Source organism: Pseudomonas sp. SD17-1, from assembly GCF_029201585.1.
Classification (GTDB): domain Bacteria; phylum Pseudomonadota; class Gammaproteobacteria; order Pseudomonadales; family Pseudomonadaceae; genus Aquipseudomonas; species Aquipseudomonas palmensis.
The window spans coordinates 227,577-337,920 of record NZ_CP104044.1; the positions used below are offsets into that span (position 1 = coordinate 227,577).

General features: G+C 64.7%; 109 protein-coding genes, 2 tRNA genes and 1 pseudogene (2 of these 112 only partly in view). 41 read left to right on the forward strand and 71 right to left on the reverse strand.

Going from position 1 to position 110,344, the window contains the following annotated elements:
* On the forward strand, positions 1–166 hold the 3' portion of the coding sequence (locus N0B28_RS01030) for a TOBE domain-containing protein (protein ID WP_043861616.1). The gene continues 50 nt to the left of window position 1, outside the view; only the last 166 of its 216 coding nucleotides appear in the window; the start codon falls outside the window, past its left edge; its stop codon occupies positions 164–166.
* A 78-nt stretch (positions 167–244) separates the two neighbouring features.
* On the opposite strand, the gene N0B28_RS01035 is transcribed toward N0B28_RS01030, so the two are convergent.
* From N0B28_RS01035 to N0B28_RS01050, 4 genes are all read right to left on the reverse strand, one after another.
* Entirely contained in the window at positions 245–871 is a 627-nt protein-coding gene (locus tag N0B28_RS01035; protein ID WP_043861617.1) for a TetR/AcrR family transcriptional regulator, read from the reverse strand.
* A 1-nt stretch (position 872) separates the two neighbouring features.
* Positions 873–2,459: a glutamate--cysteine ligase gene (gene gshA, locus N0B28_RS01040; protein ID WP_043861618.1), complete on the reverse strand. Its 1,587-nt coding sequence runs from the start codon at positions 2,457–2,459 to the stop codon at positions 873–875.
* A 153-nt stretch (positions 2,460–2,612) separates the two neighbouring features.
* Positions 2,613–2,999, reverse strand: a complete 387-nt coding sequence (locus N0B28_RS01045) for a PaaI family thioesterase (protein WP_052504261.1) — start codon at positions 2,997–2,999, stop codon at positions 2,613–2,615.
* Positions 2,996–5,311: a Tex family protein gene (locus tag N0B28_RS01050; protein WP_058541685.1), complete on the reverse strand. Its 2,316-nt coding sequence runs from the start codon at positions 5,309–5,311 to the stop codon at positions 2,996–2,998. The genes N0B28_RS01045 and N0B28_RS01050 overlap by 4 nt, the downstream gene beginning before the upstream one ends.
* Positions 5,312–5,553: 242 nt before the next feature.
* Between N0B28_RS01050 and ompR the strand changes: the two genes are divergently transcribed.
* Together ompR and N0B28_RS01060 are read left to right on the forward strand one after the other, a co-directional pair.
* The gene (gene ompR / locus N0B28_RS01055; RefSeq protein WP_043861620.1) at positions 5,554–6,294 is read left to right on the forward strand and encodes a two-component system response regulator OmpR; all 741 of its coding nucleotides are present in this window, start codon (positions 5,554–5,556) and stop codon (positions 6,292–6,294) included.
* A gap of 124 nt (positions 6,295–6,418) precedes the next feature.
* Positions 6,419–7,732 (forward strand): ATP-binding protein, encoded by a 1,314-nt coding sequence (locus N0B28_RS01060; RefSeq protein ID WP_043861621.1) that lies wholly within the window; start codon positions 6,419–6,421, stop codon positions 7,730–7,732.
* A gap of 12 nt (positions 7,733–7,744) precedes the next feature.
* On the opposite strand, the gene rimK is transcribed toward N0B28_RS01060, so the two are convergent.
* Both rimK and N0B28_RS01070 read right to left on the reverse strand, forming a co-directional pair.
* Positions 7,745–8,650, reverse strand: a complete 906-nt coding sequence (gene rimK, locus N0B28_RS01065) for a 30S ribosomal protein S6--L-glutamate ligase (protein ID WP_043861622.1) — start codon at positions 8,648–8,650, stop codon at positions 7,745–7,747.
* Complete coding sequence (locus N0B28_RS01070) at positions 8,647–9,129, reverse strand: ATP-dependent zinc protease (protein ID WP_054915912.1); 483 nt, start codon at positions 9,127–9,129, stop codon at positions 8,647–8,649. Before N0B28_RS01070 ends, rimK begins: the two co-directional genes overlap by 4 nt.
* Before the next feature lie 109 nt (positions 9,130–9,238).
* Here N0B28_RS01070 and N0B28_RS01075 point away from each other — a divergent pair, with 109 nt between their 5' ends.
* Complete coding sequence (locus tag N0B28_RS01075) at positions 9,239–9,640, forward strand: S4 domain-containing protein (RefSeq protein ID WP_043861624.1); 402 nt, start codon at positions 9,239–9,241, stop codon at positions 9,638–9,640.
* Here N0B28_RS01075 and N0B28_RS01080 read toward each other — a convergent pair.
* Positions 9,637–10,440 carry a phosphatase PAP2 family protein gene (locus N0B28_RS01080; protein WP_078481608.1) on the reverse strand — a complete coding sequence of 268 codons (804 nt, stop codon included), beginning with the start codon at positions 10,438–10,440 and terminating at the stop codon, positions 9,637–9,639. The two genes, N0B28_RS01075 and N0B28_RS01080, sit on opposite strands and share 4 nt — an antisense overlap.
* Positions 10,441–10,545: 105 nt before the next feature.
* Here N0B28_RS01080 and hslO point away from each other — a divergent pair, with 105 nt between their 5' ends.
* Together hslO and N0B28_RS01090 are read left to right on the forward strand one after the other, a co-directional pair.
* Complete coding sequence (gene hslO, locus N0B28_RS01085; protein ID WP_043861626.1) at positions 10,546–11,448, forward strand: Hsp33 family molecular chaperone HslO; 903 nt, start codon at positions 10,546–10,548, stop codon at positions 11,446–11,448.
* A gap of 179 nt (positions 11,449–11,627) precedes the next feature.
* Positions 11,628–13,169: a phosphoenolpyruvate carboxykinase gene (locus tag N0B28_RS01090; protein ID WP_043861627.1), complete on the forward strand. Its 1,542-nt coding sequence runs from the start codon at positions 11,628–11,630 to the stop codon at positions 13,167–13,169.
* A gap of 63 nt (positions 13,170–13,232) precedes the next feature.
* On the opposite strand, the gene N0B28_RS01095 is transcribed toward N0B28_RS01090, so the two are convergent.
* The gene (locus N0B28_RS01095) at positions 13,233–13,520 is read right to left on the reverse strand and encodes a helix-turn-helix domain-containing protein (RefSeq protein WP_054915914.1); all 288 of its coding nucleotides are present in this window, start codon (positions 13,518–13,520) and stop codon (positions 13,233–13,235) included.
* On the reverse strand, positions 13,520–13,834 hold the full coding sequence (locus tag N0B28_RS01100) for a hypothetical protein (protein WP_275729910.1): 315 nt from the start codon (positions 13,832–13,834) through the stop codon (positions 13,520–13,522). The genes N0B28_RS01095 and N0B28_RS01100 overlap by 1 nt, the downstream gene beginning before the upstream one ends.
* 179 nt (positions 13,835–14,013) lie before the next feature.
* Here N0B28_RS01100 and N0B28_RS01105 point away from each other — a divergent pair, with 179 nt between their 5' ends.
* A complete protein-coding gene (locus N0B28_RS01105; RefSeq protein ID WP_043861629.1) occupies positions 14,014–14,442 on the forward strand; it encodes a thioesterase family protein in 429 nt (142 codons plus the stop codon).
* A 12-nt stretch (positions 14,443–14,454) separates the two neighbouring features.
* Here the strand turns inward: N0B28_RS01105 and N0B28_RS01110 are convergent, their stop codons facing one another.
* The 13 genes from N0B28_RS01110 to N0B28_RS01170 form a co-directional block, all read right to left on the reverse strand.
* Positions 14,455–15,111, reverse strand: a complete 657-nt coding sequence (locus N0B28_RS01110; RefSeq protein WP_043861630.1) for a response regulator transcription factor — start codon at positions 15,109–15,111, stop codon at positions 14,455–14,457.
* 39 nt (positions 15,112–15,150) lie between these two features.
* The gene (locus N0B28_RS01115; protein WP_213606707.1) at positions 15,151–16,218 is read right to left on the reverse strand and encodes a chemotaxis response regulator protein-glutamate methylesterase; all 1,068 of its coding nucleotides are present in this window, start codon (positions 16,216–16,218) and stop codon (positions 15,151–15,153) included.
* Positions 16,215–17,027, reverse strand: a complete 813-nt coding sequence (locus N0B28_RS01120) for a protein-glutamate O-methyltransferase CheR (protein WP_043861632.1) — start codon at positions 17,025–17,027, stop codon at positions 16,215–16,217. The genes N0B28_RS01115 and N0B28_RS01120 overlap by 4 nt, the downstream gene beginning before the upstream one ends.
* The gene (locus tag N0B28_RS01125) at positions 17,028–17,540 is read right to left on the reverse strand and encodes a chemotaxis protein CheW (protein ID WP_043861633.1); all 513 of its coding nucleotides are present in this window, start codon (positions 17,538–17,540) and stop codon (positions 17,028–17,030) included. It abuts the gene before it with no gap.
* A gap of 13 nt (positions 17,541–17,553) precedes the next feature.
* Complete coding sequence (locus tag N0B28_RS01130) at positions 17,554–19,176, reverse strand: methyl-accepting chemotaxis protein (RefSeq protein WP_043861634.1); 1,623 nt, start codon at positions 19,174–19,176, stop codon at positions 17,554–17,556.
* A gap of 2 nt (positions 19,177–19,178) precedes the next feature.
* Positions 19,179–21,197, reverse strand: a complete 2,019-nt coding sequence (locus N0B28_RS01135) for a chemotaxis protein CheA (RefSeq protein ID WP_043861635.1) — start codon at positions 21,195–21,197, stop codon at positions 19,179–19,181.
* A gap of 2 nt (positions 21,198–21,199) precedes the next feature.
* Positions 21,200–21,526, reverse strand: coding sequence for an STAS domain-containing protein (locus tag N0B28_RS01140; RefSeq protein ID WP_058541680.1), 327 nt, complete (start codon positions 21,524–21,526; stop codon positions 21,200–21,202).
* 5 nt (positions 21,527–21,531) lie between these two features.
* The gene (locus tag N0B28_RS01145; protein WP_043861637.1) at positions 21,532–21,897 is read right to left on the reverse strand and encodes a response regulator; all 366 of its coding nucleotides are present in this window, start codon (positions 21,895–21,897) and stop codon (positions 21,532–21,534) included.
* Between the two features lie 17 nt (positions 21,898–21,914).
* Positions 21,915–22,985: a methyl-accepting chemotaxis protein gene (locus tag N0B28_RS01150; protein WP_231390811.1), complete on the reverse strand. Its 1,071-nt coding sequence runs from the start codon at positions 22,983–22,985 to the stop codon at positions 21,915–21,917.
* Between the two features lie 331 nt (positions 22,986–23,316).
* On the reverse strand, positions 23,317–23,796 hold the full coding sequence (locus N0B28_RS01155; protein WP_043861639.1) for a glycine zipper domain-containing protein: 480 nt from the start codon (positions 23,794–23,796) through the stop codon (positions 23,317–23,319).
* Positions 23,797–24,091: 295 nt separating this feature from the next.
* Positions 24,092–26,428 (reverse strand): FdhF/YdeP family oxidoreductase, encoded by a 2,337-nt coding sequence (locus tag N0B28_RS01160; protein WP_054915919.1) that lies wholly within the window; start codon positions 26,426–26,428, stop codon positions 24,092–24,094.
* Entirely contained in the window at positions 26,425–27,261 is an 837-nt protein-coding gene (fdhD, locus tag N0B28_RS01165; protein ID WP_054915920.1) for a formate dehydrogenase accessory sulfurtransferase FdhD, read from the reverse strand. Before fdhD ends, N0B28_RS01160 begins: the two co-directional genes overlap by 4 nt.
* 94 nt (positions 27,262–27,355) lie before the next feature.
* Positions 27,356–28,243, reverse strand: a complete 888-nt coding sequence (locus N0B28_RS01170) for a LysR family transcriptional regulator (RefSeq protein WP_054915921.1) — start codon at positions 28,241–28,243, stop codon at positions 27,356–27,358.
* Positions 28,244–28,327: 84 nt separating this feature from the next.
* On the opposite strand from N0B28_RS01170, the gene lysM reads away from it, so the two are divergent.
* Positions 28,328–28,768: a peptidoglycan-binding protein LysM gene (gene lysM, locus N0B28_RS01175; protein WP_058541679.1), complete on the forward strand. Its 441-nt coding sequence runs from the start codon at positions 28,328–28,330 to the stop codon at positions 28,766–28,768.
* 83 nt (positions 28,769–28,851) lie between these two features.
* Here lysM and yrfG read toward each other — a convergent pair whose 3' ends face one another.
* Positions 28,852–29,514 carry a GMP/IMP nucleotidase gene (gene yrfG, locus N0B28_RS01180; protein ID WP_058541678.1) on the reverse strand — a complete coding sequence of 221 codons (663 nt, stop codon included), beginning with the start codon at positions 29,512–29,514 and terminating at the stop codon, positions 28,852–28,854.
* A 73-nt stretch (positions 29,515–29,587) separates the two neighbouring features.
* On the opposite strand from yrfG, the gene nudE reads away from it, so the two are divergent.
* Together nudE and cysQ are read left to right on the forward strand one after the other, a co-directional pair.
* Positions 29,588–30,154: an ADP compounds hydrolase NudE gene (gene nudE / locus N0B28_RS01185; protein ID WP_043861645.1), complete on the forward strand. Its 567-nt coding sequence runs from the start codon at positions 29,588–29,590 to the stop codon at positions 30,152–30,154.
* Positions 30,151–30,978 carry a 3'(2'),5'-bisphosphate nucleotidase CysQ gene (gene cysQ, locus N0B28_RS01190; RefSeq protein ID WP_275729926.1) on the forward strand — a complete coding sequence of 276 codons (828 nt, stop codon included), beginning with the start codon at positions 30,151–30,153 and terminating at the stop codon, positions 30,976–30,978. The genes nudE and cysQ overlap by 4 nt, the downstream gene beginning before the upstream one ends.
* Here cysQ and N0B28_RS01195 read toward each other — a convergent pair.
* From N0B28_RS01195 to N0B28_RS01245, 11 genes are all read right to left on the reverse strand, one after another.
* A complete protein-coding gene (locus N0B28_RS01195; RefSeq protein WP_043861647.1) occupies positions 30,967–31,419 on the reverse strand; it encodes a YiiD C-terminal domain-containing protein in 453 nt (150 codons plus the stop codon). The two genes, cysQ and N0B28_RS01195, sit on opposite strands and share 12 nt — an antisense overlap.
* Positions 31,419–32,831 (reverse strand): sigma-54 dependent transcriptional regulator, encoded by a 1,413-nt coding sequence (locus N0B28_RS01200; protein ID WP_043861648.1) that lies wholly within the window; start codon positions 32,829–32,831, stop codon positions 31,419–31,421. Before N0B28_RS01200 ends, N0B28_RS01195 begins: the two co-directional genes overlap by 1 nt.
* Positions 32,828–34,642, reverse strand: coding sequence for an ATP-binding protein (locus N0B28_RS01205; RefSeq protein WP_081315192.1), 1,815 nt, complete (start codon positions 34,640–34,642; stop codon positions 32,828–32,830). The genes N0B28_RS01200 and N0B28_RS01205 overlap by 4 nt, the downstream gene beginning before the upstream one ends.
* 144 nt (positions 34,643–34,786) lie before the next feature.
* Positions 34,787–35,647: a dTDP-4-dehydrorhamnose reductase gene (rfbD, locus tag N0B28_RS01210; RefSeq protein ID WP_100632952.1), complete on the reverse strand. Its 861-nt coding sequence runs from the start codon at positions 35,645–35,647 to the stop codon at positions 34,787–34,789.
* Positions 35,644–36,189: a dTDP-4-dehydrorhamnose 3,5-epimerase gene (gene rfbC / locus N0B28_RS01215; protein ID WP_043861650.1), complete on the reverse strand. Its 546-nt coding sequence runs from the start codon at positions 36,187–36,189 to the stop codon at positions 35,644–35,646. The genes rfbD and rfbC overlap by 4 nt, the downstream gene beginning before the upstream one ends.
* Positions 36,180–37,061 carry a glucose-1-phosphate thymidylyltransferase RfbA gene (gene rfbA, locus N0B28_RS01220; protein ID WP_054915924.1) on the reverse strand — a complete coding sequence of 294 codons (882 nt, stop codon included), beginning with the start codon at positions 37,059–37,061 and terminating at the stop codon, positions 36,180–36,182. Before rfbA ends, rfbC begins: the two co-directional genes overlap by 10 nt.
* Entirely contained in the window at positions 37,058–38,140 is a 1,083-nt protein-coding gene (gene rfbB, locus N0B28_RS01225) for a dTDP-glucose 4,6-dehydratase (RefSeq protein WP_043861652.1), read from the reverse strand. Before rfbB ends, rfbA begins: the two co-directional genes overlap by 4 nt.
* A 124-nt stretch (positions 38,141–38,264) precedes the next feature.
* On the reverse strand, positions 38,265–38,942 hold the full coding sequence (locus tag N0B28_RS01230; RefSeq protein WP_043861653.1) for a metallophosphoesterase family protein: 678 nt from the start codon (positions 38,940–38,942) through the stop codon (positions 38,265–38,267).
* Positions 38,923–39,900: an ATP-grasp domain-containing protein gene (locus tag N0B28_RS01235; RefSeq protein WP_054915926.1), complete on the reverse strand. Its 978-nt coding sequence runs from the start codon at positions 39,898–39,900 to the stop codon at positions 38,923–38,925. Before N0B28_RS01235 ends, N0B28_RS01230 begins: the two co-directional genes overlap by 20 nt.
* Positions 39,897–40,781 carry an NAD(P)-dependent oxidoreductase gene (locus N0B28_RS01240; RefSeq protein WP_157811418.1) on the reverse strand — a complete coding sequence of 295 codons (885 nt, stop codon included), beginning with the start codon at positions 40,779–40,781 and terminating at the stop codon, positions 39,897–39,899. Before N0B28_RS01240 ends, N0B28_RS01235 begins: the two co-directional genes overlap by 4 nt.
* Positions 40,778–41,467 (reverse strand): WbqC family protein, encoded by a 690-nt coding sequence (locus N0B28_RS01245; protein WP_100632951.1) that lies wholly within the window; start codon positions 41,465–41,467, stop codon positions 40,778–40,780. Before N0B28_RS01245 ends, N0B28_RS01240 begins: the two co-directional genes overlap by 4 nt.
* Positions 41,468–41,601: 134 nt before the next feature.
* Here N0B28_RS01245 and N0B28_RS01250 point away from each other — a divergent pair, with 134 nt between their 5' ends.
* The 4 genes from N0B28_RS01250 (at position 41,602) to N0B28_RS01265 (ending at position 47,058) form a co-directional block, all read left to right on the forward strand.
* Complete coding sequence (locus N0B28_RS01250) at positions 41,602–44,487, forward strand: aminotransferase (protein ID WP_275729941.1); 2,886 nt, start codon at positions 41,602–41,604, stop codon at positions 44,485–44,487.
* 198 nt (positions 44,488–44,685) lie between these two features.
* Complete coding sequence (gene aguB / locus N0B28_RS01255) at positions 44,686–45,564, forward strand: N-carbamoylputrescine amidase (RefSeq protein ID WP_043861659.1); 879 nt, start codon at positions 44,686–44,688, stop codon at positions 45,562–45,564.
* A 2-nt stretch (positions 45,565–45,566) separates the two neighbouring features.
* Positions 45,567–46,673 carry an agmatine deiminase gene (gene aguA, locus N0B28_RS01260; RefSeq protein WP_054915931.1) on the forward strand — a complete coding sequence of 369 codons (1,107 nt, stop codon included), beginning with the start codon at positions 45,567–45,569 and terminating at the stop codon, positions 46,671–46,673.
* Between the two features lie 184 nt (positions 46,674–46,857).
* Positions 46,858–47,058 carry a hypothetical protein gene (locus N0B28_RS01265; RefSeq protein WP_078481589.1) on the forward strand — a complete coding sequence of 67 codons (201 nt, stop codon included), beginning with the start codon at positions 46,858–46,860 and terminating at the stop codon, positions 47,056–47,058.
* Between the two features lie 143 nt (positions 47,059–47,201).
* Here N0B28_RS01265 and N0B28_RS01270 read toward each other — a convergent pair whose 3' ends face one another.
* Positions 47,202–49,292, reverse strand: a complete 2,091-nt coding sequence (locus tag N0B28_RS01270; RefSeq protein WP_078481587.1) for a TonB-dependent siderophore receptor — start codon at positions 49,290–49,292, stop codon at positions 47,202–47,204.
* 395 nt (positions 49,293–49,687) lie between these two features.
* Between N0B28_RS01270 and N0B28_RS01275 the strand changes: the two genes are divergently transcribed.
* Entirely contained in the window at positions 49,688–50,977 is a 1,290-nt protein-coding gene (locus N0B28_RS01275) for an OprD family porin (RefSeq protein WP_043861662.1), read from the forward strand.
* A gap of 27 nt (positions 50,978–51,004) precedes the next feature.
* On the opposite strand, the gene N0B28_RS01280 is transcribed toward N0B28_RS01275, so the two are convergent.
* Together N0B28_RS01280 and N0B28_RS01285 are read right to left on the reverse strand one after the other, a co-directional pair.
* Complete coding sequence (locus tag N0B28_RS01280) at positions 51,005–52,672, reverse strand: FMN-binding glutamate synthase family protein (protein WP_275729945.1); 1,668 nt, start codon at positions 52,670–52,672, stop codon at positions 51,005–51,007.
* Between the two features lie 114 nt (positions 52,673–52,786).
* Entirely contained in the window at positions 52,787–53,677 is an 891-nt protein-coding gene (locus N0B28_RS01285) for a LysR family transcriptional regulator (protein WP_088514127.1), read from the reverse strand.
* A 97-nt stretch (positions 53,678–53,774) separates the two neighbouring features.
* Here N0B28_RS01285 and N0B28_RS01290 point away from each other — a divergent pair, with 97 nt between their 5' ends.
* A complete protein-coding gene (locus tag N0B28_RS01290; RefSeq protein WP_275729946.1) occupies positions 53,775–54,908 on the forward strand; it encodes an MFS transporter in 1,134 nt (377 codons plus the stop codon).
* Positions 54,909–55,086: 178 nt separating this feature from the next.
* Positions 55,087–56,265, forward strand: coding sequence for an MFS transporter (locus tag N0B28_RS01295; RefSeq protein WP_043861666.1), 1,179 nt, complete (start codon positions 55,087–55,089; stop codon positions 56,263–56,265).
* Here the strand turns inward: N0B28_RS01295 and N0B28_RS01300 are convergent.
* Together N0B28_RS01300 and N0B28_RS01305 are read right to left on the reverse strand one after the other, a co-directional pair.
* Positions 56,259–57,413 (reverse strand): hypothetical protein, encoded by a 1,155-nt coding sequence (locus N0B28_RS01300; RefSeq protein ID WP_058541668.1) that lies wholly within the window; start codon positions 57,411–57,413, stop codon positions 56,259–56,261. The two genes, N0B28_RS01295 and N0B28_RS01300, sit on opposite strands and share 7 nt — an antisense overlap.
* A gap of 10 nt (positions 57,414–57,423) precedes the next feature.
* The gene (locus tag N0B28_RS01305; RefSeq protein ID WP_275729948.1) at positions 57,424–58,605 is read right to left on the reverse strand and encodes a hypothetical protein; all 1,182 of its coding nucleotides are present in this window, start codon (positions 58,603–58,605) and stop codon (positions 57,424–57,426) included.
* Between the two features lie 148 nt (positions 58,606–58,753).
* Here N0B28_RS01305 and N0B28_RS01310 point away from each other — a divergent pair, with 148 nt between their 5' ends.
* Entirely contained in the window at positions 58,754–59,161 is a 408-nt protein-coding gene (locus tag N0B28_RS01310) for a hypothetical protein (protein WP_275729950.1), read from the forward strand.
* 57 nt (positions 59,162–59,218) lie between these two features.
* On the opposite strand, the gene N0B28_RS01315 is transcribed toward N0B28_RS01310, so the two are convergent.
* The 3 genes from N0B28_RS01315 to N0B28_RS01325 all read right to left on the reverse strand — a co-directional run bounded on the left by N0B28_RS01315 (position 59,219) and on the right by N0B28_RS01325 (position 62,460).
* Positions 59,219–60,598, reverse strand: a complete 1,380-nt coding sequence (locus N0B28_RS01315; RefSeq protein WP_100632945.1) for an NAD(P)/FAD-dependent oxidoreductase — start codon at positions 60,596–60,598, stop codon at positions 59,219–59,221.
* A 379-nt stretch (positions 60,599–60,977) separates the two neighbouring features.
* Positions 60,978–61,796, reverse strand: a complete 819-nt coding sequence (locus tag N0B28_RS01320) for an AraC family transcriptional regulator (RefSeq protein WP_054915940.1) — start codon at positions 61,794–61,796, stop codon at positions 60,978–60,980.
* A 46-nt stretch (positions 61,797–61,842) separates the two neighbouring features.
* Positions 61,843–62,460: a LysE family transporter gene (locus N0B28_RS01325; protein ID WP_275729953.1), complete on the reverse strand. Its 618-nt coding sequence runs from the start codon at positions 62,458–62,460 to the stop codon at positions 61,843–61,845.
* A 450-nt stretch (positions 62,461–62,910) separates the two neighbouring features.
* On the opposite strand from N0B28_RS01325, the gene N0B28_RS01330 reads away from it, so the two are divergent.
* Positions 62,911–63,207, forward strand: coding sequence for a DUF3077 domain-containing protein (locus N0B28_RS01330; protein WP_153046062.1), 297 nt, complete (start codon positions 62,911–62,913; stop codon positions 63,205–63,207).
* Positions 63,208–63,281: 74 nt separating this feature from the next.
* Positions 63,282–63,629, forward strand: a complete 348-nt coding sequence (locus N0B28_RS01335) for a hypothetical protein (protein WP_253086509.1) — start codon at positions 63,282–63,284, stop codon at positions 63,627–63,629.
* A 143-nt stretch (positions 63,630–63,772) separates the two neighbouring features.
* Here N0B28_RS01335 and N0B28_RS01340 read toward each other — a convergent pair whose 3' ends face one another.
* Positions 63,773–64,270, reverse strand: a complete 498-nt coding sequence (locus N0B28_RS01340) for an SMI1/KNR4 family protein (RefSeq protein ID WP_043859806.1) — start codon at positions 64,268–64,270, stop codon at positions 63,773–63,775.
* Between the two features lie 181 nt (positions 64,271–64,451).
* Here N0B28_RS01340 and N0B28_RS01345 point away from each other — a divergent pair, with 181 nt between their 5' ends.
* Positions 64,452–65,279, forward strand: coding sequence for a DUF2314 domain-containing protein (locus N0B28_RS01345; protein WP_043859807.1), 828 nt, complete (start codon positions 64,452–64,454; stop codon positions 65,277–65,279).
* A 434-nt stretch (positions 65,280–65,713) separates the two neighbouring features.
* Here the strand turns inward: N0B28_RS01345 and N0B28_RS01350 are convergent, their stop codons facing one another.
* Both N0B28_RS01350 and N0B28_RS01355 read right to left on the reverse strand, forming a co-directional pair.
* A complete protein-coding gene (locus N0B28_RS01350) occupies positions 65,714–66,001 on the reverse strand; it encodes a HigA family addiction module antitoxin (protein WP_043859808.1) in 288 nt (95 codons plus the stop codon).
* 12 nt (positions 66,002–66,013) lie between these two features.
* A complete protein-coding gene (locus tag N0B28_RS01355) occupies positions 66,014–66,292 on the reverse strand; it encodes a type II toxin-antitoxin system RelE/ParE family toxin (protein WP_043859809.1) in 279 nt (92 codons plus the stop codon).
* Positions 66,293–67,202: 910 nt separating this feature from the next.
* Between N0B28_RS01355 and N0B28_RS01360 the strand changes: the two genes are divergently transcribed.
* Positions 67,203–68,168 (forward strand): hypothetical protein, encoded by a 966-nt coding sequence (locus N0B28_RS01360; protein ID WP_275729960.1) that lies wholly within the window; start codon positions 67,203–67,205, stop codon positions 68,166–68,168.
* Positions 68,169–68,215: 47 nt separating this feature from the next.
* Here N0B28_RS01360 and N0B28_RS01365 read toward each other — a convergent pair.
* Positions 68,216–68,764, reverse strand: a pseudogene (locus N0B28_RS01365) (hypothetical protein); the annotation flags it as partial.
* 159 nt (positions 68,765–68,923) lie between these two features.
* Between N0B28_RS01365 and N0B28_RS01370 the strand changes: the two are divergent.
* Positions 68,924–69,106, forward strand: coding sequence for a type II toxin-antitoxin system HicA family toxin (locus N0B28_RS01370; protein WP_213606734.1), 183 nt, complete (start codon positions 68,924–68,926; stop codon positions 69,104–69,106).
* 29 nt (positions 69,107–69,135) lie between these two features.
* Positions 69,136–69,561, forward strand: coding sequence for a type II toxin-antitoxin system HicB family antitoxin (locus N0B28_RS01375; protein WP_213606736.1), 426 nt, complete (start codon positions 69,136–69,138; stop codon positions 69,559–69,561).
* A gap of 105 nt (positions 69,562–69,666) precedes the next feature.
* Here N0B28_RS01375 and N0B28_RS01380 read toward each other — a convergent pair.
* The 5 genes from N0B28_RS01380 to N0B28_RS01400 all read right to left on the reverse strand — a co-directional run bounded on the left by N0B28_RS01380 (position 69,667) and on the right by N0B28_RS01400 (position 71,332).
* Positions 69,667–69,742, reverse strand: a tRNA-Thr gene (locus N0B28_RS01380).
* 95 nt (positions 69,743–69,837) lie between these two features.
* Positions 69,838–70,101 carry a hypothetical protein gene (locus tag N0B28_RS01385; protein WP_054915796.1) on the reverse strand — a complete coding sequence of 88 codons (264 nt, stop codon included), beginning with the start codon at positions 70,099–70,101 and terminating at the stop codon, positions 69,838–69,840.
* A 38-nt stretch (positions 70,102–70,139) separates the two neighbouring features.
* Entirely contained in the window at positions 70,140–70,520 is a 381-nt protein-coding gene (locus N0B28_RS01390; protein WP_043862226.1) for a hypothetical protein, read from the reverse strand.
* Between the two features lie 17 nt (positions 70,521–70,537).
* The gene (locus N0B28_RS01395; protein WP_043862225.1) at positions 70,538–70,744 is read right to left on the reverse strand and encodes a helix-turn-helix transcriptional regulator; all 207 of its coding nucleotides are present in this window, start codon (positions 70,742–70,744) and stop codon (positions 70,538–70,540) included.
* A 9-nt stretch (positions 70,745–70,753) separates the two neighbouring features.
* Positions 70,754–71,332 (reverse strand): hypothetical protein, encoded by a 579-nt coding sequence (locus tag N0B28_RS01400; protein WP_043862224.1) that lies wholly within the window; start codon positions 71,330–71,332, stop codon positions 70,754–70,756.
* Positions 71,333–71,853: 521 nt separating this feature from the next.
* Here N0B28_RS01400 and N0B28_RS01405 point away from each other — a divergent pair.
* Both N0B28_RS01405 and mdtI read left to right on the forward strand, forming a co-directional pair.
* Positions 71,854–72,213, forward strand: a complete 360-nt coding sequence (locus N0B28_RS01405; RefSeq protein ID WP_210013913.1) for an SMR family transporter — start codon at positions 71,854–71,856, stop codon at positions 72,211–72,213.
* Positions 72,207–72,536 carry a multidrug/spermidine efflux SMR transporter subunit MdtI gene (mdtI, locus tag N0B28_RS01410; RefSeq protein ID WP_043862222.1) on the forward strand — a complete coding sequence of 110 codons (330 nt, stop codon included), beginning with the start codon at positions 72,207–72,209 and terminating at the stop codon, positions 72,534–72,536. The genes N0B28_RS01405 and mdtI overlap by 7 nt, the downstream gene beginning before the upstream one ends.
* Before the next feature lie 227 nt (positions 72,537–72,763).
* On the opposite strand, the gene N0B28_RS01415 is transcribed toward mdtI, so the two are convergent.
* The 11 genes from N0B28_RS01415 to N0B28_RS01465 all read right to left on the reverse strand — a co-directional run bounded on the left by N0B28_RS01415 (position 72,764) and on the right by N0B28_RS01465 (position 82,047).
* A complete protein-coding gene (locus N0B28_RS01415; protein WP_275729969.1) occupies positions 72,764–73,972 on the reverse strand; it encodes a methyltransferase in 1,209 nt (402 codons plus the stop codon).
* Entirely contained in the window at positions 73,953–74,642 is a 690-nt protein-coding gene (locus N0B28_RS01420) for an ABC transporter permease (RefSeq protein WP_043862220.1), read from the reverse strand. Before N0B28_RS01420 ends, N0B28_RS01415 begins: the two co-directional genes overlap by 20 nt.
* On the reverse strand, positions 74,639–75,334 hold the full coding sequence (locus tag N0B28_RS01425) for an ABC transporter permease (protein ID WP_043862219.1): 696 nt from the start codon (positions 75,332–75,334) through the stop codon (positions 74,639–74,641). Before N0B28_RS01425 ends, N0B28_RS01420 begins: the two co-directional genes overlap by 4 nt.
* A 55-nt stretch (positions 75,335–75,389) precedes the next feature.
* Positions 75,390–76,151: an ABC transporter substrate-binding protein gene (locus N0B28_RS01430; protein ID WP_043862218.1), complete on the reverse strand. Its 762-nt coding sequence runs from the start codon at positions 76,149–76,151 to the stop codon at positions 75,390–75,392.
* A gap of 13 nt (positions 76,152–76,164) precedes the next feature.
* Positions 76,165–76,938 (reverse strand): ABC transporter ATP-binding protein, encoded by a 774-nt coding sequence (locus N0B28_RS01435; protein ID WP_054915791.1) that lies wholly within the window; start codon positions 76,936–76,938, stop codon positions 76,165–76,167.
* A 313-nt stretch (positions 76,939–77,251) separates the two neighbouring features.
* Positions 77,252–77,686, reverse strand: coding sequence for a hypothetical protein (locus N0B28_RS01440; RefSeq protein WP_043862216.1), 435 nt, complete (start codon positions 77,684–77,686; stop codon positions 77,252–77,254).
* 99 nt (positions 77,687–77,785) lie between these two features.
* Positions 77,786–78,196, reverse strand: a complete 411-nt coding sequence (locus tag N0B28_RS01445) for a hypothetical protein (protein ID WP_054915790.1) — start codon at positions 78,194–78,196, stop codon at positions 77,786–77,788.
* 116 nt (positions 78,197–78,312) lie between these two features.
* Positions 78,313–78,388: transfer RNA gene (locus N0B28_RS01450), tRNA-Phe, on the reverse strand.
* 91 nt (positions 78,389–78,479) lie between these two features.
* Positions 78,480–78,752 (reverse strand): oxidative damage protection protein, encoded by a 273-nt coding sequence (locus tag N0B28_RS01455; RefSeq protein WP_043862214.1) that lies wholly within the window; start codon positions 78,750–78,752, stop codon positions 78,480–78,482.
* Positions 78,749–79,816 (reverse strand): A/G-specific adenine glycosylase, encoded by a 1,068-nt coding sequence (mutY, locus tag N0B28_RS01460; RefSeq protein ID WP_274096610.1) that lies wholly within the window; start codon positions 79,814–79,816, stop codon positions 78,749–78,751. Before mutY ends, N0B28_RS01455 begins: the two co-directional genes overlap by 4 nt.
* Complete coding sequence (locus N0B28_RS01465; RefSeq protein ID WP_054915789.1) at positions 79,813–82,047, reverse strand: AsmA family protein; 2,235 nt, start codon at positions 82,045–82,047, stop codon at positions 79,813–79,815. Before N0B28_RS01465 ends, mutY begins: the two co-directional genes overlap by 4 nt.
* Positions 82,048–82,373: 326 nt before the next feature.
* Here N0B28_RS01465 and N0B28_RS01470 point away from each other — a divergent pair, with 326 nt between their 5' ends.
* The 8 genes from N0B28_RS01470 to N0B28_RS01505 all read left to right on the forward strand — a co-directional run bounded on the left by N0B28_RS01470 (position 82,374) and on the right by N0B28_RS01505 (position 92,870).
* Positions 82,374–84,032, forward strand: coding sequence for an OFA family MFS transporter (locus N0B28_RS01470; RefSeq protein WP_054915788.1), 1,659 nt, complete (start codon positions 82,374–82,376; stop codon positions 84,030–84,032).
* Positions 84,033–84,217: 185 nt separating this feature from the next.
* On the forward strand, positions 84,218–84,811 hold the full coding sequence (gene hisB, locus N0B28_RS01475; protein ID WP_043862210.1) for an imidazoleglycerol-phosphate dehydratase HisB: 594 nt from the start codon (positions 84,218–84,220) through the stop codon (positions 84,809–84,811).
* Positions 84,811–85,449, forward strand: coding sequence for an imidazole glycerol phosphate synthase subunit HisH (gene hisH, locus N0B28_RS01480; RefSeq protein ID WP_043862209.1), 639 nt, complete (start codon positions 84,811–84,813; stop codon positions 85,447–85,449). The genes hisB and hisH overlap by 1 nt, the downstream gene beginning before the upstream one ends.
* Complete coding sequence (locus N0B28_RS01485; protein WP_043862208.1) at positions 85,449–85,709, forward strand: DUF2164 domain-containing protein; 261 nt, start codon at positions 85,449–85,451, stop codon at positions 85,707–85,709. Before hisH ends, N0B28_RS01485 begins: the two co-directional genes overlap by 1 nt.
* A 41-nt stretch (positions 85,710–85,750) precedes the next feature.
* The gene (hisA, locus tag N0B28_RS01490) at positions 85,751–86,488 is read left to right on the forward strand and encodes a 1-(5-phosphoribosyl)-5-[(5-phosphoribosylamino)methylideneamino]imidazole-4-carboxamide isomerase (RefSeq protein ID WP_043862207.1); all 738 of its coding nucleotides are present in this window, start codon (positions 85,751–85,753) and stop codon (positions 86,486–86,488) included.
* Between the two features lie 10 nt (positions 86,489–86,498).
* Positions 86,499–87,269, forward strand: coding sequence for an imidazole glycerol phosphate synthase subunit HisF (gene hisF / locus N0B28_RS01495; RefSeq protein WP_043862206.1), 771 nt, complete (start codon positions 86,499–86,501; stop codon positions 87,267–87,269).
* Between the two features lie 124 nt (positions 87,270–87,393).
* Positions 87,394–88,134, forward strand: coding sequence for an ABC transporter substrate-binding protein (locus tag N0B28_RS01500; protein ID WP_058541656.1), 741 nt, complete (start codon positions 87,394–87,396; stop codon positions 88,132–88,134).
* A 95-nt stretch (positions 88,135–88,229) separates the two neighbouring features.
* Positions 88,230–92,870: a hypothetical protein gene (locus tag N0B28_RS01505; RefSeq protein WP_275729990.1), complete on the forward strand. Its 4,641-nt coding sequence runs from the start codon at positions 88,230–88,232 to the stop codon at positions 92,868–92,870.
* A gap of 5 nt (positions 92,871–92,875) precedes the next feature.
* Here the strand turns inward: N0B28_RS01505 and N0B28_RS01510 are convergent, their stop codons facing one another.
* The 4 genes from N0B28_RS01510 to gpmI form a co-directional block, all read right to left on the reverse strand.
* Positions 92,876–93,649, reverse strand: coding sequence for a divergent polysaccharide deacetylase family protein (locus tag N0B28_RS01510; protein ID WP_275729993.1), 774 nt, complete (start codon positions 93,647–93,649; stop codon positions 92,876–92,878).
* Positions 93,649–94,968, reverse strand: a complete 1,320-nt coding sequence (locus N0B28_RS01515; RefSeq protein WP_043862202.1) for a S41 family peptidase — start codon at positions 94,966–94,968, stop codon at positions 93,649–93,651. The genes N0B28_RS01510 and N0B28_RS01515 overlap by 1 nt, the downstream gene beginning before the upstream one ends.
* Before the next feature lie 89 nt (positions 94,969–95,057).
* Positions 95,058–96,344: a murein hydrolase activator EnvC gene (locus N0B28_RS01520; RefSeq protein ID WP_043862201.1), complete on the reverse strand. Its 1,287-nt coding sequence runs from the start codon at positions 96,342–96,344 to the stop codon at positions 95,058–95,060.
* A gap of 177 nt (positions 96,345–96,521) precedes the next feature.
* A complete protein-coding gene (gene gpmI / locus N0B28_RS01525; RefSeq protein ID WP_088514671.1) occupies positions 96,522–98,057 on the reverse strand; it encodes a 2,3-bisphosphoglycerate-independent phosphoglycerate mutase in 1,536 nt (511 codons plus the stop codon).
* A 214-nt stretch (positions 98,058–98,271) separates the two neighbouring features.
* Between gpmI and N0B28_RS01530 the strand changes: the two genes are divergently transcribed.
* Genes N0B28_RS01530 through secB form a run of 3 tightly spaced genes read left to right on the forward strand, consistent with a single transcriptional unit; the run spans position 98,272 to position 99,467 of the window.
* Positions 98,272–98,688 carry a rhodanese-like domain-containing protein gene (locus N0B28_RS01530; RefSeq protein WP_275729998.1) on the forward strand — a complete coding sequence of 139 codons (417 nt, stop codon included), beginning with the start codon at positions 98,272–98,274 and terminating at the stop codon, positions 98,686–98,688.
* Position 98,689: 1 nt separating this feature from the next.
* Positions 98,690–98,944: a glutaredoxin 3 gene (gene grxC, locus N0B28_RS01535; protein WP_043862198.1), complete on the forward strand. Its 255-nt coding sequence runs from the start codon at positions 98,690–98,692 to the stop codon at positions 98,942–98,944.
* Between the two features lie 34 nt (positions 98,945–98,978).
* Complete coding sequence (gene secB / locus N0B28_RS01540; protein WP_043862197.1) at positions 98,979–99,467, forward strand: protein-export chaperone SecB; 489 nt, start codon at positions 98,979–98,981, stop codon at positions 99,465–99,467.
* Between the two features lie 49 nt (positions 99,468–99,516).
* On the opposite strand, the gene N0B28_RS01545 is transcribed toward secB, so the two are convergent.
* Complete coding sequence (locus N0B28_RS01545) at positions 99,517–99,972, reverse strand: tRNA (cytidine(34)-2'-O)-methyltransferase (RefSeq protein WP_043862196.1); 456 nt, start codon at positions 99,970–99,972, stop codon at positions 99,517–99,519.
* Between N0B28_RS01545 and N0B28_RS01550 the strand changes: the two genes are divergently transcribed.
* On the forward strand, positions 99,971–100,408 hold the full coding sequence (locus N0B28_RS01550) for a hypothetical protein (protein ID WP_058541653.1): 438 nt from the start codon (positions 99,971–99,973) through the stop codon (positions 100,406–100,408). The genes N0B28_RS01545 and N0B28_RS01550 overlap by 2 nt on opposite strands.
* 271 nt (positions 100,409–100,679) lie before the next feature.
* Here the strand turns inward: N0B28_RS01550 and ntrC are convergent, their stop codons facing one another.
* The 3 genes from ntrC to glnA form a co-directional block, all read right to left on the reverse strand.
* On the reverse strand, positions 100,680–102,116 hold the full coding sequence (gene ntrC / locus N0B28_RS01555; RefSeq protein WP_043862194.1) for a nitrogen regulation protein NR(I): 1,437 nt from the start codon (positions 102,114–102,116) through the stop codon (positions 100,680–100,682).
* A complete protein-coding gene (gene glnL / locus N0B28_RS01560; protein WP_043862193.1) occupies positions 102,113–103,198 on the reverse strand; it encodes a nitrogen regulation protein NR(II) in 1,086 nt (361 codons plus the stop codon). Before glnL ends, ntrC begins: the two co-directional genes overlap by 4 nt.
* A 384-nt stretch (positions 103,199–103,582) precedes the next feature.
* A complete protein-coding gene (glnA, locus tag N0B28_RS01565) occupies positions 103,583–104,989 on the reverse strand; it encodes a glutamate--ammonia ligase (protein ID WP_043862192.1) in 1,407 nt (468 codons plus the stop codon).
* 331 nt (positions 104,990–105,320) lie between these two features.
* Here glnA and thiI point away from each other — a divergent pair, with 331 nt between their 5' ends.
* On the forward strand, positions 105,321–106,775 hold the full coding sequence (gene thiI / locus N0B28_RS01570) for a tRNA uracil 4-sulfurtransferase ThiI (RefSeq protein ID WP_043862191.1): 1,455 nt from the start codon (positions 105,321–105,323) through the stop codon (positions 106,773–106,775).
* A 128-nt stretch (positions 106,776–106,903) separates the two neighbouring features.
* Positions 106,904–108,724, forward strand: coding sequence for a translational GTPase TypA (gene typA / locus N0B28_RS01575; protein ID WP_043862190.1), 1,821 nt, complete (start codon positions 106,904–106,906; stop codon positions 108,722–108,724).
* A gap of 157 nt (positions 108,725–108,881) precedes the next feature.
* Here the strand turns inward: typA and N0B28_RS01580 are convergent, their stop codons facing one another.
* A complete protein-coding gene (locus N0B28_RS01580) occupies positions 108,882–109,286 on the reverse strand; it encodes a YkgJ family cysteine cluster protein (protein WP_043862189.1) in 405 nt (134 codons plus the stop codon).
* Positions 109,287–109,486: 200 nt separating this feature from the next.
* On the opposite strand from N0B28_RS01580, the gene N0B28_RS01585 reads away from it, so the two are divergent.
* Positions 109,487–110,344 carry the 5' portion of a glycogen/starch/alpha-glucan phosphorylase gene (locus N0B28_RS01585; RefSeq protein ID WP_058541651.1) on the forward strand. 1,593 nt of this gene lie beyond the right edge of the window, so 858 of the gene's 2,451 nt are visible here — the first part of the coding sequence; the start codon lies at positions 109,487–109,489; its stop codon lies off the right edge, out of view.

The following is a 110,344-nucleotide window of genomic DNA, read 5'->3' on the forward strand; positions in this document are numbered from 1 at the left end:
AGAAATTCTGGAAGGCCCTGTACTGTCGGAAATCGACGTGCAGACGGCATCGGGCATCGTCACCTCGGTGATCACCACCCGTTCGGTCAAGGAGCTGGAACTGGTGGTGGGCAGTGAGGTGATTGCGTTCGTGAAGTCGACTGAAGTGTCGATCGCCAAGCTCTGAAAAAGCTTCGCCGGCAAGGCCGGCTCCTACAGGTTTACAGCGGGCCTGTAGGAGCCGGCCTTGCCGGCGAAAGGGCCGTCAGCGTTTGGGCAGAAAGGGCGGCAGGTACAATCCCAGGTACGCATCGAACACCCGCATTCCTTCCTCCGCCATGCGCGGGGTGATCTGCCCGTGCAGCTGCACCGAACGGGCATACACCCGGTCTCCCAGCTCCATCGCTAGGGCAAACACATCCACATCGTCCGGCAACGCCGGCAGCCGGAAGTGCTCGGCAAACAGCTTGTGCATCAGGTCGCCCAGCTCGATATCGTGCTGGCGGTCGGCCTGGGTCACTTCGCTCAGCCCATGCTGCGCCAGAATCAGCTGGCGCGCCGCCGCATCCTGGTTGTAGATGCTCAGCATGCGCTGCTCCACCAGGCGCGACAGGTCGCCCCAGTGCTGCAGGCTGCCAGGCTCGATCGGCGCCTGCAGGCAGGCGCGAAAGGCGCTGTGCACATCCGCCGTCAAGGCTTCGAGCAGCGCCGGCACACTGGCGAAGAAGTGGTACACCGACGAGGGTGGGATCTGTGCGCGTTCGGCCACTGCATAGATCGACAGGCTGGCCACGCCTTCGCTGGCCAGCAGGTCGCGTGCGGCGGCCAGGATCGAGTCGATCCGGGCCTGGCTGGCAGCGCGCGGTTTGCGGGGCGTGGCTGCACGGCTCATGTCAGTTGCTGATCGCCAGGATGCTGGCCTGGTAGGCGCCCACGAACAGGTCGAAATCGACCACGTCCTCTTCGCGCTCCAGGGTGGCCTGGGCCTCCAGCGATTCACGCGCCAGGGCCTCGAAACGCTGCTGCGCCTCGCTGCTCAGCGGCGTGCCGCGCAAGTAGTCGGCATGCGCCTGGCTCTGGCGCAGGGAGAAGCGGCTGAAGCTCTCCTTGTGCTCGGTCATGCTCGCCAGCACCTGGGCCGACGGCGTCAGCGACGGGTCGCTGACCTTGGCCGCCTGCGCGGCCAGGGCCTTGGCGTGCTCGTCGCTGGCGTGGCTGCGGTCGAGCAGTTCGGCCAGCGGGGCGATACGTTGCAGCAGCTCGTCGGCCCACTGCTTGAGCGCGACCGGCTGGCCGTCACGTTGCAGTTCCAGGCCAGGCTTGCGGCCCTGCTTGACCACGCTGAGGAAGTTGCTGGTGCACTGGCCGCACTCGCCGTTGTCCAGCAGCGGGCTCTGCTCCAGTGCGCAGAACAGCAGGAAGGCGTCGAGGAAGCGCGCTTCGGTGAGGTCGATGCCGGTGGGCAGGAACGGATTGATGTCCAGGCAGCGCACTTCGATGTACTGGATGCCGCGGGCCATCAGCGCCTGGATCGGCCGCTCGCCGCTGTAGGTCACGCGCTTGGGGCGGATGTTGGAGTAGTACTCGTTTTCGATCTGCAGGATGTTGGTGTTCAGCTGTACCCACTCGCCATCCTTGTGCGTGCCGATCTCGACATACGGCGCATAGGGCGTGGCGACGGCCTTGCGCAGGCTGTCGGTGTAGCTGGCCAGGTTGTTGTAGCACGGCGTCAGGCCGGCCTGGGCGTTGCTCTGGTAACCCAGGTCGCTCATGCGCAGGCTGGTGGCGTAGGGCAGGTACAGGGTGTCGGCATCGAATTGTTCGAGCTGGTGCGCGCGGCCGCGCAGGAAGCCTGCGTCCAGCGCCGGGGAGGCGCCGAACAGGTACATCAGCAGCCAGCTGTAGCGACGGAAGTTGCGGATCAGTGCGATGTACGCCGACGACTGGTAGTCGCGGTCGTCGCCCGCCTGGCCTTCGGCCTGGCGCAGCAGCGGCCAGATCTGTTCTGGCAGCGAAAAATTGTAGTGGATGCCGGCAATGCATTGCATGGTGCGCCCGTAGCGCAGGGCCAGGCCCTTGCGGTACACGTACTTGAGCTGACCGATGTTCGAGGTGCCGTACCAGGCGATCGGGATGTCTTCCTCGGCCGGCAGCGGGCAGGGCATCGACGGGCTCCACAGGTACTCGTTACCGAGCTTGCTGTAGGCGAAGCGATGGATGTTCTCGAGGCTTTCGAGGGTCTGGGCAGGGTCGGCCAGGGCAGGGGTGATGAACTCCAGCAGCGACTCGGAATAGTCGGTGGTGATCTGCTCGTGGGTCAGGGCCGCGCCCAGGGCTTCGGGGTGCGGGGTCTGGGCCAGACGACCGTCCTCGGTCACGCGCAGGCATTCACGCTCGATGCCGTGCAGGCACTGCTTGAGCAGGGAGAGGTTGTCGCCCTGGCCGAGCAGGCTCAGGCGGCGGTTGAGAAGTTCGCTCAAGATGGATTCCTTCACGCGTCAGTCGCCCCAATATGGGGGTGGAAACGACGGTCTACAAGGGTGGACAGAGGAACTGGCGTGGTCGCCTGGTTTTCGCAGGGTTCCGGCAGTGCCCGCGCACTGCCGAAAGTACCGCACATTGGGCGTTTGCGGCTAGAGCACGGTGAAGGTGCCCTGGGCCCTGGCCATCAGTTTTTCGCCTTGCAGCACGTCGGCATCGACCACCAGGATGCGCCGCCCGGCCTGCAGCACACGGGCCACGCACAGCACCTCGCCCTCGCTGACCGGACGCAGGTAGTTGATCTTGCATTCCACGGTGACGCTCTGCTTGTCGAAGCCATGGGCGCTGGAGCAGGCCAGGCCCATGGCGATGTCGACCAGGCTGAAGATCGCCCCGCCATGCAGCTTGCCGCCGCGGTTGCGCAGGTGCGGCTCAAGGGCCAGGGCCACCTCGGCAACGCCCTGGTCGAGGCGTTGCAGGCGACAGCCGAGCAGTTGGCTGAATGCGCTGCGCACCTGCTCTTCGGGCAGGTCGGTCACTTCTTCTTCAACTGCTTGGCGTTGGCGAACAGCGAGGCCATGGCGTTGTTGGCCGGGGCCGGGGTCTCCTTGGCGCGTGCCGGCTGCTGCTGGCGCGGTGCCGAGCCCGGGCGGCTGCCGCGGGCGCCGTCGATTTTCTCGCCCGGGGTGTCGCCCATGCGCATCGACAGGCCCACGCGTTTGCGCGGAATGTCCACTTCCATGACCTTGACCTTGACCACGTCGCCGGCCTTGACCGCTTCACGCGGGTCCTTGATGAACTTCTCCGACAGCGCCGAGATGTGTACCAGGCCGTCCTGGTGCACGCCGATGTCGACGAAGGCGCCGAAGTTGGTCACGTTGGTGACCACGCCTTCGAGGATCATGCCCAGTTGCAGGTCCTTGAGGTCTTCGACGCCTTCCTGGAACTCGGCGGTCTTGAACTCGGGTCGCGGGTCGCGGCCGGGCTTGTCCAGCTCTTGCAGGATGTCGGTGACGGTCGGCAGGCCGAAGGTTTCGTCGGTGAATTTTTTCGGGTCCAGGCGCTTGAGAAAGCCGCTGTCGCCGATCAGCGAGCGGATGTCGCGGTCGGTGTCTGCGGCGATGCGCTGTACCAGCGGGTAGGCTTCAGGGTGCACCGCCGAGGCGTCCAGCGGGTTGTCGCCGTTCATCACGCGCAAGAAGCCTGCGGCCTGCTCGAAGGTCTTCTCGCCCAGGCGGCTGACCTTTTTCAGCGCGGCGCGGGTCTTGAAGGCACCGTTGGCATCGCGGTGTGCCACGATGTTCTGCGCCAGGGTGCTGTTGAGGCCCGAGATGCGTGCCAGCAGCGCCACCGAGGCGGTGTTGACGTCCACGCCCACGGCGTTCACGCAGTCCTCGACCACCGCATCCAGGCCACGGGCCAGCTTGAGTTGCGACACGTCGTGCTGGTACTGGCCCACACCGATGGATTTGGGGTCGATCTTGACCAGTTCGGCCAGCGGGTCCTGCAGGCGACGGGCAATCGACACCGCGCCGCGGATCGACACGTCCAGGTCGGGGAATTCCTTGGCCGCCAGCTCGGAGGCCGAGTACACCGAGGCGCCGGCTTCGGAGACCATGATCTTGGTCATCTTCAAGGCTGGGTATTTCTTGATCAGCTCGGCGGCCAGCTTGTCGGTTTCACGGCTGGCGGTGCCGTTGCCGATGGCGATCAGCTCGACCTTGTGCCTGGCGCACAGGGCGGCGAGCACGGCGATGGTCTGGTCCCACTGGTTCTTGGGTACGTGCGGGTACACCGTGGCGGTGTCGAGCAGTTTGCCGGTGGCATCCACCACCGCCACCTTGCAGCCGGTGCGCAGGCCCGGGTCCAGGCCCAGGGTGGTGCGCGGGCCGGCCGGGGCGGCCAGCAGCAGGTCATGCAGGTTGTGGGCGAACACGTTGATCGCCTCGCTCTCGGCGTTGTCGCGCAGCTCGCCGAACAGGTCGGTTTCCAGGTGCGTGTAGAGCTTGACCTTCCAGGTCCAGCGCACCACTTCGCCCAGCCACTTGTCGGCTGGGCGGTTCTGGTTTTTCACGCCGAAGTGCTCGCCGATCATCATTTCGCAGGGGTGCAGGGTGCCGGGCAGCTCTTCGCCGACCTTGAGGCTGGCCGACAGCACGCCTTCGTTGCGCCCGCGGAAGATCGCCAGGGCGCGGTGCGAGGGCGCGCTCTTGAGCGGCTCGTCGTGTTCGAAGTAGTCGCGAAACTTTGCCCCTTCCTCTTCCTTTCCGGCCACCAGGCGAGCGCTGAGCACCGATTCCTGCTTGAGGAAGTTGCGCAGCTTGGCCAGCAGGCTGGCGTCTTCGGCGAAGCGCTCCATGAGGATGTACTTGGCGCCTTCGAGGGCCGCCTTGACGTCGGCCACGCCTTTTTCGGCGTCGACGAAGCGCGCCGCTTCGGTTTCCGGGTTCAGCTGCGGGTCGTTGAACAGGCCGTCGGCCAGCTCGCCCAGGCCGGCTTCCAGGGCGATCTGGCCCTTGGTGCGGCGCTTCTGCTTGTACGGCAGGTAAAGGTCTTCGAGGCGGGTCTTGGTGTCGGCCAGCTTGATCTCGCGGGCCAGCTCCGGGGTCAGCTTGCCCTGCTCCTCGATGCTGGCCAGGATGCTGGCGCGGCGGTCGTCGAGTTCGCGCAGGTAGCGCAGGCGCTCTTCCAGGTTGCGCAGTTGGGTGTCGTCCAGGCTGCCGGTCACTTCTTTACGGTAACGGGCGATAAAGGGCACCGTGGAGCCTTCATCAAGTAGAGCCACGGCCGCTTCGACCTGTTGCGGGCGGACACCGAGTTCCTCGGCGATGCGGCTGTTGATGCTGTCCATAAAACCACCTGACAATTCGTGAATGCAAAGGCCGCAGGCCGGCGCCACGGGGCGCGCTCGAGCAGGGCGACGCTGGATCGAAGCGGCGCATTATACCCAGCGATCCGGGCTTGCGGGGATCGCGGCGCGCCAGCCTGTCGGGGCATGCCGCTGGCGACTTGGGAAAAATCTGCTAACAATGCACACGGCACGCTCAAATGGCGCCTAAGCCATAATGCCCGCCGAGATTAAAGGAGCTACCCATGAGCAGCACTGCACAACCCGCCGAAGGCGAGAAAATCCTCATCGTCGATGACGACCCGGGCCTGAGCAGCCTGCTGGAGCGTTTCTTCACCAGCAAGGGCTACCGTGCCCGTGCCGTACCCAACACCGAACAGATGGACCGCCTGCTGGCGCGTGAAGTGTTCAACCTGATCGTGCTCGACCTGATGCTCCCCGGCGAAGACGGCCTGACCGCCTGCAAGCGCCTGCGCGGGGCAAACAACCAGGTGCCGATCATCATGCTCACCGCCAAGGGTGACGAACTCAGCCGCATCAAGGGCCTGGAACTGGGCGCCGACGACTACCTGGCCAAGCCGTTCAACCCCGACGAGCTGATGGCGCGGGTCAAGGCCGTGCTGCGTCGTCAGGCCCCGGTGGTACCGGGCGCACCAGGCAGCGAGGACGAAACCGTCACCTTCGGCGACTACGCGCTGTCGCTGGCCACCCGCGAACTCAAGCGCGGCGACGAAGTGCACATGCTCACCACCGGCGAATTCGCGGTGCTCAAGGCGCTGGTGATGCATGCCCGCGAGCCGCTGACCCGCGACAAGCTGATGAACCTGGCGCGCGGTCGCGAGTGGGACGCCCTGGAGCGCTCCATCGATGTGCAGATCTCGCGTTTGCGCCGCATGATCGAACCCGACCCTTCCAAGCCACGCTATATCCAGACCGTCTGGGGTGTGGGCTATGTCTTCGTGCCGGATGGCAATGCCGGCAAGTGAAGCCTTGTACAGGAGCAGGTCAGCATAGGCAGGGCGCCCCTCGGGTTGCCCTGTTTTTGCCTGTGCCGAAATCCGCAACGCCTGCGAGCCGCGCTCGCTCCTGCCAACCGTGTAGCCGTCGCCCATGAAAACGCCATTGTGGTTCCCCCAAAGCTTCTTCGCCCGCACGCTGTGGCTGGTGCTGGCCGTGGTGCTGTTCTCCAAGGCACTGACGCTGGTGTACCTGCTGATGAACGAGGACGTGCTGGTGGACCGCCAGTACAGCCACGGCGTCGCACTGACGCTGCGCGCCTACTGGGCGGCCGATGAGGAAAACCGCGAGAAGATTGCCGAAGCCGCCGGCTTGAAGCGGGTGGTCGGTACCGGTGTGCCCGAGGGTGAGCAGCACTGGCCCTACAGCGAGATCTACCAGCGCCAGATGCAGGCCGAACTGGGCGAGGACACCGAGGTGCGCCTGCGCATCCATGCGCCGCCGGCGCTGTGGGTACAGGCCCCGAGCCTGGGCGATGGCTGGCTGAAGGTGCCGCTGTACCCGCACCCGTTGCGTGGCCAGAAGATCTGGAACGTGCTGGGCTGGTTCCTGGCCATCGGCCTGTTGTCCACGGCTTCGGCCTGGATCTTCGTGCGCCAGCTCAACCAGCCGCTCAAGCGCCTGGTGTTCGCCGCCCGGCAACTGGGCCAGGGGCGCAGCGTGCGCCTGCCGATCAGCGACACGCCCAGCGAGATGACCGAGGTCTACCGGGCCTTCAACCAGATGGCGGAGGATGTCGAGCAGGCGGGGCGCGAGCGTGAGCTGATGCTGGCCGGGGTGTCCCATGACCTGCGCACACCGCTAACGCGCCTGCGCCTGTCGCTGTCGCTGCTGGCCAACGAAAGCGACCTGACCGATGACATGGTGCGCGACATCGAGGACATGGACGCGATTCTCGACCAGTTCCTGGCGTTCATCCGCGATGGCCGCGACGAGCCGGTCGAGGAGGTGGACCTCAGCGACCTGGTACGCGAGGTGGTCGCGCCGTTCAACCAGCCCGAAGAGCAGGTGCGGCTGTGCCTGGAGCCGATACCGCCGTTTCCGCTGCGCCGGGTATCGATCAAGCGCCTGCTCAACAACCTGATCGGCAATGCGCTGCATCACGCCGGGCAGGGCGTGGAAGTGGCGGCCTATGTCTCGGGTGACACCAGCGCGCCCTACGTGGTGCTGAGCGTGCTCGACCGCGGCGCCGGCATCGATCCGGGTGAGCTGGAGGCGATCTTCAATCCGTTCATTCGCGGTGATCGCGCCCGCAGCGGCAAGGGCACCGGCCTGGGCCTGGCGATCGTCAAGCGCATTGCCGCCCAGCACGGCGGCAATGTGGAGCTGCGCAACCGTTCCGGTGGCGGCATCGAGGCGCGGGTACGCTTGCCCCTGGGCCTGCTGCTGCCACGCGACGCGGTCTAGGGACGCAAGGGCTCAGCCCTTGCCCTTGGTGCGGGTCAGGTTCGGCCCGCCGTTCTTCTCCAGGTGTTCGATGATCATCCCGGCCACGTCCTTGCCGGTGGTGACCTCGATGCCTTCCAGGCCCGGCGAGGAGTTGACCTCCATCACCAGCGGGCCGTGATTGGAGCGCAGGATATCCACGCCGGCCACGCTCAGGCCCATGACCTTGGCAGCGCGGATGGCGGTCATGCGCTCTTCCGGGGTGACCTTGATCAGGCTGGCGGTGCCGCCCCGGTGCAGGTTGGAGCGGAACTCGCCGGGCTTGGCCTGGCGCTTCATCGAGGCGATCACCTTGTCGCCCACCACAAAGCAGCGAATGTCGGCGCCACCGGCCTCCTTGATGTACTCCTGCACCATGATGTTCTGCTTCAGGCCCATGAAGGCCTCGATCACCGACTCGGCCGCCTTGGTGGTTTCGCACAGCACCACGCCGATGCCCTGGGTGCCCTCGAGCACCTTGATCACCAGGGGGGCGCCGTTGACCATCTGGATCAGGTCGGGGATGTCGTCGGGCGAATGGGCAAAGCCGGTGACCGGCAGGCCGATGCCACGGCGCGACAGCAGCTGCAGCGAGCGCAGCTTGTCCCGCGAGCGGGCGATGGCCACCGATTCGTTGAGCGGGAACACGCCCATCATCTCGAACTGGCGCAGCACCGCGCAGCCATAGAACGTCACCGACGCGCCGATGCGCGGGATGACGGCGTCGAACCCTTCCAGCGGCTTGCCGCGATAGTGGATCTGCGGCTTGTGGCTGGCGATGTTCATGTAGGCGCGCAGGGTATCGATCACAACCATTTCATGGCCTCGTTGCGTACCGGCTTCGACCAGACGACGAGTGGAATACAGACGCGGGTTCCGCGACAGCACAGCGATCTTCATGCAACACCTGTGGAGGGGGTAATGGTGGCCGGAGAGGCCGGCTTGTCCTGTACGTATTTGAGGCCCGGGTTGACCACCAGCTGGCCGTGTACCAGGGCCTTGGAGCCGAGCAGCAGGCGATAGCGCATGGCCTTGCGGCAGGCCAGGGTGAACTCCACTTCCCACACCCGGTCGCCGAGCGCCAGGGGCGTGCGGATCACGTAGCGGGTCTGGGCATGGCCATTGGAGCTCTTGATGGTCTTCATCGTCACCAGCGGCGCTTCGCAGCGCCGGTGACGCAGTTGTACCACCGAACCCAGGTGCGCGTTGAAGCGGACCCAGGTTTCACCATCGCGTTCGAAGGTTTCCACTTCGGTGGCGTGCAGGCTGGAGGTGCTGGCGCCGGTGTCGATCTTGGCGCGCAGGCCTGCCACGCCGAGGTCGGGCAAGGCCACCCACTCGCGCAGGCCGATCACGCTCAAATGGTCAAATGTCTTCAAGATGCACAACCTGGGTAAAAGTCGGTGAACTGTAAGCACGCCGCGTATTTTTTGCATCCGCCAGTTACGGTAGTACAGTTCCATGAAACAAATGAATCGGGGAAATGCCATGGCACAAAAGCCGGAAGAGGACGACAAGGTTCGCCTGGACAAATGGTTGTGGGCGGCGCGCTTCTACAAGACCCGCGCCCTGGCCAAGGCGGCGATCGAGAGCGGCAAGGTGCATTGTCGGGGCGAGCGTTGCAAGCCGGGCAAGGAGCCGCGGGTGGGTGACGAGTTCGTGCTGCGTACCGGTTTCGACGAGCGTACCGTGGTGGTCACGGCGCTGTCGGTGGTGCGCCGCGGCGCACCCGAGGCACAGGCGCTGTACGAGGAGACCGCACAGAGCCTGGCACGCCGCGAGCAGGCCGCGGCGCTGCGCAAGGCCGGCGCCCTTGGGGTAAGCACCGACGGGCGGCCCACCAAGAAGCAGCGCCGCCAGCTACATCAGTTGCACGACAGCGCCGGTTAGCCCCGCGCGCCGATCACGCTCAGGCGGCCGAGCAGCGGCAGCCGTGCCAGCCAACCGAACAAGGGCGCGGTGACACGCATCAGGCCGGCGCTGGTCCGGGCAGCAAACGGCGTATAGTAACTCCAGCCCAGCGCCAGGATGGCCATGCCCAGGCCGCCGATATAGTCGTCCTGGCCCCAGTGGGCACCCGCCACCAGGCGTGGCAGCATGAACAGCACCGCCAGTGCCCAGATCAGCACATGCTGCATCAGGCGGCGGCTGAACAGGCTCATGAACAGTGCCCACAGCAGCAGCACCGAGGCGTGGTCGCCGGGGAAGCTCTGGCTGGAACGGTCCTTGAGCTCCCAGCGCGCTTCGAGCGCCGGGTAGTAGTCGCTGAGCATGATGGCGTCACTGAACACCATCGACGGGCTATGGTGCTGCCAGCCCATCAGGCGTACCAGCTTGGAGAAAAGGGCGCGGATCACCACCAGCACCAGCAGGGTCACCAGGAAGCCGAAAAAAGCCCGGCGCACCTCGACGGCCTTGAATACCCAGTCGCCGCGAATCAGCAGCATCAGCATGATGAGCCCGACCACGATGTCGAACGGGCGCAGGCTGCCCAGGGTCCAGATGCTGCGCCACAGGGTGTTGTCGGCCAGTGGGCGATTGAGGGCGTGGAACAGCCATTCGTCGAGCGCCATGCAAAGGGCCTGGCCAACGGGCCATAACCAGAAACACAGTAGTGCAACGGGAATCAACGTAGCCAGACACAGGGGGCCCCAAGCCCACCTGGCTTGGAACAGGGGTGGATTGTCCATAAACTACCTCTTTTACAGCGCTATCGTTCGCACCATTCTGGTGCTCTAAACGGGGCTTTATAGGCCCTTGAAATTATTTTGTCATCTTTCAGAAAGCCAGAAACCATGTCCGATTTGCCAGATACCGACTTCACCCAACGCTTCATCTTCGACGAGCGCGACGTACGCGGCGAACTGGTTTCGCTCGAGCGCAGCTACGCCGAAGTCCTGGCCAAGCACCCCTACCCGCAGCCGGTGGCGCAACTGCTCGGTGAGCTGATGGCCGCGGCGGCGCTGCTGGTGGGCGCGCTCAAGTTCGACGGCCTGCTGATCCTGCAGGCACGCTCCGAAGGGCCGATCCCGCTGCTGATGATCGAGTGCTCCAGCGAGCGCGACATCCGTGGCCTGGCGCGCTACCACGCCGAGCAGATCGCCCCCGATGCCACCCTGGGCGACCTGATGCCCGATGGCCAGCTGGCGCTGACCATCGACCCGGCGCAGGGCCAGCGCTACCAGGGCATTGTCGACCTGGATGGCGAGAACCTCTCGGAGTGCTTCACCAACTACTTCGTGATGTCCCAGCAGGTGGGCACGCGCTTCTGGCTCAACGCCGATGGCCAGCGCGCCCGCGGCCTGCTGCTGCAGCAGTTGCCGGCCGACCGCCAGAAGGACGAGGACGACCGCGAAGACAGCTGGAAGCACGTCACGGCCCTGGCCAATACGCTGAAGGCCGAAGAGCAACTGGGCCTGGACAACGAGACCGTGCTGCACCGTCTGTACCACGAAGATGCCGTGCGCCTGTTCGATATCCAGCCGCTGCAGTTCCGCTGCAGCTGCTCGCGTGAGCGCTCGGGCAACGCGCTGGTCAGCCTCGGCCAGGACGATGCCCTGGCCCTGGCGGCCGAGCATGGCGGGGCAATCGAAATCGACTGCCAGTTCTGCAACCAGCGCTACCTGTTCGATGAAACCGAAATCGCACAATTGTTCGCCGGCGGGGGTGTTGACGCACCGTCAGATACTCGTCACTAAAACGTTTAAGCTCAGGTAAATCTCCTGTCGAACGCCGGAAACACGCCGTTCTGACAGGAGGGCCCTACTTTTTTTGGGCGTTTCTGGCATAATCCCGCCACTTTTTTCGCTGTAGTAGTTTTAAAAGCTCTACTACAAAACGTTCGGAGCACTCGGCCGCAGGCCGGATGGGGAATCTCATGACGCAAGCCAACAACACCGTGTACACCGACCTGAGCGTCGATGAACTGGTAAAAGAAGCGCTGAACCGCGGTGAAGGCGAGCTGGCCGATACGGGCGCGCTGGTCGTGAAAACTGGTCACCGCACCGGTCGTTCGCCGGTCGACCGTTTCATCGTCGACGAGCCGTCCACCTCGTCTGCCATCGCCTGGGGCCCGATCAACCGCAAGTTCCCGGCCGACAAGTTCGATGCCCTGTGGGACCGCGTCGAGGCGTTCAACAACGCCCAGGATCATTTCGTTTCCCACGTGCACGTAGGTGCGGCTGCCGAGCACTACCTGCCGGTACGCATGACCACCCAGACTGCCTGGCAGAACCTGTTCGGCCGTTGCCTGTTCATCAACCCGGCGCAGTACAACCCGGCCGGTCGTGATGAGTGGCAAGTGCTCAATGTCGCCAACTTCGAATGCGTGCCCGAGCGTGACGGCACCAACTCCGACGGTTGCGTGATCCTCAACTTCGCCCAGAAGAAGGTACTGATCGCTGGCATGCGTTACGCCGGCGAGATGAAGAAAGCCATGTTCTCGGTGCAGAACTTCCTGCTGCCGGCTGCCGACGTGCTGCCGATGCACTGCGCCGCCAACATCGGCGAAGCAGGCGACGTGACCCTGTTCTTCGGCCTGTCGGGCACCGGCAAGACCACCCTGTCGGCTGACGAAAGCCGTTACCTGATCGGTGACGACGAGCACGGCTGGGGCGAGGGCGTGGTGTTCAACATCGAAGGCGGTTGCTATGCCAAGTGCATCGACCTGTCGGAGAAGAACGAGCCGGTCATCTGGAAAGCCATCAAGCATGGTGCCGTGCTGGAAAACGTCGTCATCGACGACGCCAAGCACGCTGACTACTCCGATGTCAGCCTGACCCAGAACAGCCGTGCGGCCTACCCGCTCGAGCACGTTGCCAAGCGTTCCGAGAAGAACCTGGGTGGCGAGCCCAACGCAGTGATCTTCCTGACCTGCGACCTGACCGGCGTACTGCCACCGGTATCGATCCTCAGCGAAGAGCAGGCGGCCTACCACTTCCTGTCCGGTTACACCGCGCTGGTGGGCTCCACCGAAATGGGTTCGGGCAGCGGCATCAAGTCGACCTTCTCCACCTGCTTCGGCGCGCCGTTCTTCCCGCGTCCGGCTGGCGAATACGCTGAACTGCTGATCAAGCGTATCCGTGGTTTCGGTTCCAAGGTGTACCTGGTCAACACCGGCTGGACCGGTGGTGGCTACGGTGTGGGCAAGCGCTTCAACATCCCGACCACCCGTGCGGTGATCGCGGCCATCCAGAGCGGCGCACTGGTCGGTGCTGAAACCGAGCACCTGGACATCATCAACCTGGACGTGCCGAAACTGGTACCGGGTGTTGAAACCGTACTGCTCAACCCGCGCAACACCTGGGCTGACAGCGCTGCCTACGACGAAGCGGCCAAGGGCCTGGCTTCGCTGTTCATCGAGAACTTCAAGAAGTTCGACGTTTCCGACGCCATCAAGGCAGCGGGTCCGCAACTGTAAGTTGCTGCTCGCCAGCTGAGAAAAAGCCGCCCGAATGGGCGGCTTTTTCGTTTGGGCTGTGATTCAGGCCAATGCGGCCAGAACATGTTCCGGGTCATTGTGAATCGCACGCAGCAGTGCCCGTGCTGGCCCTTCTGGAGCACGGCGTCCTTGCTCCCAATTGCGCAACGTACCCAGCGGTACATCGATACACTGCGCAAATCTTTCCTGGGTAAGCCCGGTTGCTTCGCGTATGGCCCTGACCTGCATGGCGTCTACCTTGAACTCGCGTGAAGGTTTGCGCTCCCCCCGATCGATTTCAGCCATCTCGGTCATGCTGTCAACGAGACGACCGAAAAGATTCCTGTCCATCATTTCCACCCTTGGTTGAGGCTTCGAAGTACGGCTTTCTGTTTTTTAGTCAATGTGTCGTGGATGCCTTTGCGGTAGATAAGCAGCAAACGGATCTGGCTGGCTGACACTGCGTAGTAATAGATCACTCGAACCCCGCCGCTTTTTCCTTTGCCTTTTGCTGCCCATCGAATTTTTCGCAGCCCGCCGGTATCTTCGATCGGGTCACCTGCTTCAGGGTGCTCGGCAAGATACACCTGAAGCGACAGGTACTCGTGATCATCGAGATGGCTTGAAACGTCGCTGGTAAATACGCTTGTTTCGATGAAGAGCATGCCAATCTTTGTACGCCATTGGCGTAGTTAGAGTCTATGCCTTGCGCAGTAGCGGCGCAACCGCATGGATGTTTCGAATAGGCGCCCATGCTATTCAGCCCTGCTACGGTTTACTGTCACCGTGCTTCTGAATTCGTTGTGGGATGCTTCCCGCCCCCTTCACTGCATACAGGTCATTCATGTCTGCCACACCCGAACGCCACCACTACCCCCACGTCCACCCCCTGCCGACCCGCTGGCAGGACAACGACGTCAACGGCCACATCGCCAGCGCCACGGTCTACGCCTTCTTCGACAGCGCCGTGCAGGCCTACCTGATCGAGCATGCCGGGCTCGACCCGCAGGACGGCGAGGTGGTGGGGTTCGTGGTCAGTTCGGGGTGCGACTTCTTCGCCTCGGCCGCCTTCCCCGAATGCCTGGAAGTCGGCCTGCGCGCGGTGCGGGTGGCCGGCAGTTCGGTGGAGTACCAACTGGCCCTGTTCAAGGTCGGTGAAGCTCAGCCCTGCGCCGCCGGGCGCATGGTGCAGGTGTTCGTCGAGCGTGCCACCGGCCAGCCCGCCAGCTTGCCGACGGCCCTGCAAGGCGCCCTGGTAGCCCTGCAAGGCTGAAACCCGGCGCGGTCAGTCGTTGATGCGGATGATGCCTTCGCGCACCGCAAACAGCACCAGGCCCGGTATGTCGTGTATCTGCAGGCGGTGCATGATCTGCGAGCGGTGCGCCTCCACCGTCTTCACGCTCAGGCCCAGGCCATCGGCAATCGAGCGGGTCGACTCGCCTCGTGCAATCAGGCGCAGGATCTCCAGCTGGCGGGTGGTCAGTTGCATGGTGCTGCTGCCGGCATGGCGCTTGCGGCTGTGCTTGACCGCCTGCCCGATCACCAGCGGCAACACCGCCGACGACAGGTACTGGCCGCCGTTCTTCAACGCCTGCAACGCCAGCTCCAGTTCCAGCACGGTGGCGGTCTTGAGCAGAAAGCCGTGGGCACCCTGCTGCAGGCACTTCATCACGAACTCCAGCTCCGAGCGCGCCGACAGCATCAGCACCATGCTTGCCGGCACGCGCAGGCACAGCTCGCGCAGGATCTCTTCGCTCTCCAGCGCATCCAGCGCCATGTCCAGCATGATGATGTCCGGCTTGAGCTGTTCGGCGAGCTCGACGGCGCTCACGCCGTCACCGGTTTCACCCACCACTGCGTAATCTTGTTTTTGTTCGAGCAGCGCGCGCAGCCCCGCTCTGAACAGGGGCGACTCGTCTGCAAGGAGTATTCGGCAAAGCATAGGTAGGCCTGTGTCGCAAGGTAAGGGGCGGTGTATGGCTCAGCTGGCACGTGGGTTGTCGCTGAACTGGGCGATCAGCGCCGGCAACCGTGTCAGCGGTTCCACCGCCTGGGCCGCACCCAGCCGTATGGCTTCCTTGGGCATGCCGAACACGATGCAACTGGCCTCGTCCTGTGCCACGGTGGCGGCGCCTTGCTCACGCATGCTCAGCAGGCCTCGGGCACCGTCATCGCCCATCCCGGTCATGATGATGCCAAGGGCATTGCCCCCGGCATGCCGGGCGGCGGAGCGAAACAGGACATCGACCGAGGGTTTGTGCCGATTGACGGCGGGACCGTCGAGCACCTCCACCAGGTAGTGCGCACCACTGCGTTTGAGCTGCATGTGCAGGCCCCCCGGGGCCAGCAGTGCCAGGCCGCTGTGGACACGGTCCAGATGCCTGGCCTCGCGCACCTCGATCTGACAGAGGCTGTTCAGGCGCCTGGCGAAGTCGGCAGTGAACCTGGCTGGCATGTGCTGCACGATCACGATGCCCGGGCAATCGCGCGGCAGCTGACGCAGGATGAACTCCAGCGCCTGGGTGCCGCCGGTCGAGCAGCCAAGTGTAACGATTCGCTCGGTGGTTTTGCTTGGGGTTGCAGGCAGTGCACTGGTTTTTTCTTTCGCCTGCGACAGAGGTAACAATACCGGGCGGGTGCGGGCTGCTTCCTCGATGCTGCGGATCAGCCCGCTGGCGAGGTTCTCCAGGCTCTGGCGCAGGCCCAGCCGGGCCTTGGTGAACACGCCGACCGCCCCGGCGGCCAGGGCCTGGAGATTGAGGTCGGTGCCGGCTTCGGTGAGGGTCGAGCAGATGATCGTCGGCGTGGGGCGCTCGGCCATGATCTGGCGCAGAAAGGTCAGGCCGTCCATGCGCGGCATCTCGATGTCCAGCACCAGCACATCGGGCCAGTCACGGCGCATCTTCTCGATGGCATACAGCGGGTCGGCGGCCATGCCGATCACGCGGATGCGCGGGTGGTCGTTCAGGCACTGGTTGAGCACCTGGCGCACCAGCGCCGAGTCGTCGACGATGAACACCCGCACCGGCGCCGTCGCACGCTCGGTCATACGCGCTCGAACACCGAGGGGTGCACCAGCCTGAGCGGCAGCTCGAAGCCGTGGATGCTTTCGGCGTGCCCGATGAACAGCAGCCCGCCGGGGCGCAGCTGGTTGACCAGGCGCTGCACGATCAGCTGTTTCTGCGGGGTGTCGAAGTAGATCAGGATGTTGCGCAGGAATATCACGTCGAACGGCCCCAGGCCCTCGGGCAGCGGCTGCACCAGGTTGATCTCGCGCAGGCTCACCCGCGCTCGCAGGTGCGCCTGCACGCGCAGGCGCCCGTGCATGTCGCCGACCCCGCACAGGCAGTGGCGCTGCATCCAGCCATCGGGAAAGTAGCGCGCCTGGGCGATGTCGTAGATGCCTTGCTCGGCCAGCGTCAGCATGCTCTGGCTGAGGTCGCTGGCCAGGATCGACCAGTCGCTGCCGGTAGCGTGCTCGGCCACGGTCATGGCCAGGCTGTAGGGCTCCTCGCCCGACGAGCAGGCCGCGCTCCACAGCCGCAGCGGCCCCTTGCGCCGGCCCAGCCACTGGCCAAGGAATTCGAAGTGCGGGAACTCGCGAAAGAAGTAGGTCTCGTTGGTGGTCAGCAGGTCGATCACCAGGCGCCGCTCGCGGCTGTGGGTCGGGCGCTCGATCAGGTGCAGGTAGTCGCGGTAGTTGTCCAGGTGGTAGTGACGCAGGCGTTTCATCAGGCGCCCGGCCACCAGCGAGCGCTTGTTGCTGGCCAGGTGGATGCCCGAGGCGCTGCTCATCAGCGTCTGCAGGCGGCTGAACTCCTGTTCGCCCAGCACCGGCAGTTTGAAGGTCGAGGGCATTCAGGAGCCCTTCGCGGCCTGGCTGAGGTAGCGGATATCTTCCAGCGACAGCACCTGGGGCATGTTCAGGATGATCAAAAAGCCCTGCTCCTGCTGGGCCATGCCGGCAATGAAGTCGGCACGGATGCCGGTGCCGAACGGTGGCGCCGGCACCACCCCGTGCGGGTCGATGTCGAGTACCGCGTCCACCGCATCCACAACCAGGCCGATGCGCTGCACACCGTCCTCGAGGGGCAGGGCGATGATCACGATGCAGGTGCGCTTGCCGGCCTCGGTCAGTTCCATGCCGAAGCGTGCTGCCAGGTCCAGTACCGGCACCACGTTGCCGCGCAGGTTGAGCACGCCGTGAATGTAGGCGGGCATCATCGGCACGCGGGTGATCTCGGCGTACTCGATGATCTCGCGCACCAGTTCGATGGGCAGTGCATAGCCGGCCTCGCGCACGCGAAAGGTCAGGTGCTGGACACTGGTGGGCAGGTGCGGCGCGGGCGCCGCAGACTCTAGGGTGTGCATGGGGACGCCTCGGTCAAGTGAAGCTGACGAACTGGCCTTCATCGATCAGCGCCTTGTGGGTGGGCTTGTAGGCGCCGACTTGCGGTTCGCCCACCCGGGGCAGGGCACGCGCAGTGCTGCCGGCCTCGAAGCGGAAGAAGCCGATCAGCTCCTGCAACTGGCCGGCCTGGGCGTTCATTTCTTCGGCGGTGGCGGCCAGCTCTTCGGAAGCCGAGGCGTTCTGCTGGGTGATCTGGTTCATCTGGCCCATGGCGATGTTGATCTGCCCGGCGGCGCTGCTCTGCTCCTGCGAGGCGGCGGTGATTTCCTGCACCAGGTCCGAGGTCTTCTGGATGTTGGGCACGATCTCGCTGAGCAGGCTGCCGGCCTGTTCGGCCAGTTGCACGCTGCTGGAGGCCACCTGGCCGATTTCCTGCGCCGCCACCTGGCTGCGTTCGGCCAGCTTGCGCACCTCGGCGGCCACCACGGCAAAGCCCTTGCCGTGATCGCCGGCACGGGCGGCCTCGATGGCGGCGTTAAGCGCCAGCAGGTTGGTCTGGTAGGCAATGTCGTCGATGATGCCGATCTTCTCGGCGATCTGCTTCATCGCCAGCACCGTGTCGCCCACTGCGCCGCCGCCCTGCACCGCGTCGTTGGCCGCCTTGCCGGCGATGCCGTCGGTGACCTTGGCGCTTTCGGTGTTCTGCGCGATCGAGGCCGACATCTGCTCGACCGAAGCGCTGGTCTGCTCGACGCTGGCGGCTTGCTCGTTGGCCGCCTGGCTCAGCGATTGCGAGGTCGAACTGACCTGTTCGGAGGCCGACGACAGCGCATCGGCGGCGCTGCGCACATCGCCCAGGATGCTGCGCAGGCGCAGGGTCATGTTCTGCATCGAGCCCAGCAACTGCCCGGTCTCGTCCTTGTGGGTCACTACCAGGTCCTGGCTCAGATCGCCGGCGGCCATGCGGTCGGCGGCCTGCACTGCGCCTGCCAGCGGCCGGGTGATGCTGCGGGTGACCAGCACGCCGATCAGCATGCCGATCAGGGTTGCGGCGGCGACCAGGGCGATCATCTGCACCCGCGAGCGTTCGTAGATGACGCTGATCTCGGCGTTCGCCTCGCCGGCGCGCGCCTGCTTGGCAGCGCTGGCCTCACCCAGCAACTGGTCGACCACGTTGGCCGCCGCGACGTTCTGCGGCATCAGCGCCAGCGCTTCGGAAGCAATCTGCAGGTCGCCCGACTGCTGGTGCACCCCCAGCAACTGGTTGGCCACGCTGATGTAGGCCTGCAGCGGCGCGTCGATTCTTTCCACCTGGGCGCGGCCTTCCTTGGTGATGAAGTGCTCGCGCGCCTTGATCAGCAGTTCGCGGGTCTTTTCCATCGCCGCACGGGCGGTGGCGGCCGACTGGTCGCGCTCCTGGGCGGTGGTGGAGAGCAGGCTCTGGCGCACGGCGCGGTTGGCCATCAGCAGCTGGATGTTGGCTTGCTGCAAGGTGCTCAGGCCGGCCACGTCCAGCTCGTACATGCGGTCCGACAGGCCGTTGACCTGCTCCAGGTTGCGCAGGCCGATGACGCCGATGAGCGCGGTCAGCGCCACCACCAGCAGAAAGCCCAGGGTCAGGCGCACGCCTATCTTCATATTGCTGATCAACTGCATGTCTATTCTCCGGAAGGGCTTGGCAACAGGTGCGGCGTCTCGCCTTCGGCGCGTTGCTGCGACTGGCGGAACAGGCTGGGGATATCGAGTATCAGCGCCACCTGGCCAGAGCCGAGGATGGTCGAGCCGCTGATGCCACTGAGGTGTTGGAACAGTTGCCCCAAGGGCTTGATCACGGTCTGCAGCTCGCCGTGCAACTGGTCGACGATCAGCCCGGCATGCTGCCGGCCCTGGCTGACCACCACGATGTTGCGGCGCACGCAGGCGCTGCGCGGCAGGCCGAAATGCGGTTGCAGGTCGATGCACGGCAGCGGCCGCCCGCGCAGGTTCAGGTGGCCCTGCTCGGCCTGGTTGGCGGGCGCCTCCATGCATTCGGTGACCATGTCCAGCGGGATCACGAAGTGCTCCTCGCCCACGCTCACCAGAAACCCGTCGATGATCGCCAGGGTCAGCGGCAGGCGGATGCGGAAGGTGCAGCCATGGCCGGCCCTGGAGTCGATCTCGATGACCCCGCGCAACTGGTCGATGGCGCTGCGCACCACGTCCATGCCCACCCCGCGTCCGGACAGGTTGGACACCTGCTCGGCGGTGGAAAAACCCGCTTCGAAGATCAGCAGGTGGATGTCCTGTTCGCTCATCGGCGAATCGCTGTCGAGCATGCCGCGGGCGATGGCCTTCTCGCGGATCTTCGCGGTGTTCAGGCCGCGCCCGTCATCCTGGATCTCGAGCACGATCATGCCCGAGTCGTGGTAGGCGTTCAGGCGCAGCTGACCCTGCTCGGGCTTGCCGGCGGCGCGGCGCTCGGCAGGGGCCTCGATGCCGTGGTCGATGGCGTTGCGCACCAGGTGCACCAGCGGGTCGGCGATGCGGTCGATCAGGGTCTTGTCCAGCTCGGTGTCGCCGCCGCTGATGGTCAGCGCGATCTGCTTGTCCAGCGCCTGACTCACATCGCGCACCACGCGGTGGAAGCGGTTGAAGGTCTCGCCCACTTCGACCATGCGCAGTTTCAGCGCCCGCTCGCGGATCTGCTCCACATGCTGCTGCACCGCCTGCACGCTTTCGATGCAGGCGGCGTGGGCACTGCGCAGGGCCTGCATCTGGGCGCCGGCGGTGGCGATGACCAGCTCGCCGACCAGGTTGATCAGCTCGTCGAGCTTTTGCGCAGCCACCTTGACCTGGCTGCTGGAGGCAGTGCGCGGCTCGCCAGCGGGCATCGATGGCAAGGGTGTGGCGGTTGCAGGCGCCAACGTTTGCGCCGGTGCACGGGGTTCGGCCGGCAAGGCGGTATCGGTCGGCTCCTGGGCCTGCAGGCGCAGGGTGCAGAAGTCCTGCACCAGGGCGAACACGTCTTCGAGCTGCTCGCGGCTGGCGTCGCTGTGCAGGCTCACTTCGAAGCCCAGGTAGCAGGCCTCCGGGTCGAGGCTGTCGAGCTCCGGCACGGCCCAGGTGAGGGTCTGCAGGCTGAGGATGTCGCCCAGCCGCGCCAGGTAGCGGATGAACGCCGCCGGGTCGAAGCCGTTGCTCAGCAGCTCGCTGGCAAAGCGGATCGACAGGTGCCAGGTACGCAAGCGGGGCGCACCGTGCGGGGCTGCCAGCGGGTTGTCCACAGACGCGGGCAGCTCGCCCTGATGTGCCTGCAATGCCGCCAGCAGGGCGGCCTGGCGTGGCGTGTGCGCTGGCATGCTGACCTGCTGCGGGTCGATGCTGTCGAGCATCACCCCCAGTTCGTCCATGCACTGCAGCATCAACGAGGTGAGCGGAGCGTCCAGCACCCGCGCACCGTCGCGTACCCCCATCAGCAGGTTTTCCAGCTGGTGCGCCAGCGCCACCAGTGGGTCGAGGGAGAAGATCCCCGCCGAGCCCTTGAGCGTGTGCACGGCGCGAAACAGCGCGTTGATCGCCGCGTCGTCATCGGGGCGGGTTTCCAGGCGCAGCAGGCTGTCTTCGGCTTCCTTGAGCAGGTCGCGGGCCTCTTCGAGAAAGCCCTGCAGCAGCTGGCTCCATTGCTCGGCGTCGAACATGCTCACTCCTCGCACGGCACGGGGCTACCGGCCGGGCACAATGCGGGCAGGCGCAGCAGCTCCAGCAACGCCCGGGCGTTGCCCGGCAGGGCGATCACCTCGGCGTCGTGGCCATTTGCGCAGAGGGTCTTGTGCAGGCTCAGCAGCAGTTGCACGCCGGCACTGTCGAGCTCGCCCAGGCCGCCCAGGTCCAGTTGCCAGGGCACTGGCTGAGCGGGCAACAGGGCCAGCAGCTGCTCGCGTGCGGCGCGCACCTCATAGATGGTCAGGTCGCCGTCCAGGCGTAGCCGTGCGGGGGTGTCGGCGGTGGCTGCGGCGAGTGTGAACATGCGCGTCAGCCAATCAGCTTTTCGACAGCCGCCAGCAACTGCTGGGGCTGGAACGGCTTGACGATCCAGGCCCGCGCTCCGGCGGCCTGGCCCTCGGCCTTCTTGGCCTGCTCGCTTTCGGTGGTGAGCATCATGATCGGGGTGAAGCGGTATTCGTTGCGCGCCTTGAGCGCCTTGACCAGGCCGATGCCGTCCAGGTTGGGCATGTTCACGTCGCTGATCACCAGGTTGATCTTCTGCCCGGTGAGCTTGTTAAGCGCGTCGCGCCCGTCACAGGCTTCGATCACCTGGTGGCCGGCGCTGGCCAGGCTGATTTTCACGAGTTGGCGCATCGAGGCGGAGTCGTCCACGATCAGGATGGTCTTGGCCATGTTCAGGGCTTCCGGAGTTAGAAAAAGGTCACGTCGCTGCTGGATGCCGACTGGCTGTGGCCAGCCCGTTCCTCGCTGGTGGTGAAGCGCTGGCGCAATTGCTGCAGCCAGCCTTGCGGGTCGTGCAGGCGCGGGTCGTCGTGCGCCAGGGCATCGAGCAGTTGCAGCAGGTCGGCCTGCAGGTGGTCGAGCATCTGGTCGGCGCGATCCTGGAACTGCAGGCTGACCATGATCGCGTGGATATCTGCCTGGGTGGCGCGGGCATCCTGTTGCAGCGCCCGCGAGGCGCCGTCGAGGGCGTCGAGGTTGCCGCCCAGGTCGCTGATCACCTCGTCGAGCACCTGCTCCAGCTCGCGCAGGTTGGCCTGCTCTTCGCTGCCCAGCGCGGTGGCGGCATCGATGCTGGACTGGATCGACTGGTTGATCTCGCCCACCTTGGCGTCCATCGACTGGCCGGTCTCGGCCGACAGGCTGGAGAGCTTGCGCACCTCGTCGGCGACCACCGAGAAGCCGCGGCCGAACTCGCCGGCGCGGGCAGCCTCGATGGCGGCATTGAGCGCCAGCAGGTTGGTCTGGCTGGCAACTTCCTGCACGCGCTTGGCCATCTGCTGGAGCTGGCCGGCGTAGCTGCCCAGATGATTGATGGTGGTCAGAAATTCATGCTGGCGCTGGCTGCTGGCGGCGAAGCTTTCGGTGACCCGGCGCAGACGCTGGTTGGCCTCGCGCAGGTTCTCGCCCACGCCGCCATTGGCCAGCACGTTGTCCGCGTCGTTGAGGCTGTGTTCCAGTCGCTGGTTGATGGCGCCGAAGCGTTCGAGCAACTGGCTGATGTTGTCGCCCAGCAGGGTTCGGCTCTGTTGGAGGCTGTCGATCCAGCTGGGCGTCACCACCGGCAGCAGGGTGTGCAGTGGCGGCTGTTCGAGCACGATGGGCGCGTCGCTGACCGCAGCCACCTGTGCCACGGGGCGCGGGCGCAGCAAGGTGCTGGCAAGCAGTACCAGCGACAGCCCGGCCAGGCCCAGGGGCAGCAGGTCGAGCAGCAGGCCGAAGGCGCCGAGGGCCGTGCCGATCCATATTCCCAGGTACATCCGCATTCCGTGCGCCCACTGCGTCGCTTAAGGTGGGGCGGATCATAGCGATTGCTATTTGACGTCAAAATCGGGACGCCCCTTAAGCCGACCCGTCAGTCACAAAACAGCCGACGCAAACAGGCCCCTGCCGATGTTGATCGGACAGTCAATATAAAAGGCTGGAAAGCTGGCCGAACAACAGGCTCGAAGGTTTTCGCGCAGGGGGCGGGGCGGGGAAAGGCTTAGGTGAATGGCTTAAGCCAATGGCGTGATGGCACATGGCTTGATTGCTACGTTTGCGGGTACAACTGCGGCGCTGCCGGCGCGGGGCCGGCAGCGTCGATGGAATTCAGCGGTGACGCCAGCGTTTGTCGTGCTTGCGATGGCCGTAGTGGTGGCCGCGATCGCGGTAGTGGCGGCGGTCGTCGTAGCCGCGGCCGCGGTTGTTGTAGCGGCGGTCTTCGTCGTCGCTCTTGTTGCCCATGTAGTTGCCCAGTGCACCGCCCGCACCGCCGCCGGCTGCGGCGCCGATCAGGCTGCCGGTGTTGCCGCCCACGCTGCGGCCCACCACGTTGCCGCCGGCCGCACCCAGTGCGCCACCGATGGCCGCCTCGCCGCGGCTGCGCTTGTCGGCACCTACCGCGCTACCGGCTGCACCGCCCAGGCCGGCGCCGATGGCCGAACCGGTGCTGCCACCGATCGACTGGCCAACCACCGAACCCAATACCCCGCCCAATGCGCCGCCGATACCGGCTTCGGTGGAGCCACCTGCCGAGGCAACGCCACTGAGCAGGCCGAGAGACAACAGCAGAATCGAGGAGTACTTCATAAGGGAGCCTCAAAGGGATGACGAGGCGATCCTGAGGCTCTGCAACACGCACTGGCAACGCAAATCCGACGATTGGCACGACGTGTATACAATTTTATAAGTTACTGTTTTTACAGTGAAACTTAATGCGTTTTTGCGGGTCTGAGCTTACTTGGGACGAAGGCCCTGGCAGTGATGCCAGGGCCTTTTTCTTGCCTGCAGTTATGCGCTGAACGAACTGCTGGCAAGCCAGCTCCCACAGCGTTCTGCATGCGCCGCAAGACCCTGTGGGAGCCGGCGTTGCCGGCGAAGGGGCCTAGATGATCCTGGCCGTGGCGCTGGCCGCCTCGATCCTGATCGCCACGAACTTCGACGTCGGCGTATGGCTGCCATCGCCCACGCTTTCCAGTGGCACCAGCGGGTTCACCTCGGGGTAGTAGGCTGCCGCCTGCCCCGCCGGAATGTCGAATGCCAGCAAGGTGAAGCCCTTGACCCGGCGCTCGCGGCCATCGCCCCACAACGACACGATATCGGCCTTGTCACCGGGGTTGAAACCCAGCCGGATGATATCCGCCTCGTTGGCGAACAGCACGTCGCGCTGCCCCTTGACCCCACGGTAACGGTCATCCAACCCGTAGATGGTGGTGTTGTACTGATCGTGGGAACGCATCGACTGCATGATCAGGTCCGGCACCTGGCCGCTGGCGCGCACGCTCTCGTGCAGCAGGTCGTCGGGCAACGCATTGGCCTTGAAGTTGGCCCGCCCGCTGGGTGTCTTCCACTGGCGCTGGCCGGCGCTGTTGCCCAGGTAGAAGCCACCGGGGTGCTGCAGGCGCTGGTTGAACCCCTCGAACCCTGGAATGGTGTCGGCGATCAGTTCGCGAATGCGCCCATAGTCGGCCACCAGCCAATGCCAGTCCACCGGTTTGCTGCCCAGGGTGGCGGCAGCGATTCCGGCGATCACCGCCGGCTCCGAGCGCATCTGGCGCGACAGCGGTTTGAGCTGGCCGTTGGAGGCATGCACCATGCTGAACGAGTCCTCCACCGTCACTGCCTGCGGGCCTTCGCCCTGCAGGTCGATATCGGTACGTCCCAGGCACGGCAGAATCAGTGCCTGCTGCCCGTGGATCAGGTGGCTGCGGTTGAGCTTGGTGCTGATCTGCACCGTCAGCTCGCAGTTGCGCAGCGCCTGCGCAGTGCGCTCGGTGTCGGGGGTGGCCTGGGCGAAGTTGCCGCCCAGCCCGATGAACACCCGCGCCTTGCCATCGAGCATGGCGCGAATCGCCTCCACCGTGTTGTGGCCGTTGTGGCGCGGCACGGCAAAGCCGAAGCGGCGCTCCAGTGCATCCAGCAGCGCCACCGGCGGGCGTTCGTTGATGCCCATGGTACGGTCGCCCTGCACGTTGCTGTGGCCGCGCACGGGGCATAGCCCGGCCCCTGGCACCCCAAGGTTGCCGCGCAGCAGCATCAGGTTGGCGATTTCCTGGATGGTCGGCACCGAGTGACGGTGCTGGGTGATGCCCATGGCCCAGCACATGATGACTTTTTCAGCCCGCGCATACATGCGTGCGGCCTGCTCGATATCGGCCAGGCCCAGGCCCGACTGTTGCACGATCTGCTCCCAGCTGCTGGCCTCGACCACTTCAAGGTAGGCCTCCACGGCCGCAGTGTGTTCGGCGATGAAGGCATGGTCGAACACCGCTGGCGCACCTGTTGCCTGCGCCTCGCGCTCCCACTGCAGGAGGAACTTGGCCATGCCGCGCAGCAGCGCCATGTCGCCGCCCAGGGCGGGGCGAAAATAGGCGGTGTTGGTCGGACGATCACCGTTGGTGAGCATCTCCAGCGGGTGCTGCGGGTGCTGGAAGCGCTCCAGGCCGCGCTCCTTGAGCGGGTTCACGCACACCACCTGGGCACCGCGCTTGACCGCCTCGCGCAGCGGTTCAAGCATGCGCGGGTGGTTGGTGCCAGGGTTCTGGCCCCACACGAAGATCGCGTCGGCGTGCTCGAAATCGTCGAAGGTCACCGTACCCTTGCCGACCCCGACGCTCTGGCCCAGGGCCACGCCGCTGGCCTCGTGGCACATGTTCGAGCAGTCCGGGAAGTTGTTGGTGCCGTAGGCGCGCACGAACAACTGGTACAGGTAGGCCGCCTCGTTGCTGGCCCGGCCCGAGGTATAGAACTCCGCCTGGTCGGGGCTGGTCAGGCCGTTGAGGTGGCGCGCGATCAGGGCGAAGGCGTTGTCCCAGCTGATCGGCTGGTAACGGTCGTTGGAGGGGTTGTACACCATCGGCTCGGTGAGCCGGCCCTGGTACTCCAGCCAGTAGTCGCTCTGGCCCAGCAGCGAGGTGACGCTGTGGCGGGCGAAGAAGGCCGCATCGACCCGGCGCTTGGTGGCCTCCCAGTTGACCGCCTTGGCGCCGTTCTCGCAGAACTTGACCATGCCGCTTTCCGGCGAGTCGCCCCAGGCGCAGCCCGGGCAGTCGAAGCCGCCGTTCTGGTTGGTCTTGAGCAGGGCGCGGATGTTCTTCAGCGCGTTGTCGCTGCCGATCCAGGCTTGCGCCACACTGCGCAGCGCGCCCCAGCCGCCGGCGGCGCCGTGGTAGGGCTTGTAGCGGGGGACCGGCTTCTGGTCGGCTTGATGATGCAGGCTCACGGGCGACTCTCCTGCGCCGGGCTGTAGACCCTTGGCGCACTGTGGTGCGGCAGGTGGATAAGGTTGAGCTGGTGGCGGCGCGCCCATTGCAGCGCCAGGCCGGTGGGCGCAGACAGGCTCACCAGGGTCTGGATGCCGGCGCGCAGTACCTTCTGGATCAGCTCCAGGCTGCAGCGGCTGGTGACTACCGCCAGGCCGCCGTCGAGGGCGATGTGCTGACGCACCAGGGCGCCGATCAGCTTGTCCAGGGCGTTGTGCCGGCCGATGTCTTCGCGGCCCAGCAGCAGTTCGCCCTGATCGTTCATGAACAGTGCCGCGTGCACCGCGCCGCAGTGCTGGCCCAGTGGCTGGAAGGCGCTGATGCGCTGGCGCAGGCCGTCCAGCCAGTGCGGCGGCGGCAGGGGCGCGCCGGGCAGCACCTGCAGATCGGGCAGCGCCTGCTCCACCGCCTCGACGCCACACAGGCCGCAGCCGCTGGTGCCGGCCAGTTGGCGGCGCTGGTTCTTGAGGTTCCAGAAGGCGCGGCTGGCTATCTGCACCTCGGCATGGATGGCCGAGCCGCTGGCCGTGAAGCTCACGTCATAGATGTCGTCGGGGGAGGCGATGATGCCGCTGCCGATGCTGAAACCGACGATGAAGTCGTGCAGATCGGTAGGGCTCACCAGCATCACCGCCTGGCTGATGCCGTTGTAGGCGATCGCCAGGGCCACCTCTTCGGCGAGGTCGGCGCCACCCTGGCTGTTGTCGTCAAGCTGGCGGTAGTCGTAGCGGTTGCTGGCAGCGGGCGCGGCCAGGGGCGTGGACGCCCCGCAGGCCGGGGGTTTGATGGTCATCGGCAGGTACCGGCAGGCAGGTCAGCCTTAAGCCTAGGCCTGCACTCGGGTATCGTCTAATCGCTACTGCCGATGCATTGATAGAGCGCGTCGATCACGCCGGGTCGAGCGACAGGCGGTACTCGGCGATGCAGGCCTCGGCCAGGGCCGAGCGCGGCGCGCTGCGGCGCATGATCAGCCCCAGGGGCGCCAGCGTGGTGGCCTGGTCTATCGGTTGCAGGCGCAGGTGGCCGGTGAGTGCTTCGAGCCCGGCGTTCAGCGGCATCACCGCGCAGCACAGGCCACCCTCCACCGCTTGCACCAGCTGATGAACGGCGTCGGTCTGCAGCAGCAACTGCGGGGCCAGGCCGCGGGTATGGAAGGCGTGGTCGATGGACTGGCGAAAGTGCATGCCGGCGGTCAGCAGGCCCAGCGGCAGCTCGGCCACGGCCTCCCAGCTCAACGGCTGTTCGGCGAATGCGAAGTGACGTGGGTCGAACAGCAGGCCCATGCGTGTGTCGCCCAGGGGCAGGGCCTCGAAGCGCTCGCTGTCGAGACGCTCCAGGTACGACACGCCCAGGTCCAGGCGGTTGCTCGCCAGCTGGTCGAGAATCTGTTCGGAGCTCAACGCGCTCAGCTCGAAACGCAGCTCGGGGTGCTGGCGGTGCAGGCGCTGCAGTAGCGGCAGCGGGTCGAAGCTCGACAGCGGCACCACCCCCAGGCGCAGCGTGCCGGCCAGGTGCCCGCGACAGGCGGCGGCCTCGGCGTACAGGCCGTCGTAGGCCGAGAGTACCGAGCGCGCCCAGGCCAGCACGCGCTCGCCCTGGGCGGTGAAGCCCTCGAAACGCTGGCCGCGGTTGACCAGCGGCAGGCCCAGTTCGCGCTCCAGGTTGCGCAGGCGCATCGACAGCGTGGGCTGGGTCACGTGGCAGCGCGCGGCGGCCTGGCCGAAGTGGCGGGTTTCATCCAGGGCGATGAGGAATTTGAGTTGTTTGATATCCATCGTCGTTCCGGGGCATTGGCAGGCGAAGCATTCTATCTTGTCCTAGACTGCCTGCTCCGGTCATTGATACCTAAGGAGCACAGGATGAGCATTTTTAGTTTCGTGAAAGAAGCGGGTGAAAAACTGATCGACCTGCTCACCCCCGGCAACGCCAAGGCTGACGACCAGTTGAAGGAGCACGTGCAGAAGGTCGGCCTGGGCAACCCGAACATCCAGACCACCGTCGACGGCGACAAGGTCACGGTCAAGGGCGAGGTAGGCAGCCAGGAAGAGAAGGAGAAGATCCTGCTGGCGCTGGGCAACATTGCCGGCGTGGCGTCGGTGGACGACCAGCTCACCGTGACCGGCCCGGTCGTGGCGGCGGCGCGTTTCGTGGTGGTGAAGAAGGGCGACACGCTGAGTGCGATTTCGTTGGCGGTGTATGGCAATGCCAACCAGTACAACAAGATCTTCGAGGCCAACAAGCCGTTGCTGAGCCATCCCGACAAAATCTACCCGGGGCAGACGCTGCGTATTCCGGAGTAAGGCTCCAGCTTGGTGGTGCGGTCTTCGCCGGCAACGCCGGCTCCTACAGGTAAGGTGCCTTGTGTAGGAGCCGGCGAAGCGGCCTACAGCCCCAGCAACAAGTCCCGATAATCTTCCTGCGCCGCAAACTCCGCCGTATCCCGCGGCCCCTTGCGGCTGTCCGGCTGGCGCACTGCCAGCAGGTGCGCCACGCCAAAGTCGCGCGCGCTGCGCAGTATCGCCAGGGTGTCGTCGATGAACAGGCTGCGTGCCGGGTCGAACCCGGTATCCGCGTGCAATGCGCTCCAGAACTGCTGGTCTTCCTTGGGGAAGCCATAGTCATGGGAGCTGATCAGCCGCTCGAAATAGGGCGCCAGCGCCACCCGCTCCAGCTTCAACGACAACGAATCGCGATGGGCATTGGTGATCAGGATCACCCGCTTGCCGGCCTGGCGGATCGCCTGCAGAAAGGTGTCGGCGTCCGGGCGCAGCGCGATCAGGTCGGCCGTTTCCAGTTTCAGCTCGCGCACCGGCAGCTTCAGCTCGGCACTCCAGAAATCCAGGCAGTACCAGTTCAGCGAGCCGGCGTGGCGTTCGAACAGCGGCTGCATTTCCAGCTCGGCCATCGCACGGCTGATGCCATGCAGCTCGGCGTAGCGCTGGGGCAGGTGCTCCAACCAGAAGTGGTTGTCGTAGTGCAGGTCCAGCAGGGTGCCGTCCATATCCAGCAATACGGTATCGATGTCGTGCCAGGCCAGGGAGGGCATGTGAAATATTCTCGTTCGATCCAGACTCGGTGGACGGTATAGTACCCCGTTACCGCCAAGGAGCCGCCCCCTCATGCGCCAGAAACCCACTGTCCTCAGCCGCGAAATTGTTGCAAGCAGCCGCCTGTTCCGTGTCGAAGCGGTCGAGCTGCGCTTCAGCAACGGCACCGAACGTACCTATGAACGCCTGGTCGGGCGCGGTAACGGCTATGGCGCGGTGATGATCGTGGCGATGCTCGATGCCGAGCACGCGGTGCTGGTGGAGGAATACTGCGGCGGCACCGACGAATACGAGCTGTCGCTGCCCAAGGGCCTGATCGAGCCCGGTGAAGACGTGCTGGCGGCGGCCAACCGTGAACTCAAGGAAGAGGCCGGCTTCGGCGCCCGGCAGCTGGAACACCTGACCGAGCTGTCGCTGTCGCCCGGCTACATGAGCCAGAAGATCCAGGTGGTGCTGGCCACCGACCTGTTCGAAGAGCGCCTGGAGGGCGACGAGCCCGAGCCGATGCGTGTCGACAAGGTCAACCTGCGCGAGCTCTCGGCCCTGGCCCAGCATCCGCAGTTCTCCGAAGGGCGGGCGCTGGCGGCGCTGTACCTGGTGCGTGACCTGCTGACCCAGCGCGGCGTGTTCGGCGCATGAACGACCGCGAACTGATGCAGCAGGTGGTGCAGCTGACCCGGCAGGCGGGCGCTGCCATCCTGCCGTTCTGGCGTGCGGACGTGGCCGTGCAGACCAAGCTCGATGCCTCGCCGGTGACCGCAGCCGATATCGCCGCCCACGACGTGATCGCCGCCGGCCTGCAGCGGCTGGCGCCCCATATCCCGGTGCTGTCCGAGGAAGACTGCGACATCGGCCTGGCCGAGCGCCAACAGTGGCAGCGCTGGTGGCTGGTGGACCCGCTGGACGGCACCAAGGAGTTCATCGCCGGCAGCGAAGAGTTCACCGTCAACATCGCCCTGATCGAACAGGGCCGGGTGGTATTCGGCGTGGTCGGGGTGCCCACCACGGGGCGTTGCTACTACGGTGGCCAGGGCCTTGGCGCCTGGCACGTAGACCCGCACGCGCCGGCAGCGCCGATCAGCGTGCGTGCGGCGCCGCCTGCCGGCACCCCGTTCACCGTGGTCGCCAGCCGCCGCCACAGCAGCCCCGAGCAGGAGCGCCTGCTGGCCGGCCTGAGTGCGGCGGTGGGTGAGCTGGAGCTGACCTCCGTGGGCAGCTCGCTCAAGTTCTGTCTGCTCGCCGAAGGCGCCGCCGACTGCTACCCGCGCCTGGCGCCGACCTCGCAGTGGGACACCGCCGCCGCCCAGGGCGTGCTCGAAGGCGCCGGCGGCGAAGTGCTGGGCCTGGACGGCCAGCCGTTCGCCTACCCATCCCGCGAAAGCCTGCTCAATCCTTTCTTCCTTGCCCTGCCAGCCGCAGCGCCGTGGCGCGCCAGCCTGCTCGCGCTCGCCTCAGCGGTGTAGCACGTACTGCCCGCCGAACTGCACGGCGGGCGTTTCACTGCCTTCGTTGAACACCTGGGTGTGCAGGGTCAGGCGCGCGCGGCCGTAGCGCTGGTAGGTGGCCACGAAGCGCTCCCAGACCTTGGCCTCGGGCGCCGCGCACACCGCCACGCCGGCGCCGGTGACCGGCAGCGGGTAGCTGATCTGGCCTTCCTGGATGACGATATGCCCGTCGCCGATGCCCGCCTCGCGCAGGCGCAGGTGCAGCCAGCCCCAGCCTGCCAGCACGGCCGCGCAATACAGGCTGCCGCCGAACATGGTGCTCTTGTGGTTGACGTTGGCCGCCAGCGGCAATTGCAGGCGCAGCCGCTGGTGCTGCCAGTCGAGCACCTGCAGGCCCATCTCGCGGGTCAGCGGGATGTCGGCGTGCAGCACGTCCTGCAGGTAATGGCTCGGGTTCATCAGCGGTTGTCCTCGGTGTCGTCGGTGCCACTGGCATTGCTGTCGGCAAAGCTCAGGCCGTGTTTGCGCAGCTTGTCGTGCAGGGTCTTGCGCGGCACGCCGAGGGCTTCGGCCAGGCTGCGCATCGAGCTGTGCGGGCGGGTCAGTTCGGCGGCGATCAGCGAGCGTTCGAACTGCTCGACCTGGTCGCTGAGGTTGCCGCTGCCCGGCGCTGCCTGCGCCTGATCGACCGGGCCAGGGCTGTCGCCGTCCAGGGCCAGCTCCAGGCCCAGGGCGAAGCGCTCGGCGGCGTTCTGCAGCTCGCGCACGTTGCCCGGCCACGCATGGCGCAGCAGCGTCGCACGTTGCGCCGGTTGCAGCACGTGGGGGGGCAGGCCGTGGCGTTCGCTGGCGGCGTCGGCAAAGTGCTGGAACAGCATCAGCACATCGTCGCCGCGCTCGCGCAGGGGGGGGATGCGCAGCGGCGCGACGTTGAGGCGGTAATACAGGTCGGCGCGAAAACGCCCCTGGTCGGCAGCCTGGCGCAGGTCTTCCTTGGTGGCGGCGATGATGCGGATATCCAGCGGGATCAGCTGGTTGCCCCCCAGGCGCTCGACCACCCGCTCCTGCAGCAGGCGCAGCAGCTTGACCTGTACATCCAGGCTCATGCTCTCGATTTCATCGAGAAACAGCGTGCCGCCATTGGCGAATTCGAACTTGCCGATGCGCCGCTTCTGCGCCCCGGTAAAGGCGCCGGGCTCGTGGCCGAACAGCTCGCTCTCGACCACCGATTCGGCCAGGGCACCGGCGTTGATCGCCACGAACGGGCCGTCGCGCCGGCTCGACAGGTCGTGCAGCGCGCGCGCCACCACCTCCTTGCCGGCGCCGGTCTCGCCCAGTATCAGTACATCGGCGCGGGTGCCGGCCAGCGCGCCGATCTGCTCGCGCAGCCGGGCCATCGGGGTCGACTGGCCCACCAGGCGCGTGCTCAGTTGCTGGCGATCGCTCAGGGCCAGGCGCAGGCTGCGGTTGTCCAGCACCAGGCGGCGCAGCGCCAGGCCGCGGCGCACGCTGTCGAGCAGGGCGTCGCTGGCGAAGGGCTTTTCGAGAAAGTCGTAGGCCCCGGCGCGCATCGCCTGCACCGCCAGCGGCACGTCGCCGTGGCCAGTGATCAGCAGCACCGGCAGGTCCGGGTCCTGGGCATGCAGTTGTTCGAGCAGTTGCAGGCCGTCGATGCCGGGCATGCGGATATCGCTCACCACCACCCCGGGCCAGTCGCTTTCCAGGCGCGCGGCCAGGCCCTGGGCGTCGCTCAGGGGCAGCACGCGCAGGCCGGCGAGGTCCAGGGTCTGGCTCAGGGCCTGACGCAGGTGCGGGTCGTCATCGACCAGGACGACCTGGGTGCGGCTGTCGATCAGTGTGTCGGTCGTCATGCCGAGGAGTCCTCCGAGGTTTGAAGCGCGGCGCCGGGGGTGGCCACGCGCAGTTGCAGGGTCAGCAGCGCACCGCCTTCCGGGTGGTTGGCCAGCACCAGCTCACCGCCCAGCGCGTTGATCAGCGTATCGCAGATCGCCAGGCCCAGGCCCAGGCCCTGGGTGCGCGTCTTGGTGGTGAAGAACGGCTCGCGTGCGCGCAGCAGGGCCTGGCTGCTGAAGCCCGGGCCGTTGTCGCGAATGGTCAGGTAGACGCTGCCTTCGCGGCGTTCGGCACTTAGCCAGAGCTTGCGCGGGTTGGCCTTTTCGGTCAGCGCGTCGAGGGCGTTGGCCAGCAGGTTGCCCAGTACCTGGCGCAGGCGGGTTTCGCCGGCCTGCACCCACAGGGTGGCCTCGGGCAGGTCGCGCACCAGCTCCACCGCCATCGCCCGGCGCCGCTTGGCCAGCAGGGCCAGGGCGTCGTCCAGTGCCGGCTGCAGCGCCACGCTTTCCGGCGCATGCCGGTCACGCCGGGCGAAGGCGCGCAGGTGGGCGATGATCGAGGCCATGCGCCCGGTCAGTTCGCTGATCAGCTTGAGGTTGCTGCGCGCATCGTCGGTGCGCTGGTGGTCGAGCAGGATCTCGGCGTTCTCGGCGTAGCTGCGGATCGCCGCCAGCGGCTGGTTGAGCTCATGGCTGATGCTTGCCGACATGGTGCCCAGCACCGACAGCTTGCCGGCCTGCACCAGCTCGTCCTGGGCGCGCACCAGTTCCTGCTGGGCCTGCTCGCGCTCCAGTACTTCGGTCTTGAGGCGGCTGTTGAGGCCTTCGAGGGCGGCGGTGCGTTCGGCCACGCGCAGCTCCAGCTCCTGGCGGGCGCGGGCCTCGAAGTCGAGGCGGTCCATGTAGTTGCGCCGGCGCTGCATCACCAGCCCGAGCAGCAGCATCACCACCAGCAGGGTGGCGGCGCCGATGAACAGCACCGTGCTCACCGAGCGGTCGACCAGGGTGCGCGGGGCCAGGATGCTGACCTGCCAGCCGGTCTCGGGGATGGCCTGGGTCTGGGTCAGCCAGGCATCGGGGTTGAGCCTGAGGGGCTTGGGCGTGGTGGTGGGGTAGGGCTGGATCGCCACGATCGCGTCGCGCTCGGCCTCGCTGAGCGGGCGCGTGGCGCGAAAGCGCCAGTCGGGGCGCGAGGTGAGGATCACCACGCCGTTGTGGTCGGTCACCAGCAGTTGCTCGGGGGTCTTGCCCCACAGGGTTTCGGTGTGGTCCAGGTCGATCTTGGCCACCAGTACGCCGATCACCTGGTCGCCGTCGCGCACTGCTGCGGCGAAGAAGTAGCCGCGCTTGGCCGAGGTGGTGCCCTGGCCGAAGAAACGCCCCAGCCGGCCCTGCATGGCTTCGCTGAAGTAGGGGCGGAACGAGAAGTTGCGCCCGGCAAAGTTGTCGTGCTTGTTCCAGTTGGAGGCCGCCAGGGTGTTGCCGTTGACGTCCATCAGGTACATCACCTCGGCGCCGGTCTGCGCGCAGATGTCGTCGAGCAGGCGGTTGGCGTTGGTCAGGGTCTCGAGGCGTATCGGGTCGGCCAGCACCGCACGCAATGCCGGCAGGTCACCGAGGATCTGCGGCAGGGTCTCGTAGCGGTGCAGGGTGCCCAGCAGGTTGGCCACGTACAGGTCCAGGGTCTGGCGGTTCTGGCTGGCCAGTTCCTCCTGGTAGTAGTGCTCGGCCAGACGTTGCAGCGGCCACAGCAGCGGCGCCAGGCACAGCGCCAGGAGGGCCAGGCTGCGCCAGCGCGGACGGCGGGGGAGGGTCGGGGTCATGGTCATCGCAAACCGGGCTTTGGTGGGGGGCCGCGTTGCAGCCCATCGCGGGTCAAGCCCGCTCCCACAAGGTCATTGATTATCCCGTGGGAGCGGGCTTGACCCGCGATGGCGTCGCAAAGGGCGCAGAAACGTTGGGCGCATTATGCGCTACTTCAGGCACTCGATCAGCGCTTGACGCCAGTCTGGCTGCTCCACCTGCCACTGCTGGCGCAGGCGGCCGCAATCCAGGCGCGAGTTCAGTGGGCGCTGCGCCGGGGTCGGGTATTCGCTGGACGGGATCGGCAGCAGCTGCGCGCAGGGCCTGCCCTGAGCCTTCAGATGCTCGCCGATGGCCTGGGCGAAACCGAACCAGGAGGTCTGGCCCTGCGCGGTCATGTGGTAGGTGCCCCACGCACCCGCCTGCCCGGCCTGCCAGCGCTGGATCAACGCCAGGGTGCTGGCGGCCAGGCTACCGGCCCAGGTCGGTGCACCGATCTGGTCGGCGACCACGCGCAGCTGCGGTTTTTCCTGCAGCAGACGCTGCATGGTCAGCAGAAAATTGCGCCCGTGCAACGAGTACACCCAGCTGGTGCGCAGTGTCAGGTGCGCGCCGCCCACGGCATGGATGGCCTGCTCGCCAGCCAGCTTGCTGCGTCCGTACACGCTCAGGGGGTTGGGCGCGTCGTTTTCGGTGTAGGGCGTGGCCTTGCTGCCGTCGAACACGTAGTCGGTGGAGTAGTGCAGCAGCGGTACGCCCAGCCGTGCGGCCTCCTCGGCAAGTACGCCGGGTGCAGTGGCGTTGATGGCGAAGGCCAGCGCAGGTTCGTTTTCGGCCTGGTCGACTGCGGTATAGGCGGCGGCGTTCACCAGCAGGTCGGGGCTCAGCTCGCGTACTACCTGGCGGATGCGTTCGGACTCGGCCAGGTCGAGCTGTTCGCGGCCCAGTACATGCACCTGGCCCAACCCGGCCAGGCGCTGCTGCAGGGCCTGGGCGAGCTGGCCATTGCGCCCGGTGATGAGGATTTTCATGGGAACAGGTCGGCGTCCTTGAGCAACTGGCCGACCTGATCCTTGGCCGACAGCTGCGGCGGTGCGTCCAGTTGCCAGTCGATGGCCAGCTGCGGGTCGTCCCAGCGAATGCAGCGCTCGGCGCTCGGGTTGTAGTAGTCGGTGGTCTTGTACAGGAACTCGGCGCTGTCGCTGAGCACCCGAAAACCGTGGGCAAACCCCTGGGGGATCCACACCTGCCGGTGGTTGGCGGCCGACAGGTGTACCGCCACCCATTGCCCGAAGGTCGGCGAGCTGCGGCGGATATCCACCGCCACGTCCAGCACCTCGCCCTGGGTCACGCGCACCAGCTTGCCCTGGGGGTTGTGCACCTGATAGTGCAGGCCGCGCAGCACGCCGCGAAGCGAGCGCGAATGATTGTCCTGCACGAACTGTGCATCGATGCCGGTTGCGGCCCTGAAGGCCTGGGCGTTGAAGCTCTCGTAGAAGAACCCGCGGTCATCGCCGAACACCCTGGGTTCGAGGATCAGCACGTCCGGTAGCGCGGTGGCGATCACTTCCATTGCTGGTCTCCGGTCAGGCCGTACAGGTACTGGCCGTAGCCGGTCTTGCCGAAGGCCTTGGCCCGCTCCAGCAGACGCTCCTGGCAGATCCAGCCCTGCTGGAAGGCGATCTCTTCAAGGCAGGCGACCTTCAGGCCCTGGCGATGCTCGATGGTCTGCACGTACTGCGAGGCCTCCAGCAGGCTGTCGTGGGTGCCGGTGTCGAGCCAGGCGAAGCCACGCCCGAAGCGCTCCACGCGCAGGTCGCCACGGCGCAGGTAGGCATTGTTGACATCGGTGATCTCAAGCTCCCCACGCGGCGAAGGCTTGATGTCGCGGGCGATGCGCACCACGTCGTTGTCGTAGAAGTACAGGCCGGTGACCGCGTAGCTGGACCTGGGCTGCGCGGGCTTTTCTTCGATCGACAGGGCGTTGCCTGCCGCGTCGAACTCGATCACGCCGAAACGCTCCGGGTCCTTGACCCAGTAGCCGAACACCGTTGCGCCGCTGGAGTGGGCGGCGGCGCGCAGCAGTTGCTCGGTGAAACGCTGGCCGTGGAACACGTTGTCGCCCAGGATCAGGCACACCGAGTCGTCACCGATGAACGATTCGCCGATCAGGAACGCCTGGGCCAGGCCGTCGGGCGAGGGCTGCTCTGCATACTCGAAGTGCACCCCGAACTGGCTGCCGTCGCCCAGCAGCTGACGAAAGTGTGGCAGGTCGTGAGGGGTGGAGATGATCAGGATCTCGCGGATGCCGGCCAGCATCAGCACCGAGATCGGGTAGTAGATCATCGGCTTGTCGTATACCGGCAGCAGCTGTTTGGAAATGCCCAGGGTGATGGGGTGCAGGCGCGTGCCGGAGCCGCCTGCCAGTACGATGCCTTTGGTCATGCAATCAGGTCCTTGAAATCGCTGTTGCCCAGGCGCTGGCCCTGGTAGCTGCCGTCCTGCACATGGCGGCACCATTCCAGGTTATCCAGATACCACTGCACGGTCTTGCGCAGGCCGGTGGCGAAGGTTTCTTCAGGGCGCCAGCCCAGCTCGCGCTCGATCTTGCCGGCGTCGATGGCGTAGCGCAGGTCGTGGCCGGGGCGGTCCTGCACGAAGGTGATCAGGTCGGCATAGCGCGCCACGCCCGCCGGGTGTGCGGGGGCCAGCTCTTCAAGCAGTGCGCAGATGGCGTGCACCACCTCGAGGTTGGTCTGCTCGTTGTGCCCGCCGATGTTGTAGGTCTGGCCCACCTCACCTGCGGTGACCACCTTGAGCAGGGCGCGGGCATGGTCCTCGACGAACAGCCAGTCGCGCACCTGCTGGCCGTTGCCGTACACCGGCAGCGGCTTGCCCGCCAGGGCGTTGAGGATCACCAGCGGGATGAGTTTTTCCGGGAAGTGGTACGGCCCGTAGTTGTTCGAGCAGTTGGTCAGCAGCACCGGCAGCCCGTAGGTGCGCTGCCAGGCGCGCACCAGGTGGTCGGACGCGGCCTTGCTCGCCGAGTAGGGCGAACTGGGTGCGTAGGGGGTGGTTTCGGTGAACAGGTCGTCGACCCCATGCAGGTCGCCATACACCTCGTCGGTGGACACGTGATGGAAGCGAAACGCCTCGCGCTCGGCGGCCGGCAGCGTGCCCCAATAGGCGCGGGTGGCTTCGAGCAGGCTGTAGGTGCCGACGATGTTGGTCTGGATGAACGCCGCTGGCCCGTCGATGGAGCGGTCGACATGCGACTCGGCTGCCAGGTGCATGATCGCCTGGGGCCGGAAGCGCTCCAGCACCGCGCTCACCGTGGCCTGGTCGACGATATCGGCCTGCACGAACTCGTAGCGGGTGTTGCTGGCGATGCTGTGCAGCGACTCCAGGTTGCCGGCGTAGGTCAGCTTGTCCAGGTTGAGCACGTGGTGGTCGGTGTGCTCGATCAGGTGGCGGACCAGCGCCGAACCGATGAAGCCGGCACCGCCGGTGATGAGTATGCGCATGTCGAATGGCCTTTGGTGCAGCGGGTGGTGTTCAGGTGGCTCGTAGCTTGTCGCCAGGCGCCGGCCGGTGCAAGGGCAACGCAGCGCTGGCCGACGTCAGGCTATCGGCCGAATGCCCGCGTAGTTAATAGTGGCTGATCCTGCCGCCGATCTGCGCGCCGAGGGGCAGGTTGTCGGAAAAGTACGCGGTGAACCCGGCGTCGCTCATCGCCTGCTGCATGCGCGGGATGTCGTAGGCCACACGGTGCAGGGTGAACTGGCCGGCGTGCCAGGTGGCGAAGGCCGCACGCGGGTCGCCGTCGCGTGGCTGGCCGACCGAGCCGGGGTTGCAGTAGACCTTGCCGCGGCCCTGCCAGAGCATCTGCACATGGGTGTGGCCCGAGGCGAAGTGCGTGCCGGGCAGCGCCTCGAAATACGCCTGCGAGGGGCGCAGGTACTCTTCGATGGGGTCGTTCCAGCCGCCGTGCACCAGCTCGATGCCGTGTTGCCGGCCGCGTGCGGGCAATGCCGCGAGCCATGCCGCGTTGGCGGCCGTGAGGATGCCCTTCTGGTAGTCCAGGCAGGCGTTGGCACTGTTGGAGCGTGGGCAGGGCGTGTTGCTCGACAGGTACCAGTCGTGGTTGCCCATCAGGCTGAAGATGCCGCGTTCGCGCAGCGCGTCGCAGCACTCGTTGATCTGGCAGTAGTACCCGGCCGTGTCGCCCAGGCAGATGATCTGCGACACGCCCAGGCGCTCCAGCTCGTCGAGCACCGCCGAGAGTGCGACGAAGTTGCCGTGGATATCAGAAATGATCCCGATCATGGACCACGAGCTCCTCGATGTAGCGCACCGCGAACCCCGGTCGGATCTCGGGGGTGGGGGGCGCCTTGCGGTTCAGGAAGAAGTCCAGGCACATGGCCGCCTCGTTGTAGCCGAAGGCCCGGCGCATGGAGCTGGTGGAGGAGATACGCGGGTTGATCTCCAGCAGTTTCCAGCTGCCGTCGGCATCGCGGCGAAACTGCAGGTTGGTCGGGCCCACGGGCCTGAAGTGTGCACACAGGCGCGCCACCACTTCATCCAGCGAAGCCTCCTGGCGCACCCAGGCCTTGGCGGTTGAACCGTCGGCGGCCAGCTTGCGCTGCAGGGTGATCGACCCGAAGCTGCCGCCTTCGCCATCGCCGAACACCGCCACGGTGAACTCCTGCTCGGCGCTGCCGATGATCGGTTGGGCCATCAGCACCTCGCCCAGCAGGTGCGCATGGGGTTCGAAGTCGCTGGCGCTTTGTACCCACACCAGGCCCTTGGAGGCATAACTGCGACGAGGCTTGAGCAGGAAGGGCAGGCCCAGGGTCCGGACCAGCTCGGCGAAACTGCCCGACAGGTAGCTGGGGATTCGCGCCGGCTCGTCGGCGGCGGCCAGCGCCTGGTCCATTGCCCACTTGTCGCGGGACAGATCGATCAGCGCTCGGCTGTTGAGCACCACGCCACAGCCCAGTTGCGCCACCTGTTCACGGTGGTCCGAGAACCAGTGCAGGTCCTGCTCGATGCCAGGTATCACCAGGTCGACCGCGTGCTGCCTGACCACCCGTTCGAGCCACGCCGGGTAGTCGGCGCTGGCGGTCAGGGGCGCCTGCGCGAAGGCGTCGCACCAGGCCCTGCCGGCAGCATCGTCGTAGATATCGGTGCCTACCAGCACCACGGCCGGGTCGCTGGCACGCAACGACTTGAGCAGGCCGTAGCCCATGATGGCGCCCACGCCGGTAACCATGACCGTGCTCATGCCGTGCGCTCCCGGTGCTGTCGGATCATTTCGAAACCCATATGGATATTCACCTGTGGCATGAAGTCGATGGCGGCGTGCAACGCCGGGTCGAGCAGCTGCGCTGGCAGGTCGGGCACATCCGGCTTGTCGCGCAGAAAGCGCACCTGGCCCTGCTGGCCGAAGGCGGACAACGCGGCCTGGGCGATTTCGCTCAGTGCAGGGCTGTCGGGGTGGACGCAGTTGAACAGCCCGGTGGTCGTGGTGGCGGCCACACGGGTGCAGATCTGCACCAGGTCGTCCAGGTGCAGGTAGTTGCGCCGCGCGTCGTTGTTGCCGAACAGGCTGATGTCGTTACCGGCCTGGGCCTGGTCGGCGAAGGCATACAGCAGCGGCTGATGGGTGCGGCAGGCACCGGCGGCGTCATACACCTGGCTGGGGCGCAGGATGGTCAGGGCGATGCCGTGCGCGCTGCAGAACAGGCTGGCGAGCTCCTCGGAGTGGCGTTTGGATAGCGAGTAGATGCTGTAGTGAGGGTCGCCCGGGACGTGGCTGGCAAACACCGACGAAATCAGTATCAGGTGCCTGGCCCCGCTGCGTTGTGCCAGTTGGCAGGCGGCCAGCGTGCCGACCGCGTTGACCTGCTCGGCGCGGATCAGGTCGTCGATGCCGGGGCCGCCAAAGTCGGCGGCGGCCAGTACCACCACGTCGAACGGCGGCACGCTGGCTGGTACGCGGTCGGGCTGGCTCAGGTCGAAGAACACGTCGGCATCACGCCGCCCTGCGGTCTGCACCGGGCCCAGTTGCGCCAGGCCGTGGGCGATGGCCTGGCCGATCACGGAGGTGCTGCCGATGACCAGGCTGCCGAGAGGTGGACGTGGGGTGGAAGTGTCGCGGGTCATCGTGGGGCATACCTCATGTAGTGCGCGGCGCGGGGCCCGCAGTTGAACAGCAGGTCGAGAATGCTGACCGCGTGACTGAATTCGCCCCATTGCTGTGGATAGGTGGGATAGCCGTCATAGTCGAACCAGCTGAGCTCGATGGCGCTGTCGGCGAACTGGCGTTCATCAAGGTAGTCCCTGGCTGCCGGCCCGGACACATAGTGCGTGGCTCCGGCCTGCTGGCACAGATCGACCAGACGTTCGGTCTTGCCTTCGCCCAGGGTGTAGTCCCACGAGCGGGTGATGCGCGTGGTGATGCCCAGGTAGTCGCACACGGCCTGTATCAGCAGCACGTTGAGCTCGCTCAGGTTGCGGTGCTGGCGGTCCAGGTACAGCGGTTGCAGCCATGCGGCCACTTCGTGCCAGCAAGGCGCCTTGGCGTAGTTGGCCACCAGGCTCTTCCAGTGCTTGGCCTGCCAGTTGCCCGGGGCCAGCTCGACGTCGCGGATGCGCCGGTTGATGTTCTGCCCGGTCGGGATGGTCAGCCACTCCAGGCCGTTGGGGGTCTTGATGCGGTTGCGGTTGCGCCAGTCGTTCTTGGTGTACTGCATGTCGTCGTAGACGATGAACTCGTCCACGGCCGCAATCAGGTCGAAGTACCCCTTCCAGGGAATGTAGTTGGATTGGAGGATGGCAACCTGCTTCAAGCGTCTGTCCCGGGGTTGGAGGGCGAAATCGACGGCGGGTCAGAATACGTTCAATTCTTTCCCTTCGTCACTCCCCTTGCTTATCGGCAGCAGCGGTGGCGATATAAGCGACAAAAAAAATCGAGGCCTTCTCCATGTCGCTGAACACCCTCATTCACCGCGCCAGCCTGCCATGCCCCGATCTCGACCCGGCCCAGGCGGCGCAGCTGCTGCAGGCGCATTACGGGCTGCAAGGCACGCTGCAGCCGCTGGGCAGCCAGCAGGACCTGAACTTTCGCGTCGATACGCCCCACGGGCGCTTCGTGCTCAAGGTCTGCCATGGCGACTATGCGCAGCAGGAGCTTGAAGCCCAGCATGCGGCGCTGGAGCACCTGCACCGTCAGGGTGTGCCGGTACCGACCGTTCGTCGTGCCAACGGTGGCGAGCCGCTGCTGGCACTGACGATCGACGGCCAGCCGGTGCGCGCCCGTGTGCTCACCTACATCGAGGGCCAGACCCTGACCCGCCTGCCGTACATGGCGCCGCGCCTGATGCACGCGCTGGGGGCGCTGTGTGCACGGGTCGACCTGGCGCTGGCGGACTTCACCCACCCCGGGCTGGAGCGCACCCTGCAATGGGACCCGCGCCATGCCCAGGCGGTGATCGCCCACCTGCTCCCGGTGCTGGCCGACGGGCCGCGCAAGGTGCGGGTGCAGGCCATTGCCGAGCAGGCCCGCGTGGCGCTAGAGCCGTTGCTGGCGCAGCTGCCGATGCAGGCGGTGCACCTGGACATTACCGATGACAACGCCGTGTGGCAGCGCGATGGCGCACGCGAGTGGCAGTTGCAGGGGGTGATCGATTTCGGCGACCTGCTGCACACCTGGCGCATCGCCGACCTGTCGGTGACCTGCGCGGCGCTGCTGCATCATGTCGACGGCGACCCGTTGCGCATCCTGCCGGCCATCGCTGCCTATCATGCGCTCAACCCGCTGCACGAAGCCGAGCTGCGAGCGCTATGGCCGATGATCGTGGCGCGCGCGGCGGTGCTGGTGCTCAGTGGCGAGCAGCAGGTGGGCGTCGACCCCGGCAACAGCTACAGCCGCGACAACCTGGCCCATGAGTGGGAGATCTTCGAGGTGGCAGCCGGTGTGCCGTTTGCATTGATGGAGGCGGCGATCATGCAACTGGCCGGCCTTGCGCCCGCGCCGCTGCCGGCCACCGGCATGCTGCTGCCGGGGTTGCGCGACCAGGCTGTGGCGCGGGTCGATCTTGGCGTGCTGAGCGAGCACTTCAGCACCGGCAACTGGCAGCAGCCCGGCATCGACCAGCACCTGCTGCGTACCCATGCGGCCCCGGCCAGCACGTTGTATGCCCAGTACCGCCTGTCGCAGACCCATATCGACAACCCGCTGGAACCGCACACCTGTGCGCTGCACGTGGAGCTGCACCTGCCCGTGGACAGTGCGCTGGTGGCGCCGTTTGCCGGCACCTGGCGCCACGGCGAGCAGGGCTGGGCGTGCCTTGAAGGGGACGCTTCCAGCCTGTGGCTGCGCGGGGTGGTGCAAAGCCCCGCATCGGGCGCGGTCATCGCCCAGGGCGAGCCGCTGGGGCACGCCACCGAGCTCGAGGTGCAGCTGTGCCGCGTGGCCGGCCTGCAACCACCGAACTTCGTCGCGCCTTCGCGCGCGCTGGCCTGGCAGGCGCTGTGCCCTTCGCCGGCTGCGCTGCTGGGCTTTGACTGCGACGCCGCGCCACTGCCCGACCCGCATGCCCTGCTGGCGCGTCGCGACGCCAGCTTCGCGCGCTCGCAGAAGCACTACTACCAGCAGCCGCCACATATCGAGCGCGGCTGGCGCAACTACCTGATCGACATGCAGGGGCGCTCGTACCTGGACATGCTCAACAACGTCGCGGTGCTGGGCCATGGGCACCCGCGCATGGTGAGCGAGTCGGCGCGCCAGTGGTCGCTGCTCAACACCAACTCGCGCTTTCACTATGCGGCCATCGCCGAGTTTTCCGAGCGCCTGCTGGCGCTGGCGCCGCCGGGGATGGACCGGGTGTTCCTGGTCAACAGCGGCACCGAGGCCAACGACCTGGCGATCCGCCTGGCGTGGGCGGCCAGCGGCGGGCGCGACATGCTCAGCGTGCTGGAGGCGTACCACGGCTGGTCGGTGGCCACCGATGCCATCTCGACCTCCATCGCCGACAACCCGCAGGCATTGAGCACTCGGCCCGACTGGGTGCACCCGGTGACCGCACCGAACACCTACCGCGGCAAGTACCGTGGGCAGGACACCACCGCCGACTATGTGCGCGATGTCGACGAACGCCTGGCCGAGATCGGCGAGCGTCAGCTGGCGGGGTTCATCTGCGAGCCGGTGTACGGCAATGCCGGTGGCATCCCGTTGCCGGCGGGGTATCTGCAGCAGGTGTATGCCAGGGTGCGCGCGCGGGGCGGGGTATGCATCGCCGACGAGGTGCAGGTGGGCTATGGGCGGCTGGGCGAGTACTTCTGGGGCTTCGAGCAGCAGGGTGTGGTGCCGGACATCATCACCATGGCCAAGGGCATGGGCAACGGCCAGCCGCTGGGCGCGGTGATCACCCGGCGCGAGATCGCCGAGGCGCTGGAGGCCGAGGGTTACTTCTTCTCGTCGGCCGGTGGCAGCCCGGTGAGCTGCCGTATCGGCATGGCAGTGCTGGACGTGATGGAAGAGGAGGGCCTGTGGGACAACGCGCGCGAGGTGGGTGGGTACTTCAAGGCGCGTCTGCAGGCGCTTGTCGATAAGTATCCGCTGGCGGGTGCGGTGCATGGGTCGGGGTTCTACCTGGGCCTGGAGCTGGTGCGCAATGCCGTCAGCCTGGAGCCGGCCACCGAAGAGACGGCGGCGTTGTGCGAGCGTCTGCGCGAGCTGGGCATCTTCATGCAGCCGACCGGTGACTACCTGAACATCCTCAAGATCAAGCCGCCCATGTGCACTACGCGGGCGAGCGTGGATTTCTTTGTGGACAGTGTGGAGCGGGTGTTGACGCAGGGGGTGTAGCGGCGGAGTCGGGAGGGCGCTGTCCTGCATTCGCTGGCTTGCCAGCGAAGCAGTCAACGAACCCTCCCTTGTGTCGATTAATATCGATTAATAATCGGGCGAACCTGAGAGATTTAATTATTTTTGGCTTTTAAAGCCGATATTTATCGTCTATAAAGTGCTCATCGTCTTCCCTTGTACCTTCCCAAGGAGGTTCCCATGAGCCGTACCGTCACCGTCGCCGCCACCCAGATGGCTTGTTCCTGGGACCGCCAGGCAAATCTCGCCACCGCCGAAAAACTGGTGCGCGAAGCCGCCGCCAAGGGCGCGCAGATCATCCTGATCCAGGAACTGTTCGAAACCCCGTACTTCTGCCAGAAGCCCAACGCGGACTACCTGCAACTGGCTACGCCCACCGAAACCAACGCCGCCATCGCGCACTTCCAGACGCTCGCCAGGGAGCTGCAGGTGGTGCTGCCCATCAGCTACTACGAGCTGGCCGGCCGCGCCCGCTTCAACAGCATCGCGATCATCGACGCCGACGGCAGCAACCTGGGCGTGTACCGCAAGAGCCACATCCCCGACGGCCCCGGCTACCACGAGAAGTACTACTTCAACCCCGGCGACACCGGCTTCAAGGTGTGGCAGACCCGCTACGCCAAGATCGGCGTGGGCATCTGCTGGGACCAGTGGTTCCCCGAGTGCGCCCGCAGCATGGCGCTGCTGGGCGCGGAGATTTTGTTCTACCCCACCGCCATCGGCAGCGAACCGCACGATGCCAATATCCTCTCCCGCGAGCACTGGCAGCGTGTGCAGCAGGGGCACGCCGGCGCCAACCTGATGCCGCTGGTGGCCAGCAACCGCATCGGCCGCGAAGAACAGGACGGCTACGCCATCACCTTCTACGGCTCGTCGTTCATCGCCAACCAGTTCGGCGAAAAGGTCGAGGAACTGGACCAGACCGAAGAGGGCGTGCTGGTGCACAGCTTTGACCTGGACAAACTGGAACACGTGCGCAGCGCCTGGGGCACCTTCCGTGACCGCCGTCCGAACCTGTATGGTGCGATCAAAACCCTCGACGGTTCACTGGAATCCTGACCATGAAGACCCTGAACACTACCCCGCGCGCCGACGGCTTCCACATGCCTGCCGAGTGGGCACCGCAAACCCAGGTATGGATGCTGTGGCCCGAGCGCCCGGACAACTGGCGCCTGGGCGGCAAGCCGGCCCAGGCCGCCCACGTGGCGGTGGCCAAGGCCATCGCGCGTTTCGAGCCGGTCACCGTGGGTGTGTCGGCCGGCCAGTACGAAAACGCCAGTGCGCAACTGGACATGCCCAACATCCGTGTGGTGGAAATCAGCAACGACGACGCCTGGGTGCGTGACACCGGCCCGACCTTCGTGATCAACGACAGCGGCGAAGTGCGCGGCGTGCACTGGGGCTTCAACAGCTGGGGCGGCTTCGAGGGCGGCCTGTACGCGCCGTGGAACCGCGACGAACAGGTGGCGGCCAAGGTGCTGGAAATGGAGCGCTGCCAGCGTTACCGCACCGAGGGCTTCGTGCTCGAAGGCGGCTCGATTCACGTGGATGGGGAAGGCACCCTGATCACCACCGAGGAGTGTCTGCTCAACCACAACCGCAACCCGCACCTGAATCGCGAGCAGATCGAGGCGATCCTGCGCGATCAACTGGCGGTGGACACCATCGTGTGGCTGCCCGAGGGCCTGTACAACGACGAAACCGACGGGCATGTGGACAACTTCTGTTGTTACGTTCGCCCGGGCGAAGTGTTACTGGCCTGGACCGATGATTCGCAAGACCCCAACTACGCACGCTGCCGCGCCGCCCTGGCGGTGCTGCAAAGCCAGCGCGATGCCAAGGGCCGTGAATTCGTGGTGCACAAGATGCCGATCCCGGGCCCGTTGTACGCTACCGAAGAGGAGTGCGCCGGGGTCGATCTGGTGGCCGGCAGCCAGGAGCGCAACCCGTCGGTACGCCTGGCCGGTTCCTACGTGAACTTCCTGATCGTCAACGGCGGGATCATCGCGCCGAGCTTCGACGACCCCGCCGATGCCGAGGCCAGAGCGGTCCTGGCGCGTCTGTTCCCCGATCACGAAGTGGTCATGGTGCCGGGCCGCGAGCTGTTGCTGGGCGGTGGCAACATCCATTGCCTGACCCAGCAGCAACCCGCCCCTGCCAAGCGCTGAGAGCGGCCTGGCAAATCAAGCCCGTCATCGACGGGCTTTTTTTTGCCTGCGCGATGGCCGGCGACGCAACTGGCACACCTCTTGTATTCGTTTTGCCTTGTATTTCAAGCAAGTACGACGGCGCAGTTCTGTCACAAAGTTTGATTAAGGTAGCCGCTCACACTTCTGGGGAGTACGTGTGGAAATGAATGCGACAAGTGAACCGGTTTCGCACCCGTCGGTGGTGAACCTCGAGGCGCTTGAGGCAGTGGCGCAGTGGTTGAAACACCATGGAACCCTCCGGGTCAGGAAGACCGATCCACGACGTGCACTGGTGGAACGTTATCCACAGGGGTTGATCACCGAGGCAGAGCTCGATGCGCTGCTGGGGGTGTGCTACCGCTGAACTGGAAAGGGCGCCACCGATTGCGGTGGTGCCCTTTTTTGTGGAGGCTGTACTGGCCTCATCGCGGGTCAAGCCCGCTCCCACAGGGGGGGGACGCGGTCTTTGTGGGAGCGGGCTTGACCCGCGATGGCAGCACCGCAGTTCTAGAAGTTGTAGGTACCCGTCACCACCAGGCTGCGCGGATCACCGAACTGGATCTGCCCGGCACTGGTCGCCGAACTGTAGTAGGTCTTGTCGGCAATGTTGCTCAGCGCCGCGCGCACATCCCAATCCTGCGTGCGCCAGCCGACCAGCGCGTCCCAGCTGCCATACCCCGGCAGCACGATGGTGTTCCTGGTATCGGCATAACGCTGCCCCACCAGTGTCACACCCGTTTCGGCGTACCAGCCCATTTCCGGTTTCCAGGTGACGAACAGGCTGGCGTTGCGCCGCGCCACGTCGTTGATGCGGTTGCCGGCATTGCCTTCGGTGTCCTCGACGATGGTGGCGTCCTGCAGGCCGATGCCCCCGCGCACATACCAGTTGCCTCCCAGCTTGCCGGTGGCGGTCAGTTCGACCCCGCGCGAGCGCTGCAGGCCGGTGAGGATGTAGCGGTCGGCGTTGTCCGGGTCGCGGCTGCGGCGGTCGTACAGCTCCAGCTCGTACACCGCCAGGGTGGTGCTCAGGCGCTCGTCCAGCCACTCGCTCTTGACCCCGATCTCCTTCTGCCGTGTATGTTCAGGCCCGGTTTCGTTGGCGTTGCCCGCCGCCCCCGGGGTGATGCCGATCAGGCCGCCGCCCACCGGCGAAAAGGTCTTGCTCCACGAGGCATAGAAAGCGTGGTCCCTGAGCGGCGTCCACACCACGCCCAGGCGCGGGCTGGTGCTGTTGCTCTGCTGCTTTTCGCTCAGGCCGCTGACCTTGCTGGTGGTGTCCACCTCGAACCGGTCATGGCGCAGGCCCACGAGCAGTTGCCACTGATCGTTCAGGCGGACCTGGTCCTGCACATACAGGCCACGGCTGTGCACGTCTGTATGGTTGTTGCTGGACACCGCCAGCACGCCATTGTGTTGCTGGCCGCGGTCCGGGTTGAACAGGTCGACGCCCGGCACGCCCTTGCCGCTGCGCAGCAGCGAGTGACGGCGCTGCTCGCCCAGTTCGAGCCCCGTGAGCAGGGTGTGCTCCAGGCCGAAGGTCGACACGTTGCCTTCGATTTCCACGGTGTTGAACAGGTTGCGCGTGTTCAGGTCCTGCTGCCAGCGCTGGCGCCCGACCAGGCCGGTGCTGGCGTTGTAGCCGGTGAGGTAGGTGTTGTCGAAGTCGCTGTCGAGCTGGAACAGGCCCAGGGTATGGCGCAGTTGCCAGGCATCGTTTAGCTGGTAGTTCAGGCGCGAGCGCAGCGACTGCGCGGTGTCGTCGATGTAGTCGCGCTGCGGGTCGCCATAGGTGGTGCTGCGGCTGACATCCACCGGGCGACCGGTGCGCGGATCGCCGGGGATACCGCGGTCGGGCGTGCGGTTGTAGCGGCTGTATTCGTACTGCACCAGCCAGTTCAGGTCCGGGCTGAGCTGCCAGCTCATCGAAGGCGCGAACAGTTGGCGGCTGCCGTCGATGCCGTGGCGGAAGCTGTTGTTGTCGCGGTTGCCCATGTTCAGGCGCAGGCTGAGGGTGTCGCTGGGGTCGGCACTGAGGTCGGCATACAGGCTGCGCAGGTCGTCGCTGCCGCCCTGGGCCTCGATGCTGGAGCGTCGGCCGGCTTCGGGCGCCTTGCTCACGCGGTTGATGATACCGCCCTGGCTGCCGCGGCCGTACAGCACCGCCGCCGGCCCCTTGAGCACCTCGATCCGTTCGATGTTGTACAGGTCGCGCACGTACTGGCTGTCGTCGCGGATGCCGTCCAGGTAGAAGTCGTTGCTGGCGTCGAAGCCTCGGATGCGCAGGCTGTCGAAGCGGGTGTCGGCGCTGTTGCTGACGTTGGGGATGCCGCTCAGGGCCTTGCCCAGGTCATGGGTGCCGTAGTCGTGCACGCTGGCGGTCTTGATCGAATCGATGGCCTGGGGCACGTAGCGCGCCGGGGTGGAGGTGCGGGTGGCGGTGGTCACTTCCTTGACCCGGGGGTCATCCCGGTCGCTGTCGGCGGTTACCGACAGCTCGGGCAACGTGGTGCTGGCAGCACACGCCAGGCTGGAGCTGAACAGGGCGCAAAGCCCCAGAGACACAGGGGAAAGACGGCAAGGGACGGGCGTGGCACGCATCGGCAAAGGTACTTGGTGATGAAAAGGGTGCGAATGGTAATGCTTTGCATTCCCAAATGTTAGCGCTATTTACGCACCTTTGTGGTGCGGTCGTATCCAGGTATTTCCAGCGGGACGCAACCGATTGCGGGCTGCCTTGTCTGCGCCGCTGAAGACGGCGTAATGGCCATATGACTTGTCGTTTTCACGAATTTTTGACATGGCCTTGTACGCACGGCTAGGATCGGACCCAACGCCTGTAGGCCCATCGGCCAAGAGTCCCAAGAAAAGGCCCGCTGCACCCTTGTTGCAGGCGGGCTTTTTGTTTGCAGACCCGTGAGCGTCAACCCACGCAGGGGGCGTGGTTCCTGGCGTTGGTCGCAGAGCGTAAAACACTCCGAAATAAGGAAAATAACATGTTGAAAACACGGATCAGTCTGATCGCGCTGGGGCTTATGGCGGCGACTCAGGCAATGGCCAACGACCAGGCCGCGTCGAACGGTTTCCAGGAAGACAGCAAGGCCAGCGTTCTGCTGCGCAACGCGTTCATCAATCGTGACAAGAAGCATGGCAGCAGTGACCAGTCCGAGTGGGGCCAGGCCTTCATCGGCAAGTTCTCGTCGGGCTTCACCCAGGGCACCGTGGGCGTGGGCGTCGATGCCTTCGGCCTGTACGCCATCCGTCTGGACGGCGGCAAGGGTCGTAACGGCGGCGCCGGTATCGACTTCTTCAAGCCAAGCGATACCGAACCGAGCAACTCCCCGCACAACCTGGCGCGTGCCGGTGCTGCGATCAAGTTCCGCGTCTCCAATACCGTACTGGCATACGGCGACCAGATGCCGACCCTGCCAGTGCTGAACTATGACGACGGCCGCCTGCTGCCAGAGAGCTTCACTGGCACATCGATCACCTCCAAGGAGATCAAGGGCCTGGAACTGAACGCCGGTCGCTACACCCAGGAAGCGCGCAAGAGCGCCGAAGGTCGCGATAGCGGTGGTCTGAAGTCGATCAACGTGTTCGGCGGCAAGTACCAGTTCACCGAGAATTTCACCGGTGCGCTGTACACCTCCGACGTCGAAGACGTACTGAAGAAGCACTACCTGGGCCTGAACTACGTCCACGCCATCTCCGACGACCAGTCGCTGACCCTGGATTTCAACGGCTACAAGTCGGACATCGACAAGAAGTACGTCAACCGTGCAGGCCTGACCGGTGACCGCAACACCATCTGGAGCCTGGCGGCCACCTACGCCTTCGGCCCGCACTCGATCACCCTGGCGCACCAGCGCAACACCGGCGACACCGGCTACCAGTACGGCTGGTACCAGAACCGCCGCGGCGTGGGTGACGGTGGTTCGACCATCTTCCTGGCCAACTCCTACTGGTCCGACTTCAACGCCGAAGACGAGCGTTCGTGGCAGATCGGCTACGGCCTGGACTTCAGCGCCTTCGGCGTACCGGGTCTGACCTACAACTTTGCATACGTAGCGGGTGACAACATCAACACCCACGGCTTCGGCGAAGGCAAAGAGCGCGAAATCTTCAACCAGTTCAAGTACGTGGTTCAGGAAGGTCCGGCCAAGGACCTGTCCGTCAAACTGCGTAGCTCGTTCCTGCGTGGCACCAACAACCTCAACGCTATCGACTACACCGCAGACGGCAACGAAGTCCGCGTATTCGTCGAGTACCCGATCAGCATCCTCTGATCGATTCGACCTTCAAACAACCCCGGCCTAGGCCGGGGTTGTTTGTTTTCGGCGTACCGCATTCGCCGGCGCCACGGGCGCATCCTGCAATTGCGGCGCGAAGCTGTCGCTGCGGGCCATCCGCCACATCCGTGCATAGAATTCGCTGTCGATCGAGCCGCTGAGCAATTCGCCGGGCTTGAGGAACACGTGCAACTGCGAAAACAGCCGGATCTCGCTGGCGCTGACGCGGCGTACCAGATGCTTGGGCTTGAGTTCGCTGGGGTGCTCGAGGCCGGCGGCCGCGAGCATCTCGGCCAGCGCATGCAGGGTATTGCGATGAAAGCTGAACACCCGTTCGGCCTTGTCGGGCACCACCAGTGCACGCTGGCGCAACGGGTCCTGGGTGGCCACGCCGGTGGGGCACTGGTTGGTGTGGCAGCTTTGCGACTGGATGCAGCCGATGGCGAACATGAAGCCGCGCGCCGAGTTCACCCAGTCGGCGCCCAGGGCCAGCACGCCGGCGATGTCGAACGCGCTGACGATCTTGCCGGCGGCGCCGATGCGCACCTTGTGGCGCAGGTTCAGGCCCACCAGGGTGTTGTGCACGAACATCAGGCCCTCGCGCATGGGCACGCCGATGTTGTCGCTGAATTCGCGTGGCGCAGCACCGGTGCCTCCTTCCTTGCCGTCGACCACGATGAAGTCGGGCACGATCTGGGTGGCCAGCATGGCCTTGGCGATGCCCATGAACTCCCAGGGGTGGCCCAGGCAGAACTTGAAGCCCACCGGTTTGCCGCCGGACAGCTCGCGCAACTGCGCCACGAACTCGAGCAACCCTACCGGCGTGCTGAAGGCGCTGTGGGCGGCGGGCGAGATGCAGTCTTCGCCGGGCGCCACACCGCGCGTGGCGGCGATCTCGGCGCTCACCTTGTGCCCCGGCAGGATGCCACCGTGGCCGGGCTTGGCGCCCTGGCTGAGCTTGATCTCGATCATCTTCACCTGCGGGTCGCGGGCCTGTTCGGCGAAGCGCTGCGGGTCGAAGCGGCCGTGGGCGTCGCGGCAGCCGAAGTAGCCGCTGCCGATTTCCCAGATCAGGTCGCCGCCATGTTCGCGGTGGTAGGGGCTGATGCTGCCCTCGCCGGTGTCGTGGGCAAAACGGCCTAGGCTGGCGCCCTTGTTCAGCGCACCGATGGCGTTGGCGCTGAGGGCGCCGAAGCTCATGGCCGAAATGTTGAAGATCGATGCCGAGTAAGGCTGGTGGCATTGCGGGCCGCCGATGGCGATGCGAAACGAGGCCGGGTCGGGGGTGTTGACCGGCAGCATCGAATGGCTGATGAACTCGAAGCCTGGGCGGTACACGTCATTGAGCGTGCCGAAGGCTTTCTCGGCGCTTTCGTTCTTGGCCCGTGCGTACACCAGCGAGCGCTGCGCGCGGGAGAAGGGCAGCTTGTCGTCGTCGCCTTCGAGCAGGTACTGGCGGATCTCGGGTCGGATGGTCTCGATCAGGTAGCGCAGGTTGCCCAGGATCGGGTAGTTGCGCCGCACTGCGTGCTGGCGCTGGCGCAGGTCGTTCAGGCCCACCAGCGAGAGCAGCGTGCCGATCAGGGTCAATGGCCAGAGCCAGGCGTGAGTGGCAAGAAACGGCAGGCTGGCCAGGCTGAACGTGAGGCACGCCGCCAGGCAGGCATAACGGCTGGGAAACGAGAGGCGCATGAATCTTCCGCTGATGATGTTTGTCGCGCCTAGGATAGGCAAAGCACCGCGGCGGAAAACCCGCGGTTTCGGTAAAACAGTTTTATCCGCGCCGTGCTTGCCAGGCGCCGGGGCTCATGGGCCCGGCTGGTTGATGATCGCCAGGAACGCCTCGGCCGCCCGCGAACGGCCGTGCCGGCGGCTGATGGCATGCAGCGCGATGTGTGCATCGGCATCGCTCAGCGGGCGGTAGCACACGCCCTTGCGTTCCAGCGCGCTGGTGCAGGCCGGCACCACCGCCACGCCCTGGCCGGCGGCGACCAGGGCGATGATGGTGGTGGTCTGCTGGCCGCTGGGGCCGCGGTGCAACGGCAGGCCGGCGTTGGCGAACAGGGTCTCGATGGCCAGGTTGAGCCCGGTGCCGTGCTGCTCGGGGTAGAGGATCACCGGGCGCTGCTGCAACTGCGCCAGGCTGACCTGTGCCTGTTCACTGAGCGGGTCGCTGACTGGCAGCGCCAGCAGCAGGGGTTCGTGCTCCAGGGTGTCGGTGTGCAGGTTGTGCTCGGCGGGGGGCGGCAGGCGGCTCAGGCCGATGTCCAGGGTGCCGTCGCGCAGCTGCGCCCACTGGTTCATCGACGCCTGTTCGATCAGGTTCAACTGCACCTCGGGGAAGGCCTGGGCGAAGCGCTGGATGGCCTGGGTAAAGCGGTCGCTCAGGGCTACGGAGCTGGCATAGCCCAGGCTCAGGTGGCCGGCCATGCCGCTGGCGAGCCTGGCGGCCATGGTTTCGGCCAGCGCCAGTTGCTCGATCACGTTGCGTGCATAGGGCACGAAGGCCTGGCCCTGCACGGTGAGGCTGACGTTGCGGCTGCTGCGCTCGAACAGGCTGAACCCCAGCTGGGCTTCCAGCGCCGAGATCTGCCGGGTCAGCGCGGGCTGGGCCAGGTGCAGGGCCTGGGCGGCGCGGCCGAAATGCAGGGCCTGGGCCACGGCCAGGAAATAGCGCAGTTTGCGGAGGTCGAGCATGGTGCACCTTGAGGTATCGATCGGTCCGAAATCGGTATTGGCCCGGGGCGAGTGGGGCGCCGTATAAAGGGCGCCACACACTTTAACGAGTTTTGCCATGCAGGCGCCTTCTTCGGCTGCGCGGGTCGCGATGTTGTTGTGCGGCTGCGCGGCGTTCCTCCCCTTGTACGCCACCCAGGGTATCCTCGCGCAACTGGCCCGGCAGTTTGCCGTGGACATTGGCCAGGTGAGCTGGAGCCTGACCATCACCACCCTGATGGTGGCGTTGACTGCGCCCTGGGTCGGCTGGCTGGCGCGGCGCTGGTCGCCGGTGACGCTGATCGTGGTGGCGGCGTTGCTGCTGGCCACCCCGCTGCTGCTGATGGCCACGGTGGGCAGCTTTGCCGAGCTGCTGCTGTGGCGGGCGGTGCAGGGCTTGCTGATACCGGTGATCTTCGCCTGCAGCGTGGCGCTGATTGGTGAGCGGTGGCAGGGCGCGAGCGTGACCGAGGTCACCAGCCTGTACGTGACCGGCACTATCCTGGGCGGCTTTGCCGGGCGCTTCGTGGTGGCGTGGGTGACCGAGTACTGGGGCTGGCGCGAAGCGTTCGAAGTGCTGGCGCTGGTGGTGCTGCTGATGGGGCTGGGGATTCGCTGGCTGCTGGTGCTCGAACCGGTGCCGGCGAGCACACGCAGGGCCAGTGCGCCGCCACGGTTTGGCTGGCCATTGTGGTCGGCGTGCGCGGTGGGGTTCTGCGTGCTGTTTTCACAGGTGGCGTCGTTCACCTATGTGGGGCTGCACCTGAGCCGGGCGCCGTTCGGGCTGGGGGCGGCGGCGTTGGGGTCGATCTATGCGGTGTTTCTGCTGGCGCTGGTGGTCACGCCGATTGCCGGCCGCCTGGCCAGGGCTCGCCCGCCGTTGCACTTGCTGATGGTGGCGGGCGTTGTCGGCGCGGTGGGCATCGGCCTGACGCTTGTGCCCACGCTGTGGGTGATCGTGCTGGGGCTGGCGTTGAGTTCGACGGGGGTGTTCCTGGCGCAGGCGGCGGCCAACACCTTCATTGCGACCACGGCCGGCGCGAACAAGGCCGGGGCGATCGGGCGCTACCTGACCTGCTATTACCTGGGCGGGAGTGCCGGCGCGCTGTTGCCGGCGGTGCTGTGGCAGCAGTGGGGTTGGACCGGGTGCGTGGTGCTGATTCTGGGGTTTCAGGCGGTGTTCATGTTGATCGGGCGGGTGGGCTGGCGCTGAACCCTTCGGCCCCTTCGCGGGTCAAGCCCGCTCCCACAAGGACAGCGGGGATCCTTGTGGGAGCGGGCTTGACCCGCGATGCGTTAGTCCGGTCGGCACAGATCCCAACTCCGGTACATCCACAACTGCCACCGCCAATCCCCATGCTAAAACAGCCATACCCATCGGCGGACCCACCATGACAAAAACAACCACCCCGCATTTCGGCCTGCTGTGCCTGGCCAGCTACCTGCTGTCGCTGTCCTACGGCTCGACCTTTCTGCTCTCGCTGCTGGTCACTTCCCGAGGTGGCAACGAACAGGACGCCGGCAGCATCATCGCCATCGCCATGCTCAGCACCGTGATCGCCGTGCTCGGCAGCGGCCACCTCGCCGACTGGCTCGGCACCGCCCGCGCCATCGCACAGTCGGCGCTGTGCCTGATCGGCGCCTGCCTGGGTTTTGCCCTGGTACCCGGTGTCGACTTCAGCCTGTGGCTGTGCGGCCTGCTGCTGGGCCTGGGCTGGGGTGCGTTCTACACCCTGGGCCCGATCCTGGTTGCCGCGCTGGTCGAGCCGGCCCGGCGCACCCACTGCTTCGCGCTGCTGTCAGGCAGCATGATGAGTGGCATCGGCTCCGGCCCGCTGGCCGGCAAGCTCGCCTCGCTGCTGCACCTGCCACTGGAAACCGCGTTCTACACCGCCGCCCTGGCCGCCGCTGTGGGGATGCTGGTCTTCGCCTGGCTGGCCCGCCAGCACCCGGCACAGGCAGCCAGCGCCCGCATCAGCCGCCACGCCGGCATCCAGGTGCTGCGCTCGTCGGCGCGCTGGCCGATCCTGATGGTGGGCCTGGGCGGCGCGGTGTTCGGCGGGCTGGGCAGCTTTCAGACCACCTACGCGGCCAGTCGCGGGCTGGACTATTCGCTGTTCTTCGTCGGCTTCATGCTTGCCGCCATCGGCTGCCGGCTGCTGATCGCCGGCTGGGTGGTGCGGCATGACGCCTACCGCACCTCGTGCCTGCTGACCGGGCTGATGGTGCTGGCCGTCATCGCACTGGGCTGGTGGGTGCAGGACGCCCTCAGCTACCTGCTGGCGGCGGCGTTGCTGGGGGTGGGCTACGGGCTCAACTATTCGGTGATCAACGGCCTGGCGGCCAACGAAGCGCCCACCGGCTACACGCCGCAGGCACTGCTGCTGTTCAGCCTGGGGTACTTCATCGGCGTGTTCGGCTTCCCGCTGCTGGCCGGCACCCTGATCGTGCAGGGCGGCCCGCATGCACTGCTGCTCAGCGTGCTGTGCGTGGCGCTGCTCAACTGGCTGGTGAGCGTGGGCCGGCTGCTCGGGCGCTGGCGGGCCCGAGCGTTGCCACAGGGTTACTGATCCGGGGCGATGGCGAACATCAGCTGGTTCTCCTGCACATACACCAGCGCTTCGCGGCCATTGATGTCCACCGGGCGGGCCGACACCGCCTCGTGCTCGGGCACGACCTTGGACAGCACCTTGTTCACCAGGTCGACCCGCCAGACGCAGGCCATGCCGCCACTGTTGTCGAAGTACAGCACCGGGCGGTGTTCGCTCCAGGTCGGGTTGACCAGGCTCCAGCCACTGGAGTCGGGCGCCATCACGCTCTCGTAGCCGCGCGAGTTGCCGTCGCTTTCGTAGGCCAGGCGCAACTGGTCGTTGGCCACGTTGAGGTCTTCGAGCACACGCGCCTTGGCAAAGCGCACGGTGTTGGAGCCGGCGTGATAGCCCTGGGTGGTCGGTTGCGGCGGCTGCTGGCTGCCCACGGCATACACCATCGACTGCTCCAGCTCGCCGTTGCTGCGCTGGCGGTAGTAGAACGCGCCGTCCTGCACCCCGGCATAGCGCTCGCGCTGGTCGTTGAAGCCGCTGTGGGACCAGCCGGCAAAGCGCACGTTGCGCGCGATCACATGCCAGCCGGGGTGATCGTCGGCGTATTCGAGCAGGGTACCGGAGGTGGCCAGCGTCACGTGTTTGTCCTGCACGTAGGTGGGCCCGTCAGGGTCGCCGGAGACGTACACGAACGCGTGCAGCACGCCGTCCTTGACGGTCACATCGATCAGTTGCGCCACCGAGTCCTCGCTCATGCCGATGAACGGGGCCAGGGCAAAGCGCTGCCACGGCGCGTCCTCGACCTTTGCGTACACCTCGCCCTTGGGCAGCGGTGCGAGGCTGTCGGAGGCAACCGGCGCCGGTGCCGGCACGGCGGTCAGCCGGCGGATCTGGCGGTCGTAGGCGCTCTCCAGGCACTCGGGGGTCTTGCACTGGTTACGCACGTTCTTCAGCCAGTCGGTTTCCAGCTCGCGGAATATCTTCTGCGCCTTGAGCGGGGTGTACAGCGCATTCAGCTGGTCGTCCTTGGCCGACAGCGAGGGCGTATTGCAAATCGCGGTTTCCAGAATCGTGTTGGCCCTGCTGCAATCGAAACCGGCGGCCGAGGCCACCGGCGCGTGCAGGGCCAGGGCCAGCAAGGCGGGCAGGGTGAGCAGGCGGGTCACGGTGTGCATGGGGGTGTCCTTACAGGTCGGGCGACAGGGCGAACATCAACTGGTCGTGCTCGACGTACACGATCGCCTCACGGCCGTCGAGCTCCACCGCCAGCGGTTGCCCGGCCGTGTGTTCGGGCACGATCTTGGACAGCACCTTGCCGCTCAGGTCGACCCGCCAGATGCAGGCCATGGCGCCGCTGTTCTCGAAGTACAGCACCTGGCGGCGCTCGCTCCAGGCCAGGTTGGACAGGCTCCAGCCGCCGCTCTCGGGGTCGAGCACGGTTTCGCTGGCGGGGCGCGGCAGGGCGTGTTCGTAGTTCAGGCGCAGGTCGCTGTTCTCGTCGTTCATGTTGCCCAGCACCCTTGCCTTGGCAAAGCGCAGCGTGCGCGACTGGGCGTGGAACACCGTGGTGGTGGCCTGCGGCGGCTGGCGGCTGCCCAGGGTGTAGACCATGGCCTGCTGCAGCTCGCCCTCGGTGCGCTGGCGGTAGTAGAACGCGCCGTCCTGGATGCCGGCATAGCGTTCACCCTGGTCCATCAGCTCGCTGATGCGCCAGCCGGCAAAGCGCACGTCGCGGTCGATCACATGCAGGCCGGGGCGGTTGTCGGCGTATTCGAGCAGCACGCCCGAAGACGGCTGCACCGACCAGTTGTCCTGGTTGTAGCCGGGGCCGTCGGACGAATTTGCCACGTAGAGCAGCGCGTACAGCACGCCGTCCTTGATGCCCACATCGATCAGCTGGGCCAGCGAATCGGGGTACATGTCCGGGATAGCCGCCAGCGCAAAGCGCGGCCACGGCTCGTCCTGCAGGGTACGGTAGGCGCTGCCCTGGGGCAGCGGCACCGCGTCGCGCAGGCCGGGCACGGGCGGTGGCGGCAGCGCGGTCAGGTTGCGGATCTGCAGGTCGTAGGCGCGCTCAAGGCAGGTGGCGGTCTGGCAGCGGTCGCGCACCTCGTTTACCCAACGGGTTTCCAGTTCGCGATAGATGCGCCGGGTCATCAGTGGCTTGTACAGCGCGTTGAGCTGGTCGTCCTTGGCCGACAGCGTTGGCGTGTCGCACACCGACTTTTCAATGAGGGTGCGTGCCTTGCTGCAATCGAAGCCGGCGGCGACGGCGGCCGGAGTGTGCAGGGCAAGGGCGAGCAGGGTGCTGGAAGCCAGCAGGGTGCTGGAAGCCAGCAGGGTGAACAGGCGGGCGGCGGGGGTCATCGGACGTCCATGTGGGCCGGGGCAGGGGGCGGATGATACGTGAGCGCCACGGGCGACGGAAAGGCACCTGCGTGTCGATGTCGACGCTTCTGCACAAATCCGGTCACGCAAGTAGACTGCCGTGTTTCAGGCCTTGCAGGAGCTTGCCATGACAGTCCGATTCCGCTGGTGGAGGTACACCGCTTTGCCCGCGCTGTTGCTGCTGCAAGGCTGCATGCCGCGCTCGGTGATCGTGCACGACGGGCTCGACATCACGGTCGTCGATCAGCACACCAGGCAACCACTGGCCGGGGTGAGCATTATTGATGCAGGGGTGGTGGTGGCCCGCAGCGACGCGCAGGGGAGGATACAACTGGCGCCCAGGCGCACCCTCAAGCTGGAGCCGCTGATGGGCGAGGCGAACGTGATGCTCAACCTGCTGGCCTGCAAGGACGGCTATGCGCCGCAGCCGGTGGCCGAACGCCGTGGCTGGAATGCCGACTACGGGCCCAGCCAGGTGCATCGCGAGGTCATCGGCCTGCAGCGGGGGCAAACCGGTTACCAGTGCCCGCAGTAGAGGCCGCGCCGGCAAGGGCCGGTCTTGTGGGGGCACCGGTTTCGGGCGTCGGCGGGGCTACCCGCGCAGTGCCTTCACTTCGCCCTTCTTGCCGTCCGTTTCGCGCAGGTACTCCTCCAGCGAATCGTCCATCGCCTTCAGCCACCGCGTATGGTGCGGCACCGCTGCCGTGCCGGTGATCACCGAACGGTACGACTTGTCGCGATAGCCCATGATGTCGCTCTTCTTGTCGCTCTTCCACTTGAGGAAGATGCGGTTCACGGCATCGATATCGAAGCTGGGGTAGTCGGTCTGCGCGATCAGGTGCTTGATGTAGCGGCCCTGGAACTCGTACATCGAGGCGGTGGTGTCCAGGGCCTCTTCATCGGCGCGCCAGCTGGCACTGTCGGCCTGCATGTCGGCCTTGGCCGGCAGCTTGATGCGCCCCAGCATGTAGTCGCGGGCGAACCAGGCCTGGGCGTCGAACAGGTTGAAGCTGTACCACAGGTCCTGCATGCCCAGGTAGATCAACTGCGGGTTCTGCTCCCACACCACGCCCTGGTACAGGCCGGTTGGCCACAGGCGGTTGTTGGTCTTGAGGGTCAGTTCGTCGGGCAGGAACGGGAAGTGATGCTGGTAGCCGGTGCACAGGATGATCGCATCCACGCGCTTGTTCGAGCCGTCGGCGAAGAACGCCAGGTTACCCTCGACACGTACCAGCTGCGGGCGCTCTTCCCAGCCCTTGGGCCATTTGTAGCCCATCGGCTGGGTGCGGTAGGCCGTGGTGATCGAGCGCGCGCCGTACTTGTAGCACTGCGAGCCGATGTCTTCGGCCGAGTAGCTGCTGCCGACGATGAGCAGGTCCTGGCCCTTGAACTCCATCGCCTCGCGAAAGTCGTGGGCGTGCAGGATGCGCCCGGCGAAGCGCTCGAACCCTTCGAATTCCGGTACGTGCGGCGTAGAGAAGTGCCCGCTGGCGACCACCACGTAATCGAACACCTGCTCGATGCCCTGCCCGGCGCTGTAGTCGTAGGCGCTGACGGTGAACTCGCGGGTGGTTTCATCGAAGCTGACGTTCTTGACCGCGGTGTTGAAGCGGATGTAGTCGCGCACCCCGGCCTTTTTCACGCGGCCCTGGATGTAGTCCCACAGCACTTCGCGCGGCGGGTACGAGGAGATCGGCCGGCCGAAGTGTTCGTCGAAGCTGTAGTCGGCGAATTCAAGGCATTCCTTGGGGCCGTTGGACCACAGGTAGCGGTACATGCTGCCGTGCACCGGTTCGCCGTGCTGGTCGAGGCCGGTGCGCCAGGTGTAGTTCCACATGCCGCCCCAGTCGGCCTGCTTTTCGAAGCAGACGATTTCGGGCATGGGGGCGCCCTGGGCATGGGCGGATTGGAAGGCACGCAATTGCGCAAGGCCGGACGGGCCGGCACCGATGATGGCTACACGAAGAGTCATAGAGATTCCTGAACAGTTGAACGCTGAAAAAAATGCAAAGGCTCCCCAACCTCGAGCGGCAAAAGCCGAGGGTGGTGGAATTCAGGCGCTACGGTGCAGGTGGAGGGACGGGGCGCTTGCGCATCTGGGCCAGCAGGATGTTGCCTGGCGGAATCGACAGTGCGTGGAACAGGGTCGAGAGCGGGGAAGGGGTGACTGTGTTCGGCCCGTAGCCATCAGCGCAGGGCGCAAAATGGGGGCCTGAAGGGCGAAAGATGCGTGTGATCTCGTTCATGGGGGGCTGGAATGGCCTCTTTTCGTTATGGTTTCCTTTTTATCTATAACGGATGGGGGTGGGGATATCAAGGTCGGCGACCCCACCGCCCGCCAGCGCGCAAACTCAATCAAGGCGCCCGAGCAGGGGTTTGCACCAGCGCGAGGGGGTGATGCCGTAGGCGTTCTTGAAGTGCCTGGACATATGGCTCTGGTCGAAGAAACCGGCCTCTACGGCTGCGTCCGCCAGGCACTGACCGGCGAACACCGAGGCCTTGAAGCGGTCGAGACGGCGCAGGGTCAGGTAGCGGTGGGGGCTGGTGCCGAAGTAGGCGCGAAAGTCCTTGGACAGGCTCCAGCGGTCGCGGTTGGCGCAGGCGGCCAGGTCATCCAGGGTGATGGGCTGCTCCAGGCTGTCATCCATGTACTCGCGGGCACGCCGGGCGGCGGCGTAGTCGTGGGCCTGCCTTGATGCCGGGCGCCCGCACACGGCCTGCAGCGCGCTTACCAGGCCCAGCAGCGCGTCGTCCTCTTCGAGCGGGTCGAGCCTGTCGTCCATGCTCGCGAGCATCGCGTGGGTGGCGGCCGCCAGGCGCGGGTCGCGGGAGATGCCGCCCTTGAGAAACGGCAACGGCTGGCCCCCGAGCACCTCCTGCACCAGCGCCGGGGTGAGGTAGAGCATGCGATAGCGAAACCCCGACGCCGAGCCCGCATGCCCGTCGTGCACCTCGTCCGGGTGCAGCACCAGGATCTCCCCCGGCAGGCTGTGCCGGCTGGCGCCGCGGTAGCTGAAGCTCTGCACCCCGGCCAGGGTGCGGCCGATGGCATAGGTATCGTGGCGGTGCGGGTCGAAACCGTGGGCGCTGAAGAAGGCCTCCAGGCGTTCGACCCTGGGGGACGGCGGGGCGTGTTTCACCCAGTCTTGCGGTGATGGTAGATCGAGCATTCTGCTCACCTTTCGAGCGATAGAGTCAGGCCGGCGACAACACAGGTTACAGCGTGCCGGCGTTTGCCTGAATGTGAATGTAGAAATCGTGGAACATGAAGGCGGCGCACACGGCCAGAGCGAGGCCCATCAGGCGGTTGAACAGGTTGAAGTACACCTCTTTGCTGATGCGCTTGCCCAGCACGGCGCCCAGCAAGGCGTAGAGGCCCGGCGCGCCGGCAGCGCCCAGGGCGATCAGCGCCGACACCGCGGCGATGCTGGCGCCGCTGAGGTGCGCAGCGGGGAACATCACGCTGGTGATCGGCAGCACCACCATCATGCCCTTGGGGTTGAGGGCCTGGATCAGAAAGCCGTTCCAGAAGGTCAGCGCCTTGGCGGGGGCATCGGACGATTGGGTGAGCTGGACCCTGGCGGTGTAGACCTTGAAGGCCAGGTAGCTGGTGTAGAGCCCGCCGGCCAGGGCGAGGTAGGGCAGCGCGGCCTTGGAGATGATGGCTTCGCCGGTGTAGCCGAACAGGATGAACAGCACGAACATTGCGCCGCCCACGCCGACGAAGAAGCCTGCGGTACGGCGGAACTGGCCTGTAAGGCCGGCGTTCAGGCCCATCACGTTCACCGGGCCGGGGCTGTACATCACGCTGAAGGCGTAGAGAAAGATTTCCATTGTGTCCCCTGCGAGTGTGGGTAGGTGGTGTGCAGGTGACGTTAAACGGCCAGCCTTCGGCTGGCTTGTACGTTTGTGGGTGCCACCCTGCAGGAGCCGGCATTGCCGGCGAAGAGGCCGTCCACTGCGGCGCAGGGCTGCGTTTACACACGCTTGGCCAGACACGTCTGAAGGACTGTAATATGCGGACAGATTTTGCGTGGGCGGTGCGCCTTGCTGGGGTTCAGGCAGGCCGTTAGGCTCCTGCGGTCGCTGAGCATCAGCGATCGGGTTTGGTCGCCCGTTGACAAAAAATCACGCTTCGGCGCCGCCTATGGCGGTTGTACGCGGGAGGCCTCGTGCCTGCCGGGTTTTGATCTTTTTGTCCCGGTCGACCAACTCGCGTACAGCTGCCACCCAACTTGCTTGGTCGCGAGCAGTGGCAGCTTCACTCCACAAAAAGTGATCGCCATGAAAAAAATCGTTCCTGATCCGCCGACTGCTCTGCTGGGTGAGCCCAGCGTTGATCCTCGTATCGAACACTCGCCATTCTTCCTGGTACGCGCAGACATACCCGAAGAAGACGCCCTGATGCATGCCTCGCTGTTGCTCAGAGGCATCTTCGACACCCTCCAGAAAGCCTGTTTGCACCCCGAGGACTCCACCAGCAAAGTTCTGCTGTGGGTCTCGTTGCATTCGACGGAATTAGCCAAGGTGCTGGTGGATGCGGTGCTCGACGGCATGGGCAATCGCAAGGCCACTGCGTAGAGGAAGCGACAGGGGCCGACCTGTTCAGCCCCTGTTGTGACAGACTTTCCGATCATGCACGGAGCACGATGCCGATGACCCAATTTGAAACCCAATCCACCTCACCCGACGGCCGCTATCGCATCGAGGCTGCGCCGTGGGAAGCCGGCAACTCGCACTGGGTGTATCCGCCGCGGATTGTCGATGCCGTGTCGGGTGCCTGCCTGTTCGAGTTCCAGGACCAGCGCTGGTCCCTGGACCGCGCGGCATGGTTGAGTGATACGCAGGTCGAGCTGATGTTGCGCAAGTATCCAGGGCAACTTACAGGGCAAGGGATAAGGGTGTGGTTTGATTGTGCGGGACGTGTCGCGAGGTGCGGTGAGGGGGCGGGCGTTGAATTGGCTGACCTTGAGCGTGCGCTCGAGCGCCATGCTTGTGGGTAACTGAAAAACCATCGGCTACCCGCGATTCGAAGTGCAGGGGCCGGTCAAGCCATGGCCGGATGTTGGATCTTTCTGGATGACGACCGGGATTTCAGTGTTCGGGCGAATACCCGGCGTAGGTGCGCCTGGGTATTCGTTTCATGTCAGGGCTGTACACGGCTGTCGAACGGTTCGAAGTCGCGCTCGGTGAACGCTTCGGTCAGCACATTCGAACTGCACAGCCATTCGATCGCTTCCACCAGCCCGTTACCCGCGACGAGGGCGGCTTCACTGTGGCGTGGCAGCACATAGATGCGCTCCGGGTCGCTGGGGTGAATGATGAGTTCGTCGCCGTCGTAGGTGTCGCCAATGATGATGCACTGCAAGGCCTTTTCCTTGGGCATCAGCTCCTTGTCGTCGTCCCAGAACCAGTACTGGTTGATGCGCTCAACCCACTGGGCCTGGCTGTTTTCGCCGTGCAGCAGTTGATGGGGCGGGTAGATGCGCACGTACACGCCGCCAAGAATGCCTTCGCCGAACTGCGTGACGTACTCGCGGTAGCCGGTGGGGAAGCGGGTACCCAACACAGCTTGTGCCTGATCCACTTCGGCGTCTGTGGACAGCACCAGCGGGCTGCCGGTAACAGTGATGTTTTCAAACATTGGGCCTGTCCTTTTGCGTGGTATCCAAGGGTGCAGGTTTTTAGCGTAACGGGGGCTTGGGGGCAAGGCTGCCACGTTCGCTGGATCAGGTTATCCTGCTCCCGTTTTTCAAGTGGCGGCACAGGCCGCAAGTGCTCTGGCTTGAGCATTTCAGTGAACCAGGCGATGGAACGATTTACCTATGACCGAACAGATCATCTACGGTGTTGAAGGCGAAAGCGACGAGTTCAAGGCCGCCGTGGCCAGTGCTCAGGCGACGTTCAAGTATTTCTGGCGAGAGCTGTCGTGGGAGGCGCGCAGGATCGTGAAGGGCCTGGACATGGCGGCTGTAAAAATGTCCTTCCCCATCGAGAGCGACGACCCCGAGGTACCCAGCGTCGAGAACATGTGGGTGAGCGAGATCGAGTTCGATGGGCAGTCCATCACCGGCGTGCTGATGAATGAACCAAGCTGGGCCACCTCGTTCAAGGCCTGGGAGCCTGTGACGCTGCCGTTGGCCTTGCTGAACGACTGGATGTATGTGCGCCAGGGCCATGTGTACGGCGGCTTCACCGTCGACGCGATACGCGCGGCCATGCCCGAAGACGAGCGCCTGGAGCACGATGAGGCCTGGGGTATGGATTTCGGTGAGCCGGGTTTGGTCGAAGTCGTCCCGGCTGCAGAAGGTCAGCAGCCTTGGCTGCTCTCCCGTACGTTGAGCCGTGCTGAAGACCAGCAGACGCTGGCGGTGCTGGAATGCACCGAGCACCCGATGGCCTTGAACATGCGCGACAAGATCGAGGAGGGCGTGAGCGCACAGCCGCAGGTGGCCCGAGACCCGGATGACGAGGGATGGCTGATGCTGCACCGCGAGGTGCTGGCGGGCAATTACACGGTGGTGGATGCGCTGTTGCGTCATGGCGCTGACCCGTTGCTGCCCAACGGCAACGGCCAGACTTCGCTGGCGTTGGCAGGCATTGCCGGTTGGCCGCGGATTCTGGCGTTGCTTGAAGGGCAGAGCGCCCACTAGCGTGGGGTGCCATTCGCCAGCAAGGCTGGCTCCTACCGACGGCGTGGTCCTTTGTAGGAGCCGGCCTTGCCGGCGAAGAGGCCCGCCAACTCGCGTACAGCTGCCACCCCATGAGCGATACGCCATTGGGCCAGAGTGAAACCCAATCCACCGCACATCATCGACGCAGAATCAGGCGCTTGCCTGTTTGAGGTCGAGGACAAACGCTGGTCTCTGGACCGTGCGGCATGGTTGAGCGATACGTAGGTCGAGCTGATGTTGCGCAAGTATCCAGGGCATCTGACAGGGGAAGGGTTACGGGTGAGGGTTGATTGCGCGGGGCGTGTCGCGAGATGCGGCGAGGGGGCAGGTGTTGAGTTGGCTGACCTTGAGCGTGCGCTCGAGCGCCATGCTTGTGGATAACTGAAAAACCATCGTCGTCGGCTTTTTCAGTATCACGCGATAGACGCAAAGCGCTCGATCACAGGTTGTTCGCGATGCTCGGCCTGCCACAGATCCCAGTCAGCCTGAATGGCCAGCCAGGTTCGAGCCTTGCCGATGCCGGCTCGTTCAAGCCGAACGGCGAGGTCCGGGCTGACAGGTGCATGGCCGTGAAGGATTCGAGACAGTGTTTCTCTGGCGTAACCGAGGCGGCGTGCAAACTCGGCCACCTTTATATCCAGGGCGGGCAACACATCTTCGCGCAAGGTTTCGCCTGGGTGCGGGGGGTTGAACATGGCCATTTGGGGAACTCCTCAGTGGTAGTCGAGGTAATCAACCAGTTCAACGTCTGTGCCGTCGAATCGGAAAATTACCCTCCAGTTTCCGCTGATGGTCACTGACCAATACAAGGTCAAGTCGCCTTTGAGCGGGTGGAGCCTCCAACCGGGCATGTCGATGTCGCCCGCACAGGTTGCGCGATCCAGAAATGGAAGCAGGCGCGCAAGCCGCTTGGCATGGTCGGCCCGGATCCCTCGAGTCGAGCCGGTTTCGTAAAACGCCTTGAGGCCTTTGTGTTGAAAGCTCTTTATCATCGATAAAGTGTGATGCATTACATCACACTCTACAATCGCCCTGCAATATCAAGGCACAAAGAGAAATTCACTTCAATTTGGGTTCCGGTTCAGGACGACTACCCAGTAGCCGTGCACGAGGGAGACGGCGGCCCACAGGTGAGGTGCGCCGACGTGCCTGAAATGGCCTGTGCCGGTGATACGGTTGAGCAAGCTCTTTTCGACGCGGTAGTAGATCAGCGTATTGCCATACCGCTGCCATCGCCGGTGGTACCTGCCCAACCGGTGGTTCGCCTGCCAGCTTTGACGGAGGCCAAAGCTACACTGCGTATCGAATTGTCGGTGGTTACAGCTTCGTAGGAAGAGGCCGCTGCACACTAAGTACGATTAACACGAAAGAACCCGCCAAAAGGCGGGTTTTTCGTGGTTCCAGAAACACTGAAAATTGTCTCTGCAACCTTGTGATGGTGCGGCATCAGGAGTCGAACCCGGGGCCTACTGATTACAAGTCCAAAAAATCGACCAGTGTCCATTGGGAAAACCCGCAATCCTCAATGTTTTCTGACATATGTAGGCTTATTGGTCGCGGATAAGTCATGCCGCCGTGGACACTTTGTGGACACTCTCCAGCGATTTCTCTTGCACAGCATTGCAAAACCTTGCACTGGGTGAAACACGCCATTTTGGCTCAAGAGCCCCGGCTGGCCTGGGCGGGGCACCTGATTGCACCCCCACCCGGCTTTGCACAATTTTCCAACGCAAAGCCCGTCGGCGGGAGGGGGATAAGTGATTTTTCAGGAGAATTTTTCTTGGCCACCAGGATTTTACTCAGCATTAGTGGCAGTCTAAAATCAGAGAAAATTATAATTGAGTAGCGACAATGGGAACGATAAGTGTTGGGGTTGCGAGGGACGTTATAGTAAGACGCTATATGTCTTTCGAAGTGTTTGAAATGTTACTGAATTCTCAGTCGCTATATTTTTCTCGATTTGACAAATTTGATGACCATTTAGAAGGCGGGATTAATTCTAAAAATTTTCCATCCATCAGTAATGAACTGAGAATCCTTGATGGAGCAATGAACTCATGCTGGCCTGGGACTTCCCCTCGCGGTGAGCAAGAGTTGGTAAAAATGCAAGAAACGCAACATGAGATAGCAAGCGAGACTTTTCAATCTATATTTGGGGTGCAGAAGAAAGTAAACGGCAATGCCTACCTGCGAAATATCAGTTCTTGGCTGTATGCAAACTGCTGGACCGACCTTCCTTATGAATGCCAGGCAATGTGGCAACTTTATGGAAGCTCAGGTGGCAATTGTCGTCATGAGACTGGATGTGAGGAATGCAAGAGGACGGTAGGGAATTCGGTATGCATCGAAACAACTATTGGAGCGATTCTAGACAACTTAGAATTTAAGGAAGGATTTAACCTATCGATTCAAAAGGTAGAGTACCTCGATCATCGCCTTACCAAGTTCTCCGATAACGATCTGATTTCTAGGCCTTTCTTTTCCAAAGCCCTTCATTTTAGCTATGAGAACGAAGTCAGATTTATGCTTTGGCCGGATAGGCAAGATATTGAGTTTTCCTACAAGTACAATAAGAGCACTCGAAATGAGGAGGGCAGTCAAGTTCTACATATAAAAGATGTTGAGGCGCTCATAGGGAAAATTATTTTGTCGCCTCTTCCAATAAAAGTGACAAAAAAAATAATCGATCCCTACAAAGACCCTTGCAGCTCTAAGCTGGGGCTGCAAGATTCGCTGGCGAATTTGGCGTTAAGAGAAAAAGTTAAAAGTTTGTGCGTAAGAAATAACGTCGATATCGAAATAGTTGAATCTGATTTGAATCAGGTTTCTACAAGTGATTGCTACACATATGCAGGTGCAATGAAATAACTTTCATTGCTGTGCAGTACTAAACGTTCCAGCTTCGCATTGAGCGCTTAATCAGTCACAGACTTCATTAGTGCTGCAAGACGCAATACAGCGACTGAGTTCCCACTGAATGCCGCAGCGTTACTAGGCGGCGGAGTGGGGCCATGTGTGTGCCCGGCTAGCTGGGTATTCATCTGTTCCACCACATCCAGCAGGTCACACAACACCTGCAGCACGTTCACACTCTCTGAACCCAATCAGGTCTTGGGCGCCTGCAGGCGCTGGCTGGCCCCGGCCACGCTCTTGCGCAGGCTCTGGATCTGCTCCTGCAGGTCGCCACCCACAGTGGCATTGAGCTTCTGCCCCACCACCAGGTTGAGGTCGCGACCAGTGGTCTGGTGCAGATCATCCACGGCCGCCAGGCTCGCGGATCCGCCTGAGAGCAGCTTGAGCGCGCCCAGGGCCTCGATCTTCTTGATTCCACCCACTGACTCGGTCGAATGGTCGTCGACGGTCCTAGTGCGGCTCTGGAAGGTCTCGATGTTGTCCTGGGCCTCTACCTCTCGCTCGATAGCCTTGTCCTGGATCTTGCTGTCAGCTTGGCGGAGCCCGTTGCCGCCGTTCGCACCGCCATATCTGGTCACCCTTAAGCAGGTTGGACAGGCCAGCGCCTGAGCTACCATCGCCATTTTTCGGCCGTGCGAAGAAGCAACATTTTTGTTGCTTACGCAACATAACTGTTGCAGTGTGGCGGTGTCGAGATGGTGGGACTGCACATGAAGTACAGCGAGTTTCGACGATGGTTGCGAGCACATGGCGTTACGTTCGTGCCTGCGAAGGGAAGCCATTTCAAGGTTTACCTCGGCAACCGACAAACCATATTCCCAGACCATGGCGCTAAGGAAATCAGCGAAGGTTTGAGAAGAAAAATCATCAAAGACCTGGGCCTCGGTGATTGAAGTCGAGCCCTATGGGAGGCCCAAAGGCCATGTATGACTATCCAGTAACCGTGCACGAGGAAGAAGGCGGCCCATGGGTGAGCTGCGCCGACGTCCCTGAAATGTCCAGCGCCGGTGATACGGTTGAGGAAGCACTTTTCGACGCGGTAGATGCCCTGGAGTCGGCGCTTTCCTTTTACGTGGATCAGCGCATTGCCATACCGCTGCCGTCTCCACCTGCACTTGGCCAGCCTGTGGTGCGGCTACCTGCTTTGACTGCGGCCAAGGCTGCACTGTGGAATACCATGATCAAGCAGAAGGTGACCAAGACCGAGTTAGCGCGCCGGCTGGGGGTGAATCGGCCCCAAGTAGATCGGTTGGTAGATTTGCTGCACCGCTCCAAGATCGAACAGGTCGAGCATGCACTGCAAGTGCTTGGCCAGCGTATCGAGCTGTCGGTGGTTGCAGCTTCGTAGGAAGGGCCGCTGCACACTCAGTACGCCAAAAACGAAAAAACCCGCCAAAAGGCGGGTTTTTCGGGGGTTTCAGAAACACTGAAAACTGTCTCTGCAACCTTGTGATGGTGCCGGCACCAGGAGTCGAACCCGGGACCTACTGATTACAAGTCAGTTGCTCTACCAACTGAGCTATACCGGCATAGGGGCGCTATTATAGCGATCGGTTTGGTTCTGTAAACCACTTCCGCTCAATCTTGCGCAAGGCCACGGTTCACGTGGCCTGCAGCCCTTCTACTACCACCCGCGATGCAGGCTTTCGGCCGTCGGTTCGGCCTTGGCGGGGTCGAACAGCATCGGCTTCTGTTCATGGCAGCCACGCTTGCCGCATTTCACGTAGCGATGCGGCTGCGCCGGCAGGCCATTGTCGCCCAGCACCTGCATCTGCGGCATGTCCCAGCCCGCAAGGCTGTCGCCGCGGCTGGCGTGCCCGCCGGCGCAGCCACCCAGCAGCAGGGCAAAGGCCACCAGGGCGATGGTGTTGAAGGTGTTCATGGTCATGTGTGTTTTCCCGATTGCATCATGCGGCCCGCAAGCCGTCAGTCCTTGTTCAATATCCGGTGAATCGTGCCGCCACAACCCTGGTAGCACTGGTCGTACTCGCGCCCGCAATCACTCGACAGCCCCGCGCTGTAGGGGTAGCTCGGGTAGTAGCAACTGCGCCGCGCATCCTTCTTGCTCTTGCCCTGCTGGCAGTACTGGTAACTGCGCATCTCGGACTGATACAGGGCCTGGTTGGCGTTGTCCTGCATGCGTGCCAGTTGCCCGCAGTAGTTGCGCTGCTGCGAGCACGCGCTGATGCACTGCATGCCGTGCTGGCTCGGCGGTGGCGAATAGCGATAGGTGTAGCTTGGCCCACAGCCGCCCAGCAGGCCGGCGGCCAGCAGCAGCGCTGCGCGCCAGTGAAAGGTGATGCTCACGAGAGGGTGTTCCTTGTTCAGTCCTCGCTGAATTCCAGCAGGTCTCCCGGCTGGCACTTCAGCGCGCGACACAGCTTCTCCAGGGTCTCGATCTTGAAACCCTTGATCTTGCCGTTCTTCAGCAACGATAAGTTAGCTTCGGTAATGCCAATAATCTCGGCCAGGTCCTTGGAACGGATCTTGTTCCGGGCCATCACGACGTCGAGCCTGATGATTATCGGCATGGGGCTAGGCTAGACATAACAGTTGTGTTCATCGCTGATGGTCTTGGCGTCACGCATGAGGAGGGAGAAGGCACACAGCAATATGCCCTTCATGATCTCGTAAACCGCCGCGGATGATACACCGATCCCCACGCTGAAGCTCCTTTCGCCTGGCGGCAGGTCGATGCAGAAGGCCAGGCCCTGCAAGGTGGCGATCACCGGCCACAGCAACGGCAGGCCGATGCACAGTAGGCCCACCCACCACAGCAGCTTGATGTTGGAGGCCGTCCACGTCTGCCCGCGTGACAGGCGGATGAAGAACAGGCCGGTGAGGTACAGGGCCAATACCGACAGGCTGGCCGGGATCATGTCCAGGGTGATGACCAGTGCCTGGGCCAGGACGCTGGGCTGGAAGCCCGGCGCCACCAGCAGGGGCATCTGGTCGGCGAAGCTTTGCAGGTAGGCGGCCAGCACGTCGTGCCGGTCGAAAAGCCAGAACCAGGCATTGCAGCCAAATTCGGCCAGCGCCGTACCCCACGCCAGCAACGCCGCAAAGGCACCGATTGCACGCAGACGCGAGCGTGCGTAGGCCACTGTTTTGCTGTTCATGGTTTTTCCTTGGTCTGGTTTGAACGGGGCGGATTATTGAGCAAAAATTATTGCGGTACAATAATTAATTGATGTGAGATGAGGTGGTGTGGCGATTTGACTCGCAGGGGGGGCGGGGTCAGCGTTGCGGCCTTCGCGGGTCAAGCCCGCTCCCACAGGGATCGCCGCCAACCTTGTGGGAGCGGGCTTGACCCGCGATTGGGCCTTACAGGCTACGCCGGATTTGGGAATTATAATTTACGGGCCTTGCAGCCAGCTTTCAGGGGCTTTCACCAAATAACGAATAATCCGCAGCAAAATTCATTAGTCATTCTCTATCGATTTGACTTCCACAATGCCCTCAGCTAATTTGTTGTGCATTATGTTGAACACTCAAGCGTTGCCGCTCCTCACCTCCCGCCTGGTTTCCCGTGAACGTCACTGGACCGGCGACCTCTAGCGCCACCCTCCCAAACCCCGGCTTTTTTGCTGACGCCCCCGTCAGCCCCTCGCGTTTTTCGTAATGCCCATGGGAGGGCACCATGCGTTCCTGGATCTATCTGTTCATCGCCATCGTGGCCGAAGTGATCGGCACCACGTCGATGAAATTCGCCGCCGATCATTCGCCGGTTCTCGGTCACGCCCTCATGTACGCCATGATCGGCCTGTCCTACGGCTTTCTCGCGCTCGCCGTGAAGCGCGTGCCGCTGGGTGTGGCCTACGCCCTGTGGGAAGGCATCGGCATCGTGCTGATCACCGTGGTCAGCGTCACCTGGCTGGGTGAAAGCATCGGCCTGCTCAAGGCCCTGGGCCTGGGCGTGATGATCGCGGGTATCCTGCTGATCAAGTCCGGTACCCGCAGCGCCCGCCGTGAAACCACCGGGGAGGCCCTGCCATGCTGAGCCTGCAAGTGATCCCCTTTGCCTGGCTGGCACTGGCCATCGTGCTCGAGGTGCTCGCCAACCTGCTGCTCAAGTACTCCGACGGCCTGCGCAAGCGCTGGGTCGCGGCGGCATCGATCGTCTGTGTGCTGGCCGCCTTCACGGCGCTGGCCCAGGCGGTCAAGGACATCCCCCTGTCGATGGCCTACGCCATCTGGGGCGGCTTCGGCATTCTTGCCACCGTGGCCATGGGCTGGGCCCTGTTCGGCCAGCGCCTGGCCGGCCGCGGCTGGCTTGGCCTGCTGCTTCTGCTGGGCGGCATGGGCCTGCTGAAACTGGCCTGATCGCAGCCCTTAGAGCCATTCGCGAAAATGCTTATGCACAAGCTGCATGCCAACTCGGCGCGTAGTGCATCGCCAGTGGCCAGCCCGTTCGTCTTTGCGCAAATGGCTGTTTTTGCTCAGGTTTAGAAGGTGAACAAAAAATGACCAGCTGTCGCCAGCCCTTGTCCGGCGGCTTTTTCAGCGATTCATCAAAATGTTGCGCACAGACTTATCCACAGGTTTGCACGTCAACCGCGCTCTGCCAAAAGCATCAGATTCCGAGGCGTGAGAGGGTAGGGGCAGAAGCTGCCAAGGCGCACCTTGAAGCCCTGTTCGCCCAGGTACAGTGCGCGATCCAACACCAGCCATAGCTCCAGCGGGCGGCGGAACAGGTTGCGCACCTGTTCAAGGTTGCGCACCCGGGCCAGTCGCGCCCAGCCAGCCTGTTCCAGTGCCGCCCAATCGGGCGCACCCGTCACTTGCAGCCCCTTGAGTTCGGCCAGTTCCTGGCAGTACTGCGCGAAGGGCTTGTGCAGCCAGTGGCTGGGCAGCGAAGGGGTGGGCAGGTAGCTGTCGCAGCCGCGAACCTCGCGTTGCAGCAGGTCGAAGCCCAGGCGCCGCGCCATCGACGCGTCACGCTGGCGGCGCACGCGGTTGCCGGCGGTGACGGTTTCGCTCAGCGGCAGGCCCAGGTCGTCGACCGACAGGCTCAACGTCGAAGCTTGAGCGGCTGTGGATAACGCTTGGTAGTGCGCTGCGCTGATACGGTTGTAGCAGCACGGCGCAATCGCCAGCTGACGGCAGCCGCCAGCGCTGGCCAGTTGCATCAGGCGCACGTGCAGGTCGCCGCAGGCATGCAGCGCAACGGCGGTGTGCTGGCTGCCCAGCTGGGTGGCAGCATCGGCGGCCATCACGTCCTGCAGGCGATGCTCCGCAGGCAAGCGGTGGTGCTGGCTGAGCTGTTCGCCGGCCAACACCAGCGCGGGGTCGTATTCCAGGCAGGTCAGTTGCTGCGCCGGGCCCAGCAGGCGCCGGCCCAGGTGCCCCTTGCCCGCACACCAGTCCAGCCAGTGCGTGGGCTGGCGGGCAAAATCAAGGCGCCCGGCAAAGGCCTCGATCTGCTGCCATTTGCGCCCTGGCACGTCCACGTTCAGGCGCGGGTTGGCAGGGGCCAGCTCGATTGTGGATAACTCGCCCACCGCCGACAGCGCCTGACACTGGGCGGCCAGCTGTGGATAAGGTGCGGGGGCGTTTTCAGGCGGGGTGTCGGCCTCGCTCAGCGGCCGCTGACGCAGCCAGTGGCTCAGGGCGGGGTGCTCGCGCTCCCACGGCAGGTGCAGCTGGGTAAACGGCCGCGGCCGCCACAGGCCCTGATGCTCCAGCAAAAAGCTGTTAAGGGCCTGGAAGCGGCTATGCAGTGGCTCGCCCTGCAGTACCTCAGCGGCCCTGGCAGGCATCGACCCGCAACCAGCGCTCGAGCACCTTGAAGCCCTGCACCAGCAGGAACGAGATCAGCAGGTAGAACAGGCCGGCGGCAAAGAAGATCTCCACCGGCAGGTAGGTGCGCGCGATGATCGTGCGTGCCATGCCGGTCAGTTCCAGCAGGGTCACGGTACTGGCCAGGGCGCTGGCCTTGAGCATCAGGATCACTTCGTTGCTGTAGGCCGGCAGGCCGATGCGCGCCGCGCGCGGCAGCATGATGTAGAACAGCGCCTTGGCCCGGGACATGCCCAGCGCCCGCGCCGCCTCGATCTCCCCGCGCGGAATGGCCTGCAGCGCGCCCCGCAGGATCTCGGCGATGTAGGCGGCGGTATGCAGGGTCATGGTCAGCACGGTGCACCAGAACGGATCGCGCAGGTACGGCCACAGGGCGCTGTTGCGCACGATCTCGAACTGCGCCATGCCGTAGTACACCAGAAACAGCTGCACCAGCAGCGGCGTGCCACGGAAGAAGAAGATGTAGCCATACGGCAGCGCGCGCACATACCAGTGGCGCGAGGAGCGGGCGATGCCCAGCGGGATGGCCAGGATCAGCCCGGCGATGACCGCGATGGCCACCAGCTCCAGGGTCAGGGTCGCGCCCTGGGCCAGGCGTGGCAGCCACTTGATGATCACTTCCCAGTTCATTGGTTGGCCCTCGCGAAGCCGCGTGCGGCGCGTTTTTCCAGGAAGTGCATGCCGATCATCGCAAGGATGGTCAGGCCCAGGTAGATGATTGCCGCCACCATGTAGAAGGTGAACGGCTGCTTGGTCACGGTCACGGCCACCTGCGAGTGGCGCATGATCTCTTCAAGGCCGATCACCGATACCAGCGCGGTGTCCTTCATCAGGATCATGAACAGGTTGCCCAGGCCGGGCAGGGCGATGCGCCACATCTGCGGCAGGATCAGCCGCGAGAAGATCCGCGCCTTGGACAGGCCCAGGGCCAGGCCCGCTTCGCGGTGGCCCTTGGGGATGGCCAGGATCGCGCCACGGAACACTTCGGTGGCATAGGCACCGAAGCACAGGCCCAGAGCGATCACGCCGGCAGCAAAGGCGCTCAGCTCAAGGCCGGGAATATTCAGGAGGTCGCCCAGCTTGCTCATCAGGCTGACGGTGCCGAAGTAGATCAGCAACACCCACAGCAGCTCGGGCACGCCGCGCACCAGGGTCGAGTAGAAACCGCCAAGCCACTGCAGCGGCTTGTACGGCGAGGTCTTGGCCAGGGCGCCGAGCAACCCCAGCACCAGCCCCAGGCACAGGGCCGACAGCGCCAGTTGCACGGTCATCAGGGTGCCAGCCGCCAGGGCCGGACCGAATCCGTAGAGATCAATATTCATGGGCAGGCTTGTTCAGGGACGGGCACCGCCGCAGGGGCGGTGCCGGTCGGGCGAATCAATAGATGCTGAAAGGGAAGTACTTGTCGTTGATCTTCTTGTAGGTGCCGTCGGCAACGATTTCCTTGAGGGCGGCGTTCAGCCTGTCGCGCAGCTGGGTGTCACCCTTGCGCACGGCAATGCCGACCTTGTCGCTCTCGTTGACCGGGTCGCCCTTGAACTCGTAGTTCTTGCCGGCATCGGACTTGAGCCAGTCGTAGTTGGCGTACTTGTCGGCCAGGATGGCGTCCAGGCGGCCGGAGGTCAGGTCCAGGTAGGCGTTTTCCTGGCCGTCGTACAGGTTGACCTTGAAGTCGCCGTCCATGCCGCCGTTGTCGTCCAGCCAGGTTGCGGCCTGGGTGGCGCGCTGGGTGCCGATGGTCTTGCCCTTGAGCGAGGCGCGGTCGGTCTTGAAGTCGACGTTTTTCGGGGCGATGAACTGCTGCTTGTTGGAGTAGTACGGGTCGGTGAAGTCAACGGCCTGCTTGCGCTCGTCGGTGATCGACAGCGACGAGATCAGGAAGTCGAATTTCTTGGCGTTCAGGGCCGGGATGATGCCGTCCCAGTCGGAGGTGACCACTTCGCATTCGACCTTCATCTTGGCGCACAGGGCGTCGCCGATGTCCTTGTCGAAGCCTACGACCTGGCCGCTGGCATCCTTGTTGTTGAAGGGCGGGTAGGCCGCTTCGATGCCCATTTTCAGCTTTTCGGCGGCCATGGCGTTGGCCGAGAACACCAGGGTGGCGGCAGCGGCCAGGAGGAATTTCTTGTAGTTCTGCATGCGTGTTGCTCCGTTAGCGGTTGCTGGACATGAATTGTTTACAACGCGCCGAGTTCGGGTTTTCGAAAACCTGCTGCGGCGATCCTTGCTCTTCCACCAGGCCCTGGTGCAGGAAGATGACTTCACTGGACACCTGCCGGGCGAAGCTCATTTCATGGGTAACCAGTAGCATGGTACGGCCTTCTTCGGCCAGCGCGCGGATCACGTTGAGCACTTCCTGGACCATTTCCGGGTCCAGCGCCGAGGTGGGCTCGTCGAACAGAATGACCTTCGGCTTCATCGCCAGGGTGCGCGCAATGGCGGCACGCTGCTGCTGGCCGCCGGAGAGTTCGGCCGGGTAGCTGTGGCGCTTGTTGTGGATGCCGACCTTGTCCAGCAGCGCCTCGGCGTGCTCGATGGCCTCGGCCTTGCTCTGGCCGAGCACCCGGCGCGGCGCCTCGATGATGTTGTCGAGCACGCTCATGTGCGGCCACAGGTTGAAGTTCTGGAACACGAAGCCGATCTCGCTGCGCAGGCGGTTGATCTGCCTGTTGTCGGCGGCGACCAGTTCGCCGTTCTTGCCGGCCTTGAGCCTGAGCTCTTCACCGGCGACCAGGATCTGGCCTTCGTGGGGGTTTTCCAGCAGGTTGATGCAGCGCAGCAAGGTGGACTTGCCGGAACCGGACGACCCCAGGATCGAAATCACGTCGCCGTCGCGGGCGGTCAGCGAAATGCCCTTGAGAATCTCCTGCGCGCCGTAGCGCTTGTGCAGGTTGCGGATTTCCAGCGCGGGCGTGGCCTGGGCCATGTGCGGTCCTCTTGAGTTCTGGTGCGTGCCTGCTGTTGTCGGCCTTCCTGGCGAGGCGCAACGCTAGCATAGCGCTCGAACGACAGCCAACAACGGCGGGCGGGGCGAAGGGCCTGTGGGCAGGTGGGTGTCGCATCGATGCAGCGGACTGTCGCGCGGATGACCGCGCGCCCCATTTCCACGGGCCGTAGCCGTGATGAAAAAAGGCGCGATGGTGCCAGTTTTGGCCGATGCTGGAAAGCCGTTTTTGACCGGTTGCACAGCATCCGGGGGTTTTGCCGGCCCTGGGCTGCGGCGCAGCCCGGGTCGTTGCTCAACCGAATTTCTTCTGCTTGGAGACGATCTCCGACGCCTGCACATAGGCGTCCTGGAACTCGTCGCTCTCCAGCCACTGCATCGCTTGGGCCTCTTCGGTGCCGTCCAGCCAGTGGCGGTAGGCGCAGAACACCTTGCAGATGTAGTCGGTGGAGTGTTCTTCCTTGTGCCCCTTGAGCACCAGGGCCAGCAGCGGGTCGACCAGGAACACAGCAATCATCGAGGCCAGGCCGGTGTCCTGTGCCTGTTTCATCTTTTCGAACAGCGCGGTGTAGCTGCCCGATTCCATGGCCTTGGTGAACACCTGCTCGACGCTGGCGCTGGCGCTCTCGCCGCTGCTCTTGACCGCCTGGCCGCTGCGTACCATGCGGTTCTCGCGGGCCTTGCTGGCGGCGCGCTTGGCGCGTTTTTGCTGTTTGCTGCTGGAAGCCATTGCGGGTAATCCTTGAAAGAAGGTGATGCGTGGCGCTATTGAACCTCACTCCCTCGGCAAACCCAAGCCTGTGTCGCCGCGTGCAGCAGGGGCGTGCCGCTAGGGCAGCCGCCCGCACAGCGCATTGCCTTCATAGCCGTGCATGATCGGCGCCAAGAACATGAACGGGCCGCAGGCATTGAGGTAGGGGTTCTTGTCGACGCTGTGGGTGGTGTACATCAGCACGCGCTCGTCGCCGAACCTGTCGTGGCCGAACGCGGCTTCGGTGTAGGTCGAGCACACCGGCAGCTTCAGCGGCACGGGCAGCACCACCAGCCACAGGCTGATGCCGCACCATTCCCGGGTGGCTTCGGAACGTTCGGTGCGGGTGATGTGCGGGGTGATATCACGGCCGAGCAGCTGGCGGTAGGTGTCGGTCTTTTCGACGCGGGTCTGGGGCGAGGCGGACTTGAAGCCGACGCAACCGTTCAGGCACACCAGCGCAAGCGCCGTCATCACAAGCCTTTTCATCCATGAACCCTGGTAGGCGCCGGCCTGGCCGGCGAAGGTGACGACCTGGGGAGCACCAAATCGCAGGCAATAAAAAACCCCAAGGAATCACTTCGCTTGGGGCTTTTCGGTATTAGTGGTGCCCAGAGACGGAATCGAACCGCCGACACGGGGATTTTCAATCCCCTGCTCTACCGACTGAGCTATCTGGGCAACGGGGCGCATTAAAAGCGTTTTTCGGATTTGCGTCAACGACTTTTTGAAAATTTATTAAATTAATTCCGTCGCTTACGAATTTCCGGGGTTATTCGGCAGGCGGCACGTAGCCTTCGGCCTTCTCGTATTCTTCGCCGGAGAAGAACTTGTCCATCTCGCCCTGGAGGTACTTGCGGTCCTCGGCGTTCATCATGTTCAGGCGCTTCTCGTTGATCAGCATGGTCTGTTCCTTCTGCCAGTCGGCCCAGGCCTTCTGCGAGATATGCTCGAAAATGTCCTGGCCCTTGGCGCCGGGATACGGCGGGCGCTCCAGGCCAGGCAGCTCTTCTTTGTACTTGCGGCACATTACGGTGCGGGTCATGACGACTCTCCTGCATTCAATACGTGGGCCGCGCGTTTGAGCAGTTTCTTGACCGGGGCAGCAAGGCCCAGGCGCGGCGGGGTGGCGAGGTTATACCAGAGCCAGTCGGCCTCGGCCACGTGGTCACCCTGGGGGGCCACCGGCACCAGCCAGGGTTGGATCGCCAGCTGGAAGTGGCTGAAGGTGTGGATCAGGCTGTCCAGCGCCACGGGCTCGCCCAGGTTCACCCCGTGCTGCTCGGCCAGGTGTTGCAGGTCGTCGAGGCTGTCCAGCTCCGGCAGGCTCCACAAACCGCCCCACAGGCCGCTGGACGGGCGCCGGTACAGCAGGATGGCGCCCTCGTTGTTGGCCAGCAGCGGCATCAGTGTGCTGCGCTGGGGCAGGGTCTTGCGCGGCTTGGGGATCGGGTAGCGGATCTCCTGGCCGAGCATGTGCGCCTCGCAGCCGCGCTCCAGCGGGCACAGCAGGCAACTGGGCTTGCTGCGCGTGCACAGGGTGGCGCCCAGGTCCATCATCGCCTGGGTGTAGTGGTTGACCCGGCTGTGGGGGGTAAAGCGCTCGGCGTTGGCCCACAGCGCCTTGGCCACCTTGGGCTCGCCCGGGTAGCCTTCCTGCGCGGTGTAGCGGGCCAGCACGCGCTTGACGTTGCCGTCCAGGATCGGCGCACGCAGGCCCATGCTGATGCTGGCGATTGCCCCGGCAGTGGACAGGCCGATGCCGGGCAGCTCGGTGAGCTTCTCGACATCGCGCGGGAATTGGCCGGCGTACTGCTCCACCACGATCTTCGCGGTCTTCTGCAGGTTGCGCGCGCGGGTGTAGTAGCCCAGCCCGGTCCACAGGTGCAGCACCTCGTCCTCCGGCGCCGCGGCCAGGGCCTCGACGCTGGGCAGGGCTTGCATGAAGCGCCCGAAGTAGTTGAGCACGGTGCTCACCTGGGTCTGTTGCAGCATGATCTCCGACACCCACACCCGGTACGGGGTGATGCCCTGTTGCCAGGGCAGGTCGTGGCGGCCGTTACGGTCGTACCATTCCAGCACGGCGCTGGAAAACTGCTCGGGATTCATCGTTTGAACAGGCCCTTGAGTGCGTCTTTGAGTTCGGGACTGACCTTGTCACCCAGCTTTTCGTTGAGCTTTTCCTGCAGCTTGTTGCCCAGCGCCTTGCCGGCCAGCTTGCCCAGGCCATCCTTGTCCACGCGGCAGGCCTTGGCACCCAGCTCCAGCGGGCCACGGCAGCGCAGCGGGAACTCCAGCCCCACGTAGCGCTCGTTGACCTGGCAGGCCGGGTCGGGCATGTCGCGCTTGTCGCCCTCGACGATCACGCCCACGCGGTAGTCCATGCCCAGCACGCGCAGGTCGAGGTCGCCGTGGCCGTTGACGGTCAGGCCCGGGATGCGCACCTTCAGGTCCGGGTTGCTGGCCACGCCGTTGCGCAGCACCAGGCTGCCCTTGAGTTCCTGGAACGGGGTGTCCTTGCCGCGTGGTTCGCCGCTCAGGGCCTTGCGGTTGAGGGTGGCGATGCCCTGGCACAGCTGCTGCTCGAGGTTGGCATTGACCAGCACACCGTTGTTGATGACGAAGCTGGCGTTGCCATTGAGGGTGTCGATCAGCGCCTTCTGGCTGTTGCCGCTGCCGGTCAGGTTGCTGCTCAGGGTCAGCAGGCCCTTGACCGGCGGGGTGTCGGTCTGGCTCTTGATGAAGTGCTCCACCGGTACGCGGTTGACCTGGGTACTCAGGCCGATCTGCGGTACCGCAGGGCGCACGTCGAGGGTGCCCTTGGTAGCGAAGTCGCCGTTGTAGAGGCCGCCCTGCAGGGTGTCCAGGGTGATCAGGCCACCCTGGCCACGGGCCTTGAGCACGGCGTTCTGGATAGGCAGCTGTTCAAGGGTGAGCACGCCGAAGCTCAGGTCTGCCTGCAGGTCGAGTACGCGCAGGCGGTCCACCGGCAGCAGCTTGTCGGTGCTCCAGGCGGTCTTGGTGGGTGCGTCCGGCAGCGGTGTGGTGCCGGCTCCGGCCAGCGCACCGGCTTCATTCTGCTGCACCTCGGCCTGGCGCGCGGCCTTGGCGCCGGTGGCGGCCTCGCTCTTGGCCGGCAGGTAGCGGTCGGCATTGAACGTGTCGGCTTTTAGCTGCACGCGCAGGGCTTGCTTGGCGAAGTCATCCACCGCCAGGCGGCCGGTGAAGGTGCTGTCGTCGAGCTTCACTGCCAGGTCTTCCAGAGCCAGGCGGGTGGGGCTGCCTTCCAGGCGGCTGACCAGCTCGAACTTGCCCAGGGTGGCGGCATCGGCCATCGGTGGCACTGCCACGCCGACGCTGTCGAGGAACGTGCGCAGGTCGAGCTGGGCGATGGACAGGCCGCCGGTGAGCTTGGGCGTGCTGTTCAGGTCACGCACGTTCAGCTCGCCCAGGGCGCGCAGCTGGTTGGCCGACAGCTTCAGGCCGTTCCATTCGGCGACGTTCGCGGCCATGTCCACCAGCAACTGGCCCTGGGCGGCGAAGGTCATGGTCTTGCCCTGCAGCGGCTCGCCGGAGGCTTCGCCACTGAGCTTCATGTCTTCGAACTGATAGCGCTTGAGCGCACGGTCGAAGCGCAGCTCGCCCTTGAGCTCGGTGCGGGCGCGCAGGGCCGGCTGGCCAGCGCTGAAGAAGGCGGTCATGGTCAGCGGAATGTTGACCCCTTCGTGAACCGCGCCGGTGCTCAGCTGGATGCTCTCGGCGCTGAAACTCTGGCCGCTTTGCGCATCGCTGTACTGCACCTTGGCGTTGTTCACGGTGAGGCTGTCGATGTCCAGCTTGACCGGGCGCTCGGCGGCGGCCGGCTTGGCCGGGGCCTCGCCTGGGGCGGGTGTGCCGGCGCTGCCTTCGGCCGGTGCAGCCGGGGTGGCGGCCGGCAGCGGCTTGCCGATGTCTTCCCAGTTGCCGTGGCCGTGCTCGTCGCGGGCCAGGGTCAGGTTAAGGCCCTCGACGCGCACGTCGCTCATCTGCACTTCACGGCGCAGCAGCGGCAGTACACGCACCGACAGGCCGAGCATCTGCAGGTCGGCGAATGGCACCTTGGGATTGTTGAGCGTGGCGATGCTCGCCTCGTGCAGTTCCAGCCCCAGCCACGGGAACAGGCTCCAGCCGATGTCGCCGTTGAGCGTCAGCTCGACGTGGGCCTTGTCGCGTGCCAGCTGGCGGATCTCGTCTTTGTAGTCGTTGGGATCGAAGAGGTGGGTCAGGGCAAAGCCCAGCGCCACAATGATCAGCAACAACCCGAGTATCACCAGCCCCAGGATTTTGCCGAACGCTTTCATGGGCGAGTCCTTGTAGTCCGATTGTAAAATTCAGCCGCAGAGTATAGCCCCGTGCAGGGCGCGCGGGCGCGGCGCGACCCGGGTTTGGACAGCAACCGGCGGGGCAGTTCCTGACACGGGGGTATCAGTTTTCGCAAAAACCACAGTATCAGCCTAATTTCAGCGAGTGCGGCGAATGGTACTCTCTCGCGCCTCCACGGTCCCGTTGCGGCCGATTGTCGCGTCAAAGGGCCGGTTGCCAGATAAACGACGTGCTGCCCCTGGCAGCCAAAGTCGCAGGCAGCAGGCCTGGTCGGTGGAGCATCCATATCACGAGGGGAACAACAATGAGCAGCACTACGGTGGGCGGCATCGCCAGTACGCCCGGCTTCCTGTCCAAGGAACGCATTGTCGCCAGGGCCGGTTTCAACCGCTGGCTGGTGCCACCGGCGGCCCTGGCCATTCACCTGTGCATCGGCATGGCCTATGGCTTTTCGGTGTTCTGGCTGCCGCTGTCGCAGGCCATCGGTATCAGTGCGCCGGTGGCGTGTGCGCCGGAGATGAGCTTCGTGGCGCGCCTGTTCACCGCCGAGTGCGACTGGCCGATCTCGATGCTGAGCTGGATCTACACGCTGTTCTTCGTGTTCCTCGGTTGTTCGGCGGCCATCTGGGGCGGCTGGCTGGAGCATGCCGGGCCGCGCAAGGCCGGGGTGGTCTCGACCCTGTGCTGGTGCGGTGGCCTGCTGATGTCGGCGCTGGGGGTGTACACCCACCAGCTGTGGCTGATGTGGCTGGGCAGTGGCGTGATCGGCGGTATCGGCCTGGGGCTGGGCTACATTTCGCCGGTATCGACGCTGATCAAGTGGTTCCCGGACAAGCGCGGCATGGCCACCGGCATGGCGATCATGGGCTTTGGCGGCGGCGCCATGGTCGGCGCGCCACTGGCGGCGGCGCTGATGAGCCACTTCGCCGGCCCTGACGGGGTGGGCGTGTGGCAGAGCTTCGTGGTGATGGCGCTGATCTACTTCGTGTTCATGCTCGGCGGCGCCCTGGCCTACCGCGTGCCGCCCACCGGCTGGAAGCCCGAAGGCTGGAGCGCGCCGCAGAAAAAGGCCGGCAACGCGATGATCACCCACCGCCACGTGCACGTCAGCGTGGCGTGGAAGACGCCGCAGTTCGCGCTGATCTGGCTGGTGCTGTGCCTTAACGTGTCGGCCGGCATCGGCATTCTGGGCATGGCCTCGCCGCTGCTGCAGGAAGTGTTCGCCGGCAAGCTACTGGGCAACGACCTGAGCTTCAGCCAGCTGGATGCCACGCAACTGGCACAGATTGCCGCCATTGCCGCGGGCTTCACCGGGTTGCTGAGCCTGTTCAACATCGGCGGGCGTTTCTTCTGGGCCTCGTTCTCCGACTACATCGGGCGCAAGAACACCTATTTCGCCTTCTTCGCCCTGGGCGTGGCGCTGTATGCGCTGATCCCGAACATGGGCCACCTGGGCAACATCGCGCTGTTCGTGGCGGCGTTCTGCATCATCCTGTCGATGTACGGTGGCGGCTTCGCCACGGTGCCGGCGTACCTGGCCGACCTGTTCGGCACGCAGATGGTGGGCGCCATTCACGGTCGCCTGCTGACCGCCTGGGCGGCAGCCGGGGTGCTGGGCCCGGTGCTGATCACCTACCTGCGCGAGTATCAGCTGGAGATGGGCGTGGAGCGGGCGGCGGCGTATGACATGACCCTGTACATCCTGGCCGGGCTGCTGGCGCTGGGCTTTTTGTGCAACGCGCTGGTGCGGCCGGTGGCCGACAAGTACTTCATGACCGATGCGCAACTGGCGGCCGAACAGGCGCTGGGGCACGACAAGGGCGCCAATGGCAGCACCGTGCTGGAGTGGAAGGCCGCGCCGGGCAGCCGGCCGCTGGTGATTGCCGCGTGGCTGGTGGTGGGTATTCCGCTGGCGTGGGGGGTGTGGGTGACCCTGCAGAAGACTGCGGTGCTGTTCCATTAAAGGCATCGCGGGTCAAGCCCGCTCCTACAAGGATCTCTGCTGACCGTGTGGGAGCGGGCTTGACCCGCGATGAGGCCGGTACTGCTGACGCAAATTCCCCGCCAACTGTCTTCTTCGTTCCAAGCCACGCGTATCTAGGCCTATAATGGACACCTTTTTCGCCCAATGATTTTGCGGAGCTGGTGATGGTCGAACGTACGGCTAGCGTCGAGCGCAATACTCTGGAAACCCAGATCAAGGCCTCGATTAACCTGGATGGCAGCGGCAAGGCCCGATTCGATATCGGTGTGCCTTTCCTCGAACACATGCTCGACCAGATCGCCCGACATGGGCTGATCGATCTGGACATCGAGTGCAAGGGCGACCTGCACATCGACGATCACCATACCGTCGAAGACGTCGGTATCACCCTGGGCCAGGCATTCAACCAGGCCATCGGCGACAAGAAGGGCATCCGCCGCTACGGCCATGCCTACGTGCCGCTGGACGAGGCGCTGTCGCGCGTGGTCATCGACTTCTCCGGCCGCCCGGGCCTGGAGATGCACGTGCCCTTCACCCGCGCCACCGTGGGCGGTTTCGACGTCGACCTGTTCCAGGAATTCTTCCAGGGCTTTGTCAACCACGCCAACGTCTCCCTGCACATCGACAACCTGCGCGGGCACAACACCCACCACCAGATCGAGACCGTGTTCAAGGCCTTCGGCCGCGCACTGCGCATGGCCATCGAGCTGGACGAACGCATGGCCGGCCAGATGCCGTCGACCAAGGGCTGCCTGTAATGCAGACGGTAGCCGTTATCGACTACGGCATGGGCAACCTGCACTCGGTGGCCAAGGCCCTGGAGCACGTGGGCGCCGGCAAGGTGCTGATCACCAGCGATGCTGCGGTGATCCGCGAGGCCGACCGCGTGGTGTTCCCGGGTGTGGGCGCGATCCGCGACTGCATGGCCGAGATTCGCCGCCTGGGCTTCGACAGCCTGGTGCGTGAAGTCAGCCAGGACCGCCCCTTCCTCGGCATCTGCGTGGGCATGCAGGCCCTGCTCGACCACAGCGAAGAGAACGACGGCGTCGATTGCATCGGCCTGTTCCCGGGCAATGTGCGCTTCTTCGGCAAGGGCCTGCACGAGGACGGCGAGCACCTTAAGGTGCCGCACATGGGCTGGAACGAAGTATCCCAGGCCATCGACCACCCGCTGTGGCACGACATCCCCGACCGTGCGCGCTTTTACTTCGTGCACAGCTACTACATCACCGCCGCCAACGCGGCGCAGGTGGCGGGCAGTGGTCACTATGGCGTCGACTTTGCCGCCGCGCTGGCCGACGGCTCGCGCTTTGCCGTGCAGTTCCACCCGGAGAAGAGCCATACCCATGGCCTGCAGCTGCTGCAGAACTTCGCCGGCTGGGATGGTCGCCGGTAATGGGCAAGTCCCGCGCCAAGCGGCCGATCCTCACCCTCGCGCCTGAAGAAGAGCGCGAGGCGCTGGCCAAGCTCAAGCGTTTTCTCGAAGACCGCTTCGAGCTTGAGCTGGGTTCGTTCGAGGTGGCTGAAGTGCTGGAGCTGTTCAGCCAGGAGATTGCACCGCATTACTACAACAGGGCGATTTTCGATGTGCAGGCGCACCTCAAAGAGAGGTTCGAAAGCATTGAAAGCGACTTGTGGTCGCTCGAGAAGAACTGACTTCCCGAGCTCACTGTTTACCGAATAGACAGGTTCCCCAGATGCTGATTATTCCCGCTATCGATCTCAAGGACGGTGCTTGCGTACGTTTGCGCCAAGGCCGCATGGAAGATTCCACGGTATTTTCCGATGACCCGGTGAGCATGGCCGCCAAATGGGTCGACGGTGGCTGCCGCCGCCTGCACCTGGTCGACCTGAACGGTGCCTTCGAAGGCCAGCCGGTCAACGGCGAGGTGGTGACTGCCATTGCCAAGCGCTACCCGAACCTGCCGATCCAGATCGGCGGCGGCATCCGCTCGCTGGAAACCATCGAGCACTACGTCAAGGCCGGCGTCAGCTACGTGATCATCGGCACCAAGGCGGTCAAACAACCCGAGTTCGTGGCCGAAGCCTGCCGTGCGTTCCCCGGCAAGGTGATCGTGGGCCTGGACGCCAAGGACGGCTTCGTGGCCACCGACGGCTGGGCCGAGGTCAGCTCGGTGCAGGTCATCGACCTGGCCAAGCGTTTCGAGGCCGATGGCGTCTCGGCGATCGTCTACACCGACATCGCCAAGGACGGCATGATGCAAGGCTGCAACGTGCCGTTCACCGCCGCTTTGGCTGCCGCCACCAAGATCCCGGTGATCGCCTCCGGTGGCATCCACAACCTGGGTGACATCAAGGCCCTGCTCGACGCCAGGGCACCGGGGATCATCGGCGCCATCACCGGCCGTGCGATCTACGAAGGCACGCTGGATGTGGCCGAGGCGCAAGCCTTCTGCGACAGCTACAAAGGCTGAGGAGAACGGCATGGCGCTGGCCAAACGCATCATCCCTTGCCTGGACGTCGACAACGGTCGAGTGGTCAAGGGCGTCAAGTTCGAGAACATCCGTGATGCCGGCGACCCGGTGGAAATCGCCCGTCGCTACGATGAGCAGGGTGCCGACGAGATCACCTTCCTCGACATCACTGCCAGCGTCGATGGACGCGACACCACGTTGCATACCGTCGAGCGCATGGCCAGCCAGGTGTTCATTCCGCTGACCGTGGGCGGCGGCGTGCGCACTGTGCAGGATATCCGCAACCTGCTCAACGCCGGTGCCGACAAGGTCTCGATCAACACCGCAGCGGTGTTCAACCCCGAGTTCGTGGGCGAGGCCGCGCAGCATTTCGGCTCGCAGTGCATCGTGGTTGCCATCGATGCCAAGAAGGTCTCCGGCCCGGGCGAAACCCCGCGCTGGGAGATCTTCACCCACGGCGGGCGCAAGCCTACCGGGCTGGATGCGGTGGAGTGGGCGAAGAAGATGGAAGGCCTGGGCGCGGGCGAGATCCTGCTCACCAGCATGGACCAGGACGGCATGAAGAGCGGCTTCGACCTGGGCGTGACCCGCGCCATCAGCGACGCGCTGGGCATTCCGGTGATCGCCTCCGGTGGTGTGGGCAACCTGCAGCACCTGGCCGACGGCATCCTGGAAGGGCATGCCAGCGCAGTGCTGGCGGCCAGCATCTTCCACTTCGGCGAGTACACGGTGCCTGAAGCCAAGGCCTACATGGCGCAGCGCGGCATCTGCGTGCGCTGAGCGGCCGAATTCGCCGGCAAGGCCGGTTCCTACACTGCAGCGAACCTGTAGGAGCCGGCCTTGCCGGCGAAGCATTTGCTGTTAAGGTAATGCAGGCACATCGCCAGGGAATCGGGTCCATCCTATGTTCACACGCTTGCTCGTCGTGCTCGTCAGCCTCTTCTCCCTCGCTGCCACCGTCCGCGCCGCGGACCCGATGGTGCTGCTCACCGAAAACTTCCCGCCCTACAACATGGCCAGCGACGGCAAGAACTTCGCCCGCGAAGACAAGATCCAGGGCATCGCCGCCGACCTGGTTCGCGAGATGTTCAAGCGCGCCGCCATCCCCTACAGCATGACCCTGCGCTTCCCGTGGGAACGCGTGTACCAGCAGGCCCTGAACAGCCCCAATCACGGTGTGTTCGTGATGGCCCGCCAACCCGACCGCGAAAAGCTCTTCAAGTGGGTCGGGCCGCTGGGCCCTGACGACTGGATTCTGCTGGCCCGCCCCGACAGCCCCATCACTCTCGAACACCTCGGCGACGCGCGCGGCTACCGGATCGGTGCCTATAAAGGCGATGCCATCGCCCAGCACCTGAGCAGCAAGGGGCTCAAGCCGATCACCGTGCTGCGCGACCAGGACAACGCGCGCAAGTTGCTCGAAGGCCAGATCGACCTGTGGGCCACCGGTGACCCCGCCGGGCGCTACCTGGCCCGCCAGATCGGCATCACCCAGCTAAAGACCGTGCTGCGCTTCAACGGCGCCCAGCTGTACCTGGCACTCAACCGCCAGGTACCCGATGCGGTGGTGGAAAAGCTCCAGCGCAGCCTGGACCAGTTGCGCGACGAAGGCTTCGTCGACGCCACCTTCGCCCGCTACCTGTAAGCGCCTAACTATGTAGTGCCGCGGCCATGCACCGGGCTGCTGTGATGGATCGTCGCTGTGAATTGCACAGCCCGATCACTCATGGAAGGTGTTAGATGCCACTGCATATCCTGCAAGACCTGCCCACGCCCGAACCCGACAATGCCCTCGCCGCCATGGTGGCCGAGCAGTTCGCCAGCCGCCCGACCCTGCGCAGCGCCAGCGTCACGCTGCTGGAGCGCTTGCTGCGCGAGTACTTCCCCGGGCTGTCCGCCGATGTGGAGGCGCTGCGTTTGTACGTGCCCGACAGCAGCGCGCAGTTCTATCAGGTACGCCCGCTGGTGGACGCTGCACTGGACAATCTGTGCACCTGGGAACCGTTGCAGATGCATGCGGTGGGCTTGTCCGGTTTTCTGGGCCAGGCCGACGCGGTGAAACTCAAGCTGCAGGGCCATGCACTTGATGCGGACACCCTGCGCGAAATGATCAAGGTGTTTGCCGACGGCATCGTGGCCGAGTTCCAGCGGGCCCTGATGAACTACTGGCAGGCCAGGGGCAGTGAAGGCGTTCCGCGCCTGAGCTGGCTGGCCAGAACCCTGGCCCAGGCCCTGGTGCCACACGCCGGCGGCAAACAGGCCTGGGCCGGGATGCTGGGCCAGGTGCTGCAATGGCCACGCTGGTCGCTGCGTCAGGCCCAGGGCGAGCAGGCCGTGCGGGTGTACCTGGTGCAACTGCAGCTCGACGCCAGCCTGACCAGCACGCAGATGCTGCTCAGCGATCTGGTGTTGGTCCGCGGCGAGCAGGTGCTGCGCTGTACGCCCGCAGGTCAGGTCAGCGCCCACGCCTCGCTGAAGGCGTTCGGCGAGGCGTTGACCGACGAACTCGAAGGCGCCTATCGGCTGGTCGGGCTGCAGTGGCAGTTGCTTGAGGTCGAAGGCAATCCGTTCAGGGTCCAGGCCGAGGCGTTGCTCGATCAGCAGCTGCGTGACGTGCAGGCGCTGCGCCTGGGCGGGCAGTCGGTGACCGAGCTCGAGGGGTTGTTTGCCACGGTGTCCGATGTGGCTGCGCGCCTGGCCGGCAACCGGGCATTCGTGCCGACGCCTGCCGACACTCAGGTGCTTGGCCAGCTGCCGGCATGGCTCAAGCAGGCTTCGGGGGCCGATTACCTGGACTACCGCATGCAATGGCTGAGCATGGCGCTGGCGCACCAGCACAATGCCGGCAAGGCCTATGACCACGGTATCCCGACCCTGCGTGACTATGCCGCCAAGGCGCTGGGCGAGCGCATGGCGGCAGATCAACCGGACGGTCCGACCTACGACCCCTACAAGCTGGTGCTGACCTTCCAGGTGCCCTATGGCCAGGGTGGCTTCGGCTTCGTCGAGACGGTCAGGCTGCTGCTGGTGGATGCCGCGCTGGAAAACCTGTCCGGCCTGCCCAAGGGCCCGATGAGCATTGCCCATGCCGATGGCGACGAGATCGCCGCATGGCTGAGCGCCGAGTATGTGATGACACTCATCACCGCCGTGGATGTCGGGGCCAACTACCTGGCAGTGATCGAACAGGCCATGCGCACCGATGCACGCCAGGCCGACGAGCGTCGGCAGCTGTTCGCCGACACGCTGCGCGCACAACTGCCATTGCTGGCGCTGGAATACCGGATCAGGGGCGAGCAGGGCTTCACCCGCCAGGGCCTGCGCTGCGTGGACTACGCCATGAGCACCGACCAGACCGACCGGGTCGAGGTGCGCCCGCTGACCTTCCTCAGTGGCGAAGGGGCCAGCCCCGACGTGGTCGACAACATGTTCGTGTTCGCCCTGCCCGGCAGGCCCGAGCGGGTGCTGTACCGACCGCTGTTCGAGCCCCTGCTGCGCGAATTTGCCAGCGAGGCTGCATTGTTCAAGGCCCTCGAGGAGCCCGAGCTGCAAGCCAGCGTGCTGAGCTGGATGGGACGGGACGCCCGGCGCATCTATGCCAATGGCGGCTTTGCCAACCCTCACCTGGGTATCACGGTGGATGAACCGGTGGCTGTGCCGGGGGTGAACGTGCCGCGTCTTGGCGGCGCTGCGCTGACCGGTGACCTGCTGGCGCATTTCTACACCAGTACGGTGGATGCGCTGATCACCCTGGGTGACCGGCAATCGGTATCCAACGCCGAAGATCGCTGGCTGCGCTTCAAGGAGGCGGGCTGGCTGCTGTTCAATATCGCGCTGCCCTACCTGCGTGGGCCGACAGCTGTCGCCGGATGGCTGGTGCAACTGGTCAGCAGCCTGGACAGCGACTTCAAGGCGCTGCGCGAGGGGGATGACACCACGCGCGCCCAGGCCGTGGTCGACCTGCTGTTCAACCTGAGCACGGTGTTCATGCACGGGGCCGGGGAGGTCGGCATGGCGCGCGCGACGCCGATCAAGGTGCAGCCCTCGATGCTGCAGCAAACGTTGCCGGTGCGCGGCGAGCTGCCGGTGACCGGCGTGCTGGTACCGGTGCAGCAACCCCTGGGCCCGCAACTGCGCAGTGCCGATGCGTTGCCGACAGCCATGGACTTCTCCTGGAGCGGCATGCGCAACGAAGCGACGCCCGAGCTGCGTGCGTTCCTGCGCCCGATGCAGGTCACGCCCGGCCAGGAGCCGACCGGCCTGATCGAGACGGGGGAGCGCCGCGGCCTGGCGCTGATCGACGGGTACGCGCATGTAAAACTCGATGACCGCTGGTACCGCGTGCTGGAGGTGGAGGGGCGCTTCTGCATCGTCGACCCCCTCGACAGCCGCCGCCGTGGCCCGTGGCTGCGGCGTAGCAGCGAAGGCAGCTGGCAACTGGACCTGCGCCTGGGGCTGCGCGGGGGCGGGCCGAAAAAGCGCATGAGCCTGCAGGAGAAGAAGGCGCAGAACAGGCTGCAGCTTCAGCAGCTCAACGCCACGCTGGAGTCGGCGCAGCAGGATTGCCTCAGGCGCATTGTGGCCATGACCCCCAAGGTCAACGAGCTCAACGCCTTGCTCGACCCGATGTTCAAGGCCCAGCGCGAGTACCAGCTCGATCGCACGGCGACCCGGCTGGTAGCGATGAAGCAGGCACGCACGCGTGCGCAAGTGGCCGAGCAGGCACTCAAGGTCGAGCAGGACGCCTTCATCGAGGTGGCCAAGGACCTGCTGCGCACCACCCTCGAAGCCCGCGAAACCCTGAAACTGGCGGATTTCTACGGCCATATCACTGCGGCCGACTACAGCAAGGCGCTGAACCTGAACTTCAGGATGAACTTCCAGGCGCGCCTGCAGTTGCAGGCCCAGTACCACAGCAAGCAGTTCAAGATCTCGTTGCACGATGCCTGGATCGAGAATGCGTTCCAGGTCACCCTGGGTGATACCGCACAGCCGTTTTCCGCGTTGCTGGAGGCCAACACGCAGAACGAGACGTTCCACCTGCTGGCCCTGGAGCAGGCCGAGGCCTGCAGCGCCCTGGTCGAGGTGGTTCGCCGCGAGCCGGCGGTCAAGGCCACGGCCGACGAGATCATCCGCTATGGCGAGGCCAAGCGTGAAGAGCTCAAGGTGTTCAGCGCCCAGCGCATCCGCACGGCCTACCTGGAAATCCTCGGCTACATGAGCCTGGACACGCGTATCGCGGACGCCACCCAGCGCCCGTTCTACAAGGACTTGCTGCTGGACCCGGACATCGTCGCCGGGGTGCTTTCGCATGAGCAGCTGGGCATCGATGCCCAGGAGTTCACGCCCCAGGAGCGCATCCAGGTGCTGCGCGAGGCCTCGCACTGCTACTCGCGGGCCAAGGCGGTTGCCCAGTATGTGGGCGACCTGTTCGCGCCGGTGCCCGGCAAGGACTATCTGGCGGCGTTCGTGCAGACCCTCGACGAGCTCGATGCCAGCGCCAGGGCAGAACTGGACAGCCTGGTCACGGTGCCGGCCACCAGCACGACGCCCCGGCCGACGCGCAAGCGCAAGGTGATCGTCACGCGTACCCGCCGGGTGGTGGTGGGGCGGGTACGGGCGCCATCGCCCGGCGAGCCGGTGCCGATCGTGGATATCGAGGATGCCAACCACCGCATCGTGGCGTCCTACCGCGAGCACGGCGGCGATGACTGGAACCCGATCAAGACCGTACTGCCCGCCACGCCGGTCGGCCTCAAGCCGCGCAAGGCCCTGCGCAGCGAGGCGCGCCAGGTGCTCGATCAGGTCGCCCCGCTCAAGGCCAAGCAGCAGGGGTTGTCCGGCAGCGGGCATCAACCGGGGGATATCGTGTTCCCGCTGACCATCCTGGCCGATCGGCTGATCCGCGTGGCGGATGACTTCGAGCGCCACAGCGGCCTGCCCGATACCGAGCAGGCCACCGTTGCCCAGCTGCGCCAGGAGGCCCAGGGGCTCAGGGACGCAGCCGATGCCCTGCGCCTGAGCATGTGCAAGGCGCAGAAGCCCACCGCGCGCAACCTGCTGTATCTGTGGGAGCGCAAGCAACTGCACATCGAATTCAAGGCGCCGCGCAAGGCCCTGGCGGCCGGCGACTTCATCGACGAGTACGAAGTGCGTGTGGCGGGCGGCGACAAATGGTACGTGCACCTGCACTATCCTGCCCTGGACACGCCCACGGCAGCGTTCAGCAAGGGCCACATCAAACTGGAGGCGCAACGCACCAAAGGCTATGCCGACCTGCTCGAAGAGGCGAAAACCACCGGCAAGATGGGCGTGATCTGGCGCGCCGACCTCACCCCGGCCTTCATCAAGGGCTGGTTTCCGCTACGCCCCCTGGCGTAGGCGCCTCACTGGCCGCCGGCGCTGGCGCGATAGCGCCCGCCGGTACCGTGGGCCGCCATTGCCTGGTTGCTGCGCAGGGCAATCATCTGGTGGATCTCGACCCACTCGATGCCCTGCGCCTTCAGGCGAGGCAGCTCGCGTTCGAGCACCTCCAGGGTTTGCGGGTAGGGGTGGCCGATCAGGACGGCCGAGCCCTGCCGGCGCGCCAGCTCCACGGCGATGCGCAGTTGCCCGGCAATCGCCTCGGGGGTGCGCACGTCATCCAGGAACACATCCCGCGACAGGCTTGCCAGCCCCTGTTCCTGCGCCTTGGCCGCAGCGACCGTGGCGGCGCTGGTGCGGCTGTCGACAAAGAACAGATGGCGGCGCTGCAACTCGCCCATCAGCCAGGCCATGGGCACCGGCTGTGCAGTCATGCGGCTGCCCATGTGGTTGTTGATGCCGCTGGCATAGGGCACCTTGGCCAGGGCCGCGCCCAGGCGTTGTTCCAGCTCCGGCAGCGGGGTGTCCGGGTGCCAGGCGTAGGGGCCGGTGGCCGGGTCCATGGGCATGTGCAGGATCACCGTCTTGCCGGCCTTGTGCGCCTGGCGGGCGAACGCGGTGGCGTGCGGGGTATCGGGCATGATCGCGAGGGTGACCGGGCCGGGCAGGGCCAGGGTGCGCGCATCTCGCGCAGGGCTCTGCCCCAGGTCGTCGATGATCAGCGTGAGGTAGGCCTTGGCCGGTGCCGCGTGTGCGGTACCGGCCAGGCAGAGCAGGGCGAACAGCAGATAGCGCATCACTTGCCGCTGGTGATGCTCAGGCCCTTGAGCAGGTTCAGCGCCTGGCTGAGCTGGAAGTCGTCGTCCTGCGGACGGTCCTTCTTGCTCGCGGCCTTGCCCGAAGGCCGGTCGGCGCCGCCGTTGCCGTTGCCCAGGTGACCTTGCAGGTCGGCTTCCTTGAAGTTGTCGTTGTCCTGCTCGCTGGTGATCTTGGCGCGGCGCACCTCGATGTCCGGCACGATGCCCTGGGCCTGGATCGAGCGGCCGTTGGGGGTGTAGTACAGCGCGGTGGTGATCTTCAGGGCGCGGTCGTTGTTCAGCGGCAGCACGGTCTGCACCGAGCCCTTGCCGAAACTGTCGGTGCCCATCAGCACGCCGCGCTTCTGGTCCTGCAGGGCGCCGGCGACAATCTCGGAGGCCGAGGCGCTGCCGCCGTTGATCAGCACCACCAGCGGCACGCCTTCGCTGGCATCGGCCGGGTCGGCCGAGAAGCGCAGTTCGGAGTTGGCGATGCGGCCCTTGGTGTACACGATCAGGCCCTTGGTCAGGAAGTGGTCGGCCACTTCGACGGCGGCCTGCAGCACACCACCGGGGTTATTGCGCAGGTCCAGCACCAGGCCGCGCAGTTTCTTGCCGTTGTCCTTGCGCAGCTTGGCCAGGGCCTTGCCGACCTCTTCGCCGGTCTTGACCTGGAACTGGGTGATGCGGATATAGCCGTAGCCGTCCTCGAGCAGCTGCGACTTGACGCTCTTGACCTGGATGACCGCGCGGGCCAGGGTCACGTCGAACGGCGTGCCGCCGTCGCGCACCAGGGTCAGGGTGATCTTCTGGCCGATCTTGCCGCGCATCTTGTCGACCGCCTCGGTCATGGTCTGGCCGCGGGTCGGCTGGCCGTCGATCTTGACGATCAGGTCGCCCGCCTCGATGCCGGCACGCGAGGCCGGGGTGTCGTCGATGGGCGATACCACCTTGACGAAGCCGTCCTCCATGCCCACTTCGATGCCCAGGCCGCCGAACTCGCCGCTGGTGCTCTCCTGCAGCTCCTGGAAGTCTTCCGGGCCCAGGTAGGCGGAGTGCGGGTCGAGGTTGCTGAGCATGCCCTTGATGGCGTTTTCGAGCAGGGTCTTGTCGTCCACCGGCTCGACATAGGCGGCCTTGATGCGGTCCATCACCTCGGCGAAGGTGCGCAGCTCTTCCAGCGGCAGCGGCGCCTGGGCAGTGACCGTGGTCGGTGCCACCGTGGCTGGCTTGGCAGGCTCGGCCGCGTGGGCCAGTGGCGCGCCGATGACCAGGGCAATGGTCAGGGCCAGCGAGGTAAGGCGAGGCGTATGCAGCATGTCGAACGAACTCCTGATCCTGGTTTTGCCCCCGGGGGAGCGTCGCTGGCACCGGTTGGCGGGGCTAGCGTGAAATGAACGATGTGCCCCTATCCCTGGGCACGGCACCATTGTGTCGGGTCGCTCGGGCGGCCTTGCTGGCGAATCGCGAAGTACAGGGCGGCGGTGTCCTGGCCGCCGCTGTTGCCGACGGTGGAGATCGCCTCGCCCGACTTGACCACGTCGCCGGCATTCTTGAGCAGGCTCTGGTTGTGCCCGTACAGGCTCAGGTAGCCGTTGCCATGGTCGAGAATGACCAGAAGTCCGGCGCCGCGCAACCAGTCGGCGAACACCACGCGCCCGCCATGCACCGCATGTACCTGGCTGCCGGCGGAGGCGCTGATCATCACCCCGTCCCACTTGGCTCGCGAGTCGTCGCCGCGGGTTTCACCAAAACGTGCCAGCAATCGACCATTGACCGGCCATGGAAGTTTGCCCCGTGCTGCAGAAAAAGCGCCGCCGAAGGTGGCGCCGTCGCTGGAAACCAGCGGCCCGGGCACTGCCCTGGGCTTTTTCGGGGTGGCGTCCTGGTTGGCGGCCAGGGCTTCGCGCTGGCGCTGCTTCTCGGCTTCCTGGGCGGCCAGCAGGGCGCGCTGACGTGCCTCTTCGGCTTCGCGTGCCTGGCGTGCCAGGGTCTGCTCGATGGTCTTGAGCACCTGGGCGAGGTCGGCCTGGTCCTGTTCGCGGGCGGCCAGCTTCTGGTCGCGTGCCTTGACGTCGCTGTTGAGCTTGGCCAGCACCTGCTGGCGCTCGGCGCGGACCTTTTCCAGGTCCTGGCGCTGGGTTTCGAGGGTGCCTTGCTGGGCCAGCAACTGGGCCTGCTGCAGGGCGATGTCCTTTTCCACATTGGCCAGCTGGCGCAGGGTCTCGTTGAAGCTGCGCAGCTGCTCCAGGCGGGCCTGGCTCAGGTAGTCGTAATAGGTGAGGGTGCGCGCGAACTTCTCGGGGTTCTGCTGGTTGAGCAGCAGCTTGAGGTATTCCTCGCGACCGTTCTGGTAGGCCGAACGGGCCTGGATGGCGATCAGGCGTTGCTGTTCAACGCGGGCGCTCTGGAGTTTTTTTTTCTCTTTGTCGAGGCGCTCCAGCTCGCCTTCAGTCTTTTTTAGTTCCTGCTGCAGGGCCTCCACCTGCTTTTGCAGCTTGCCGATTTCGGTTTCGGTGCCGCGCAGGTCTTTCTGCACGCCGGACTTTTCCTGCTGCAACTGGCCAAGCAGCTTTTTCAGCTCGGCAATGTCCTGGCGCGTGGCGTCCAGTTGCTGCTGGGTTTGCGCGCGCTCGTCGGCGAATGCCGGGCCGAACAGGCAGGTCAGGGCTATGAGGATAAGTGCGCGAAGCATGGAGTAGGCGGAACCCAGGATGGAGACTGGCCTAGTATGCCCGCCATGGCGATCAAAAAAAACGACCTTCAAGCGGGATGCGATTCAGCTGCCTGTTTCAAGCTGCACGCCGCAAGAGGCGCAGCGCACGTGGCGCTGGCTCCTGCAGCTTGAACCGTGCAGCGTGGGGCGTGCCGTTCAGACGTCTACGAGAATCGAAGTACCGGTCATTTCGGCCGGTTTTTCCAGGCCCAGCAGCTTGAGCATGGTCGGCGCCACGTCTGCCAGCACGCCGCCTTCACGCACCTTGAGGTTGCGCTTGCCGACATAGATGAACGGCACCGGCTCGGTGGTGTGGGCGGTGTGGGCCTGGCCGGTGCACGCGTCTTCCATCTGCTCGACGTTGCCGTGGTCGGCGGTGATCAGCGCTTCGCCACCCACCTTGTCGAGGGCCTCGACGATGCGGCCCACGCACAGGTCCAGGGCCTCCACGGCCTTGACCGCAGCGTCGAACACGCCGCTGTGGCCGACCATGTCGCCGTTGGCGTAGTTGACCACGATCACGTCATGGCGCTGCTGTTCGATGGCCTCGACGATGCGGTCGGTGACCTCCGGCGCGCTCATTTCCGGCTGCAGGTCGTAGGTGGCGACCTTCGGCGACGGGATCAGGATGCGCTCTTCGCCTTCGAACGGTTCTTCGCGCCCGCCGGAGAAGAAGAAGGTGACGTGGGCGTACTTTTCGGTTTCGGCGATGCGCAGCTGGGTCTTGCCCTTCTTGGCCAGGTACTCGCCCAGTACGTTGTTCAGGCTGCCTGGGGCGAACGCCGCCGGGGCGGCGATCTTGGCCGAGTACTGGGTCAGGCCGATATAGGCGGCCAGTTTGGGCAGGCGTGCGCGCGGGAACTCGTTGAAGTCCGGCTCGACGAATACCCGCGACAGCTCGCGGGCGCGGTCGGCGCGAAAGTTCATGAAGATCACCGCGTCGCCGTCCTCGACCCTGACGGCCTCGCCCACGCGGGTGGCCTTGACGAACTCGTCGCTCTCGCCGCGTGCATAGGCGGCTTCAAGGCCGGCGGTGGCGGTGCTGGCGCTGAATTCGGCGGTGCTGTCGACGATCAGGTTGTAGGCGGCGCTGACGCGGTCCCAGCGGTTGTCGCGGTCCATCGCGAAATAACGGCCGATGAGGCTGGCGATGCGGCCCTTGCCCAGGCGGGCGAAGGTGGCGTCGAGCAGTTCGATGGAAGACTGTGCGCTCTTGGGCGGGGTGTCGCGGCCGTCGAGGAAGGCGTGCAGGTAGATCTTCTCGGCGCCACGTTGCGCGGCCAGTTCGGCCATGGCCACCAGGTGGTCCTGGTGGCTGTGCACGCCACCATCGGACAGCAGGCCGAGGATGTGCACGGCCTTGCCGGCACCGGCAGCCTTGTCCACGGCGTCGCACAGCACCGGGTTCTGGAAGAACTCGCCATCCTTGATGGCCTTGGTCACGCGGGTGAAATCCTGGTACACCACGCGCCCGGCACCCAGGTTCATGTGGCCGACTTCGGAGTTGCCCATCTGCCCGTCGGGCAGGCCCACGTCCATGCCCGAGCCCGAGATCAGGCCGTGCGGCTGGGTGGCGCGCAGGCGGTCGTAAACCGGCGTGGTGGCCGAATAGATGGCGTTGTATTCGTGGCTTTCGCTGTGACCGAAACCATCCAGGATGATCAGGACCAAGGGTTTTGGCGTGCTAGTCATCTATCCCACTCGCGCTTTTGTCAGGTGATAAAGACACGCATTTTAGGGCAAATTGGTCAGCAGTGACGAATTAACCTTGCGCGCCCGCCATTGCCGCCCGACGGGTAGCAGCCCGGCAATGAGAATTACTGTCGACAACCAGTGCCGGTGGGCTTTGGCCGGCCTTGGGTGCTGTGTATACTGCCCATCATTTTTAACGGCCCGGAACCCTCTGATGGTTGCTCACCTGATCGAATTCGCGACATCTCACTATCTGCTGGTTGGTATCTTCGTCGTTCTGCTGGTCCTGCTGATCGTCACCGAAGCGCGCAAGGGCGGCCGCAGCCTGAGCAACGGCGAACTGACCGCGCTGGTCAACGCCGACAAGGGCCTGGTCATCGATATCCGTGCCAGCAAGGAGTTCTCCGCCGGGCACATCGTCGGCGCGCTGAACATCCCGCAGGACAAGTTCGCCGCGTGTATCGGCGAGCTGGAAAAGCACAAGGCGACCAAGACCCTGATCGTGGTCGACAACCTGGGCCAGCATGCCGGCGCCGTGTGCCGCGACCTGCTCAAGGCCGGCTTCAACGCCGCCAAGCTGTCGGGCGGCGTGTCGAGCTGGAAGGCCGATAACCTGCCGCTGGTGAAGTGACATGAGCAACGTCATCGTCTACTCCAGCGACTACTGCCCTTACTGCTCGCGTGCCAAGCAGCTGCTGTCCAGCAAAGGTGTGGCCTTCGAAGAGATCAAGGTCGATGGCAAGCCCCAGCTGCGCGCAGAGATGAGCCAGAAGGCCGGCCGCACTTCGGTGCCGCAGATCTGGATCGGCAGCACCCACGTCGGCGGTTGCGACGACCTGTTTGCCCTTGAGCGCGCCGGCAAGCTCGACGCGCTGCTCAAGGCCTGAATTCCCTACAAGACCCTGCAAAGAAGGATCTGTCATGACTGAAGAACAGAACAACGGCGCTGCGGCAGCCGACGAAAGCTCCCCGCAATTCTCCCTGCAGCGCATCTATGTGCGTGACCTGTCGTTCGAAGCGCCGAAAAGCCCGGCGATCTTCCGCCAGCAGTGGGAACCGAGCGTCGCGCTGGACCTGAACACCAAGCAGAAAGGCCTGGAAGGCGATTTCCACGAGGTCGTGCTGACCCTGTCGGTCACGGTCAAGAACGGTGAAGAGGTTGCCTTCATCGCCGAAGTTCAGCAGGCGGGTATCTTCCTGATCAAGAACCTCGACCCGGCTTCGATGAGCCACACCCTGGGCGCGTTCTGCCCGAACATCCTGTTCCCGTATGCGCGTGAAGCGCTGGACAACCTGGTGACCCGTGGTTCGTTCCCGGCCCTGATGCTGTCGCCGGTGAACTTCGATGCCCTGTACGCGCAAGAGATGCAGCGCATGCAGGAAGCAGGCGAAGCGCCTTCGCTGCAGTAAGCTGACTGCGGTACGTTGAAAGCGCCCTTCGGGGCGCTTTTTTCATGCCTCAGGCAAAACCTTGCTGGCGCCAGGCTTCGTACACCGCCACGGCCACGGTGTTGGACAGGTTCAGGCTGCGGCAGCCTTCGCGCATGGGCAGGCGCAGGCGCTGGTCGCTGCCCAGCGGGTCGAGCACCTCGGGCGGCAGGCCACGGCTTTCAGGGCCGAACAGAAAGGCGTCGCCGGGGGCGAAGGCCACGTCGTGAAACGGCCGCGAGCCTTTGGTGGTGAAGGCGAACAGGCGCGGGTTGCCCAGGCTCTCGAGGCAGCTGGGCAGGTCGCTGTGGCGCTTGAGGGTGGCGTACTCGTGGTAATCCAGGCCCGCACGGCGCAGGCGCTTGTCGTCCAGTTCGAAGCCGATCGGGTCGATCAGGTGCAGCTGGCAGCCGCTGTTGGCGCACAGCCGTATAATGTTGCCGGTATTCGGTGGAATTTCCGGTTGAAAAAGGATGACGTGAAACATGCACGGCTCCGAGCATAAAGATGACGAGCATTCTACCCCCGAACCGGACCCGCGTTCGAAACTGTGGCCGCGGGTGCTGTTCTCCATGGCCCTGTTCGGCATGCTGGTGGGCCTGATGATCGGCCGCCTCACCGCGCCTGAACCACGGGTACTGGAGCGAGTGGAGGTGGTGGCCGATGGCCTGAACCTGTGGTTCAACGAAGAGCCGCAACTGCATGGCGAGGAGGTCGAGGGCACGCTGGCGCTGGTGTTCCAGGCCAGCGGGCGGAGCCAGAAGGGTCAGTTGCAGTTGGCGGGCAAGCCCGTGAGCTGGCGCCTGCAGAACAGCGACCAGGGCCTGTTGCTGAGCCTGGTGGCGGCCCGGCCGCTGCGCGGCGACTGGGCCGGCGAGCCGGTGCAGGGCCGCTGGAGGGTGCAGGTGAAACTGCACGAATAAAAGAGGGGATTCCCCGGCCTGCCTGTACCAAGGTCCCCAAAACTGGGTTGTGCTTAGGTATATGCAGGGGGTGTGCCAAGTTGGCCTGGGGCAATGGAACCTGGGGTTTTGCTGGGTTTGATGCGGTTGTGAGGGGTGTTTTTGCCTTCAGGCGGTGCAGCGGGGGCAGGCATGGTGCAGCAATGGGGCAAGCTGTTCGCCGGCAAGGCCGGCTCCTACAGGTACGGCGGCGTTTGTAGGAGCCGGCCTTGCCGGCGAAGAGGCCCCTGAGTCATGCCTCGTCGTCGCCCTCGTCGTCCCCGCCGTCGACCTTCATGCCCAGTTCCTTGATCTTGCGCGTCAGGGTGTTGCGCCCCCAGCCCAGCAGCACCGCTGCATCGCGCCGCCGCCCGGCGGTGTGCTTGAGCGCCGTCTCGATCATGATCCGCTCGAAACTCGGCACTGCGCTGTCCAGCAGGTTCGACTGGCCACGGCTCAGCGCCTGGTCGGCCCACTGGCGCAGCGCCTGCTCCCAGTTGGTCACCGGCGCCGCGTCCTGCGGCAGGTTCAGCAGCTCCGGCGGCAAGTCGCCGATATGCACCTCGCGCCCCGAGGCCATCACCGTGATCCAGCGGCAGGTGTTCTCCAGCTGGCGCACGTTGCCCGGCCACGGCAGGTTGCGCATGAACTCCTCGGTCTCGGGCTTGAGCAGCTTGGGCTCCACCGACAGCTCCTGCGCCGCACGCCCCAGAAAGTGCCGGGCCAGGGTCGGGATGTCTTCGCGGCGGTCGGCCAGGCGCGGGATGTGGATGCGGATCACGTTCAGGCGGTGGAACAGGTCTTCACGGAACTTGCCGGCCTGCACCAGGGTTTCCAGGTTCTGGTGGGTGGCGGCAATGATGCGCACGTCCACCTTCACCGGCACATGCCCGCCCACCCGGTAGAACTCGCCATCGGCCAGCACGCGCAGCAGGCGGGTCTGGGTGTCGGCCGGCATGTCGCCGATCTCGTCGAGAAACAGCGTGCCGCCGTCGGCCTGCTCGAAACGCCCGCGGCGCAGGTTGGCCGCGCCGGTGAACGCGCCCTTTTCATGGCCGAACAGCTCGGACTCCATCAGGTCCTTGGGGATCGCCGCCATGTTCAGCGCGATGAACGGCGAGGCGGCGCGTGGGCTGTGACGGTGCAGGGCGTGGGCCACCAACTCCTTGCCGGTGCCCGATTCGCCGTTGATCAGCACGGTGATGTTGGAATGGCTGAGCCGGCCGATGGCGCGAAACACCTCCTGCATGGCCGGCGCTTCGCCGATGATTTCCGGGGTGCGGGTCAGCGCCTGGGGCTCGGCCATGCCCTGCTGTTCCTGGGCGTGCTGGTTGGCGCGCTTGACCAGCGACACCGCCTCGTCCACGTCGAATGGCTTGGGCAGGTACTCGAACGCGCCGCCCTGGTACGAGGCCACGGCGCTGTCCAGGTCCGAGTGCGCGGTCATGATGATCACCGGCAGACGCGGGTGCTGCTCGCGGATCTGCGCCAGCAGGTCCAGGCCGCTGGCACCGGGCATGCGAATGTCGGAGATGATCACGTCCGGCTGCTGGCGGGCCAGGCGGCTCATGACCCCATCGGCACTGTCGAAGCTCTGGGTGGTCATGCCTTCCTGTTGCAGGGCTTTTTCCAGGACCCAACGGATGGAGCGGTCGTCGTCGACGATCCAGACGGTTTCGCTTCGGCTCATGAAGAAGTGGCTCCTTGTTCCAGCGGCAGGAAGATCGAGAAGGTGGTGTGGCCAGGGTGGCTGTCACATTCGATCAGGCCCTGGTGCTGGCTGATGATGTTCTGGGTGATGGCCAGGCCCAGCCCGGTACCGTCCGGGCGACCGCTGACCATGGGATAGAAGAGGGTGTCCTGCAGTTCCGCGGGGATACCCGGGCCGTTGTCGATGATTTCGATGCGCGCCACCAGGCGGTGGCGGGTGTGGCCGATGGTGAACTGGCGCATGGCGCGGCTGCGCAGGGTGATGCGGCCCAGGCGCAGCTCGTTCTGCCCGCTGATGGCCTGCATGGCGTTGCGCACGATGTTGAGCACGGCCTGGATCATCTGCTCGCGGTCCACCAGCACGTCGGGCAGGCTCGGGTCGTAGTCGCGCACCAGGGTGATGCCGCCCTGGCTTTCGGCCTCCACCAGGCTGCACACGCGCTCGAGCACTTCGTGGATGTTGGTCATGGCCAGCGACGGCAGTTTGTTGGAGCCGAGCATGCGGTCGACCAGGTTACGCAGGCGGTCGGCCTCTTCGATGATGACGTTGGTGTAGTCCTTGAGGCCGTTGTCGGGCAGTTCGCGGGCCAGCAGCTGCGCGGCGCCACGGATGCCGCCCAGCGGGTTCTTGATTTCGTGGGCCATGCCGCGCACCAGCATCTTGGTGGTTTCCTGCTTGGACAGCTGCGCCTCTTCCTTGGTGATGCGCAGCAGGCGGTCGCGCGGGTGCACTTCGAGCAGCAGCAGGGTGCGGCCGTGGTTGAGGATCGGGGTGACGGCGTAGTCGACGGTCAGGGTCTGGCCGGTGAGGGCGGTGAGCATGGCTTCGCGCTTGGTGAACGGGTGCGCGTGCTCCACGGCCTGGCGCAGCGAGTTGAGCGCTTCGGTCGATTCGGTGAACAGCTCGCTGATGAACTGCCCGTGGCTGCGCTGGCCGCTGATGGCCAGGAGCATTTCCGCTGCCGGGTTCATGTACTCCAGGCGCAATTCGGCATTGAGCAGAATGGTGGCAGTGGTCAGGTTGTCCAGTAGCAGTCGGTGCAGTGCATCGCTGATGGTCATGGGGCGTCGTTGACCTCTTTTGGCACAGTACCGCCCTGATCGGGGCCAGGGTGGCGCGCGCTGGTAATCGGCTGATGCCAGGAAAATGCAAGAACCAAACCAAGGCTCCGAAAAGAAGCGCAATTCCCTGAAACCGGGCCTTGGCTGCGCAAAAAATGACTGCATTAACGGGTTGCAGGCTGTTTTTGAACCAAAATGGGCTGTTGGTGCAGGAGTAGCGCTGCCTTGTGCACCATTGTAGAGCACTGCTCACTTCGTCGCGGGTCAAGCCCGCTCCCACTGGTTTGTGGCAGCGGGCTTGACCCGCGATGAAGTCAGCGCAAAAAAAAGGCCTCCCGAATGGGAGGCCTCTCTCGTTACGCCGCGTGAGCGAGCGTCACTGGCTTAGCAGCTGTAGTACAGCTCGTATTCCAGTGGGTGTACGAAGGTGCGCACCTTGATTTCTTCTTCGCTTTTCAGGGCGATGTAGGCATCGATGAACTCGTCGGAGAACACGCCGCCCTTGGTCAGGAACGCACGGCCCTTGTCCAGCTCTTCCAGGGCTTCCTTCAGGCTGCCACAGACCTGCGGGATCTCTTTGGCCTCTTCAGGCGGCAGGTCGTACAGGTTCTTGTCGGCGGCATCGCCTGGGTGGATCTTGTTCTGGATGCCGTCCAGGCCGGCCATCAGCAGCGCAGCGAAGGCCAGGTACGGGTTGGCCGCCGGGTCCGGGAAGCGCGCTTCGATACGGCGGGCCTTGGGGCTCGACACGTAAGGAATGCGGATCGAGGCAGAACGGTTGCGTGCCGAGTAGGCCAGCATGACCGGGGCTTCGAAGCCCGGGACCAGACGCTTGTAGGAGTTGGTCGACGGGTTGGTGAAGCCGTTCAGGGCCTTGCCGTGCTTGATGATGCCGCCGATGAAGTACAGGGCGGTATCGGACAGGCCGGCATAGCCTTCGCCGGCGAAGGTGTTCTTGCCGTCTTTCCAGATCGACATGTGCACGTGCATGCCCGAGCCGTTGTCGCCGTATAGCGGTTTTGGCATGAAGGTAGCGGTGCGGCCATAGGCGTCGGCAACGTTGTGCACGACGTATTTCAGGGTCTGAACTTCGTCAGCTTTTTTCACCAGGGTGTTGAACTTGACGCCGATTTCGTTCTGACCGGCAGTCGCCACTTCGTGGTGGTGCACTTCGACGACCTGGCCCATTTCTTCCAGTGCGTTGCACATGGCAGTACGGATCTCGTGGTCGTGGTCGAACGGCGGAACCGGGAAGTAGCCGCCCTTGACGCCTGGACGGTGGCCCTTGTTGCCACCTTCCACGTCCTGGTCGGACATCCACGAGCCCTGCTCGGAGTAGATCTTGAACATCGAGCCCGAAATGTCAGACTTGAACTTCACTTCGTCGAAGATGAAGAACTCAGGCTCAGGGCCTGCGAATACGGTGTCGCCGATGCCGGTGGAGCGCAGGAACTCTTCGGCCTGCTTGGCGATGGCGCGCGGGTCGCGGTCGTAGCCTTGCATGGTCGACGGTTCGATGATGTCGCAGACCAGGATCAGGGTCGGCTCTTCGGTGAACGGGTCGAGCACGGCGGTGGAGTCGTCCGGCATCAGGATCATGTCGGAGGCTTCGATGCCTTTCCAGCCAGCGATGGAGGAACCGTCGAACATCTTGCCGGCTTCGAAGAAGTCGTCTTCCAGCGCGTCACGGGCTGGCATGGTGACGTGGTGCTGGGTGCCCTTGGTGTCAGTGAAGCGCAGATCAATCCATTTAACGTCATGATCTTTGATGAGTTGAACCGACTTCGACATGGTGTCCTCCGGGTGGGGTAGAGCGTGCCTGTGCAGCCCTTGTAATTTGGGTGATGCCGGGCGCGAATAGTCGGCCAAGGCAACCTGCCTCACAAGGGAGCAAATTGCATGCCAGTGCCCCGAGTTGGGTTTTTCGCCCCATTCTCACGCGTTTACGGGTGCCAACGGCGCTTCAGGGGTTTTTCCTGCACCCTTAGGAGGCGTTTTTTCGTTTGAGTGACCCAAAATGGTGCGCGTGAAACCTTCTGTACAAAAGTTGCTCAAAGCTTGAGCGAATTCCGCTATAATCCGCGCCCCTTCTTTTTCGGCTGGCCACGCGCGCGCTGTTTTCATGAAACTAATCGTCAAAGTCTTTCCAGAGATCACCATCAAGAGCCGCCCGGTTCGAAAGCGCTTCATCCGTCAACTGGGCCGCAACATCCGCACCGTGCTCAAGGACCTGGATCCTGCGCTCGCGGTCGATGGTGTCTGGGACAATCTGGAGGTGGTCACCCGCCTGGACGACGAGAAAGTGCTGCGCGAAATGACCGAGCGCCTGAGCTGCATGCCGGGCATCGCGCATTTCCTCCAGGTCGATGAGTACCCGCTGGGCGACTTCGACGATATCGTCGCCAAGTGCAAGACGCATTTCGGCCACCTGCTGGCCGGCAAGCACTTTGCCGTGCGCTGCAAGCGCGGCGGCCACCATGATTTCAGCTCGATGGACGTCGACCGCTATGTCGGCAGCCAGCTGCGCCAGCAGTGCGGCGCAGCCGGCATCGACCTGCGCAACCCCGAAGTGGAAGTGCGCATCGAGATCCGCGACAAGCGCCTGTACGTGATCCACAACCAGCACAAGGGCATCGGCGGCTACCCGCTGGGCGCGCTGGAGCAGACCCTGGTGCTGATGTCCGGCGGCTTCGACTCCACCGTGGCGGCCTACCAGATGATGCGCCGCGGCCTGATGACCCACTTCTGCTTCTTCAACCTGGGCGGCCGTGCCCACGAGCTGGGCGTGATGGAAGTCGCGCACTACCTGTGGAAGAAGTACGGCAGCAGCCAGCGCGTGCTGTTCGTCAGCGTGCCGTTCGAAGAGGTGGTGGGCGAGATCCTCGGCAAGGTCGACAACAGCTACATGGGCGTGACCCTCAAGCGCATGATGCTGCGCGCCGCCACCAACATCGCCGACCGCCTGCAGATCGACGCGCTGGTCACCGGCGAGGCGATTTCCCAGGTGTCCAGCCAGACATTGCCCAACCTGGCGGTGATCGACTCGGCCACCGAGAAGCTGGTGCTGCGCCCGCTGCTGGCCAGCCACAAGCAGGACATCATCGACCAGGCCAATGAAATCGGCACCGCCGAGTTCGCCAAGCACATGCCCGAGTACTGCGGCGTGATCTCGGTGAACCCGACCACCTGTGCCAAGCGTCACCGTGTCGACCATGAAGAGAAGCAGTTCGACATGGCCGTGCTCGAGCGCGCCCTGGAACGCGCCCGCCTGGTGTCCATCGACCACGTGATCGATGAACTGGGCCAGGATATCCAGATCGAAGAAGTCAGCCAGGCGCTGGCCGGGCAGGTGGTGATCGACATTCGTCACCCCGACGCCCAGGAAGACCAGCCTCTGGAACTGGACGGCATCGAGGTCAAGGCCTTGCCGTTCTACGCCCTCAACAGTCGCTTCAAGGAGCTGGACCCCACGCGCCAGTACTTGCTGTATTGCGACAAGGGAGTGATGAGTCGCCTGCATGCCCACCATCTACTGAGTGAGGGGCATGCCAATGTGCGCGTTTATCGTCCGACATAAGATGCCGGGGTTGTATGGCGGCAGTATCCGCCATCGCCCTCCCGACCGACGAGCCCGTTGAGCGCCGTTCATTCACATTCGCCGCCTAGACTGGGCGGCAACCCGAATCCTCTGATCGAGATACACAAGTGATCGAAAATCTACGCAACATCGCCATCATCGCCCACGTTGACCATGGCAAGACCACCCTGGTAGACAAACTGCTGCGTCAGTCCGGCACCCTGGAGCGCAACGAGCTCAACGACGAGCGCGTGATGGACTCCAACGACCAGGAAAAAGAGCGCGGCATTACCATTCTGGCGAAAAACACCGCCATCAACTGGAACGGCTACCACATCAACATCGTGGACACCCCGGGCCACGCCGACTTCGGTGGTGAAGTAGAGCGTGTGATGTCGATGGTCGACTCCGTGCTGCTGCTGGTAGACGCCCAGGACGGCCCTATGCCGCAAACCCGTTTCGTGACCAAGAAGGCTTTCGAAGCCGGCCTGCGTCCGATCGTGGTGATCAACAAGGTCGACCGTCCGGGCGCGCGTCCTGACTGGGTTCTGGACCAGATCTTCGACCTGTTCGACAACCTGGGTGCCACCGACGAACAGCTGGACTTCAAGGTCGTCTACGCCTCGGCCCTGAACGGCATTGCCGGTCTGGACCACACCGAAATGGCCGAAGACATGACCCCGCTGTACCAGTCGATCGTCGACAACGTGCCAGCGCCAAGCGTCGACCGCGACGGTCCGTTCCAGATGCAGATCTCGGCACTGGACTACAACAGCTTCCTGGGCGTGATCGGTGTTGGCCGCATCGCCCGTGGTCGCGTCAAGCCGAACACCCCGGTTGTGGCCATCGACGTTGACGGCAAGCGCCGCAACGGTCGTATCCTCAAGCTGATGGGTCACCACGGCCTGCACCGCGTCGACGTCGAAGAAGCCCAGGCTGGCGACATCGTCTGCATCAGCGGTTTCGACGAGCTGTTCATCTCCGACACCCTGTGCTCCCCGGACGCAGTCGAGGCGATGAAGCCGCTGACCGTCGACGAGCCGACCGTTTCGATGACCTTCCAGGTCAACGACTCGCCGTTCTGCGGTAAGGAAGGCAAGTTCGTCACCAGCCGCAACATCAAGGAGCGTCTGGACAAGGAGCTGCTGTACAACGTTGCACTGCGCGTTGAAGAAGGCGACTCGGCCGACAAGTTCAAGGTATCGGGTCGTGGTGAGCTGCACCTGTCGGTACTGATCGAAACCATGCGTCGCGAAGGCTTCGAAATGGGTGTTGGTCGTCCGGAAGTGATCATCCGCGAAATCGACGGTGCCAAGCACGAGCCGTTCGAGAACGTCACCATCGACATCCCTGAAGATTCGCAGGGCAAGGTCATGGAAGAAATGGGCCTGCGTAAAGGCGACCTGACCAACATGGTGCCGGATGGCAAGGGCCGTGTACGTCTGGAATACAACATTCCAGCCCGTGGTCTGATCGGTTTCCGCAACCAGTTCCTGACCCTGACCAACGGTGCAGGCATCCTGACCTCGATCTTCGATCGCTACGCGCCAATGAAGTCCGGCCACATGTCCGGCCGTCAGAACGGCGTACTGGTATCGGTAGAGACCGGCAAGGCGCTGACCTACTCGCTGGAAACCCTGCAGGCGCGCGGCAAGCTGTTCGTCGAGCACGGCCAGGAGATCTACAACGGTCAGATCGTCGGTCTGAACAGCCGTGACAACGACCTGGGCGTCAACCCTACCAAGGGCAAGAAGCTCGACAACATGCGTGCTTCGGGCAAAGACGAAACCATCGCTCTGGTACCACCTGTTCGCTTCACCCTGGAACAGGCTCTGGAATTCATCCAGGACGACGAGCTGTGCGAAGTCACGCCCAAGTCGATCCGTCTGCGCAAGAAGATCCTGGACGAAGGCGAGCGTACCCGCGCTGCCAAGAAAGCCAAGAACTGAGTTAGCTCAGGCTGAATGAAAACGCCCCCGGTCGAAAGGCCGGGGGCGTTTTTGTTTGTGCAAGGCCTGAAACTTGCGCTGGCCGAATCGCGGGTCAAGCCCGCTCCCACAGGTAAATGCACAACCTTGTGGGAGCGGGCTTGACCCGCGATGCTTTTCAGCGGGCCACGGGCTTTGGCTTGTACGCGCAGTACCCCGGCCGCGGGCCGATCCTTGGGTGGTTGCGGCAGGTGTCGGGGCGCTTGTCGTAAATGGTGCAGAACCGCGTCTTGCGGTCCAGGTACAGGCAATCGTCGTTGCTCATGCGCTGCAAGGTGAAGATCCCGGACTTCTGGTTGAAGCGCTCGACGATCCCATCCTTCTGCAGGCGCTTGGCGATGTTCTTGGGCGGCTCGCCCCGTTCGAATTCGTCCACCACGCCAATGCGGATCAGATCCGTGAGCTTGACCTCCACCGGCAAGGTGCAGCAACTGGACATGCAGCCCCCGCACATGTGGCTGGAATACCTCTGCCAGGTATCCAGGCGGTCGAGTTCGGCGGCGGCAATCAGGGTCGGTTTCATCAGGTTCGGTTTTTCAGATGGTCGGGTGGGCGCGCGATCATACCGGAGTTGGTCAAAATGTGAACAACCATTTGCCGGGTTCGTGCCAACCCGGTACCGCTTTTGCACAGAAACAAACGAACCCGCGCTACCGCGCCCGGTCGAACCGTCTAGGCTGAGAAATCCCCATCCGCATTCGTCAACTTGCCCGAGGACGTCGTATGTCTCAGGAACCACTCGCACGTGACGCACAGGTGGCTGCCTTTCGCACCGCTGTACTGGAAAAACTGACCTATGCCGTCGGCAAGGACCCCGAGCACGCCTTCGACCACGACTGGTTCGAGGCCATTGCCCTGGCCGCCCGCGACCACATGGTCGACCACTGGATGGACCACACGCGGCAGATCTACCGCAAGAGCCAGAAGCGCGTCTATTACCTCTCCCTCGAATTTCTCATCGGCCGCCTGCTGTACGACAGCCTGAGCAACCTCGGCCTGCTGGACATCGCCCGTGAAGCAATGACCGGGCTGGACGTGGACCTGGAGCGCATCCGCCTGCTCGAACCCGATGCGGCGCTGGGCAACGGCGGCCTCGGGCGCCTGGCGGCGTGCTTCATGGAGAGCATGTCGACCCTGGGCATCGCCGCCCACGGCTACGGTATCCGCTATGAGCACGGGCTGTTTCGCCAGGCCGTGGTCGACGGCTGGCAGCAGGAGCAGACCGAAAACTGGCTGGATTTCGGCAACCCCTGGGAGTTCGAGCGTGCCGAGGTGATCTACCCGATCAGTTTCGGCGGCAGCGTCGAGACCCGGCACGACGAATCCGGCCAGCCGCGCCAGGTGTGGTGGCCGGCCGAAACGGTGCGTGCGGTGGCCTACGACACGCCCGTGGTGGGCTGGCGTGGTGCCAGCGTCAATACCCTGCGCCTGTGGCGCGCACGGGCCCTGGAAGAGCTGCACCTGGAGCGTTTCAATGCCGGCGACCACCTGGGCGCGGTGGCCGAAGTGGCCCGCGCCGAGAGCATCTCGCGGGTACTGTACCCGGCCGACAGCACCGAGGCCGGCCAGGAGCTGCGCCTG

Excerpts from the sequence above, each read along its gene's own strand:
- lysM (WP_058541679.1), top strand. The coding sequence starts at position 28,328 with ATGAGCATTTTTAGTTTCGTGAAAGAAGCGGGTGAAAAACTGATCGAC.
- N0B28_RS01200 (WP_043861648.1), bottom strand. The coding sequence starts at position 32,831 with ATGACGACCGACACACTGATCGACAGCCGCACCCAGGTCGTCCTGGTC.
- hisH (WP_043862209.1), top strand. The coding sequence starts at position 84,811 with ATGCAGACGGTAGCCGTTATCGACTACGGCATGGGCAACCTGCACTCG.
- N0B28_RS01155 (WP_043861639.1), bottom strand. The coding sequence starts at position 23,796 with ATGAAGTACTCCTCGATTCTGCTGTTGTCTCTCGGCCTGCTCAGTGGC.
- N0B28_RS01360 (WP_275729960.1), top strand. The coding sequence starts at position 67,203 with ATGTCTTTCGAAGTGTTTGAAATGTTACTGAATTCTCAGTCGCTATAT.
- N0B28_RS01300 (WP_058541668.1), bottom strand. The coding sequence starts at position 57,413 with ATGCACACCGTGACCCGCCTGCTCACCCTGCCCGCCTTGCTGGCCCTG.
- N0B28_RS01345 (WP_043859807.1), top strand. The coding sequence starts at position 64,452 with ATGACCGAACAGATCATCTACGGTGTTGAAGGCGAAAGCGACGAGTTC.
- N0B28_RS01355 (WP_043859809.1), bottom strand. The coding sequence starts at position 66,292 with ATGATAAAGAGCTTTCAACACAAAGGCCTCAAGGCGTTTTACGAAACC.
- secB (WP_043862197.1), top strand. The coding sequence starts at position 98,979 with ATGACTGAAGAACAGAACAACGGCGCTGCGGCAGCCGACGAAAGCTCC.
- thiI (WP_043862191.1), top strand. The coding sequence starts at position 105,321 with ATGAAACTAATCGTCAAAGTCTTTCCAGAGATCACCATCAAGAGCCGC.
- N0B28_RS01430 (WP_043862218.1), bottom strand. The coding sequence starts at position 76,151 with ATGCAGAACTACAAGAAATTCCTCCTGGCCGCTGCCGCCACCCTGGTG.
- N0B28_RS01150 (WP_231390811.1), bottom strand. The coding sequence starts at position 22,985 with ATGTACCTGGGAATATGGATCGGCACGGCCCTCGGCGCCTTCGGCCTG.
- N0B28_RS01370 (WP_213606734.1), top strand. The coding sequence starts at position 68,924 with ATGAAGTACAGCGAGTTTCGACGATGGTTGCGAGCACATGGCGTTACG.
- N0B28_RS01120 (WP_043861632.1), bottom strand. The coding sequence starts at position 17,027 with ATGCCCTCGACCTTCAAACTGCCGGTGCTGGGCGAACAGGAGTTCAGC.
- N0B28_RS01395 (WP_043862225.1), bottom strand. The coding sequence starts at position 70,744 with ATGCCGATAATCATCAGGCTCGACGTCGTGATGGCCCGGAACAAGATC.
- N0B28_RS01515 (WP_043862202.1), bottom strand. The coding sequence starts at position 94,968 with ATGCTGCATACGCCTCGCCTTACCTCGCTGGCCCTGACCATTGCCCTG.
- N0B28_RS01425 (WP_043862219.1), bottom strand. The coding sequence starts at position 75,334 with ATGAATATTGATCTCTACGGATTCGGTCCGGCCCTGGCGGCTGGCACC.
- N0B28_RS01405 (WP_210013913.1), top strand. The coding sequence starts at position 71,854 with ATGCGTTCCTGGATCTATCTGTTCATCGCCATCGTGGCCGAAGTGATC.
- hisF (WP_043862206.1), top strand. The coding sequence starts at position 86,499 with ATGGCGCTGGCCAAACGCATCATCCCTTGCCTGGACGTCGACAACGGT.
- N0B28_RS01530 (WP_275729998.1), top strand. The coding sequence starts at position 98,272 with ATGGTTGCTCACCTGATCGAATTCGCGACATCTCACTATCTGCTGGTT.
- N0B28_RS01265 (WP_078481589.1), top strand. The coding sequence starts at position 46,858 with ATGAATGCGACAAGTGAACCGGTTTCGCACCCGTCGGTGGTGAACCTC.
- N0B28_RS01485 (WP_043862208.1), top strand. The coding sequence starts at position 85,449 with ATGGGCAAGTCCCGCGCCAAGCGGCCGATCCTCACCCTCGCGCCTGAA.
- N0B28_RS01050 (WP_058541685.1), bottom strand. The coding sequence starts at position 5,311 with ATGGACAGCATCAACAGCCGCATCGCCGAGGAACTCGGTGTCCGCCCG.
- ompR (WP_043861620.1), top strand. The coding sequence starts at position 5,554 with ATGAGCAGCACTGCACAACCCGCCGAAGGCGAGAAAATCCTCATCGTC.
- N0B28_RS01350 (WP_043859808.1), bottom strand. The coding sequence starts at position 66,001 with ATGGCCATGTTCAACCCCCCGCACCCAGGCGAAACCTTGCGCGAAGAT.
- N0B28_RS01110 (WP_043861630.1), bottom strand. The coding sequence starts at position 15,111 with ATGCTTTGCCGAATACTCCTTGCAGACGAGTCGCCCCTGTTCAGAGCG.
- N0B28_RS01195 (WP_043861647.1), bottom strand. The coding sequence starts at position 31,419 with ATGAACCCGAGCCATTACCTGCAGGACGTGCTGCACGCCGACATCCCG.
- N0B28_RS01170 (WP_054915921.1), bottom strand. The coding sequence starts at position 28,243 with ATGGATATCAAACAACTCAAATTCCTCATCGCCCTGGATGAAACCCGC.
- N0B28_RS01095 (WP_054915914.1), bottom strand. The coding sequence starts at position 13,520 with ATGGACAGGAATCTTTTCGGTCGTCTCGTTGACAGCATGACCGAGATG.
- N0B28_RS01080 (WP_078481608.1), bottom strand. The coding sequence starts at position 10,440 with ATGGACAATCCACCCCTGTTCCAAGCCAGGTGGGCTTGGGGCCCCCTG.
- yrfG (WP_058541678.1), bottom strand. The coding sequence starts at position 29,514 with ATGCCCTCCCTGGCCTGGCACGACATCGATACCGTATTGCTGGATATG.
- N0B28_RS01315 (WP_100632945.1), bottom strand. The coding sequence starts at position 60,598 with ATGACTCTTCGTGTAGCCATCATCGGTGCCGGCCCGTCCGGCCTTGCG.
- N0B28_RS01340 (WP_043859806.1), bottom strand. The coding sequence starts at position 64,270 with ATGTTTGAAAACATCACTGTTACCGGCAGCCCGCTGGTGCTGTCCACA.
- N0B28_RS01550 (WP_058541653.1), top strand. The coding sequence starts at position 99,971 with ATGCACGGCTCCGAGCATAAAGATGACGAGCATTCTACCCCCGAACCG.
- rfbB (WP_043861652.1), bottom strand. The coding sequence starts at position 38,140 with ATGCGCATACTCATCACCGGCGGTGCCGGCTTCATCGGTTCGGCGCTG.
- nudE (WP_043861645.1), top strand. The coding sequence starts at position 29,588 with ATGCGCCAGAAACCCACTGTCCTCAGCCGCGAAATTGTTGCAAGCAGC.
- N0B28_RS01330 (WP_153046062.1), top strand. The coding sequence starts at position 62,911 with ATGAAAAAAATCGTTCCTGATCCGCCGACTGCTCTGCTGGGTGAGCCC.
- N0B28_RS01125 (WP_043861633.1), bottom strand. The coding sequence starts at position 17,540 with ATGCACACCCTAGAGTCTGCGGCGCCCGCGCCGCACCTGCCCACCAGT.
- N0B28_RS01385 (WP_054915796.1), bottom strand. The coding sequence starts at position 70,101 with ATGACCATGAACACCTTCAACACCATCGCCCTGGTGGCCTTTGCCCTG.
- N0B28_RS01130 (WP_043861634.1), bottom strand. The coding sequence starts at position 19,176 with ATGCAGTTGATCAGCAATATGAAGATAGGCGTGCGCCTGACCCTGGGC.
- N0B28_RS01415 (WP_275729969.1), bottom strand. The coding sequence starts at position 73,972 with ATGCCTGCCAGGGCCGCTGAGGTACTGCAGGGCGAGCCACTGCATAGC.
- hisA (WP_043862207.1), top strand. The coding sequence starts at position 85,751 with ATGCTGATTATTCCCGCTATCGATCTCAAGGACGGTGCTTGCGTACGT.
- hslO (WP_043861626.1), top strand. The coding sequence starts at position 10,546 with ATGTCCGATTTGCCAGATACCGACTTCACCCAACGCTTCATCTTCGAC.
- N0B28_RS01375 (WP_213606736.1), top strand. The coding sequence starts at position 69,136 with ATGTATGACTATCCAGTAACCGTGCACGAGGAAGAAGGCGGCCCATGG.
- N0B28_RS01100 (WP_275729910.1), bottom strand. The coding sequence starts at position 13,834 with ATGCTCTTCATCGAAACAAGCGTATTTACCAGCGACGTTTCAAGCCAT.
- cysQ (WP_275729926.1), top strand. The coding sequence starts at position 30,151 with ATGAACGACCGCGAACTGATGCAGCAGGTGGTGCAGCTGACCCGGCAG.
- rfbD (WP_100632952.1), bottom strand. The coding sequence starts at position 35,647 with ATGAAAATCCTCATCACCGGGCGCAATGGCCAGCTCGCCCAGGCCCTG.
- N0B28_RS01305 (WP_275729948.1), bottom strand. The coding sequence starts at position 58,605 with ATGACCCCCGCCGCCCGCCTGTTCACCCTGCTGGCTTCCAGCACCCTG.
- N0B28_RS01520 (WP_043862201.1), bottom strand. The coding sequence starts at position 96,344 with ATGCTTCGCGCACTTATCCTCATAGCCCTGACCTGCCTGTTCGGCCCG.
- rfbC (WP_043861650.1), bottom strand. The coding sequence starts at position 36,189 with ATGGAAGTGATCGCCACCGCGCTACCGGACGTGCTGATCCTCGAACCC.
- N0B28_RS01325 (WP_275729953.1), bottom strand. The coding sequence starts at position 62,460 with ATGGAAATCTTTCTCTACGCCTTCAGCGTGATGTACAGCCCCGGCCCG.
- N0B28_RS01445 (WP_054915790.1), bottom strand. The coding sequence starts at position 78,196 with ATGAAAAGGCTTGTGATGACGGCGCTTGCGCTGGTGTGCCTGAACGGT.
- mdtI (WP_043862222.1), top strand. The coding sequence starts at position 72,207 with ATGCTGAGCCTGCAAGTGATCCCCTTTGCCTGGCTGGCACTGGCCATC.
- gpmI (WP_088514671.1), bottom strand. The coding sequence starts at position 98,057 with ATGACTAGCACGCCAAAACCCTTGGTCCTGATCATCCTGGATGGTTTC.
- N0B28_RS01400 (WP_043862224.1), bottom strand. The coding sequence starts at position 71,332 with ATGAACAGCAAAACAGTGGCCTACGCACGCTCGCGTCTGCGTGCAATC.
- N0B28_RS01420 (WP_043862220.1), bottom strand. The coding sequence starts at position 74,642 with ATGAACTGGGAAGTGATCATCAAGTGGCTGCCACGCCTGGCCCAGGGC.
- N0B28_RS01510 (WP_275729993.1), bottom strand. The coding sequence starts at position 93,649 with ATGCGCTATCTGCTGTTCGCCCTGCTCTGCCTGGCCGGTACCGCACAC.
- N0B28_RS01145 (WP_043861637.1), bottom strand. The coding sequence starts at position 21,897 with ATGGCCAAGACCATCCTGATCGTGGACGACTCCGCCTCGATGCGCCAA.
- hisB (WP_043862210.1), top strand. The coding sequence starts at position 84,218 with ATGGTCGAACGTACGGCTAGCGTCGAGCGCAATACTCTGGAAACCCAG.
- rimK (WP_043861622.1), bottom strand. The coding sequence starts at position 8,650 with ATGAAGATCGCTGTGCTGTCGCGGAACCCGCGTCTGTATTCCACTCGT.
- N0B28_RS01580 (WP_043862189.1), bottom strand. The coding sequence starts at position 109,286 with ATGAAACCGACCCTGATTGCCGCCGCCGAACTCGACCGCCTGGATACC.
- ntrC (WP_043862194.1), bottom strand. The coding sequence starts at position 102,116 with ATGAGCCGAAGCGAAACCGTCTGGATCGTCGACGACGACCGCTCCATC.
- N0B28_RS01105 (WP_043861629.1), top strand. The coding sequence starts at position 14,014 with ATGTCTGCCACACCCGAACGCCACCACTACCCCCACGTCCACCCCCTG.
- N0B28_RS01465 (WP_054915789.1), bottom strand. The coding sequence starts at position 82,047 with ATGAAAGCGTTCGGCAAAATCCTGGGGCTGGTGATACTCGGGTTGTTG.
- N0B28_RS01275 (WP_043861662.1), top strand. The coding sequence starts at position 49,688 with ATGTTGAAAACACGGATCAGTCTGATCGCGCTGGGGCTTATGGCGGCG.
- N0B28_RS01135 (WP_043861635.1), bottom strand. The coding sequence starts at position 21,197 with ATGTTCGACGCCGAGCAATGGAGCCAGCTGCTGCAGGGCTTTCTCGAA.
- N0B28_RS01235 (WP_054915926.1), bottom strand. The coding sequence starts at position 39,900 with ATGAGCACGGTCATGGTTACCGGCGTGGGCGCCATCATGGGCTACGGC.
- N0B28_RS01435 (WP_054915791.1), bottom strand. The coding sequence starts at position 76,938 with ATGGCCCAGGCCACGCCCGCGCTGGAAATCCGCAACCTGCACAAGCGC.
- N0B28_RS01470 (WP_054915788.1), top strand. The coding sequence starts at position 82,374 with ATGAGCAGCACTACGGTGGGCGGCATCGCCAGTACGCCCGGCTTCCTG.
- aguA (WP_054915931.1), top strand. The coding sequence starts at position 45,567 with ATGAAGACCCTGAACACTACCCCGCGCGCCGACGGCTTCCACATGCCT.
- N0B28_RS01310 (WP_275729950.1), top strand. The coding sequence starts at position 58,754 with ATGACAGTCCGATTCCGCTGGTGGAGGTACACCGCTTTGCCCGCGCTG.
- N0B28_RS01295 (WP_043861666.1), top strand. The coding sequence starts at position 55,087 with ATGACAAAAACAACCACCCCGCATTTCGGCCTGCTGTGCCTGGCCAGC.
- rfbA (WP_054915924.1), bottom strand. The coding sequence starts at position 37,061 with ATGACCAAAGGCATCGTACTGGCAGGCGGCTCCGGCACGCGCCTGCAC.
- fdhD (WP_054915920.1), bottom strand. The coding sequence starts at position 27,261 with ATGACCATCAAACCCCCGGCCTGCGGGGCGTCCACGCCCCTGGCCGCG.
- N0B28_RS01115 (WP_213606707.1), bottom strand. The coding sequence starts at position 16,218 with ATGACCGAGCGTGCGACGGCGCCGGTGCGGGTGTTCATCGTCGACGAC.
- N0B28_RS01240 (WP_157811418.1), bottom strand. The coding sequence starts at position 40,781 with ATGACCCGCGACACTTCCACCCCACGTCCACCTCTCGGCAGCCTGGTC.
- N0B28_RS01335 (WP_253086509.1), top strand. The coding sequence starts at position 63,282 with ATGACCCAATTTGAAACCCAATCCACCTCACCCGACGGCCGCTATCGC.
- N0B28_RS01285 (WP_088514127.1), bottom strand. The coding sequence starts at position 53,677 with ATGCTCGACCTCCGCAAACTGCGCTATTTCCTGGCCGTGGCCCAGGCC.
- N0B28_RS01075 (WP_043861624.1), top strand. The coding sequence starts at position 9,239 with ATGGCACAAAAGCCGGAAGAGGACGACAAGGTTCGCCTGGACAAATGG.
- N0B28_RS01290 (WP_275729946.1), top strand. The coding sequence starts at position 53,775 with ATGCAGGCGCCTTCTTCGGCTGCGCGGGTCGCGATGTTGTTGTGCGGC.
- N0B28_RS01090 (WP_043861627.1), top strand. The coding sequence starts at position 11,628 with ATGACGCAAGCCAACAACACCGTGTACACCGACCTGAGCGTCGATGAA.
- glnL (WP_043862193.1), bottom strand. The coding sequence starts at position 103,198 with ATGACCATCAGCGATGCACTGCACCGACTGCTACTGGACAACCTGACC.
- N0B28_RS01140 (WP_058541680.1), bottom strand. The coding sequence starts at position 21,526 with ATGTTCACACTCGCCGCAGCCACCGCCGACACCCCCGCACGGCTACGC.
- grxC (WP_043862198.1), top strand. The coding sequence starts at position 98,690 with ATGAGCAACGTCATCGTCTACTCCAGCGACTACTGCCCTTACTGCTCG.
- N0B28_RS01545 (WP_043862196.1), bottom strand. The coding sequence starts at position 99,972 with ATGTTTCACGTCATCCTTTTTCAACCGGAAATTCCACCGAATACCGGC.
- N0B28_RS01505 (WP_275729990.1), top strand. The coding sequence starts at position 88,230 with ATGCCACTGCATATCCTGCAAGACCTGCCCACGCCCGAACCCGACAAT.
- N0B28_RS01500 (WP_058541656.1), top strand. The coding sequence starts at position 87,394 with ATGTTCACACGCTTGCTCGTCGTGCTCGTCAGCCTCTTCTCCCTCGCT.
- N0B28_RS01455 (WP_043862214.1), bottom strand. The coding sequence starts at position 78,752 with ATGACCCGCACCGTAATGTGCCGCAAGTACAAAGAAGAGCTGCCTGGC.
- N0B28_RS01270 (WP_078481587.1), bottom strand. The coding sequence starts at position 49,292 with ATGCGTGCCACGCCCGTCCCTTGCCGTCTTTCCCCTGTGTCTCTGGGG.
- N0B28_RS01250 (WP_275729941.1), top strand. The coding sequence starts at position 41,602 with ATGTCGCTGAACACCCTCATTCACCGCGCCAGCCTGCCATGCCCCGAT.
- N0B28_RS01230 (WP_043861653.1), bottom strand. The coding sequence starts at position 38,942 with ATGATCGGGATCATTTCTGATATCCACGGCAACTTCGTCGCACTCTCG.
- glnA (WP_043862192.1), bottom strand. The coding sequence starts at position 104,989 with ATGTCGAAGTCGGTTCAACTCATCAAAGATCATGACGTTAAATGGATT.
- N0B28_RS01280 (WP_275729945.1), bottom strand. The coding sequence starts at position 52,672 with ATGCGCCTCTCGTTTCCCAGCCGTTATGCCTGCCTGGCGGCGTGCCTC.
- N0B28_RS01320 (WP_054915940.1), bottom strand. The coding sequence starts at position 61,796 with ATGCTCGATCTACCATCACCGCAAGACTGGGTGAAACACGCCCCGCCG.
- N0B28_RS01060 (WP_043861621.1), top strand. The coding sequence starts at position 6,419 with ATGAAAACGCCATTGTGGTTCCCCCAAAGCTTCTTCGCCCGCACGCTG.
- N0B28_RS01440 (WP_043862216.1), bottom strand. The coding sequence starts at position 77,686 with ATGGCTTCCAGCAGCAAACAGCAAAAACGCGCCAAGCGCGCCGCCAGC.
- N0B28_RS01205 (WP_081315192.1), bottom strand. The coding sequence starts at position 34,642 with ATGACCATGACCCCGACCCTCCCCCGCCGTCCGCGCTGGCGCAGCCTG.
- aguB (WP_043861659.1), top strand. The coding sequence starts at position 44,686 with ATGAGCCGTACCGTCACCGTCGCCGCCACCCAGATGGCTTGTTCCTGG.
- mutY (WP_274096610.1), bottom strand. The coding sequence starts at position 79,816 with ATGAATCCCGAGCAGTTTTCCAGCGCCGTGCTGGAATGGTACGACCGT.
- N0B28_RS01035 (WP_043861617.1), bottom strand. The coding sequence starts at position 871 with ATGAGCCGTGCAGCCACGCCCCGCAAACCGCGCGCTGCCAGCCAGGCC.